This window comes from Photobacterium sp. GB-56, assembly GCF_003026105.1.
Classification (GTDB): Bacteria; Pseudomonadota; Gammaproteobacteria; order Enterobacterales; family Vibrionaceae; genus Photobacterium.
The window spans coordinates 461,372-576,714 of record NZ_PYNW01000001.1 but is presented as its reverse complement, the minus strand read 5'-3'; the positions used below and the strand labels follow the sequence as shown (position 1 = coordinate 576,714).

96 protein-coding genes and 2 pseudogenes (2 of these 98 running past the window's edge) are annotated in these 115,343 nt (G+C 39.7%); 44 read left to right on the top strand and 54 right to left on the bottom strand.

The window, feature by feature from the left end:
* The 5 genes from C9J42_RS02605 to C9J42_RS02585 form a co-directional block, all read right to left on the bottom strand.
* On the bottom strand, positions 1-826 hold the beginning of the coding sequence (locus tag C9J42_RS02605) for a murein L,D-transpeptidase (protein ID WP_107245414.1). The gene continues 914 nt to the left of window position 1, outside the view; the window shows 826 of its 1,740 coding nt (coding positions 1-826); its start codon is at positions 824-826; its stop codon lies off the left edge, out of view.
* A gap of 211 nt (positions 827-1,037) precedes the next feature.
* Positions 1,038-2,159, bottom strand: coding sequence for a DUF1513 domain-containing protein (locus C9J42_RS02600; protein WP_199189313.1), 1,122 nt, complete (start codon positions 2,157-2,159; stop codon positions 1,038-1,040).
* Positions 2,140-3,249, bottom strand: a complete 1,110-nt coding sequence (locus C9J42_RS02595; protein WP_107301625.1) for an imelysin family protein — start codon at positions 3,247-3,249, stop codon at positions 2,140-2,142. Before C9J42_RS02595 ends, C9J42_RS02600 begins: the two co-directional genes overlap by 20 nt.
* Before the next feature lie 15 nt (positions 3,250-3,264).
* Complete coding sequence (locus tag C9J42_RS02590) at positions 3,265-4,698, bottom strand: di-heme oxidoredictase family protein (protein WP_107301624.1); 1,434 nt, start codon at positions 4,696-4,698, stop codon at positions 3,265-3,267.
* Positions 4,699-4,793: 95 nt separating this feature from the next.
* The gene (locus tag C9J42_RS02585) at positions 4,794-6,047 is read right to left on the bottom strand and encodes an imelysin family protein (protein ID WP_107205780.1); all 1,254 of its coding nucleotides are present in this window, start codon (positions 6,045-6,047) and stop codon (positions 4,794-4,796) included.
* Positions 6,048-6,356: 309 nt separating this feature from the next.
* On the opposite strand from C9J42_RS02585, the gene C9J42_RS02580 reads away from it, so the two are divergent.
* The 9 genes from C9J42_RS02580 to C9J42_RS02540 all read left to right on the top strand — a co-directional run bounded on the left by C9J42_RS02580 (position 6,357) and on the right by C9J42_RS02540 (position 14,487).
* Positions 6,357-6,860 (top strand): MarR family winged helix-turn-helix transcriptional regulator, encoded by a 504-nt coding sequence (locus C9J42_RS02580; protein WP_005367205.1) that lies wholly within the window; start codon positions 6,357-6,359, stop codon positions 6,858-6,860.
* Between the two features lie 1,084 nt (positions 6,861-7,944).
* On the top strand, positions 7,945-8,832 hold the full coding sequence (gene cyoA, locus C9J42_RS02575; protein WP_107205779.1) for a ubiquinol oxidase subunit II: 888 nt from the start codon (positions 7,945-7,947) through the stop codon (positions 8,830-8,832).
* Positions 8,833-8,860: 28 nt separating this feature from the next.
* A complete protein-coding gene (gene cyoB, locus C9J42_RS02570; protein ID WP_199187009.1) occupies positions 8,861-10,912 on the top strand; it encodes a cytochrome o ubiquinol oxidase subunit I in 2,052 nt (683 codons plus the stop codon).
* A gap of 15 nt (positions 10,913-10,927) precedes the next feature.
* Positions 10,928-11,572, top strand: a complete 645-nt coding sequence (gene cyoC, locus C9J42_RS02565; RefSeq protein WP_107205777.1) for a cytochrome o ubiquinol oxidase subunit III — start codon at positions 10,928-10,930, stop codon at positions 11,570-11,572.
* A complete protein-coding gene (gene cyoD, locus C9J42_RS02560) occupies positions 11,572-11,910 on the top strand; it encodes a cytochrome o ubiquinol oxidase subunit IV (protein WP_005367198.1) in 339 nt (112 codons plus the stop codon). The genes cyoC and cyoD overlap by 1 nt, the downstream gene beginning before the upstream one ends.
* Before the next feature lie 12 nt (positions 11,911-11,922).
* Positions 11,923-12,840 carry a heme o synthase gene (gene cyoE / locus C9J42_RS02555; protein ID WP_045082985.1) on the top strand — a complete coding sequence of 306 codons (918 nt, stop codon included), beginning with the start codon at positions 11,923-11,925 and terminating at the stop codon, positions 12,838-12,840.
* Positions 12,840-13,460: an SCO family protein gene (locus tag C9J42_RS02550; RefSeq protein ID WP_107205776.1), complete on the top strand. Its 621-nt coding sequence runs from the start codon at positions 12,840-12,842 to the stop codon at positions 13,458-13,460. The genes cyoE and C9J42_RS02550 overlap by 1 nt, the downstream gene beginning before the upstream one ends.
* 17 nt (positions 13,461-13,477) lie before the next feature.
* Positions 13,478-13,975 (top strand): copper chaperone PCu(A)C, encoded by a 498-nt coding sequence (locus C9J42_RS02545; protein WP_107301623.1) that lies wholly within the window; start codon positions 13,478-13,480, stop codon positions 13,973-13,975.
* Between the two features lie 14 nt (positions 13,976-13,989).
* On the top strand, positions 13,990-14,487 hold the full coding sequence (locus C9J42_RS02540; protein ID WP_107205774.1) for a hypothetical protein: 498 nt from the start codon (positions 13,990-13,992) through the stop codon (positions 14,485-14,487).
* A gap of 86 nt (positions 14,488-14,573) precedes the next feature.
* Here the strand turns inward: C9J42_RS02540 and C9J42_RS02535 are convergent, their stop codons facing one another.
* Positions 14,574-14,939: a hypothetical protein gene (locus C9J42_RS02535; RefSeq protein ID WP_107260774.1), complete on the bottom strand. Its 366-nt coding sequence runs from the start codon at positions 14,937-14,939 to the stop codon at positions 14,574-14,576.
* 131 nt (positions 14,940-15,070) lie between these two features.
* On the opposite strand from C9J42_RS02535, the pseudogene C9J42_RS02530 reads away from it, so the two are divergent.
* A pseudogene (locus C9J42_RS02530) lies at positions 15,071-15,606 on the top strand (peptidase T); the annotation flags it as partial.
* 591 nt (positions 15,607-16,197) lie between these two features.
* Here C9J42_RS02530 and C9J42_RS02525 read toward each other — a convergent pair.
* On the bottom strand, positions 16,198-17,298 hold the full coding sequence (locus tag C9J42_RS02525; protein ID WP_107301622.1) for a hypothetical protein: 1,101 nt from the start codon (positions 17,296-17,298) through the stop codon (positions 16,198-16,200).
* Positions 17,295-18,956 (bottom strand): AAA family ATPase, encoded by a 1,662-nt coding sequence (locus tag C9J42_RS02520; protein ID WP_107301621.1) that lies wholly within the window; start codon positions 18,954-18,956, stop codon positions 17,295-17,297. Before C9J42_RS02520 ends, C9J42_RS02525 begins: the two co-directional genes overlap by 4 nt.
* 272 nt (positions 18,957-19,228) lie before the next feature.
* Here C9J42_RS02520 and C9J42_RS02515 point away from each other — a divergent pair, with 272 nt between their 5' ends.
* Positions 19,229-20,077 (top strand): LysR family transcriptional regulator, encoded by an 849-nt coding sequence (locus C9J42_RS02515; protein ID WP_107245421.1) that lies wholly within the window; start codon positions 19,229-19,231, stop codon positions 20,075-20,077.
* 27 nt (positions 20,078-20,104) lie between these two features.
* Here the strand turns inward: C9J42_RS02515 and C9J42_RS02510 are convergent, their stop codons facing one another.
* The 10 genes from C9J42_RS02510 to cmoM all read right to left on the bottom strand — a co-directional run bounded on the left by C9J42_RS02510 (position 20,105) and on the right by cmoM (position 34,788).
* Complete coding sequence (locus C9J42_RS02510) at positions 20,105-21,490, bottom strand: sensor domain-containing diguanylate cyclase (protein WP_107301620.1); 1,386 nt, start codon at positions 21,488-21,490, stop codon at positions 20,105-20,107.
* A gap of 276 nt (positions 21,491-21,766) precedes the next feature.
* Positions 21,767-22,549 (bottom strand): TSUP family transporter, encoded by a 783-nt coding sequence (locus C9J42_RS02505; protein WP_107301619.1) that lies wholly within the window; start codon positions 22,547-22,549, stop codon positions 21,767-21,769.
* A gap of 135 nt (positions 22,550-22,684) precedes the next feature.
* The gene (locus C9J42_RS02500) at positions 22,685-23,137 is read right to left on the bottom strand and encodes a group II truncated hemoglobin (RefSeq protein ID WP_107301618.1); all 453 of its coding nucleotides are present in this window, start codon (positions 23,135-23,137) and stop codon (positions 22,685-22,687) included.
* A 133-nt stretch (positions 23,138-23,270) separates the two neighbouring features.
* Entirely contained in the window at positions 23,271-25,751 is a 2,481-nt protein-coding gene (gene torA / locus C9J42_RS02495; protein ID WP_107205766.1) for a trimethylamine-N-oxide reductase TorA, read from the bottom strand.
* A gap of 72 nt (positions 25,752-25,823) precedes the next feature.
* A complete protein-coding gene (gene torC, locus C9J42_RS02490) occupies positions 25,824-27,008 on the bottom strand; it encodes a pentaheme c-type cytochrome TorC (protein WP_107205765.1) in 1,185 nt (394 codons plus the stop codon).
* Between the two features lie 38 nt (positions 27,009-27,046).
* Complete coding sequence (locus tag C9J42_RS02485; protein WP_107205764.1) at positions 27,047-27,217, bottom strand: periplasmic nitrate reductase, NapE protein; 171 nt, start codon at positions 27,215-27,217, stop codon at positions 27,047-27,049.
* Between the two features lie 231 nt (positions 27,218-27,448).
* Positions 27,449-31,912: a chromosome partition protein MukB gene (mukB, locus tag C9J42_RS02480; RefSeq protein WP_107301617.1), complete on the bottom strand. Its 4,464-nt coding sequence runs from the start codon at positions 31,910-31,912 to the stop codon at positions 27,449-27,451.
* Positions 31,912-32,655, bottom strand: coding sequence for a chromosome partition protein MukE (gene mukE, locus C9J42_RS02475; protein WP_005367158.1), 744 nt, complete (start codon positions 32,653-32,655; stop codon positions 31,912-31,914). Before mukE ends, mukB begins: the two co-directional genes overlap by 1 nt.
* Positions 32,636-33,958 carry a chromosome partition protein MukF gene (gene mukF / locus C9J42_RS02470; protein WP_107245429.1) on the bottom strand — a complete coding sequence of 441 codons (1,323 nt, stop codon included), beginning with the start codon at positions 33,956-33,958 and terminating at the stop codon, positions 32,636-32,638. The genes mukE and mukF overlap by 20 nt, the downstream gene beginning before the upstream one ends.
* Complete coding sequence (cmoM, locus tag C9J42_RS02465) at positions 33,955-34,788, bottom strand: tRNA uridine 5-oxyacetic acid(34) methyltransferase CmoM (protein WP_107205761.1); 834 nt, start codon at positions 34,786-34,788, stop codon at positions 33,955-33,957. The genes mukF and cmoM overlap by 4 nt, the downstream gene beginning before the upstream one ends.
* A gap of 119 nt (positions 34,789-34,907) precedes the next feature.
* Here cmoM and elyC point away from each other — a divergent pair, with 119 nt between their 5' ends.
* From elyC to C9J42_RS02445, 4 genes are all read left to right on the top strand, one after another.
* Positions 34,908-35,735: an envelope biogenesis factor ElyC gene (elyC, locus tag C9J42_RS02460; protein ID WP_107301616.1), complete on the top strand. Its 828-nt coding sequence runs from the start codon at positions 34,908-34,910 to the stop codon at positions 35,733-35,735.
* 325 nt (positions 35,736-36,060) lie between these two features.
* The gene (locus C9J42_RS02455) at positions 36,061-37,449 is read left to right on the top strand and encodes an L-cystine transporter (protein ID WP_107245432.1); all 1,389 of its coding nucleotides are present in this window, start codon (positions 36,061-36,063) and stop codon (positions 37,447-37,449) included.
* A gap of 349 nt (positions 37,450-37,798) precedes the next feature.
* Positions 37,799-38,158, top strand: coding sequence for a ribosome hibernation-promoting factor, HPF/YfiA family (gene hpf, locus C9J42_RS02450; protein WP_107205758.1), 360 nt, complete (start codon positions 37,799-37,801; stop codon positions 38,156-38,158).
* 170 nt (positions 38,159-38,328) lie between these two features.
* Positions 38,329-38,565: an RNA-binding protein gene (locus C9J42_RS02445; protein ID WP_107205757.1), complete on the top strand. Its 237-nt coding sequence runs from the start codon at positions 38,329-38,331 to the stop codon at positions 38,563-38,565.
* A 33-nt stretch (positions 38,566-38,598) separates the two neighbouring features.
* Here the strand turns inward: C9J42_RS02445 and C9J42_RS02440 are convergent, their stop codons facing one another.
* The 6 genes from C9J42_RS02440 to C9J42_RS02415 all read right to left on the bottom strand — a co-directional run bounded on the left by C9J42_RS02440 (position 38,599) and on the right by C9J42_RS02415 (position 45,660).
* The gene (locus C9J42_RS02440; protein WP_107205756.1) at positions 38,599-39,327 is read right to left on the bottom strand and encodes a potassium channel family protein; all 729 of its coding nucleotides are present in this window, start codon (positions 39,325-39,327) and stop codon (positions 38,599-38,601) included.
* 158 nt (positions 39,328-39,485) lie between these two features.
* Entirely contained in the window at positions 39,486-40,232 is a 747-nt protein-coding gene (gene kdsB / locus C9J42_RS02435) for a 3-deoxy-manno-octulosonate cytidylyltransferase (protein ID WP_107261675.1), read from the bottom strand.
* A complete protein-coding gene (locus C9J42_RS02430) occupies positions 40,232-40,411 on the bottom strand; it encodes a Trm112 family protein (protein ID WP_006645988.1) in 180 nt (59 codons plus the stop codon). The genes kdsB and C9J42_RS02430 overlap by 1 nt, the downstream gene beginning before the upstream one ends.
* Positions 40,392-41,426 carry a tetraacyldisaccharide 4'-kinase gene (gene lpxK / locus C9J42_RS02425; protein ID WP_107261677.1) on the bottom strand — a complete coding sequence of 345 codons (1,035 nt, stop codon included), beginning with the start codon at positions 41,424-41,426 and terminating at the stop codon, positions 40,392-40,394. Before lpxK ends, C9J42_RS02430 begins: the two co-directional genes overlap by 20 nt.
* The gene (gene msbA / locus C9J42_RS02420; protein WP_107205753.1) at positions 41,426-43,183 is read right to left on the bottom strand and encodes a lipid A ABC transporter ATP-binding protein/permease MsbA; all 1,758 of its coding nucleotides are present in this window, start codon (positions 43,181-43,183) and stop codon (positions 41,426-41,428) included. Before msbA ends, lpxK begins: the two co-directional genes overlap by 1 nt.
* 167 nt (positions 43,184-43,350) lie before the next feature.
* Complete coding sequence (locus tag C9J42_RS02415; RefSeq protein ID WP_107301615.1) at positions 43,351-45,660, bottom strand: DNA internalization-related competence protein ComEC/Rec2; 2,310 nt, start codon at positions 45,658-45,660, stop codon at positions 43,351-43,353.
* A gap of 31 nt (positions 45,661-45,691) precedes the next feature.
* On the opposite strand from C9J42_RS02415, the gene C9J42_RS02410 reads away from it, so the two are divergent.
* From C9J42_RS02410 to C9J42_RS02400, 3 genes are all read left to right on the top strand, one after another.
* A complete protein-coding gene (locus C9J42_RS02410; RefSeq protein WP_107205751.1) occupies positions 45,692-46,216 on the top strand; it encodes a DUF2062 domain-containing protein in 525 nt (174 codons plus the stop codon).
* A gap of 293 nt (positions 46,217-46,509) precedes the next feature.
* Positions 46,510-47,070, top strand: a complete 561-nt coding sequence (locus C9J42_RS02405; RefSeq protein WP_107205750.1) for an HdeD family acid-resistance protein — start codon at positions 46,510-46,512, stop codon at positions 47,068-47,070.
* 590 nt (positions 47,071-47,660) lie between these two features.
* A complete protein-coding gene (locus C9J42_RS02400; RefSeq protein ID WP_107205749.1) occupies positions 47,661-48,329 on the top strand; it encodes a DedA family protein in 669 nt (222 codons plus the stop codon).
* A gap of 258 nt (positions 48,330-48,587) precedes the next feature.
* Here the strand turns inward: C9J42_RS02400 and C9J42_RS02395 are convergent, their stop codons facing one another.
* The 4 genes from C9J42_RS02395 to lolC form a co-directional block, all read right to left on the bottom strand.
* Positions 48,588-49,127, bottom strand: coding sequence for an outer membrane beta-barrel protein (locus C9J42_RS02395; protein ID WP_107245440.1), 540 nt, complete (start codon positions 49,125-49,127; stop codon positions 48,588-48,590).
* A gap of 677 nt (positions 49,128-49,804) precedes the next feature.
* On the bottom strand, positions 49,805-51,052 hold the full coding sequence (gene lolE, locus C9J42_RS02390) for a lipoprotein-releasing ABC transporter permease subunit LolE (protein WP_107205747.1): 1,248 nt from the start codon (positions 51,050-51,052) through the stop codon (positions 49,805-49,807).
* On the bottom strand, positions 51,052-51,744 hold the full coding sequence (gene lolD, locus C9J42_RS02385; protein ID WP_107205746.1) for a lipoprotein-releasing ABC transporter ATP-binding protein LolD: 693 nt from the start codon (positions 51,742-51,744) through the stop codon (positions 51,052-51,054). Before lolD ends, lolE begins: the two co-directional genes overlap by 1 nt.
* Positions 51,737-52,945 (bottom strand): lipoprotein-releasing ABC transporter permease subunit LolC, encoded by a 1,209-nt coding sequence (gene lolC / locus C9J42_RS02380; RefSeq protein WP_107205745.1) that lies wholly within the window; start codon positions 52,943-52,945, stop codon positions 51,737-51,739. The genes lolD and lolC overlap by 8 nt, the downstream gene beginning before the upstream one ends.
* 253 nt (positions 52,946-53,198) lie before the next feature.
* Here lolC and C9J42_RS02375 point away from each other — a divergent pair, with 253 nt between their 5' ends.
* From C9J42_RS02375 to C9J42_RS02355, 5 genes are all read left to right on the top strand, one after another.
* Positions 53,199-53,783, top strand: a complete 585-nt coding sequence (locus tag C9J42_RS02375) for a PilZ domain-containing protein (RefSeq protein WP_107205744.1) — start codon at positions 53,199-53,201, stop codon at positions 53,781-53,783.
* Entirely contained in the window at positions 53,776-57,237 is a 3,462-nt protein-coding gene (gene mfd / locus C9J42_RS02370) for a transcription-repair coupling factor (protein WP_107301614.1), read from the top strand. Before C9J42_RS02375 ends, mfd begins: the two co-directional genes overlap by 8 nt.
* Before the next feature lie 81 nt (positions 57,238-57,318).
* On the top strand, positions 57,319-57,873 hold the full coding sequence (locus C9J42_RS02365; protein WP_107205742.1) for a GNAT family N-acetyltransferase: 555 nt from the start codon (positions 57,319-57,321) through the stop codon (positions 57,871-57,873).
* A 106-nt stretch (positions 57,874-57,979) separates the two neighbouring features.
* Entirely contained in the window at positions 57,980-58,219 is a 240-nt protein-coding gene (locus C9J42_RS02360; protein WP_107287007.1) for a YecH family metal-binding protein, read from the top strand.
* Between the two features lie 91 nt (positions 58,220-58,310).
* Entirely contained in the window at positions 58,311-58,784 is a 474-nt protein-coding gene (locus tag C9J42_RS02355; protein ID WP_005367112.1) for an FKBP-type peptidyl-prolyl cis-trans isomerase, read from the top strand.
* Between the two features lie 78 nt (positions 58,785-58,862).
* Here the strand turns inward: C9J42_RS02355 and C9J42_RS02350 are convergent, their stop codons facing one another.
* The 7 genes from C9J42_RS02350 to hinT all read right to left on the bottom strand — a co-directional run bounded on the left by C9J42_RS02350 (position 58,863) and on the right by hinT (position 64,560).
* Positions 58,863-60,152, bottom strand: coding sequence for an NAD(P)/FAD-dependent oxidoreductase (locus tag C9J42_RS02350; protein WP_107205740.1), 1,290 nt, complete (start codon positions 60,150-60,152; stop codon positions 58,863-58,865).
* 191 nt (positions 60,153-60,343) lie between these two features.
* The gene (ycfP, locus tag C9J42_RS02345; RefSeq protein WP_107205739.1) at positions 60,344-60,883 is read right to left on the bottom strand and encodes an alpha/beta hydrolase YcfP; all 540 of its coding nucleotides are present in this window, start codon (positions 60,881-60,883) and stop codon (positions 60,344-60,346) included.
* Between the two features lie 148 nt (positions 60,884-61,031).
* A complete protein-coding gene (locus tag C9J42_RS02340; RefSeq protein ID WP_107287008.1) occupies positions 61,032-61,871 on the bottom strand; it encodes a DUF6279 family lipoprotein in 840 nt (279 codons plus the stop codon).
* Between the two features lie 45 nt (positions 61,872-61,916).
* Complete coding sequence (locus tag C9J42_RS02335; protein ID WP_107301613.1) at positions 61,917-62,825, bottom strand: phosphotransferase; 909 nt, start codon at positions 62,823-62,825, stop codon at positions 61,917-61,919.
* Positions 62,826-62,863: 38 nt separating this feature from the next.
* The gene (gene lpoB / locus C9J42_RS02330) at positions 62,864-63,454 is read right to left on the bottom strand and encodes a penicillin-binding protein activator LpoB (protein ID WP_107205736.1); all 591 of its coding nucleotides are present in this window, start codon (positions 63,452-63,454) and stop codon (positions 62,864-62,866) included.
* Between the two features lie 30 nt (positions 63,455-63,484).
* A complete protein-coding gene (locus C9J42_RS02325) occupies positions 63,485-63,871 on the bottom strand; it encodes a YcfL family protein (protein WP_107205735.1) in 387 nt (128 codons plus the stop codon).
* 338 nt (positions 63,872-64,209) lie between these two features.
* A complete protein-coding gene (gene hinT, locus C9J42_RS02320; RefSeq protein WP_005367093.1) occupies positions 64,210-64,560 on the bottom strand; it encodes a purine nucleoside phosphoramidase in 351 nt (116 codons plus the stop codon).
* 377 nt (positions 64,561-64,937) lie between these two features.
* On the opposite strand from hinT, the gene C9J42_RS02315 reads away from it, so the two are divergent.
* Complete coding sequence (locus tag C9J42_RS02315) at positions 64,938-66,905, top strand: methyl-accepting chemotaxis protein (protein ID WP_107205930.1); 1,968 nt, start codon at positions 64,938-64,940, stop codon at positions 66,903-66,905.
* Between the two features lie 31 nt (positions 66,906-66,936).
* Here C9J42_RS02315 and C9J42_RS02310 read toward each other — a convergent pair whose 3' ends face one another.
* Positions 66,937-67,866, bottom strand: coding sequence for a DMT family transporter (locus tag C9J42_RS02310; protein WP_107205734.1), 930 nt, complete (start codon positions 67,864-67,866; stop codon positions 66,937-66,939).
* 110 nt (positions 67,867-67,976) lie between these two features.
* Between C9J42_RS02310 and C9J42_RS02305 the strand changes: the two genes are divergently transcribed.
* From C9J42_RS02305 to pyrC, 3 genes are all read left to right on the top strand, one after another.
* Entirely contained in the window at positions 67,977-68,918 is a 942-nt protein-coding gene (locus C9J42_RS02305; RefSeq protein ID WP_107287010.1) for a LysR family transcriptional regulator, read from the top strand.
* A 219-nt stretch (positions 68,919-69,137) separates the two neighbouring features.
* Entirely contained in the window at positions 69,138-70,076 is a 939-nt protein-coding gene (locus C9J42_RS02300; protein ID WP_199187001.1) for a DMT family transporter, read from the top strand.
* A 153-nt stretch (positions 70,077-70,229) separates the two neighbouring features.
* Positions 70,230-71,261: a dihydroorotase gene (pyrC, locus tag C9J42_RS02295; RefSeq protein WP_107287011.1), complete on the top strand. Its 1,032-nt coding sequence runs from the start codon at positions 70,230-70,232 to the stop codon at positions 71,259-71,261.
* A gap of 91 nt (positions 71,262-71,352) precedes the next feature.
* Here the strand turns inward: pyrC and C9J42_RS02290 are convergent, their stop codons facing one another.
* The 4 genes from C9J42_RS02290 to C9J42_RS02275 form a co-directional block, all read right to left on the bottom strand.
* Positions 71,353-74,427 carry an efflux RND transporter permease subunit gene (locus tag C9J42_RS02290; RefSeq protein WP_107301612.1) on the bottom strand — a complete coding sequence of 1,025 codons (3,075 nt, stop codon included), beginning with the start codon at positions 74,425-74,427 and terminating at the stop codon, positions 71,353-71,355.
* Complete coding sequence (locus C9J42_RS02285; protein WP_107261693.1) at positions 74,427-75,521, bottom strand: efflux RND transporter periplasmic adaptor subunit; 1,095 nt, start codon at positions 75,519-75,521, stop codon at positions 74,427-74,429. Before C9J42_RS02285 ends, C9J42_RS02290 begins: the two co-directional genes overlap by 1 nt.
* On the bottom strand, positions 75,518-76,555 hold the full coding sequence (locus tag C9J42_RS02280; protein WP_107261695.1) for an efflux RND transporter periplasmic adaptor subunit: 1,038 nt from the start codon (positions 76,553-76,555) through the stop codon (positions 75,518-75,520). The genes C9J42_RS02285 and C9J42_RS02280 overlap by 4 nt, the downstream gene beginning before the upstream one ends.
* 205 nt (positions 76,556-76,760) lie before the next feature.
* Positions 76,761-78,275, bottom strand: coding sequence for a fumarate hydratase (locus tag C9J42_RS02275; RefSeq protein ID WP_045083029.1), 1,515 nt, complete (start codon positions 78,273-78,275; stop codon positions 76,761-76,763).
* Positions 78,276-78,449: 174 nt separating this feature from the next.
* Here C9J42_RS02275 and pabB point away from each other — a divergent pair, with 174 nt between their 5' ends.
* The 5 genes from pabB to C9J42_RS02250 all read left to right on the top strand — a co-directional run bounded on the left by pabB (position 78,450) and on the right by C9J42_RS02250 (position 84,820).
* Positions 78,450-79,850 (top strand): aminodeoxychorismate synthase component I, encoded by a 1,401-nt coding sequence (gene pabB, locus C9J42_RS02270; RefSeq protein ID WP_199189312.1) that lies wholly within the window; start codon positions 78,450-78,452, stop codon positions 79,848-79,850.
* Between the two features lie 81 nt (positions 79,851-79,931).
* On the top strand, positions 79,932-80,540 hold the full coding sequence (locus tag C9J42_RS02265) for a CoA pyrophosphatase (protein ID WP_107287015.1): 609 nt from the start codon (positions 79,932-79,934) through the stop codon (positions 80,538-80,540).
* A 187-nt stretch (positions 80,541-80,727) separates the two neighbouring features.
* A complete protein-coding gene (locus C9J42_RS02260) occupies positions 80,728-81,981 on the top strand; it encodes an amino acid permease (protein ID WP_107205727.1) in 1,254 nt (417 codons plus the stop codon).
* Between the two features lie 237 nt (positions 81,982-82,218).
* A complete protein-coding gene (locus C9J42_RS02255) occupies positions 82,219-83,580 on the top strand; it encodes an L-serine ammonia-lyase (protein WP_107205726.1) in 1,362 nt (453 codons plus the stop codon).
* A gap of 358 nt (positions 83,581-83,938) precedes the next feature.
* Positions 83,939-84,820, top strand: a complete 882-nt coding sequence (locus C9J42_RS02250) for an AraC family transcriptional regulator (protein WP_107205725.1) — start codon at positions 83,939-83,941, stop codon at positions 84,818-84,820.
* A gap of 101 nt (positions 84,821-84,921) precedes the next feature.
* Here C9J42_RS02250 and C9J42_RS02245 read toward each other — a convergent pair whose 3' ends face one another.
* Positions 84,922-85,512: a GPR1/FUN34/YaaH family transporter gene (locus C9J42_RS02245; RefSeq protein WP_107205724.1), complete on the bottom strand. Its 591-nt coding sequence runs from the start codon at positions 85,510-85,512 to the stop codon at positions 84,922-84,924.
* A 718-nt stretch (positions 85,513-86,230) separates the two neighbouring features.
* Between C9J42_RS02245 and C9J42_RS02240 the strand changes: the two genes are divergently transcribed.
* The 5 genes from C9J42_RS02240 to C9J42_RS02220 all read left to right on the top strand — a co-directional run bounded on the left by C9J42_RS02240 (position 86,231) and on the right by C9J42_RS02220 (position 91,883).
* Complete coding sequence (locus C9J42_RS02240) at positions 86,231-87,184, top strand: porin (protein ID WP_107205723.1); 954 nt, start codon at positions 86,231-86,233, stop codon at positions 87,182-87,184.
* Between the two features lie 176 nt (positions 87,185-87,360).
* Positions 87,361-87,624 (top strand): GrxA family glutaredoxin, encoded by a 264-nt coding sequence (locus C9J42_RS02235; RefSeq protein WP_008986743.1) that lies wholly within the window; start codon positions 87,361-87,363, stop codon positions 87,622-87,624.
* Between the two features lie 266 nt (positions 87,625-87,890).
* Complete coding sequence (locus tag C9J42_RS02230) at positions 87,891-89,573, top strand: aspartate:alanine antiporter (RefSeq protein ID WP_045083035.1); 1,683 nt, start codon at positions 87,891-87,893, stop codon at positions 89,571-89,573.
* Between the two features lie 289 nt (positions 89,574-89,862).
* Positions 89,863-90,537: a response regulator gene (locus C9J42_RS02225; protein ID WP_005367047.1), complete on the top strand. Its 675-nt coding sequence runs from the start codon at positions 89,863-89,865 to the stop codon at positions 90,535-90,537.
* Entirely contained in the window at positions 90,534-91,883 is a 1,350-nt protein-coding gene (locus C9J42_RS02220; RefSeq protein ID WP_107205722.1) for an ATP-binding protein, read from the top strand. The genes C9J42_RS02225 and C9J42_RS02220 overlap by 4 nt, the downstream gene beginning before the upstream one ends.
* Before the next feature lie 346 nt (positions 91,884-92,229).
* On the opposite strand, the gene fabV is transcribed toward C9J42_RS02220, so the two are convergent.
* From fabV to C9J42_RS02205, 3 genes are all read right to left on the bottom strand, one after another.
* Complete coding sequence (gene fabV / locus C9J42_RS02215; RefSeq protein WP_107205721.1) at positions 92,230-93,432, bottom strand: enoyl-ACP reductase FabV; 1,203 nt, start codon at positions 93,430-93,432, stop codon at positions 92,230-92,232.
* Between the two features lie 187 nt (positions 93,433-93,619).
* Positions 93,620-95,896 (bottom strand): acyl-CoA dehydrogenase, encoded by a 2,277-nt coding sequence (locus C9J42_RS02210; protein ID WP_107245458.1) that lies wholly within the window; start codon positions 95,894-95,896, stop codon positions 93,620-93,622.
* Between the two features lie 66 nt (positions 95,897-95,962).
* Positions 95,963-96,622, bottom strand: coding sequence for a TetR/AcrR family transcriptional regulator (locus C9J42_RS02205; RefSeq protein WP_107205928.1), 660 nt, complete (start codon positions 96,620-96,622; stop codon positions 95,963-95,965).
* 845 nt (positions 96,623-97,467) lie between these two features.
* Here C9J42_RS02205 and C9J42_RS02200 point away from each other — a divergent pair.
* A complete protein-coding gene (locus tag C9J42_RS02200) occupies positions 97,468-98,721 on the top strand; it encodes an OFA family MFS transporter (protein WP_107259500.1) in 1,254 nt (417 codons plus the stop codon).
* A 730-nt stretch (positions 98,722-99,451) separates the two neighbouring features.
* Here the strand turns inward: C9J42_RS02200 and C9J42_RS02195 are convergent.
* Positions 99,452-100,270 (bottom strand): sugar nucleotide-binding protein, encoded by an 819-nt coding sequence (locus tag C9J42_RS02195; RefSeq protein ID WP_107259498.1) that lies wholly within the window; start codon positions 100,268-100,270, stop codon positions 99,452-99,454.
* A gap of 371 nt (positions 100,271-100,641) precedes the next feature.
* On the opposite strand from C9J42_RS02195, the gene C9J42_RS02190 reads away from it, so the two are divergent.
* The gene (locus tag C9J42_RS02190; protein WP_005367039.1) at positions 100,642-101,499 is read left to right on the top strand and encodes a MurR/RpiR family transcriptional regulator; all 858 of its coding nucleotides are present in this window, start codon (positions 100,642-100,644) and stop codon (positions 101,497-101,499) included.
* 238 nt (positions 101,500-101,737) lie between these two features.
* Positions 101,738-103,183: a pyruvate kinase gene (pyk, locus tag C9J42_RS02185; protein ID WP_107205717.1), complete on the top strand. Its 1,446-nt coding sequence runs from the start codon at positions 101,738-101,740 to the stop codon at positions 103,181-103,183.
* A 66-nt stretch (positions 103,184-103,249) separates the two neighbouring features.
* Here the strand turns inward: pyk and rimJ are convergent, their stop codons facing one another.
* Positions 103,250-103,846, bottom strand: coding sequence for a ribosomal protein S5-alanine N-acetyltransferase (rimJ, locus tag C9J42_RS02180; protein WP_107205716.1), 597 nt, complete (start codon positions 103,844-103,846; stop codon positions 103,250-103,252).
* A 75-nt stretch (positions 103,847-103,921) separates the two neighbouring features.
* Here rimJ and C9J42_RS02175 point away from each other — a divergent pair, with 75 nt between their 5' ends.
* Positions 103,922-104,503, top strand: coding sequence for a methylated-DNA--[protein]-cysteine S-methyltransferase (locus tag C9J42_RS02175; RefSeq protein WP_181316921.1), 582 nt, complete (start codon positions 103,922-103,924; stop codon positions 104,501-104,503).
* A gap of 79 nt (positions 104,504-104,582) precedes the next feature.
* On the opposite strand, the gene tyrR is transcribed toward C9J42_RS02175, so the two are convergent.
* From tyrR to C9J42_RS02160, 3 genes and pseudogenes are all read right to left on the bottom strand, one after another.
* Complete coding sequence (gene tyrR / locus C9J42_RS02170; RefSeq protein ID WP_107205715.1) at positions 104,583-106,121, bottom strand: transcriptional regulator TyrR; 1,539 nt, start codon at positions 106,119-106,121, stop codon at positions 104,583-104,585.
* A gap of 290 nt (positions 106,122-106,411) precedes the next feature.
* On the bottom strand, positions 106,412-107,563 hold the full coding sequence (locus C9J42_RS02165; protein ID WP_107245462.1) for a DUF1501 domain-containing protein: 1,152 nt from the start codon (positions 107,561-107,563) through the stop codon (positions 106,412-106,414).
* A 10-nt stretch (positions 107,564-107,573) separates the two neighbouring features.
* Positions 107,574-108,935: pseudogene (locus tag C9J42_RS02160) on the bottom strand (DUF1800 family protein).
* Positions 108,936-109,124: 189 nt separating this feature from the next.
* Between C9J42_RS02160 and C9J42_RS02155 the strand changes: the two are divergent.
* Complete coding sequence (locus C9J42_RS02155) at positions 109,125-109,631, top strand: hypothetical protein (protein ID WP_107205712.1); 507 nt, start codon at positions 109,125-109,127, stop codon at positions 109,629-109,631.
* 80 nt (positions 109,632-109,711) lie between these two features.
* On the opposite strand, the gene C9J42_RS02150 is transcribed toward C9J42_RS02155, so the two are convergent.
* From C9J42_RS02150 to pspA, 5 genes are all read right to left on the bottom strand, one after another.
* Positions 109,712-110,737 carry a YcjF family protein gene (locus C9J42_RS02150; RefSeq protein ID WP_107205711.1) on the bottom strand — a complete coding sequence of 342 codons (1,026 nt, stop codon included), beginning with the start codon at positions 110,735-110,737 and terminating at the stop codon, positions 109,712-109,714.
* On the bottom strand, positions 110,734-112,131 hold the full coding sequence (locus C9J42_RS02145; protein WP_107287019.1) for a YcjX family protein: 1,398 nt from the start codon (positions 112,129-112,131) through the stop codon (positions 110,734-110,736). Before C9J42_RS02145 ends, C9J42_RS02150 begins: the two co-directional genes overlap by 4 nt.
* 157 nt (positions 112,132-112,288) lie before the next feature.
* Positions 112,289-112,675, bottom strand: coding sequence for an envelope stress response membrane protein PspC (pspC, locus tag C9J42_RS02140; protein ID WP_005367018.1), 387 nt, complete (start codon positions 112,673-112,675; stop codon positions 112,289-112,291).
* Complete coding sequence (gene pspB / locus C9J42_RS02135; RefSeq protein ID WP_006646015.1) at positions 112,675-112,902, bottom strand: envelope stress response membrane protein PspB; 228 nt, start codon at positions 112,900-112,902, stop codon at positions 112,675-112,677. Before pspB ends, pspC begins: the two co-directional genes overlap by 1 nt.
* Positions 112,903-112,958: 56 nt before the next feature.
* Positions 112,959-113,624 (bottom strand): phage shock protein PspA, encoded by a 666-nt coding sequence (gene pspA / locus C9J42_RS02130; RefSeq protein ID WP_107205709.1) that lies wholly within the window; start codon positions 113,622-113,624, stop codon positions 112,959-112,961.
* Positions 113,625-113,833: 209 nt separating this feature from the next.
* Here pspA and pspF point away from each other — a divergent pair, with 209 nt between their 5' ends.
* Both pspF and sapA read left to right on the top strand, forming a co-directional pair.
* Positions 113,834-114,859, top strand: a complete 1,026-nt coding sequence (gene pspF, locus C9J42_RS02125; RefSeq protein ID WP_107245471.1) for a phage shock protein operon transcriptional activator — start codon at positions 113,834-113,836, stop codon at positions 114,857-114,859.
* Positions 114,860-114,996: 137 nt separating this feature from the next.
* Positions 114,997-115,343, top strand: partial view of an ABC transporter substrate-binding protein SapA gene (gene sapA / locus C9J42_RS02120; protein ID WP_107301611.1) — the 5' end (the start) only. 1,273 nt of this gene lie beyond the right edge of the window; the window shows 347 of its 1,620 coding nt (coding positions 1-347); it begins with the start codon at positions 114,997-114,999; its stop codon lies off the right edge, out of view.

Sequence of the window (115,343 nt, the reverse complement as noted above, 5' to 3'; positions counted from 1 at the left end):
TACGTACTTTCTTCGCTTCTAATGCCGTCATATCGCCTAATGTTTCCAGCACAGTGACAACACCCTCAATATTGTTAACATACTGTCCTGGGTGAATATTGCCTTTAAATAAAAAGACAGGCCATCGAGTATCTTTTATCTCGTTAAGTTTATTTAACGCAGTAACAAGCTCTGTATATTCATTATCGAATGGTTTTAACCTAGCAATAAAGTTACGTAAACGTTGTTGTTCATGGCTTGTTAATAATTTGTCTATAAACCCATCAGAAGGTAATGGCAGTATTGTGGGAGGTATATCACCAAATAACCATAAGTTTCCTTTTTTCTGTACCGCTTCAATAAAACCCATATATGCAAATAATGTATCAGTTGCCAGCACATCGTAATAGCGCCAATCATCACTCTTTCGATAACGTTTTAAATTATGATAACGACGGGTTAAATCAGGAGAAACTTTTGTTAATGACAATAAATAAAGTTGATCTTCAAATTCAGCCATAGCAATTTGATCTTGCCACACTTGACTATATCCAATCGTAAAATACAACTCAGCCAATTTATCAAGATACTGAATACCTTGTACATTATTAGCAATATCTGTTACCCAGCCTTTCGCTATTTGATATTGCTGACTAACGGTATGATTATTGCTAAATATTTCTTCACCTGATGAATGTATTAATTCAGACGTAATAATTTGCTTATCTTTTATTTCAAGCGTTTTATTTTCTGTTGTAGAGTGAGATGATAAATCAGATGAAGCTGCAAGATTAATAGAAAATAAGCATAATACAGAGGTGAAATACCAATACTTACAAATAGTCATAGAAGTCCCCAAGCACTACTTCGCTATTACTAATAATAGTATTTAGAGAATTAAATGTAGACGCAATTTAGTTAAAGTTAAATATATCTACAAGAATAGAAAGGAAACGGGGAATTAATAGCAATAATGTTTGCATATTGCAAAAAACAATGCTGTTTCTTAATAATAAGAAGAAACAGCATTTATAATTAAACCGTAGAAAATACCGTGATTAGACAGCAGACAGTGCCCAATGGTTATCCCACATAATCGCACTTTGTTTTGACGTCTTTTTAAAATGGGTATCAATACTGAGTATTTTCCCTGCGCCTGAGCCAACAACCCAATGGTTATCTAGCATTGCAACGCCAGAAGCATCAACCAAAGGCTTCACCTCAACTAACTCTCGCGTTGATTGATCCCAAATACCGTAACAATTCCCTCTTGGTGAGGTTGCTAATAAATAGCCATCAATCGAACCAATACTGGCAATGTAATGATTAAACCTCAACCATTGTTCATCTTCCGCCAATAAAGAATGCAATGCCTGACCCCGTTGATGGGTTGCCACCAGCGGTGCGGCCTGTTCAGGCTCACCACGATACTGTTGACCGCAAGCTATACCGCCATTATCCATTAAGCTAAGGTGGCGAATACTAAGACGCTTATCTGCAAGTTCAGCTTGATCAACAATCTCACCTCGGCGCTTATCTACATACACTAATGCAGGCTGCATTGAATCAAGGTTTAACGGTGTTCTTCCTTGGGTATGCACCCCTCCAACCCCCACCGCTAAGGTATTATTATCAGCCCAAATCACCTCATGAGGACCAATACCAAAATCGCTAAACTCAGCCACTTTAGGTAAACCTTGCCTAACCTCATAGACCCCAATAATACCGCGACTGGTTGCGGATTCTCCTTCCGTTGTATACAAATACTGACCATCATCAGAAAAAACACCGTGGCCGTAAAAGTAACGATTAGGATCTGCTGCTCGTAAACCCCACTCTGTACCTGATTTATGATCAAACACTTGAACATATTGCCCAGGACGGCGAGAAAACACCGCGGTTAATGAGCCATTTCGTTGCAACGCAATACCATGACCTCGTGCAGGTAGCATAATTTTCAACAGCGGATTTCCTGATAAATCAGCCACAACAGCAGCAAATTTCCCCGCTGCGGTTCGACTACAACCAATCAGTTTGGGCTGACTGTGTGATTGTACTGAAACACCATGTCTCGCGCTGGCATCACAGCCTGTTAACGACATAAACGGTAAAGCACTCGCTGATGAAAGCGCATAACGTAATAATTTACGCCTCGATAAATTAGTCGCCATCGGTTGCATTAAACCCCATCACAATACCTAGCTCTGCCGCAACATCATCGTGTAACGCTAACTGAATATATTCCAGCCCATTAAACACATTAATTAATTCACGGTATCCAGCTTTTGTTTTGAGTAATGCTCCCATGCTCTTTTCTTGAGGCCAATCGGCTAACAACAGTTCAAAGCGCTGATTAATACGATTTGCGGTGATCTCATGTCCTTCATTAATCAATAAAGCATGTAGACCTTTACCATTGGCTAAATATAACTGGTGTAATGCTTCAACACTCGCTTTTAAACTCACCATTGATGTTTGTGAACGCCACGCTTCCGCTTGATAGGGTTTTGGCTTACCCGGTTTACCCATTGGACGCGTCAGTTTTTTAAGGGTGTAATCAAGCTGGTTATTGAGTGCGCCTAAATATTCACCCAAGGCTAATGGCGGTGGTAATGTTTGCCATGGGTTATGTTTCCACTCTGAGACTAAAGCTGAAGCGGTTTGTACCATATGCCCTGTTATTGCATCGGCTAACTGACAATAATTAGCCTGAGATAACTGCTTTTGCTCTTGAAATAAAAACCACTCAGCAGCACCTAAACCTTGCACAACCACACTTTGATCAGCAATGTCTTGGCTACTAAATGTTTTTTCTGACTGTAATAACTGTTTAAGCTTTCTACCTGTGGTGTTCTTTTTGTCAGGCCAAAATTGCACTTGCCAGCTTAACGCTAAAGCTTCTTCACTACCTTTTTCTCGGCCTTGTAATGCCATCCAGTTTTGCATGGTTGTTAACCATGCCTCTTGCGCCGCTTTTACAGATGCATCACTGTACTGAGTACAAATATGATTTACGCTATCATGCAGTAAACGGGTCGATTGCTGATACTTTGTTACGGCATCCAATGACAGTTCATAAACAGGCGTAAGATTAAAACCTAACGTCTCCGTAGGTTTTACATTTTCAATCAGTGGCGTTGGTTTGGGCTCTGATTGTGAAACGTCAGTGCTATCATCAGTGCTATCTTCACTACAACCTGTGGTCATAATACTTAACGCCACTGTACAAACGGTAAGAATAATCTGAGATTGGCTTGCATACTTCTTCATTACAATACCGCTCCTTTACAGTGAATTTAAAAACGCGACTAATGCTTGGCGATCAGATAACGGCAGTTGCAACACTTTATCGCGGCTCATTTGTGCTTCACCGCCATGCCATAACACCGCTTCCATAACTGTTCGAGCACGTCCATCATGTAAAAAGTTAGTGTGTCCGTTCACTTCCTCGGTATAACCTAAACCCCATAACGGTGGTGTTCGCCATTCTTGCCCATTCGCTAAAAACTCCGGACGATTATCAGCTAACCCTTCACCCATATCGTGTAATAACAAATCGGTATAAGGGTTGATAGTTTGTTCAGATAACGCTGGAAGATCAGGGACAGTAGCCGTTTTAATATTCGTGCGGTGACAACTTTCACAACCAATATCAGCAAACAGCTTTTCGCCTTTCATAACTTGAGGATCAGTAATATTTCGACGCGCAGGTACCGCTAAATGCTGCGAATAAAATTCAACAAACTTGAGCACTTTGTCTGTGACTTCATGTTTTCCGCCATTAGGCAGTTCTTGGCAAATTGACTGTTTATCGCTACAGTTTTCTTGTTCAAATAACGCACTGGTTAGGCCTAAATCACCATTAAACGCGGCAGCATTTTGTTGCATTAAAGTGGGTTGTCCGGCTTTCCAACCAAAACGTCCAATCACCGTTTTATTTTCTTGCACATCCCACACTTGGTTTAACTTTCCACTTACGCCTGTATTTTCTGCCACTTGCTCTGCAACAAAGCTTTTTAACGTTTGTTCTGGAATATGCTCTAACAAACCTAATCCAATCATTGGTGGCGCAATACGTGCAGACAGCATTACATCATCTGCCATTGGACCATAATTGAGATCCGTAATAGTTAAATTAGGCTTACGTAGGGTTATCACCTCACCGTCAGCAAACGTCACAGGTACATCAGTGTAGGTTAATGCTATTTGCCCTTCAGGTTTCGCTTCAGGCAAGGCAAAATCTTGTAATTGACCGCCATAAGTCGGATCAGGAATAGTGCCACTTTTAATCAACTGTTTTTTCTGGGCATCTGTTAGTGCTGGAATACTTAAACGCACCAGCATAGAGACAGCATTAATATCGCCTTTTTCAGGTGGATGACCGCGCCCATCCTTAATGTGGCAATTCTGACAACCGTTGGTATTAAATAACGGCCCTAAACCATCACGGGCATCGGTTGTTGCAGGGGCTTGTACCCAAGGGTTACGGAAAAAACTGTTACCAACACTGAAATCTAATCGCTTAGACATTGGCAAATTACTTGAAGGCAAAGAAAAGGCATTGGCACCTGTTTTTGGCGTGGTGGTATCACCGCCAGATTTAATTTTTGCCAGTTGCTCTTGGGTATACTTTGGTTTTTTATCAGGAAGAGATGATTCTGCCGACGCGATAACAGGCAGTAACCCTAACGACATCAATATCGTTGCTAAATACTTCATACTCACACTCATAGATTCTTATTATTAAAATACGAATAAAGTCGCCCTAACTGCTGGCGACTTATTCTTTATATTTTTGTTGAGCAGTAAGTCGTTTAGAACTGATGATCTGCTGTATCAGGATTTAGGTTACTTACCCCAATAATACTTGCCGCTTTTTCAATTTCAGCCGTTTGCTGCACTAACGCCATAATAGATTTATTCACCAACGCATGGCCGGCTTTATTATCTGTAGCAATAAGTTGATCAAAGTGTTGGTTATCTTTTTCAGCTGAATCAACCAGTGTTTGGAGTTGAGCGCGAGTTTTATCAAATTCAGCTTTAATTTCAGCCGCGGCTTTCTTATCTTTCGCTGCCACTAGGTCATTAATACTTGGACCTGTTAACACTTCACCATTAGTACGGGTGTAAGTACCCGTGTAAACGTTATAGATACCTTGCTCATTGTAGTAATGCGAGTTATGGGTGTTATCTGAAAAACAATCGTGCTCGTCTTCCGTTGAATTGGCTTCTAATGCCACCTTCATACGCTCACCAGCAAGCTCACCTAATGAAAGAGAGCCCATACCAAATAGCATTTTACGCAAACCGTTATCTGCTGATTCTGCTAGTAGTTCACTACGGTAGTTCTTCGCATCTGTTGCTGACCACTGCTTTTCCATCCATTGCAGATCGTTAATCAACAGTTGAGAAGAAGCCGTTAAATAATCAGCACGGCGATCACAGTTACCGTTAGTACACGCTTCGCCTTTTACAAAATCTGTAAATTTACGATCGCCAGCGCCACTCTTAGTACCGTTAAGATCTTGTCCCCATAATAAGAACTCAATCGCGTGATAACCAGAAGCCACATTTGCTTCAGAACCGCCTAATTCATTTAACCCAGCAATCAATTCAGGCGTGATCTTAGTAACATCAATCTCTTTATTACCCACATTCAGGGTTTTGCTTGCTACGATATTCGCTTTTGCACCTTCATTACCAAGCTCGTGTTGGTAATCATTCGCTACGTAGTCAATTAAACCTTCATCTAACGGCCATGCATTTAATTGTCCTTCCCAATCATCAACAATACCGTTGCCAAAACGGAATACTTCAGATTGTTGGTAAGGAACGCGAGAAGCTTTCCATGCGGTACGTGCTGCTGAAAGTGTTTTTTCAGAAGGATTAGCAACAAGAGCAGCAATCGCTTTATCTAAATCTTTTGCGGTCGTTAATGCATCACTATAAACACTGTGTGCAAGATCAGCATAATGCGTCACCACCTCTTGCTTGGTTGCCGCTAGTGTCACGGTAGGCAACGTAAAAATCGCTGCTGCAATCAGAGTGTGAGTCAATGTTTTGTTCATTAAAGCGCCTTCCTTGTTAGAGCGTTTCTTAATAAATCAAGAATAGAAATCTAATTGATAATTGTTATTATTTACAATAATATCAGATTGGTAACATTTTGAAACACATCAGCCGCATTTAATGATAATAATTTGCATTTAATTTTTTAAAAAAACCATAACTCGAACAGATATAACGATTATCTCGATGTTTTTCACGTATAATCTTTGCTATAGCTAGCGTAATCATACATATTGCAACATTGAGATTTATTACCGCAGTGATAAATCTCAACACGTAATATGCCGCTGTAAGATTTGGAGATTTACATGGACAAGCACGAAGAAGTACTGATTGCTCTTCGACAAATTATTCGCGCTATCGATCTGCATTCAAGAAAATTGAACAAAAACGCAGGATTGACAGGGCCTCAATTAGTTTTGATGCGAGCGATTAAAGCATCAGGTGAAGAAGTAACTATTCGTCAGCTTTCTAATAATACTAATATGAGCCAAGCAACGGCTACGACCATCCTTGATCGACTAGAAAAACGCGGTTTAGTGGTACGTCAGCGTAGCCAATTAGACAAGCGAAAAGTGCATGCTCACCTTACCGAAGATGGCTTAGCGCTACTTGAAAAAGCGCCATTGCCGTTACAAGATAGCTTTATTTCTCAATACCAAGAATTGGACGATTGGGAACAATCACTGTTACTGTCATCAGTACAGCGTATTTCAACCATGATGAATGCCGAGCACCTTGATGTCGCTCCTCTACTTGAAGTAGGTAGCATTACTCAGCAAGAAAAAACCAAAAGCGAATTAGAAGAATAACTCGCAGATATCATATTGATTTAAAATATAAAAACCGATCAACTGATCGGTTTTTTACTTTCTCTTACTTGGATGTTTTTACAGTGTTTGGAAACGTCCACCGTCCATCTATACTATCAGGTTAGCTTGATAGATCCGAACCATGAAAGCGGCATAATCACTCGCTAAATTTTCTCTGTTTAGCTCATAAACCACCACTAGCGAAACATACCGATCCTTCATTTCTAGGAGGGTATCTGTACTCCAGCAACAACATCAGAACACCCGCCATATAAAGTGTCTCTTGATTCATTCTAATCATTGATTGCGGTTCAATCGATGTTGGTGTGTCTTAACTGATACCCATGATTCACGCCTTTTACTCATTTCTGAATATCGATAAATTTTGCTGGATTCAACATTCGTTCTCAATTCTATCGTCATTGACAGTCCTAACCTATCTAAAGCTAAAGAGTGCAATCAGCCAATAATCAAGAAAAAAACATAGAAAGTTAAAACAAACTAACCCCCATCTTTAATGTTTCGATTTGGTAACAAAACTTAAATTAGCAACAAAAAAATGAGATCTTAATCACCCAAGCATTTTGGGTTAGAAAATCATAAAAACATCAGGAACAAAGTGACTCACAAAAATGATCCATATCGTACTTTAAAACATAAAATATTAAGAAAATCATAACCAAAGAGAATGCAAGCAAAATTCTTAAGTTACATAAAAGTCCCTATATTAGTCACTCGAATCATTAAGCTATGTATGTACACATTCATTAAAATTTGAACACAACACCATTGTTTTTTTGTACGAAATCAGTGAAAATTTGCAACGAACATCATCATTTTGCAACAAAATACAACATGTGTTTTACATTGCTTTCTTTTGCCATTAAATTGCAGTCATAAACCTTATGAACAAAAGAAGGAAATCAGACACGGTTAATATCTATAACGCATAACAAATTTCTAAATTTTGTTTACACGTTAAATAATTACAAATCAATAATAAATATTTGACAATTCTTTTAAAGCAGTCTTCTGATTTTCATTACTGGATTAAATGAAAGTAGTACAAGGTCAGGGAGGAAAAATGAAGATAACACGTAGCAGGAAAGTTGGGATAACGATCCTTGCAATATTATCAGTAGCACTTTTAACGTTTCTATTTACTAGCAGTAACATGGTTCTATTCGATTCAAAAGGTTCGATTGGCCAAGCCCAGTCTACACTGATCATTACATCAGTACTTTTGATGGCGATAATTATAGTCCCTGTTTTGCTGATGTCCGTGTATTTCCCTTATAAATACCGTCACAGTAATAAAGATGCGGAATACAAACCAAATTGGGAGCACTCCACAAAAATCGAAGTGATTGTGTGGGCCGTTCCTTGTTTAATCATTCTTGCGCTAGGTTGGATCACTTATCAAACCTCATATTCTCTCGACCCGCGTAAAGAGATTGCGTCTGAAGAAAAACCGTTGACTATCCAAGTTGTTGCAATGAACTGGAAATGGCTGTTTATCTACCCTGAACAGCAAATAGCAACGGTTAATGAAATCGCGCTTCCTGTAAACCGCCCAGTGAGATTCTTAGTTACATCTGATACCACGATGAATTCATTCTTCATCCCACAACTTGGTAGCCAGGTGTACGCGATGGCTGGGATGGAAAATAGACTTCACCTAATGGCAGAAGAAGAAGGCGTTTATCGTGGCATTTCTGCGAACTATAGCGGCTTTGGTTTTACCAACATGAAGTTCAAAGCACACGCTGTAGACAATGCCGACTTTGACCAATGGGTTCAAAAAGTAAAAACATCCGACAAAGTATTGAACGACAGTAGTTACGACGTACTGACAGCCAATGCTAAAGAGCAAATTAAAACAGCTCACCCTGTGACTTATTTTGCTTCTGTCGATCCTCTTCGATTCAAAGATATCATTGAAAAACACGCGGGAGTCCAAAATGGCTTATAAAGGCGATGTCTACGCCGATCCGGATCCTATCTTCGGCAAACTAAATTGGGATGTAATTCCATTTACAGACCCAGTCATATTACCTGTTATGCTAGGCGCTCTTTTGGGTGGACTAGCACTTGTGGCTGCAATCACTTACTACGGTAAGTGGAAGTATTTATGGGAACAGTGGTTTACTTCCGTCGACCATAAGAAAATCGGTATCATGTACATCATTGTTGCGGCAGTGATGCTTTTCCGTGGTTTTGCTGACGCCTTCATGATGCGAACCCAGCAAGCAGCAGCAACCATCAATGGAACGGGTTATTTACCTCCAGAGCACTACGACCAAGTCTTTAGTGCCCATGGTGTAATCATGATTTTCTTCGTTGCCATGCCATTCGTGGTTGGCCTGATGAACATCATCGTTCCACTTCAAATTGGTGCACGTGACGTAGCCTTCCCATTCTTGAACTCTTTGAGCTTCTGGCTATTTGTTGTTGGTGCAATTCTGATTAACATGTCTCTGTTTATCGGTGAATTCGCTGCAACAGGTTGGCTTGCTTACCCACCATTATCTGGTATGGAATACAGTCCTTGGGTAGGTGTCGACTACTGGCTTTGGGCGCTACAGATCTCTGGTATCGGTACCCTACTGACCGGTGTTAACTTCGTTGTAACCATTATTCGCATGCGTGCACCAGGTATGAAACTGATGCAAATGCCTGTGTTTACATGGACATCGCTATGTGCGAACGCACTGATTGTTTTGGCTTTCCCAATTCTGACAGTAACGTTAACGCTATTAACACTTGACCGTTACATTGGCACCCATTTCTTCACTACAGATATGGGCGGTAACGTAATGATGTACGTTAACCTTATCTGGGCATGGGGTCACCCTGAAGTATACATTCTGATTTTACCTGCTTTTGGTATCTTCTCAGAAATCACAGCGACATTCTCACGTAAGCGTCTATTCGGCTATGTCTCACTTGTGTGGGCAACAGCCGTTATCATGATTCTGTCATTCGTGGTATGGCTACACCACTTCTTCACCATGGGTGCAGGGGCAAGTGTTAACGCCTTCTTCGGTATTGCTACGATGATTATCTCTATTCCAACCGGGGTTAAGATATTCAACTGGCTATTTACCATGTACAAAGGTCGCGTTGAGTTTTCAGCGAGCATGTGGTGGACAATTGCATTCCTGATTACCTTCACAATTGGTGGTATGACAGGTGTAATGCTTGCAGTTCCAGCAGCGAACTTCGTACTGCACAACAGCTTGTTCGTTATCGCTCACTTCCATAACGTAATTATCGGTGGTGCGCTATTCGGTTACTTTGCAGGTTTCACTTACTGGTTCCCGAAAGCAACGGGTTTCAAGCTAGACGAAAAACTAGGCAAGCTTTCTTGTCTTCTTTGGACTATCGGTTTCTTTGTAACCTTCATGCCAATTTACGTTCTAGGTTTCAGCGGTATGACACGTCGTCTAAATGTTGCTGATAATCCAGAATGGGCACCACTACTTTGGATCTCTGCATTTGGTGTATTCATCATTGCATCGGCTATTGCGACTCAGTTCTACCAAGTTTACGTAAGTATTCGTGACCGTAAGCAAAACCTTGATCTTACTGGTGACCCATGGGATGGACGTACGCTTGAGTGGGCAACCTCTTCGCCACCAGCGTTCTACAACTTCGCAGTTCTCCCTAAGATTCACGACCGTGATGAGCACCACTATGCAAAAGAGAACGGTTTAGCGTACAAAGCGCCTGAACGTTACAAGCGCATTCATATGCCGAAGAATACTTGGGCAGGTGTTGTGATCAGCGCATTCGCATTAACACTCGGTTTTGCTTTTGTATGGCACATCTGGTGGATGGTAATCGCTAGCGGTGTTGGTATTTTGGCGTCATGGATTGCATACAGCTTTGAGCGCAACAAAGACTACTACGTTGAAGTTGCTGAAGTTGAAGCAATTGAGCGTGCACATCTAGCACGTGTTTATGGCGAACAAGGTTCGACAAGCGAAGAAAACAAAGACGAAGATCAGGATGAAGATGATTCGTCTGACCTAAAACCTGTTACGGCATAGGGACTGACAGCAATTATGACTACAGAAGTTAAACATACATTTGAACCAAACGTCGCTGCTCAGTCACATGGCGGTCATGATCACGACGATCATGACCATCATGATTACGCAGGCGATACAGTCTTTGGTTTCTGGATTTATATCCTTAGTGACTGTTTATTATTCGGTACGCTTTTCGCAGTGTTTGCCGTTTTCTCAAACAGCTTTGCTGGACAAATTGAGCCAACTGAACTGTTCAACTTAACTTTCGTTGCTGGTGAAACTGCCCTACTTCTTCTAAGTAGTTTCACTTTTGGCATGGCAATGCTTAAGGCGAACAAAGAAGACATGAAAGGTATGCTCAAGTGGTTGGGCATTACCTTTGCGCTTGGTCTGTCTTTCTTAGTAATGGAACTTTATGAGTTCTGGCATTTCAGTAATGAAGGTGCCACTTTCCACAGCAGTGCATACTGGTCATCTTTTTATGCACTTGTTGCAACGCACGGCCTTCACGTCTTTGCTGGCCTGATTTGGATGATTGTTCTATTCGTCCACTTCAAGCGTGATGGTTTTTCTGAAGATAATAAGACGCGTCTAGCTTGCCTGAGCTTATTCTGGCACTTCCTAGATGTTATTTGGATCTGTGTATTCAGCGTTGTTTACTTGATGGGGGTATTGTAATGGCTAATTCATCTGAGCACGGCCAAGGTGGACAGGCTCACGGTAGTGTAAAAGAGTATTTAAATGGCTTGATTCTATCCATCATTTTAACTGTAGTACCTTTTGTTATGGTGATGGCTGGAATCGGTTCTAAGCCGCTAATTATCGGCGTAATCATGGTTTTCGCCGTCGCGCAAATTTTTGTTCAACTTGTTTACTTTTTACATATGAACACCTCATCAAAGCAGATGTGGAATACCTCCTCCGCTGTTTTTGTTGTGGTAATTGTCGCAATTATCCTCATCGGTTCGTTGTGGATTATGGAACACCTAAATCACAACATGCTGATGGGTCACTAATAGGGTTACAGGATGTATAGACCTTATCTAAAAATCACCAAACCCGGTATTATCGGCGGCAACTTAGTTGCCGCCATCGGTGGTGTGCTTCTCGCTTCTCAAGGCAATATCGATTGGCTATTACTACTTGCTGTTTGTATGGGTACTAGCCTAATCGTTGCGTCTGGCTGTGTTTTCAACAACGTGATCGATAAAGATATCGATCGCTTAATGAAACGCACCTGTGAACGAGAGCTCGTTAAAAATGTTATACCAGTATCTCATGCGCTTATCTGGGCTACGGTATTAGGTTTATCTGGCTTTTATATACTAAGTCAATTTACAACAACGGTTGCATTGCAATTTGGTGTGCTCGGGTTCGTTGTTTATGTCGGTTTATATAGCCTTTATTACAAGCGTAAATCCGTTTACGGCACATTGATAGGCGGACTTTCAGGCGCATGTCCTCCGGTTATCGGTTATTGCGCAGTAACAGGTCACTTTGATGCAGGCGCTGCAATCTTATTCATTACTTTCTGTATCTGGCAACTTCCGCATTCTTATGCCATTGCCATTTACCGATTTGATGATTACAAAGCAGCATCTATTCCCGTTCTACCTGTAGAAGTGGGTATCGCACGTGCTCGTTTACACATCATCGCTTACATTATTGCCTTTGCTGTTGCTGCTTTAGCACTTAACTACCTAGGTTATGCGGGTAGCTGGTATGCACTGGGTGTGGGTTTAGTCAGTCTTCACTGGTTATATATTGCCAAAGTGGGCTACCAAAAAGTGCCAGATGCGCAATGGGGCAAACAGATGTTACTTTGCTCAATCGCTAACATCATGGTGTTTTGTTTACTTATTTCTCTCGACTTTTCAGCGGGAGACCTATCAGAAAATTATCAAGCTAGTAATACAGTAGTTTCTACTCTGCTGGAGCGAAGTTAATGACGAAAAACCCTGTAAAAATTGTGCTCCTTCTTGGAGCACTTGCCCTCGCTGGCATTTTCGCGCTTTACATAACTAACAGTACAACCCCAATTGGAGATAGACAGAAAGCACTGAAAGATCTTGGCGGTGAATTTCAATTAAATAGCCGTGATGGCACCGTCAGCCTTGGTCAATTTAAAGGACAAACTGTCGTTCTCTACTTTGGATTCCTAAACTGTGCTGAAGTCTGCCCTTCTTCTATGGGCGTGATGTCGACAGCTTTTTCTATGTTGCCACCTGAAGAATATGCCAACGTACAAGGTATCTTTATCAGTGTCGATCCAGGTCGTGATGATCTTGATTCTCTTGACAAGTTTGCTAAGTATTTTGATAAACGCATTAAAGGGCTAACAGGAACAAAAGAAGAAATAGACGCTTTAACAGAACAGTATGGTGTTTACTTTGATTTAGTTGATATGGCGTCTTCTGAACTTAGCTACACCGTAGACCACGCTTCTCGTTTCTATATTATAAACCCAGAAGGAAAGCTGGTTGATGCAATGAGCCATACAACGACACCTATTGAACTAGCTGCTGGTATTGACCGTGCACATAGCAACGCGCTTGCTAAAAACTAAAATTTATAGGGAAAATAATGAAAAAGACCGTATTATCGATCGCGTTGGCACTGGTTGCATTCCAAGCTTCTGCACACGACCACAGTGCTCATGACACTGCAGTGGCTGACACGAAGACATACCATCAAGTACAAACCGTTAATGACGTCCTTACGATTGAAAATGCTCGTGCTAAAGCCACTATTCCAGGGGTAAAGGTTAGCGCAGGTTATATGAAGATCACCAACGATACCGATGAGCCTATCCGCCTTGTAGAGGCAAACTCATCTATCGCAAAACACACAGAGTTCCATCGTATGTTTATGCGTGATAGTCAGATGGCGATGCGTAAAGTTGATGCTCTTGAGATCCCTGCAAATGGTTCTGTTGAGCTAAAGCCAAAAGATTACCACCTAATGTTTATGGGTGTTAAAGAAGCTTTAAAGCCAGGCCAAGAAATCAAAGTGACTTTAGTTGCTGACAACGGTGAAAAGTTTGACGTGCAACTCACTGTTATGCCGATGACCAAGTATTGATTCGGAGTATAAATATGAAGTTATTTGCTTGTGTGCTAGGTTCGCTGCTCGCGTTACCCAGCTTGTTTAATATCGCTCAAGCGAAAACATCAATGGACAGTATTCTTGAGAGCCAAGCTATCCCCTGCTCTTCTGAGCTAAGGGATTTGGCAACAGTCTCGTTAAAAGATAATCCTCATCGAATGCTGCCTTACGTGAGTAAGTCTGATGATGTGCACCTTTTCAATGCACTGGCGGTAACCACTTATCGTGATCGTCAAAGCCATGTGACTTTTCATGGTGTGAAAAATATCGAAGGTGGATGTGACACTTCAGTCACTGAAAGTTATATTTTGCAAACGTCTTGTGCAGACGCTCGCCATGAAGCTTTTAGCAAATGGGATTTCGAAGGGAAACTGAATGAACATACCTATGTGCTAAAGAGCAAAAAAATCAAAGGCAAACAAGCGTTTCTTACCGAGCAGTTCTCGAACTTTTGCTTAGTAACAACACGACAAGTGATTAGTAACTAACTACAGCCATAATCAATATCAATGCCCTGTTTCTTGATTATTCAAGTACAGGGCATTTTTTTTCGTCACGCTACAAAGCATAAACGTTAGCCGTTATAGCCTTTGTTTGAAGTCAGTTTCGCTAAACCTTTCACCACGCGGAAGATAGACCAAATCCACACAGCAAAAAGCAATAAATAACCAACAACAACTAATGTTAGTATGCCGCAAATAATCGATAAGCCTAACCCCCACCAGAACGTTGTTGTGATATTGCTGTAGTGATCAGCAAAAATAGTCCCTTGCGCATCACCCTTTTTCACCATTGCCCAAATTGCACCAACGAACCAGAAAACCCCTGTAAACAAACCAAGAATCATTAAGCCATAGGCAATTAATGCGTTTGTTTTTGCGGCTTCATCTTTTGCTGTCATGGTTGGATTAACCACTACCTCTTCTTGCATCTCTGACATGTAAAACTCCTAAAGTTGTCAGCTAATCATCCGATCAAATAATGGTGAAAATACTATATAGGTCTTTTTTTACTCGCAACGTAATACCTTGCTATGAAACGAGATACACAATGTTATTCGATGAATATCTAAATTCATTATTAATGGCGCATCAATTCATCAGCATGTTGCCAGCAGGTGAAGCACCACAATATACCGAAGGGCGCGAAGGTTATTACTGGGTAAAAGAAATGACAGGTAACAGTGCTAAAACAGTACTAAAACTTGATATTCGTGATTTCAGCCAGCAAGGCTATCGCGATCGCATGGCATTTTTACAAAACCTTGCTGATAGCTGGAAACATTGTGGGGTGAATCTACCATCTCGATTCAATTAGGTAACCGCTACGAGAATGTCGCAAATAGCCTAGAAGGTGAAGCGAGATTCCCTATCGATATTGCCAAAGAAGCTTACACACGCAATAACATAGAGATGAACGCGATCCCAATGCGAGGCGGCTATGATGGCGCGGTGTTGTCACAAAAAGGCTTACCTTGCCCTAACCTTTTCACTGGGGCACATAACTTCCATTCTATTTATGAATATCTGCCGATTAAATCGCTGCAAGCAGCCAGCTCTGTTGTAACCGAGATAATCAAAATCACCTGCGAGCGATACAGTAAATAAGCTAATAAACTTATTGCTACGCCGTGTAGTCGTATCTGATTAATAAAAAAACCGATCGAAGAATCGGTTTTTCTTATTTAACTACTTAAAGTATAAATTTAGCTGCAACAACCTTAACTTAATTTATACACGAGGGAATTAGACCAAACCCATACCGCGATAGCTAAGAAACACTGCACACGACAAATTTTAGGAACATAAAAATAATAAATAAGCCGAGTCTTCGCCAATAACCCCAAAGTGCCTATAAATAAATCATCATAGAAAACGAAATAGCTAGGTTACTCTTTCAGTTTCATATATTAATTTGATAATTAATCACCATATCTTCTTGCATTTCTTATATGTAAAACTCCTAAAGTTGTCATAAATTAATTATCTCAATACTAGCAGAATTTTAAAGATATCATTATAATCACAACGTAATGCTTTACCATTCAGAAAAATACATAAGGTTATTGCATAGAATTGATATTTGTTAGATTTTCATACACATATTTATTAATAATAAATTTCTAATACCTTTATCAAGGAATTGTTATATAGGAATACAAGTGATAGAAAGCCGATAAAAAAGATCGGCTTTTTAGTTCATGTTAAAAACCTTTGAGGTGCAATAACATACGGTGAAATTTTACCACAAATAAAATCCCATTCATTCTTCATGTAATCATCTACATCAGAGTAATGAAAATCATTATTCTCTAAAAACTCTACAGTTGATTTAAGTAAATCAGTACCCAAGCCATCAGCCAATAAACATTTACAATTATTTAAAGTTGTACAGCTTCGTTGTGTCTTACATATTTTTAATAAATTAGATTCTTCGAAAGAATCTTGCCAAAATTTATTAGTTTTAGGACAAGAAGTATTCAGCATATACTTTTTAATTCCCTTTTTAAAATCAACGTATCTAATCGGCCTTTCATTATCGATGACTATACTTGATAAACTTTTAAACTTTTCCACCTTCATTCTAAAGACTTTATTATTTTTTGATAATTGCTCTAATATCTTTGTTGGAATAATATTTTCAGCCTCTCTTGATTTTAAGATCATAGTTTTAGCATATGGCTGATTAGGTAATACTGAAATAACATCATTAGCAGTCTCACCATACTCCCCCCAAGGAATTTTTAAATCACTATCTAATAAACAGATAGATATACCATTTTGTTGTTTAAAATGCTCAACAACAACATCTTTTGTTGTTGAGCCACCACCATTAACAGGTGTAAATGATAATTCCAAAGAAACAACATTCTTACTTTTTAAATACGATCTAACAACATTAGTGTAAAATGATATATCTGTTAAGTTCTCAGCAATTAAAGATGGTTTATAGTCTATCTTATAAAATAGAAACTTAGATAATGAAATATTTAGAATATTAACACCACCTTCTTCTGTCTCAAAAATATCAACATTATCTTTTATCAATCGTACTCTAAAGTTAAAATTTTTAAGCAAATTAGACCATTTAACCTGATCTGTCATAGCTTTACTATATGTTGATCTCGTAATTCGTGAAAACTCACTAAACTGTGACAATTTTAAGAGATGAGCTTTATTCCCTAATATAAAATTAAATCCTCTCGCCCTTGACGAGGCAAGATTAATAAGAGCCTCTATTTCACTATCGTCAATTAAGTCAAGGCCTTTAATTACTGACTCGTCAATCTCTATAATCATAAATCAAACCCTGGCTCAAAAAAACCCCAAGGCCAATCTTTTAAATTTCCTTCGGAATCATAAGATGAAAATGAAACATCAGTCATTGAGTTAGGCTGTAGTTTATCAAATAAGACTATTGATATATCATTAGATGAAATTGTATTAATGTACTTTTCAGATTTCTTTATTTCTTCATTTATATTTTTATCATGAATTATATTATTATAATCAGTTTCTATTTCTTCACTTCTTATCCTCATTCCTAGTTGATTAATTATTGTTTCACTGTGAGTTTCCATAATAATTTTAATATTACGACCTTTATCATCACTTTTTAATAAATTAACCATTTTAATGAATACATCAATCATTTTAGCTTGAAATCTTGGATGAAGGTGCAATTCAGGCTGCTCAATAACTAAATAACGATTAGAGTGAATAAACTGTTGAACTCCTCTTATAGATTTGTTTTCACTATAACCAGTAAACCATAATTGAGTTATAATAGGCAAAATTTGAGAAAAACCGAACCCCATATCAGTTATATTATAAGATTTAGTATTATCATCATAAGCAATGCGCAAAGTTAAGTGACCACCATCTGATACAGCATCAATGGTAAAACCAAAATTATTTGAAAGCCATGTCTTATATTCTTTTTTCTTGGCATCACTCAAGTTATTAATAAACATTACAAGGTTCTTACCTTGAAAGTCTACTTCATCAACACTTAACTCTTGGTTTCTATAGTAACGTTCAGCCGTAGCCCTCAATGGAGCGATATAGTTTACATTGGAAAACTCACGAGAAAGATATACATTTAAGATAACAAATATCCACGGTATTCTTGAAGCAAACGTAGCTGCATGTAACGGCTCTATTTCTTTCGATTTTTCATTCAAGCATTTTGTACGATTATTCCATGTATTAGTTGAAGAAAGTGATTGAAAGTCTCTCACAAAATCTTTTTTATTTTTGGTTGTAAGCTTTAAAAGTTTATTTTTAATCAATTCTAAATTACTTTTACCATGTGCAAATGATTCAAACAATTTAATTAAGTAATTATCAATATCATTATTTTGATATTCAGTTAAAGCACTTCTATAAGCAGAGCTTCCATTAAAGAAACTCATATGTGGAAATAATGTATTACGTGACTTATCAGGGAAAAGTGTTAAAGATTGAAAATACTCTGTAAACTCGATGTGATTAACTTCAACTTTTTGAACCTTATTATTACGACCAAACTCAATAATTGCATTATTACCATTATAATTAATTGAAACTTTCTGTACACGAGCATGACCAGCTTTTGTATCATTAGACAAAGATAATGATATTTCAAGTGTCCCCTTACCTAAACCCGCATTCGTATAATACGTTCTTGGCGTAACACCTATAATTGACTTAGCTTTTATTTTAAATGAAAAGCTAATCATTTTATCTTCAGAAAAATTGGACAAAGCATCTTCAAATGAACCAAAATCAACATAAGAACCATACCATAGTATTGGACCTCGTGTAGAAGACTCTGTACTTTGTCGAAGTAAAGGAAAAGTCCTTAAAAAAGTACTTTTTCCTGAACTATTCTCACCTAACAGTAATGTTATAGGCTTTATGTCTATGTACCCACTATTTTTAAGACTTCTTAAGCCTTCAATCTTCACACTTTCCATTAAACAACCAACTGCATAATATAATACTTATGCATTATCCAAATAAAATATCCTTTGTAAATAGTAACTTACCTAATGCTAATTCATTTTTTGTTTTATAAACATGTAATCAACAATTAAAGTCATAATTGACACAAATTCATGCATGCAACACTAATAAATGTATAAATTTTCATACACCACAAAGATGGTAACAATATGTAAAACGCAAAGTGTAAAATTTGTTTCTATCACGTATGATTAATTCCTCTCTTTCATCAATGGAATGAACTATGTTACTTGAAGGTATTGAAACCTTATTAGTGTTAGCGGAAGAAGGCACCATGAGCCGTACGGGTAGCCGTTTGTATATCAGCCAATCCGCCGTGAGCAAACGGATAGCCAAGTTAGAGGCTACATTGGGCACTAAGCTGATCATTCCTGCAGGTCGATTAATTAAGCTAACCCCTGACGCCCATGCGCTGATTAACAATGTAGGGCCGAGTTTTAATGAAATTCGAGGGCTGATTTTTGAACATCAGAATTTAGACGATCAAAGCATTATTACGATTGATTGCTCTGAAACCTTAGTCGCGGGTTATTTATCACAGGCGATGGGGCAATATTTCCAGCACGATAAATACATTTCCATTACCACTCACCATACCCCTGTGATTGTCGAAAACGTGCAATCTGGTAAGGCTTCAATTGGCTTTTGTGCAGGGCATCTACCTGCAAACTATAGTTTTATTGCCGAGCATTTAATCGATGAGCCTTTTAAGGTGGTATTTAACCAACCCTTAACGGCATTACCGAAAGCGTTAGTGGTCAATGATTTAAAAAACCCAGCCAATTATTCTCAAGCAGCAATATTGCAAAAAGTCGGGATTGCACCATTAATGGAGATGGATTCTTACACTGCCGCAGCACAGTTAGCCTTGGCAGGTATGGCGCCAGCACTTGTGCCCCTGTCGATTGTGAACACACTACAGATTGAAGATACGTTCTGTTTTGATTTTGAAGCGTTATCTGGCTTAACCCGCCCTATTAATCTGATTTATCGTCAAAATAGTTACAAGCTACCTAGGGTCAAAAAACTGGTTAAGACTATCACTGATGTTGTGATACCAAAAACAATATAACTGATCGCTATCCCGCGAGTAAAAACGCTATTTATTCGCGCTTAACTGCCCTAGCGTGACTTTGTTTTTACCTGTTTTTTTAGATGTATATAGCGCTTCATCAATACACTTCATCACGCTGGTTATTGTGAAATCTGGGGAGGTGAATTCACATAACCCGACAGACGATGTCACTGAAAAGTGAGTATCACCAGAGGTAATACGATGCTGTGACAAGGTGTGAAGAATCCGCGTACAAATTTCTTGGCCATGATGACTGTCGGTATTTTCCATTAACAACACAAACTCTTCACCGCCCCAACGCGCAATGATATCGGTGGAACGTAAGTTCGATAAACAAATGTTGGCAAACGCAACCAGTACATCATCACCAACATCATGCCCATAAGTATCATTAACCTGTTTAAAGTTATCGATATCGAATATCGCAATACTGTAGGTTTGGTTGTTGGTTAATGTTGAAATAGCGTCTAGCTTTTCATTTAACAAGCGCCTATTGGGTAGATGTGTTAACTCATCGGTATATGACGCTTTTTGCAGCATCATATTCATATCAAGGATAGAGTTCTGGCTCCGTTTCAGGTACATCTCGCGCTTATAGACATAAATGCAGATCAAGCAAGAGAGAAAGTAAAGCAAGCACCTTAAATAGAGACTGTTGTCTTGGTAGTTTTTTTGTTGGTTTTGAATAACGAACAACCACTCACCATTCGGCACTTTGACGGTAAAAGAGCTATCGGTTTTTTCGCAACTCTTTTCTATGTTATTAAAAATAGTTAATCGATGGCCATCTGGGTTAAAGCCAAGGATTTTATAATAGCTCTTATTTAGCGCGAGTTTTTCTCGAAATGTATCAAGGTAACTGATCGCATTTACAAACCCTGTAAACTCTTTTTTTTCATTAAATAAGGGTAAGCGTAGAATAAACGCCAGTTTACCGTTTTGAATAAGCTTAACGGGGCCAATTAGGCTCACACTTCGGTTTTCAATGGAAAGTAATACGCCTTTTTTGCGCTCTTTAATATGGTTAAGATCGTGCCCTATCGCGGTATTTTTTGTCTGGTTAGGATAAATATCGGTAATAATACCTAAAGGCGCATATTGAAGTTCTGAAATAACATCGTTATCAGCCATTACTTTTTTAGCTATTACATCAAATGCTTTCGTATTTTTACTATTTTGAATATTTAATGAATAACTTAATGCTTTAAGGCTAACAACCATACTATTAATTTGTTCATTAATTTTGGTTGTAATGGTCTGACTGATATTTGCAGTATCTTTGTTGATCAATAAATCATGTTTCTTTTTGTTATTAAAAAAGAACAACTCGATAACAATTAACAGTAATAATAAAGAAAATAATATAGCAAAGCTAGAATGCGTTATTCTCACTTTAAATTTGTTATCCATAATGAATCGCTGCCAGCATTAGAGTTGAAATATCAATCGCTTAATCGCACAAATATACTTCATTTCGAATGAAATTAATATCGTATGTGCAAAAAACAAAACAATTTCTTACAACGCTAGGATTTATTTAGAATCTTAAAGAGTAAAATATTTAATTATTATGATTTAGCCTTTTTTTATTTGTTATTCCTATCATTTTTCTTATCTCTTCTTTTATGTAGCACATATGCCACGCTAAATATATGTATAGTGTGGCATGCATTTTATTTACTAATTTTAGAAACCAATAAATTGAAACCATTGTGGGTGTTGATCCCAAAGCAACTTAATCGCCATAATCATCGACATGATAATAACCATTGGACGAATAAACTTTTGTCCTTTATTAATCACAATGTGCGCTCCTAATCGCGCACCAATAAAACCACCAGCTGCCATAATTAAACCCAGTTTCCAAAGAGGTAGCCCCGCGATAATAAAAAAGATAAGCGCAGCGATATTAGAAGTGAAGTTTAATATTTTGGTTCTTGCCGTTGCCTCAACTAAGCCAAACTTGGCAATCGCAACGAAACAAATGGTAAATAAAGAGCCGGTTCCTGGGCCAAAGAAACCATCATAAAAACCTATGGATGTACCCACAGCAAAAGCAAACATCGCTTCTGATAGTTTTGGATCGCCCTGCGGTTTACCGATATTAGGGCTAAAAAGAAAATACAGTGATACAAATATTAATAAAAGAGGAATAAGACTGGTTAATATACCTGCATCAATATGTTGAACCAACAACGCGCCAATCGCTGAGCCTGTAAAGGTACAGGCTATAGCTAGGCGCATGTCTTTAAGTTTCACTAATCCATTACGGACAAAATACAGTGAGGCTGAAAAGCTACCAAATGAGCTTTGTAATTTATTGGTAGCAAGTACTTGTGCTGGCGGAATACCCACCGACAATAAGGCAGGAACGGTTAATAACCCACCGCCACCAGCAATAGCATCAATAAAGCCGGCTAATCCTGCGACAAAAAACAGTAGTACGAAGATCTCTAACGTTAATTCCATTGCAACTCACATTGTAAGTTATTCTTTAATATCGTGATATTAACGTTATGAATAAAAATACAATAGAGAAAAACAAGACGACAACCTATTCCAACTTGGAATAGGTTGCCGATATAGAAAATGATTGCTTAGCGATTACTTTCTGTTGCGGCACATTTCGGCGGGGAAGGATAGCTGTACCATGATGTAACGTTTGAAGGTTTCTTCATAAGGTTGGTCGTCTAACGCTTTTTGCATACACAATAGCCAAGCGTCTTTTTCTGCTAAACCAATATCTAAATGACGGTGTGCGCCCGGTATATTGATCGAACCATACATTTCTGCGTAACGAGATGGCCCCCCCATCCAACCGACTAAAAATGTGGTGAGTTTCGCTTTAGATTCCGTTAAATCAGGGCTATGCATAGCACGTACTTTGGCAGCAACGGGCAAGGTATCCATATAGTGATAAAAGGCATCCACTAATTGTTTTACCCCTTGCTCACCTCCCGCCGCTTGTAAGGTGCTGTCGCCCACCCCATATACGGGTGCTTTGGCTTTCTTTACACCTGAAAACTCATCTTGCTCTGGGTATTCTGAACTATCCAATCTCGACTCACTGTCTTTTACTGCTTTTGTTTATTTTATTATATCTAAAAAAAATAAAGAGCCCTGTTACTGGCTCTTTATTGTTTGCTTGATGTCACAGCAATGGTTGATTTACTGCTGCTGTTATTAAGCCTTAAGTCACATAAATAGGCCCACTGAATGACGTCACAGGTGGCACTTCGCCAGTGAATTTTTCAATATCAACAACAACGGTATTGGCACTGGTTGCTTGCGCTAACTGTGAGGTTGGAATATCAATGGTAACGGTATTAGGATCGCCATAAGTATCAATCGCACCAATGTCGTTATTCAACGGCCCAAACCATGCCCCTTCGTAAATTCTTATTACGCCTGTTGGGTAATCTTCCGATAATACCGCCCCTGCTAATAATTGCCCGCGATCATTAAAGACTCGAACAATATCACCGTCTTTAATGCCTTTTTTCTTAGCATCATCGGGATTAATATAAACGGGCTCATGATCTTTTACTGCATAGGTATTACGGTATTTTTCCGAATCACACATTTGTGAGTGTAAACGTTTATTGGGATGGCAAGATTGCAGCCAGAATGGAAATTGCTTCGATTTCGGCCCACCATGTGAACGTTCTTCTTTTTCAAACCACATTGGGTGTCCTTGGCAATGTTCATAGTTATAGCGCGCTATTTTTCGACTATAAATTTCAATGAACCCTGACGGTGTACCCAGTGAATTGATTTCAGGATCTTTTCTGAACGCTTCGTGGCTTACGTAGGTTTGGTCGGTTTTAAATTCGACGATGCCATTTTTCCAAAATTCGTTAAATTCTGGCATTGGGTTACTATTTTTGTTTGCCTCACGACAATCATTATACAGCTGATGTATCCACTGCATTTCTGTCATGCCGCGAGTATATTGCTTACTTTTCCCAAATCGTTCGGTGAGTTCGGTGAAGATCTGAAAATCTGTTTTTGATTGGTATAAGGGATCAATCAATTTATGCATCGCCAATACACCAGAGGTAGAATACGTGCCGTATTGGTCGAGATCATTACGTTCAAACTGCGTACATGCCGGTAATACGATATCAGAGAAACGACACGTTGGCGTCCATGTGTAATCAATATTGACGACGGTTTGTAGCTTTCTAAACGCTTCTTTCATTCGGTTCCGTTGTTGATGGTGATTCCATGGATTACAGCCACTAAACACCATCATTTTAATATCGGGTAATACGACGTTACCGCCGTTAAATTTGATCTTTTTCCCCGGTTCCATAATCGAATCAATCCAACGAGCAACAGGAATAACTGAACTATAACCTTTGAAATCATTGTTATTCCAAACTGGCACTTGCCCTTCATCGACATTTCGTGGAAAACCACCTGGCCCTGCTGCGGTACTAAATGGCAGCCCAACACCACTATAGAAATGAGAATAAGACACCCCACCACCGGGTAAGCCTATTTGCCCAAGCATGGATGCCAACACGGCTCCCATCCAATACGGCTGTTCACCATGTTGCTGGCGCTGTACTGCCCAGCCAAACATTATCATGGTGCGATCTTTCACTAATCGACGAGCAAATTTACGAATGTCGTCGGCTTTAACACCACAAATTTTTTCTGCCCATTCTGGGGTTTTCTCGATTTTATCTTTGCCAGTACCGAGTAAATACGGCAAAAATTCGTTAAACCCTAAGGTATACGTTTCTAAAAATTGTTTATCGTAAAGATTCTCTTTGTATAAGGTATGGGCAATACCTAACATGAAAGGAACATCGGTTTGGGGGTTCACGTATTGGTGTTCACAACCGAAATATTTTTGGCTTTTCGACACCACAGGATCGACGGATATCATGGTGATCTCGCCCTTCGCGACTTTGTCTTTTAATTGGGCGTAATAACCATAAGAGCCGTGCGTTTCACACTGCCAACCAATCTGGCTATTTTTGATCGGATCGTTAGACCACCAAATTAAGGTTTTGGTATCTTTTAAAATGGTTGTCCATGTGGTTGCTTGGGCATAAACCTCAGTTGAACCTAACACGTAAGGCAAAATAACTTGTCCTGCCCCTGTGGAATAATCCCCCACTTTTTTAATGAAGTTACCATGCATCCCCACCGCACGTTGCATGTGTGAGGTACAGCTTTGGAACTGTCCGGTTTCACGCCAGCCTGTTTGCCCCGCATGCAGTGCCCAAGGACCATAATCTTTTTGGATACGTTGTAATTCTTGGTAGAAGAGATCTAACGCTTCATCCCACGTTACTCGAATAAAGCGATTGTTACCTCGTGTTTCACCACTGTATTTGTTTTTCTTAAGCCAGTCTAACCGCACCATGGGATAACGAATTCTTGAAGGACTATAAATTAACCCTTTAATCCCGTTTAGCATATCAGTTGGATGCTTATCTAATTCAAAGGGTTTAATTTCTGCAACTTGACCGTTATAAATACGCGCTCTGAATGCTCCCCAGTGTGAACCTGTCACTTTCCAAATACCGGGCGGCTCTGTTGATTTTGTGACTTCTTCAGCAGCTTTAGCCGCTTGCATCAGCAATCCAGGACCAATAACAGAAGCGGCACTCGTAGTTGCTAAGCCTTGCAAAAATTTACGTCTACTCAGTGACATAAAAAAATTCCTCACGATTAAAACGTAAAAAGGCTGCTGAACATAATGTATGTTTAGCAACCTTTAGTTTGATTAATGTTCAGCTTTAGAAAAGTCTGACGAATGGTTTTGTAAATATTTCAAAACAATAGCTTCGCTATCTGTATCAAAATTCACAAATGCAAGCATACCGTTAAACATGCCAGGCCAAGTATTTGCGTCAAAATGGTTTTCTGCTGGCTGGGTATGACATACGCTACAGTTGGTGTTGTAGGCCGATTTTGCGGCACTCCAAATAGTACTGACATCACTAACAAAGTTCTTTTTCTCAACCCATAATGTTGCGGTTACTTGTTGCCATTCTAGGCCTGTGACGTCATCTTCTTTTTTCTCGAAACCTTTTACAATATCCGCACTTTGCGCAGCATTTTTACTTAAGGCTGCTGTCGGTATATTCATTCCGAAATCTTGATTAATCACCCGACCAAAACCTTTTACTTTTCGCCAACCGTTCAGTTCAATTTGCAGCATGTCGTCTTTAATGGCCAACACTTTCACTGCCGATGCAGGCTCTAAAGAACCCCCGTCTTTGGTTTTGGCTTCATCTTCGTAAAGAGGCAAAAATTGCACGCTGTAGTAGGTATCACCGTCTGAGTAATCGGTACTATGTGATGCCGCAGTCAATTCAGAGACAATCCCACCAGACGAGGCCATATCCGCTGGTAAGTGATGGGCTATACCTTTGTGGCAGTCTATACAACTTTGATCTTTAACCGCAGCTTGTTTCATTTGTGCCTGCGCCCGAGGTGACATTTCATCCCATTTCATGCTGGCATAACTGTGGCAACTCTTACATTCTAGCGAACCGTTCGCTGCAAACCGTTTCCATTCGTGTTGGGCTAATTCCAGCCTTTTTGCCTCAAACTTTGCAGGTGTATCAATGGAGCCAACAATGGCGCCAAAGACTTCTTTACTCGCCTGCATTTTTCGAGCGATTTTATCCGACCAATTATGCGGAACATGGCAATCAGGACAGGTTGCCCTAACCCCTGAATTATTCGACCAATGAACGGTGCCTTTTAATTCAGGATATACGGTGTCTCTCATCGAATGACAACTGATACAAAATTTTTCTGTGTTGGTCATATCAAGGGCAGTATTAAATCCCCCCCAAAATATAACCCCCGCGATAAAACCACCTAATGCGAGTACGCCAAGGCTTATTTTTGTTGCTGGGCGCCACAGCGTTACCCAAGCTTTTTTTAAGGACGACTTCATTATTTACCTACCGTTTTTTATTCAATATTGACGTGTGCCTAACCATGACCCGGAGGCCCGAGGAAAAACACTTGCATCGCCCAAATAAAAAAACCATACCCGCCCACAAAAATGACAGATAAAATAGGAAACAGTAAAACAATGATAAAGAGAAATGTTCGCCATTCATAACGGCCTCTCTCTTTATCATCCATTTCTTCACTTAACATTATTGCTCTCTCACTTATTAGTAAGCCTTATTATTCTTAATAGGCTTTTCCAGTGCTTAAGGTGAATTATAGACAATGCTTTTACATTTAATTTTCAAGCTTGTTAAAAAGCCAATTCGATCACATTTTTTTCTTATCTTTTACAACCTTATTTTTTATCTAACCTTTTGTTTTAGATATAAAAAAAGGCCAGCACTTCTGCTGACCTTTTTTGCGATATTTAACGAAAAGTTAGTCTATCGTGTCGATATCTAAGACTGTTTGGATTGGTTTTTCATGTTTTGGTGTATTACCAAAGCCACGTAAACCTACCACGTGTACGTGTTCACGATCTTTGAAAATCTTACGTACCAGTTTGTAGGTTGTCCCTTTTTCCGGACTGATATTTTCAGGTGCCGCAATCAGTAACTGCATGTCTAAGCGTTCACATAACTCAAACAATGTTGCGATTGATTTACCATCCAGTCGTGCCGCTTCATCCAAGAACAAGAGTCGACAAGGAATGATATCTTTACCACGTAAACGTCGCGATTCTTCTTCCCAGCTCTGAACAACCATTAACAGAATTGCCTGACCTGTACCAATCGCTTCACCCGTAGATAGCGCGCCTGATTCCGCTTGTAGCCAGCCGTCTGTACCACGGTTAACTTCAATGCTTAACTCTAGGTAGTTACGGTAATCTAACAGCTCTTCACCCAAGATTTGCGGTGAACGTTGACCCATATCGATATGTGGATTCAAACGTTGGAACAACTTCGCAATCGCTTCCGAGAAGGATAAACGGTTATTACCGAATAGATCGCTATGCTGATCTTTATTCTCAACAAGTCCTGCAAGTAGCGATTCGTGCGTATCACGTACTTTAACGTTTAGACGCACACCATTTACCTGACCAAAACCAATACTTTGCAAGCCTTGGTTTAGCATACGAATACGGTTTTGCTCACGCTGGATTGTTTTACGAATAATATTCGCAACGGAATCTGAACTGATCGCTAAACGTTGTTCACGCGCCGTTAGCTCTTCGGTTAAACGTCCCAGCTCTGCTTCCATTTCTTCGATAGCTTCTACTGGATCGTCAGTACGAATAATATCGTGACGAATACGCTCACGTAGATGCTGGTACACCGCGATGTAGAACAGAACTTTACGTTCAGGACGCGTCACATCTTCTGACGCGCGTAATGCATCACGTAAATCTTCGTTATCCGCAACCGCAAGACGCAGTGAACCGAGCGCTTTATCCGATAGTGAACGTAGTTCATCTGCCGACATATATGCCATTTCACGACGGTGTAAACGACGTTCAACATCGCTTTCACGTGCTAAACGTAATACCGCGCACCAACCCGCTTTCGCGTTAACCACTAACTTACGGAAGTCTTGGTAATCTTTACCTACTTTACGTAAACGCTTCACTAACGACTTCATTTCAAGTTCGATAGAGGTGGTTGATTTTTCTAACTGGCTACGGCGACTACGTGAACTGTGTAAACGCTCATTGAGTTCATCACGACGAATACGCGCGCGTTCTTCAGCTTCAACATCTGCACGTACACCTAGCTCTTGCAGTTCACGTTCAAATTCTTGAACGGTTTCCATTTTCGCTTGGTGCGAGCTCTTCAATGATGCCATTAGCTGGTTGTACTGGTTTGCTTGTGCGCGCGCTTGTTTTAAGCTTTCACGGCTGCGACCACGGGCTTGTTCTGCGGTTGCAAGTTTCGCTTTAAGCTGCTCGTTTAGCTCTGAGCTCTTGCTTAGTAGCTCTACCGCATCGGCATAGCTAAAGTAGTGACGGCGTTCGGCCAAATCAGCTACCGCAAAGATCAGGGTTTTCAGCTCTTGTAGCTTCTTATCTGCCGCTTCGTAATCAGCTTGTAGCGCATCGAATTGCTCGGGATCAGCGTCCAGCGAAGACACTAATGTTTCAAGCTCGGCTAACGCTTTACCATGACGGTCAAGGTAGTTACGTGCTTCATCCATTTGTGAAAGTTGTTGTTCAACTTCTTCAAAACGTGCGCTTAGGGTGTCATCTTCAAGCAGTGTTACTACTGGGTTTAATTTACCCAATAATGCAAGACCTTCACGTGCTGCCGCTAACTGGCTACGCTGTTGTTGTTCTTGCGCTTGTGATTCTGATAACTGACGTGCAATTTGGTTACGTTGATCACGTGCTTGCTTTAATTCTACTTCTGGATCTGGGTTAAATGCCACAGACATGTGGGTGGCTACAAAGCTATTGAAGCTTTGGTACAAACGCTGAAGTTTTTGCGAATCAAACGATGCTTTTGCGTGATCTTCTACAACTTGATCTTTCTCATCACGTAAGAACTCTAAACGTTGTTCACGTGCTGCACGACCAAATAGTGGCATTTCAGGGAAACGTGAGTAACGCAGTTGGCGATCGTTTAAATGAACACATACTGCATCTTCGAGTTCATCAACATCAAAGCCACTGTCATCAAATGAATCCGCGTCACCTTCGATGATGTAAAGATCATCTGGACAATCATCTAGTGTGACTAATTTTTCTTTAATGCCGCTAAGATCAGGAACAATAATCGCGTGTCGAGCAGGGCCGTACATCGCACTGAAATATGGCGCATCATCAATAGTGATATCATCATAAACTTCAGATAACAGCGTACCGCCAAGGGTATCGGCTAGGCCACGTAAACGTGAGTCATCACTACCGCCAGGCTGTGCTAAACGCTCAATATCAGCGTCAAGTTGCTTCTTACGTGCGGCTAATTCATCACGTTGACGCGAAGCTTCACGCTCGTTATCCAACGTTAGCTGCATTGCATCCATCACCGCTTGGCTACTTGAAAGATCAGCATTGGCTTGCTCTGCTAATTTTTCAAGCGCATCAGAAGCTGCAATCCATGTTGGTGCTTGCGATTCTAATGTCGCGATACGAGAAACTAAACGTTGCTCGTCATGGCGCATGTCGTTGCGTTGCTCAACCAGCGCTGCTTGATCTTGCTCTAGGCTTTCAAGCGTTGCTTCATGGCGCGCTTGTTCTTCAACTAACGCTAATTCGCTATCTAATGTGGTGGCGAATTTCTTGGTATACGTTTCAGCTAATTCAACCGCTTGGCGTTGACTACGCACGCTACGCTCTAAATCACGGTATTGCGCTTTTAGCTGCTCACCACGATCTGAAATCGCACGTAATTGACGACCATGATCAATCAATTCACGGGCTTTGTTACTTGCGTTTGCGCGATCAACGGCACCGGCAATGGTGGTAATGATCGCTAAGCCTTTATCAAACTGTTGCGCCGCCGCTGACGACATATCCAGTTTGTGTTTAAGGGCTAATAATGCTGTTGTTTGGGTATCTTGCTGTTGTTTAAGTTGCGCAAGATACGGTGGCGCTTGATCAGGTAGCATTTGATGATCGCCAGACAAATCACGTGCTTTTTCTAATGCCTGTACCGCTTGTTGGTACTGCAATGCACGGGTTTGCTGCATATCTAATGCTTGCTGGTAATCGGCTAACTGGGTTTTTAAGCTATCAACTTCTTCTTCCGTTAGCTGTGATTGTTCTTCGGCAATCGCAAGTTGCTCTGCTGCTTCTTCAACCACCATGACCTGCTCTTCAAGACGCTCTGTTAGCTCTTCAAGATCTTCTTTGTAACGCTCGATTTTCTCAGCTTGACGGACTGCGGTTTGTACTAGCTGTAGGTGATCTGATGCAGCTTGATGATCTTGCTCTAACGCGCCTTCTTGCTCGGTCAATTCATTCAGCTCTGCGGTCATGTTATTAAACGTAGACTGCTGATCGATTAAGGTTTGACGTGAGCCCATTAGCTCACCACGTAAGCTTAATGTTTGCTCTAGCTTCTTCTGACGCTCGTTAGCATGACGCATATAATCGGCAGCAACATAGTTCGTTGCTTCTGAGATCAAATGCTTAAACAAGTCACGGTCACGCTGAGTCAGTTTGATCGCTTCTAATGTCGAACGGTTTTCACGCAGTGCCGCTTCCATATCTTGGAAGGCTTTTTTAACACCGGTGTTGTGCGGTAATAGGTAATCACGTAATGAACGTGTGATCGCACTTGAAATACCACCGTATAGTGATGCTTCAATTAAGCGGTAGAACTTAGAACGATCTTGGCTGTTACGTAATTTCTTCGGTAACACGCCCATTTCAAACATTTGAACGTGGTAATCAGTTACCGAGTTAAATGCTTTAAATTGCACGCCTTCATATTGTGCAACAATGTCTTTAACATCATTAAGCTGGCGAACACGCGCTTGGTTTTCTGATAGTGTTTCAATTAACACATCAGTGGGTTTGATGTTTGAAGGCAAGCCTTGAATTAAGAAAGGCTTAATATCAACTTTCTTATCACGACCCGCGACTTGCTGTAATTTTACAGCAAAGATAATGCGTTGCTTTTTCGAGTTAACCACATCAAGCGCTGCATAACAGGCCCCCGGCTTCAGTTTACCGTGAAGACCTTTATCGCGTGAGGCATTTGAACTTCCCGCTTCCGTTGTATTTCGGAAGTGAAGCAGGCTTTGATCAGGAATGAGTGTGGTAATGAAAGCAGCCATGGTTGTTGACTTACCCGCACCGTTACCACCTGAAAGCGTTGTCACCAAATTATCAATGTCAAAGGTACGAGCAAAGAAGCCGTTCCAGTTGACCATGGTGAGCGATTGATACTTACCGCGTTCCATTAAATACTACTCTCCTGTTCCACTTGTTGTGCATCTGCATTTTCAAGTGATTCTTGACTGTCTTGTTCGATATCGTCGAGCAAACTTGATTGGCTTGGTTCTTGATGATGCACAACGGCTTCACCGTCACGGATCAAGCGTAGCTGCGCTTCACGCATATCATCACCTGTTCGTACATCGGCACCAAAACGGAATACCGCTTCACTAATACGGAATTTACCGTGATCACCAATTGGAATTAACATCCCTATACGGCGTAAACGACGCAATGATGTTTTCACTTTATCGAACAGTTTTTCACGATCAAGATCGGAACCTGTTGCGCGGTTAGTGACTAATTTCATTAGCTTTTGTTCATCTGCTAATGTCACTAACTCATCAAACAACTCTTGGTTAGTAAAAATACCTTCGTGCGCTAAACGCTCTGGGCTTAGGTAAAGGAAACACAACACTTTACCCACCAGCATGTCGATTTCTGATAATACAGAACGACCAATCAATGAGGTTGAACGTGGACGAAGGTATAAAAAGCCTTCTGGCGCACGGACTAATTCTGCATTGTAACGCTTGTAAAACATGCCGAGTTCTTGTTCAAATTCGATCAAAAAGGCATGGTTATCTAAATCTTCACTAGAAATATGGCGACCTGAACGGAGCGCGTTATCCAGTGCGGGGAAAAGTGGATTAGCAATCGCTTTTGCTAAATTTTCCGGCATGAATTCTTCAATATTTGTCAATGACATGAGCTTGTACCTTGGCTCCGTATTCGTTAATTGCTTCCCAATCCGGCTGAATTGCATTGAAGTCAGCCTCTGAGTATCCCATTCTTACTGCTTGATCAATCACGATTCTTGCCAAATCAAAATGCTGGGCAAATGGGTGTTGAGCCAAATAATCTTTGAGCAGTGAGCTTAGGTTGATGGGTGCGCCTGTCGATTTGTGCGCTTTTAGCATTGCTGCAACTTTTTCAGCCAATATATCATTAACTAAGTCGAGCTCTTCAAATTCCATCTCAGCGGGAACAATACCTGTTACTTCATCGTCACGAAGCACTAATGCTTCATCACGCATGTCTAATAAACGTTCAGCGTCTGCATAGGTCAATAACCATGGCGCATCAAAATAATCAGTAACCGACTGGCGTAAACGCTGACTAAATGCACGGTTCTTGTCCATGTCTATCGCGGTACGAATAAACTTATGGACATGGCGATCGTAGCCAATCCATAAATCAATCGCTTGCTGACCCCAACTGATAATGCGATCCAGTTTTGCTTGTAGGATATACACCATCCCATCAACATAATCTAAATCATCACGACCTTGTGTGGATTCTTGAATCGTCAGTAACTGCGTTTGTAGCTGATCGCCTGCCGCTTGTAGTGTGTCTTGAAGCTCTTTTAACGTCGCAGACGTTTCATCAAGTAACTGCTCACAACTACTGATTGCCGCGCGCCAGTCTTGGTTTAGCAATTCAGCAATATCGACTTTGACTTGCTGCTGTTGCTCATCCATGGTGCGCTGGTTTAAATCGATGCGATCGAATATTTCAGCTACTGAGTATTTCAATACGGCATGAACATTTTGACGCCAGTGTTTTTCATCACCGTCTTCTTGTGCCGCCGTTGCTGCTTTATTGATTTCGTCTGCCACCATTGCTAACTGGATAGATAGCTTGAGTGTTGAAAACTCTCGTTGGCGAACGTAATAATCAGTAATGCCTAACGCTAATGGGCTTAAACGATAAATACTAGCGCCATCAGTTACTTCACTAGTAAAGCGTGAAATTAATCGCTGTCTTACCAATTCATTAATGGCGTTGTTGGCGCGAAATGCCAGGGTTTCTTTGGATTGGCCGAACATATCACTTACGATGCGAAATGCGTCAACCAGTTCTCCTTCCCCTAATTCTTCATCAAAGCGATCACCGCTTAAAACGGCAATGGCTAACAAGAACGCCAGCCGTTCCGTTGGTAGGTTTAAAGCAAAATCGTTTTGCTTTACCCAGTTAACCAACTCGGGAACCGTCTGGGTAACTTCACTCATCCCTTGTCCTTATTGCTGTTATTAGAGTTTGTCGTTGTTGTGTGCGTTTCTTTCGCAAAAGGCTTACGGGCATACACATGAATATAACGCCCCAACGACAAAAACGGCTCTTGACGGCAAAGCTTCTGCTCCATCTCAAGAACCTGTTCAAAACTGTAGTCACCTACACGGAAAGTTTGCATATAATCATGGAAGGTTCTCACCCCTGTTTTACCCATGATTTCAAACCCTGCATCGGTTAGGCACTGATAAACATCTTCTGGTTTTATCCCTTGCTGCGGCTGTAATTTAAAGCGCTTGCGATGTGGCATTCCTTGCTCAATATGAGTCAAGTTACCGCAAATTAAGTTTTTAAACAGTAGACCGTTATAGTTATAAAACATCACGGAAATGGCACCGCCTGGTTTCACATTGTCTAATAGACCAGTAAGTACCTCGATTGGTTCAGCTAACCATTCCATTACTGCATGAAATAAAATTAAATCGACAGGTTCAGATATGAACTCATCAATTTCCTGCACAGGACAATGCACAAAACGATATTGCTCAAGCAAACCGTTTTTAGCAATTTCTTGTTGAGCTAATGTCAACATTTCGCTAGAAAGATCACATAACGTTACTTGATGTCCAAGTGATGCAATTTTTTGTGACAATTGTCCAATACCTCCCCCTGCATCTAATACAGTAAGAGGTGATACACTGCTAAGCGAGGTAAGAATTTGTTCAATATCTTGCCATACGACAGTTTGTCGTATTTGCCCTTTTGCTGTGCCATATATATTTTCAGCGAACTTTTGCGCTAAATCATCAAAATTTCGGTCTTTGATCACGGCTGCTTTACGTTATGATAGCGAATCTAAAAAGTGACTCATTTTCTCACAAGCAGTAAAGGAATAAAGGCTTGTGATGCTTTTTCAAGCTCAACTGCTGAAATTTCGGACTACATTTCATGTTTGAATTAAAAAAATTAATCGCAACACTCCTTATGCCCCTCCCAGCACTGCTGATCATTGGGGTTATTGGATTATTGTTTTTATGGTTTACGCGTAAGAAAAAACTCGCTTCGGGAATTATTGCATTCTCTTTTTTAGGTATTTTTGCCGTCTCTTTTCAGCCTGTTTCTACGAGTTTATTGCGACCATTAGAGCAACAATATCCCGCTTTTGTCGGTTCATCTAAACCTATCGATTTTGTTATGGTGCTTGGTAGTGGTCATGTGATCGATAAAACGTTTCCTATCACCTCAGAACTTTCACGTACTGCGTTAATGCGTTTAGTTGAAGGTATTCGTATTGCGCGAATGTATCCGGGATCTAAAATAATCCTCTCCGGTTACGGTGGTGGAACCAATATCAGTCAAGCTCGTATGATGGCTAAAGTCGCCCTAGCATTGGGAGTGAGTAAATCGGATATTCTGTTGTTGGAAACAGCGAAAGATACCTGGGAAGAAGCGCATCAAGCTGCTTCTGTTGTTGGTGATAAAAGCTTAGTACTTGTTACTTCAGCCAGCCATATGCCGCGAGCCTTGTATGAATTTCATCAAGCTGGACTGTATCCAATTCCAGCACCGACTAACTTTTTAGCGACGAACAAAATTAAACAACCTTGGATACGCTACGCGCCAAGCTCGCAGTTTTTAAACCAAACTGAACGTTATTGGCATGAAAAACTAGGGGGTTTATGGCAACAATTGCGTACATTTCTTGCTAACCATAAAGAACAAAGCACGGATGGAAACAATCATGATAGTGCAGATGCGTTAACAGTTGCTGGCTAAAACCATATAAAATGCCCTTATCGCCCAGTAAATCATTACTGGGCTTTTTTTTGCCTACATCACTTACTTTTCTTTACTTTTCTGAGTAGTCCTCAACGTATTATCACAAACGCATATAACTAAAAGCTATATATGTAAAACAATTAAGCTAAAAAACGTCATAAAAAATGTATCTGAAAAAAGCGTTAGCCACTATGATTCCCCTCCAATGAGAAACAATAATTGCTTAACATTTTAATTTCTAAATTTTACAAGCATCAGTTTATTTAACTGCAAATAATTGCTTTCTCGTTTTTATTATATTGATAATTTAAAGGTTAGCAGTATGTACCAAATTATAAATTTAGCCGTCTTTACGGTACTGATCGCCTTGTTGATTAAGCAGCAACGTACCGATAGCACCCTGTCTAAACGCGTTTTTACCGGATTAATTCTCGGTGTCTTATTTGGCGCTGCTCTACAGTGGTTATATCACCCACAAACTCCTGTCGTTAGTGACACCCTTGAGTACATTAATATTGTTGGGGCTGGGTATATCAGCCTGTTAAAAATGATTGTTATGCCACTCATTATGGTTTCTATCATTGGCGCAATTATTAAGGTTAAGGATTCAAGTGCGCTGGGTAAAATATCATTTCTCACCATAGGTATTTTATTAGCAACAACAGCAATCTCTGCTTTAATCGGCATAATGATCACTAACCTATTTGGTTTGACAGCTGATGGTATTGTTGAAGGTGCGCGTGAAATTGCCCGTGGCGAAGCATTACAAACACGCTTGGGCAGTATTGCGAATGTGTCGTTTGCCGACATGATAATTTCATTTTTCCCTTCTAATCCTTTTGCTGATTTAGCGGGTACGCGTCCTACTTCTACGATTGCCGTTGTGATTTTCTCTGCATTTGTTGGCATGGCGGGATTAACGGTAATTAAAACAAACCCAGAGTTAGGCGCTAGCTTTGAAAAGTTTGTGAATGTTGCCCAAGAAATTGTTCGTACACTCGTACGTATGGTGCTGAGCTTAACACCTTATGGTGTGATGGCATTAATGACGAAAGTGGTTGCTGGCTCTAACTACGACGATATTCTAGGTTTATTGAATTTTGTTATCGCATCGTATGTTGGCCTTGGGTCAATTCTGGTATTACATTTAGTACTCGTTAGCTTTGTTGGGGTCAATCCTCTGCGCTTTTTCAAGAAGATTTTACCCGTACTAACGTTTGCTTTTACCTCGCGTTCAAGTGCTGGCACAATTCCGTTAAACATTGATACTCAAGTAAAATCGCTTGGCAATGGCGATGCGGTTGCTAACTTCTCTGCTTCCTTTGGCGCTACGATGGGACAAAATGGCTGTGCGGGGTTATATCCAGCTATGCTTGCCGTAATGATTGCGCCGACAGTGGGCATTAATCCATTAGATCCCAGCTTTATGATTTCCCTTATTGCCATTGTAACCGTCAGCTCATTTGGTATTGCAGGTATTGGAGGTGGTGCGACATTTGCCGCTCTTATCGTTCTTTCAACATTAGGTATGCCCGTTGCACTTGCAGGCTTGTTAATTTCGATTGAGCCTTTAATTGATATGGGAAGAACTGCAGTAAATGTTAGTGGCTCAATGACGGCAGGAACTATTACTTCTCGTATTTTAGGCTTAAATAAAACGACTGAGATAGATAAAGAGAAACAACCAAACGTTATTGACACACACGCTTAAACATAATTTAGCTATGATTGCTCTTATATTAACAAATAAAAATCTCACTTTTTTTTAGTTTTTCACTTTTCAATCAAAGATTACTTCTTTAGTAAAAAACATAAAATTTACATTTCATTAACACTATTTATTATTTAATTTTAATAAATAGTGTTTTTTTCATTCTTATTCGATAAATACTTTATTTTTCATTATTACCATCACTATAAATTGCTTATTAAGCAATCAAGACCTTCCTCTTTTTAACAAATCCTCTTATGGTAATTAATGTGACATAGATCACGTTAGATAATAATTTTTAGACTAGTCTTATTAAGCATAAACTCCAACACATTATGAGTAACTTATTATGAGCATTAAAATTACAGCACGCGGTTTTGAACTTCCAGACTACCTAGAACAACATATTAAAGAAGCATTCTTTAAGTTTGATAAATTCAAAATTACTTTCCAAAGCAAAGATGTATTTATGAAACTTGAGGAAGGCCGTAAGTTTACTGTTGAAATCGCAACTAAGTCTAACCTAGGTAAAATCGACGCTACTGGTGAAGCTAACGAGCTAATCGATGCATTCAACGAAGCCTTTGACCGTCTAGAGCGTCAAGTCATTAAGCACAAAGAAAAACCACAAGCTCACCTCAGTGAAAAAGCACAAAAAGAGAAAGAAAACTTAATTAAAGAAGAAGACGAAACGTTAGCTAAGTTATAAATCATCTTGCCACTAAAAGCGGTCACTGTTTTACATCATTTATTTCGGTGATCGCTTTTCAATATAGGTAATAGAAATATCTGTATTCCTCATTTCTTACTCCGCCATATACCTCTCTTCGATATTTTTCGTGTTAAAATAGTAAAACACACCAAATAAAAGATCTCTAAATGAAAATTCTAGTTCGTAACCTTTCTCGTAGCACCACTGAAATCCAAATTCGTAAAATTTTTGAAGAGTTTGGCAAAGTAGGAAACTGTAACCTTGTTTTAGATACAATTACAGGTAAGTCAAAAGGCTTTGCTTTTTTAGAAATGGACGATGAGCAACAAGCAGTCCGTGCGATGAAAGCTTTAAATGAAACGATGGTAGACAAAAGTCGTATCCGTGTAAAAACAGCACAGTAAAAAGTCTATCTAACAGGGCAATACATTGCCCTGTTAATCAGCTTTACGCGGACTATTTTTATTATCCTTTACTCTGTAGCTACTATCTTTATAAGTGATATTAATAGCAAAATTGCTTAAAATTAAACCTATAAATATAAAGTTATACATTGCATGTAATATCACCAAGGCTTTCGCATCATGTCCGATTGGTGCCATGTGCCCATACCCTATTGTTGTCGCCGTAATAAAACTAAAATATATCGCATCAAAATTTGAGACTAGATTGCTCACTCCACCTGTCGCTTTATATAAAACAGCAAACCCCAAGCAGACTTCGATATAATTAATAACTAACATTAAAAATGAACGTTTTTTAGATATTGGCGGGCTATAGATATCTGAAAGAAAAATGATACTTAATAAATAAAGCAACGTTTCTAATAGTAAATAAGATATAAATAAAATAGAGAATGGTGATGATTCAAGATTAAAATTAAAGATCAGTATCGGTGTTATTAATTTAAGAATAACATAAACTTCTGAACATATTTTCCTTGCTAATAATCCAAACTTACCAGAGATATGTCGAATATACAGCCCAGGAAAAATATATGATGATAGAACAAGAAAAAGTTTGAATAATCTCTCGATGCCAAATGTATTTTCTTTTTCATCATTCCAGACTTGTTTTACATGATCATTTTGATTTTTTATCGCAGGTTTGACGTAGCGAAAATCAGTGCTCCATTGGCTTAAAAATAACTTCTTAATAAATGCCATGGATTATTTCCTCATCCGTTAAACCAAGTGACGTTATCACTGTAACACTTGTTACTTACGACTTTGTATTTAATAGATATAAAGCCTGATCTCTATTCCATAATCAAGACAAATAAAAAAGCCTAAACTCTGTTTAGGCTTTATCTGTTATTGCATTTTTAACCCACGAACTGACGAACTTTCTCCAGATCTTCTGGCGTATCTACACCCGCAGGTGGTGCATCAATTGCCACATCAACATGGATTTTTTCTCCGTGCCAAAGCACGCGCAATTGCTCTAGAGACTCTATTTGCTCAAGTGCACTTGGTGCCCAATTGATATAGGTTTTAATAAACCCTGCACGGTATGCATAAATACCAATATGACGAAGTAAATTATGATGCACAATTCGTGGCTGCTTGGCAAAATTATCACGATCCCAAGGTATGGCTGCACGGCTAAAATACAATGCATAACCATCTTTATCCGTAACAACTTTTACAGCATTTGGATTAAATACTTCATCATAGTGATCAATTTCTACCGCTAATGTCGCCATAGGTGCGTCTTTATGCGCAATATTATCAGCAACTTGGCGGATAATCGTGTCAGGAATAAGTGGCTCATCCCCTTGCACATTAACAACAATATGATCATCGGCTAATTGATATTTCTCAACTACTTCGGCTAAACGCTCGGTACCAGATTCGTGATCTGTGCGTGTTAAACACACCTCACCACCAAAACCTTTCACCACATCAACAATGCGTTGATCATCCGTTGCAACAATCACTTGATCGGCACCGGACTTTATCGCTTTCTCGTAAACCCACTGCACCATTGGCTTACCTGCAATATCTGCCAACGGTTTACCCGGTAAACGTGTAGATTGATAGCGCGCAGGAATAATAACGGTAAATGTCATTATTTAACCTCGTCAGAGCTTAACGTACGTGCTTCTGGCTCAAGTAAAACTGGAATGCCATCTTTAATAGGATAAGCTAAACGATCAAATTTACATACCAGCTCATTATTTTTTTTATCGTAACTCAACTTGCCTTTACATACAGGACAAGCAACGATTTCAAGCAGACGATGATCCATACGTTTCCTTTACCTCAATGATCTTATTAATAATGTCTGTTGCCTGAGGCTGAGCGATATCTGCATTAACGGGTAAATACCACCAGTTATCTTCAGCAAACGCATAGCACTTCACGGCATCTTTTTCAGTCATTACTAAATGCTGCCCTTGATGGGCTAACTCTAACAATGTTTGTTTTTCAAATGCTTGATGATCAGCAAAAGGCTGACATAAAACAGGGGTTACGCCTAATTGATTTAGGGTAGAAAAAAAACGAGGAGGATGACCAATACCCGCAATAGCTACGATATCTTTTAAGTCACCTATCAAGCAACGCTCACCTGTTTTCACATTAATTAAATCGGTTGGGACTAATGTCATTGATGCTTCATTTGCTTGCGCTGAACCACCATTACAAATCAGAAAATCAACGCTATCTAAACGCTCACAGGTTTCTCGTAATGGCCCCAGTGGCAATAAATGCTCGTTACCAAAACGACGTTGACCATCAATCACAACAATTTCAATATCACGATCCAATGCATAATGCTGAAGACCATCATCAGTGATGATCACATCTACATTGTGATCTAATAGCATCTTCACCGCTTCACTGCGTTTAGGTGCAACAGCAACGGGGGCGTTCGTTCTTCGTTGAATAAGTACGGGTTCATCACCTGCAATATCAGTGCTAGTTGTCGCTTCAACATAATAGGGATAATGCGGCGCTTTACCACCATAACCACGAGAAACCACACCCGGTTTTAAACCTTGCGCTTGTAGTTGTTCCACCAGCCACACGACAACAGGCGTTTTACCATTGCCACCCGCAGTAATATTGCCAACCACAACAACAGGTACAGGCGCGCTATACGCTTGTTTTTTACCAGCAGAATATTGTCGTCTTTTATGTTGGCTAATCACCCCAAATAAAAAACTTAAGGGTTTAAATACAGGCCAAAGCAGAATGTAAAGTAACAGCATCCCCCCTTTAGGCGGATGCTGAAACCACATTTTTTCAATAAGGGATGCCATTAGTCACCAAACTGAATTCGATGAAGTTGTGCATATGCACCATCATGGCTAATTAGCTCTGCGTGAGTACCGCGTTCAACAATTTCACCATCATCTACTACTAGGATTTGATCGGCATTTTCAATCGTAGATAAACGGTGAGCAATTACCAGTACCGTTCTGTCTTTTTGAAGTTCATCTAAGGCACTTTGAATTGCGCGCTCAGATTCAGTATCAAGTGCTGATGTTGCTTCATCAAGAATTAACACAGGCGCATCACGTAACAGCGCACGAGCAATCGCAAGACGTTGACGTTGACCGCCCGATAAACTGACACCGTTTTCGCCGATAATAGTATCTAAGCCTTTATCCATGCCTTTGATAAAGTCCATCGCATAAGCCAGTTCAGCTGCACGTTCAATATCTGCACGACTGTATGCACCTTCACTTGCATAAGCAATATTATTTGCAATAGTGTCGTTAAATAAGTGTACGTTTTGAGAAACAACCGCCACTTGGTTACGAAGATTGGAAAGTTTGTAATCTCGAATTTCAACCGAATCAATGTTTATTTCACCTGACTCAATGTCATAGAAACGCGTCAATAAGTTTGCAATGGTACTCTTACCAGAACCCGAACGACCGACTAGTGCTAATGTTTTACCTGCCGGTATGCTAAAGCTCACATTACGCAATGCTGGAGTGTCCTTTGTCGGATAAGTAAAGGTTACATTCTTAATCTCTACATCGCCCTTCACACGTTTAACTTCAACTTTACCATTGTCTTTTTCGGTTTCTAAATCCATTAATTCAAACAGGGTGTGACAAGCTGCCATACCACGTTGGAACTGAGAAGTAACACTTGTAAGCGCTTTTAATGGGCGCATCAAGCCGAACATCGAACCAAATATAACGGCAAACGTACCTGGTGTTAGTTCCGCTCGTAAAGATGGCGTATTTGCCAAAATTAATACAACGACAAGAGCAAAAGACGCTATAACCTGTATTACGGGGTTTGAAATAGCCTGAGCAGAAACAAGCTTCATGGTCTGGCGACGCATTTGATTGCTCACTTTATCAAAGCGCTCTTTTTCTACTTGCTGACCACCGTAACTTAATACGACTTTGTGACCTTTTAGCATTTGCTCAGCAGATGACGTCACAGACCCCATCGCATCCTGCATATTTCGTGAAATTTTACGAAAACGCTTTGATACAATACGAATACTGATTGCAACAACAGGGGCAATCACAATCAAAATTGCGGATAGTTGCCAACTATTCCAGAACATCAATACCATTAGACCAATAATAGATGCCCCTTCACGTACAATGCTCACTAATGCACTACTGGTAGCTGACGCAACTTGCTCTGAATCGTAAGTAATACGAGATAACAATGCCCCTGAAGATTCTTTATCGAAAAATGAAACAGGCATTTTCATGAAGTGTTGGAATAACTGACGACGTAAGTTCATTACAACATTGCCTGATACCCAAGATAAGCAGTAAGTTGCTACGAAGCCACTTGCACCACGCATTATCATTAAGCCAATTAAATAGATTGGCATCATCGCTAGGAAATTAGAATCAATTTTGTCTAATCCACCAAAGCTTTCATCAAGCAGTGGCTTGATCATTGAAACCAATAAGGTATCACCAATCGCATTGATGATAAGAGCGATCACTGCAACAGCAAGGCCTGCTTTATAAATGCTAATGTAGGGCCATAAACGCTTGTACGTTTCGCTTGATGATTTTTCTGTTAATTGAGTCATGAAAACCAATTTATTACTAATACAGTTTTTATATTCTACCCTTAACTTCCTTCTCTACCAAATTTGTATCTCATCCTTTTGAAAAATTTATCTTTAGCGTAAAAAAAAGCAGCAATAAGTGTTCTTTACCCAAGCGATGAACATCCTAAATTGAAAAAAGGACACTTTTATAACCAACGAGGACGATACCACTGTGTGGCTGAGTGTTGTCGCTCAGTAATAACTTGGTAGTTTCGTCCGTTAATAGTCACGCTTATCTGCCCCGAATTTCCCGTTGATAACCACTCAATCCCTCGATCCTGATACCGTGCTTTGATACTTTTTGCTGGCAAATTCCATGCATTATAATAACTAGTCGAAACAACGGCTAATGAGGGCTTTATCGTGTCAATAAAGGTATGCGTTGATGACGTTTTGCTACCATGGTGAGGAACTAACAAAATATCAGCATCCAGTGTCGGTGCGCTCTTTAACATCATCAACTCAGCAATCGCATCAATATCACCCGTTAATAACACGGATGGGCCTTGAAGCTCACTATTTTGAACATGGATAACGCAAGAATGAGGATTTCGGGTATGATACACGCGCTGTAAAGGCCATTGGACTTTGAATGTCAAACCTTGCCAATGCCATGTTTGGCCTTTCTGGCATGGCAAATATCCCTTTTCAAAATTACTACTGTACTTATATTGCGGTGATAACTTCTCGATAATGATTGTTTTTCCACCCGCATGATCACTGTCATCGTGACTAATAATTAAATAATCTAATTGCTTTATACCTAGCTGTCTCAGAATCGGTAGAATAGTGGTTTCAGCAACGGCTCTATCCTCCCATCGATTGCCAGTATCATATAATACAGCCTTGTTATTTTTAATAATCAGTACCGCTAATCCATGTCCAACATCAAGTACCAACATTTTCCAATCCGACTTTACCGGCTCTTTAATAAACCAACACAATGTAATTACTATCACCGAGCTATATAGCCACTTAAATGACGATAAAGGCAATAACATCAATGCAACAAAAATGATGATAACTCCCCAAAGTAAAGGGGTTAGGTTCACTGATAATGGATACCACGCACCTTCCAACCATTGGATCCCTTCAATGATAGGAATTAAAGACCAGTCAGCACATTGCCAAAACAATGAAGAAACGGGTGGAAACCATAACGTCAGCAGTGCTAATAATACTAAAGGAACCGTGATGATACTGACCAAAGGAACAGCAACTATATTAGCAATAGGAGCTGCTAGCGATACGCCACCGAACCATAACCATTGTATGGGTAACATTAGCACCAATAGCCAAAGCTGAATTTTTGCTAGTTTAAATAAAAACGCTTTGAAGCGATTGCTCGATATCGAGTCATCAAATACGCTTCTTCCTGTAAAATAGCGCTGGCTTAGGGTAACTAAAATTAAAACACCAACGGCATAAAATGATAGCCAGAAAGAAGCACTATAAATGGCAAATGGGTCAATAAATACACTTAATGCTAACGCAGCTAATAATAGTTGCCAATGGCGCCAATACACATCTGTTGTTTTCAAGATCCCGAGAAAGACACACATAATTAATGCACGTATGGTCGGCGTAGTGAAGCCACTTAACCAGGCATAGGAAAATGCGATACATAACCCTGTTATCATCGGTAACCAAATAAAGTAACGCTTCTGCGGCAAGAAAAGCTTACATTTTAGGCCTATTTGCCATCCTAATAACATGGCAAGTGCGATGTGTAACCCTGAAATAGCTAACAAATGAGCCGTTCCACTGTCTCTTAAATAAAGCCAATCTACTTTCGTTAATCCACTTCGGTCACCAAACGCTAATGCTAATAGGTATGCTTTATTCGGCATATTTTCGACATAACCTAACGCCTTATCATAGAGTTGCTGTCGCCAAGTTATTCTTGATGGAAGTAATAATGGCAGCGATGATAATCGATGACGCACCACAGCATTACCATGTACATTTCGACTCACAGCATATCGTTCTGCATCAAAGCCAGCTTGATTTACACGTCCAACAATTCGACTCAACTTAACAGGTAAGTGCCAAATTTGACCTTGCTTTAATGTTGGCGCATCCGGCCAAATCAGAAATAACCTATGAGATGCATCCAAAACAGGATTATCAGGCGATGAATGAAAATAATTATCAACAACCTCTACTTCAATATTTGAAATTGGTATATTTTCATTTATTACAGCACTTATACGAACATTTATGGTAAGATTTGTGCGATTTAGCGGAATGTCTTCAACTTTTTTACGATATTGTTCGGCACATAACACCGCTAGAAAAGCACTTATTGAAAACCAGAAAAGAAAATGGTTTTTACAATAATAAAAAATAACAAGGCTGACTATTATTGCTGTCATATACCACCAGTACGGTGGTAGAAATGATAACCAATGCAGTGAATGAAAACCTATTGCGATACCTAATGATGTTTGTAACATGCTGTTATCGCCATTTTAATAAATACTAATTATGCCTAGACATCTTATAAAAAAGTTCTTACCAAGCCATGAGGTCATTAAGCGCCAAAAAGCACTTAAGATCTTTGGTAATGTACTTTATAACCCGAACTTATGGTGCTTAAACCGTCGTTCTGCGTCAGGTGCATTTGCCGTTGGCTTATTCATGGCTTTCGTACCACTTCCTAGTCAAATGATTATGGCAGCTGGGTTAGCTATTTTATTTGGTGTAAATCTGCCTCTTTCAGTGGCTCTCGTTTGGGTAAGTAACCCTGTGACTATGCCTGTTTTATTCTATGGTGCTTACAAGTTAGGCGCTTGGGTATTGAATAGTCCTAACATCGCGTTTCACTTTGAGCTTTCATGGGATTTTTTACTTAACCAAATGAGCCAAATTGGCCCCCCATTTTTACTTGGCTGCTTTATTTGCAGTGTAGTATCAGCGCTTATCGGCTATTTTGGCATCCGTAGCTTATGGCGTTATTCTGTTGTGAGAAGCTGGAATAAGCGTAAATTCCGAATTGGTAAAACCCACTAGCTTTAATACCTTTAAAATATAAATAAGCAAAAGCCTCTATGACGAGAGGCTTTCTTCTTTTATCTTTATTTTTTAGATCAAAAAAACACATTTAATTACCCGCCTGTTTCATTTTTCACAATTTTCATTGCCAGTTCAATTTTCGTTAATACTCACTATCCATTTTCATCATATGTTTTATTCAAAAACTTAAATTACTGTTTATCAATAGAGGTTTTACTAGCAAATCAAATAATTACGTCTAGTATTAGGAAAACATTTAAATTACACATTTTACTTTTAAGGTACTTATTATGGATAACCCTGTGAGCTCAATGCTTAGCAAAGGCTGGAAATGGTTTATTATTGTTGGAGTTATTGTCGCATTAGCCGGTGTTTTTGCAATTAGCTTACCTATTGCTGCGGGTATGACAATCACAACAATTGTAGGGACCATTTTCCTTGTGATTGGTCTAGTACAGGTCTATCACACCTTTAGTATTCATGATTGGAAAACTAAAATTTGGTACGTTATTAGTGCGCTATTCTATTTAATTGGCGGCTTATTTATTCTAAGCCAACCGTTTATTGGCTTAGTTACTATTACCGTATTAATGATTGCCACAATGATTTTCAACGGTGTTACGCGTATGCTATTTGGTTTTAATAGTCGTAAACACCTTGCAGGTTGGCGCTGGATTGTAATCAGTGGTTTGATTTCTACTGCTATTGGTATCTATTTCTTTACTCTGATGAATAATCCAGAATTCTCTATGTCATTACTGGGTATTTTTGTTGGTGTATCACTACTATTTGAAGGCTTCAGCTTTATTTTCATTGGTACTCAAATGAAAAAAGTGGTTCAAAATAAATAACATAAAAATAGAATCTAAATAAAAAGCCTCAATATTTTTGATATTGAGGCTTTTTTAATTCAGATACCATCGCGTATTTGCAATATTTGTACACAACTAAACGTTTGCTATTTAGTTGTAATTTCAGTACTAATAACGCTGCAGATTACTTTAACTAAGATATAGCAATGCCGTGTATTCAACGATTATACGTTTTCTCATTATTGCTTGGTTGCATTTTCTTTCATCACTGTGCATCTGCAACAGCAAGCGCTATTAATACAAATCAATACCTTAAACAAACGACACCAATAACGTCTGTTGACTCTACTTTTATATCTTCAACGCAGCGCTATCGCGTTTTACTCTCATTACCTAAACTGGTGAGCTCTCCGTTGTCTCATCAACGTGATCATTTGCTTGCTTTGTTACAACAAAAGAGTAGTGTTTCACTCTCTTACATACTGATAGCTATAGAAAATTTTTGTTTAAAACGGAAAAAACTTTTACCTCTAGCCAATTTTCAATTTCGTTTTACACATAGTCGGGAGCAACTGTTTCACTAACGTCAACCGACTTTTATTTTCTACTTTTATTACAAGGACACATAGATGCTTGATTCATTTGTATCTATTTTTTCTGCGCTCTGGCATCAAGATTTTGTTGCATTACAAAACCCAGAAAGCATGGTGATGATTTATGTTTGTGTAACATTTGTCATTTGGTTAGAAAGTGCATTTTTACCTGCAGCTCCCCTACCTTGCGATAGCATTGTTATTCTTGCTGGAACATTAGGTGCAATGGGGATCATCGATTTTAAATTGATTGTCTTCTTACTAATCGTGGCATCAGCCATCGGTAGTTGGCTAGCTTACTTGCAAGGTCGCTGGCTAGATCACCTACCAAAAGTAAAAGGCTGGGTGAATATGGTGCCACCTCATCGAATGAAAACTGTGGATAATTTACTTATTCGTCATGGTATTGTTGCTTTGTTTACCGCACGATTTATTCCTGTTGTCCGCCCTTTATTACCTTTAATGATGGGATTTAGGATTAAAAGTCAGGCTCACTTTTTCCGTTTTGCTTGGTTAAGTGCTACAGCTTGGGTATTACTATTAACAGGGTTAGGTTATTTATTAACGCTTCTTCCAGAAAAAATCGCCAAAGTCGCAACAATGGTATTGATGGTTGCACCATTTGTTACTCTCGCTATTGCTATTGTTAGCTTATCAAGCAATTGGTTACTAAAACGCTTTAAGAAAAACAAAGCCATGTTGTAACAAGCAATATATAACAAAAGTCTGCTGACACACTACACAATAAAAGTGAGTGGATAAGCAGACTTTTTGGTTCTAAGCATACCCTATCAGCTTTTGGAACTTGATTGACTTTGTATCTTAAATAACACGCTTATGCTAATAAATAACAGGGGCTTATTGTGATGGTTTAAACCACTATTTCGCTATTATGGCACCTATTTTAGATACAAAAAAACCCGCTTTAGCGGGTTTTTTATTACATCGTAATACTGTTTATACTTAGAAGTAGAAACGAGTACCGAATACGATATTAGTTAGGCTGTTCTTAGCTTGCTCGCTTGAGTAAGAATCACTAGAGAAGATCTTATCAGTTGCGATGCTGTAGTTAACTTCAGAAGTGATAGCAACGTTAGGATTAATAAAGTATTTAACACCAGCAGAGAACTTAGCATTTGCGCCCCAGTTGCTGTCAGAACCTTGGTTGCTTAGAGATAGACCACCAACTTCAGCAGCAGCACCTACGTAAGGAACCCAGTTAGTAGAGTTCACGAAGTTGTACTCGGTGAATACACCTAGCTGACCACTAAGCTCATCATTAGCGTCTTGAGCACGAACAGTCGCAGTACCACCTACTTCCCAGTTATCTTTAACGAAAGTACCGTAAGTACCGTTAATATCTGCATGCCAGCCACTACCTAGTTTTGCGTTACCTTGTACACCGATCTCTTGAGTACCAGCAGGTAGTTGAACGGCGGCTTGTGCTGCAACAGGAGCTAATACAGATAGTGCCACTAGAAGGCTTAGTGCATTCTTTTTCATTATTTTTCCTAAATGTTTTTATTTTTAAACAAGTTGTCCACTTTAGTGCAATCCCTTTACTTAGTTAGGTTACTTAAATAGAGAAGTAACAATCCGTCTACGACACTTGTATCCATAAATCAGTGGCGACAAAATTAGCATGCAGTTTCATCCCTGTTAAATGAAACAACTTAATTAATTTTAAAATGAACACCATTCACAATTTATAAGAAAAAAGTTTAATTATTCAGTTGAACTCACCCACAAGAGCACAAAAAAACAACCAATCAGGTAAATAAAAAAGCATTGTTAAAAATAAAATAAAAATAAAATTCACAATATTGTGAATATTATTTATTTATCGACCAAATAATGACCACTAAAACTAACGTAAGAATCGTCTACCTTTTATTTATTGTTCTTTATTTTTATCACGTAGAGACTTCATCTATTTTTATTAATTAATGACCTTGAATTTAATCGCATAATGACAGCAACTTTTCTCTATTTATAAGAGAACAAGATCGCTTAAACACATATCAATAATGACAGTCCTTCCGGGTATTATGATTCAACAATCGCAGGTATACGTAATTGAAAATCAAAACGTCAACACTTGAAAAATTCTAAGTAGTTTAATCTATAGATACAAAAACGGAGCCAATGTGGCTCCGTTTGATATCAATAATACAATAAGACTATTTCGCACTTAGTACTCTGGCAGGTTGCAAACTACTTGCCCTACGAGCGGGATACCAAGTAGCAACAAGGCTGAGTATAATTGCTGTTATAGATACAATTAACACATCTTTATAGGCTAACTGAGTGGGTAGGAAATCAATAAAATAAATATCCCCCGATAAGAACCGGTGACCAATGATTTTTTCTATCACTCGAACTATATGAGTTAAGTTAACAGCAACTAAGCTACCAAATATTGACCCCATCACGCTACCTAACACACCAGATAATACGCCATGCCAAATAAAGATGGATTTCACTAAGCGATCACTTGCCCCCATGGTTCTTAAAATCGCGATATCAGAGGCCCGATCTTTTACTGCCATCATTAAGGTTGAAACGATGTTGAAACACGCAACCCCAATAACCAATACCATAACTAAATACATAATCGTACGGACTAACTGAATATCACGGTACATATAGCCGTATTGTTGTGTCCAACTTTTCAGATAAACATAGACAGGAAGCGTATTACCCACTTCTTTTACAATACGCTGCGCTTGTAGTACTTTATCCACTTTAATTTGAATACCTGAGACACCTTGCCCCATATCCATGTATTTTTGTGCATCAGCCATTGGCACTAGCGCCAATTTATGATCAATTTCTCCCCCAAGCGCTAAAATACCCGCTACTTGTAATCGAATTCGATGCGGAGCACGAAGCTGGGTCATTTCAGGATCGGCATCAGGGAGCAATGCGGTTAACCAGTCTCCCACTTTCACATTCAGGCTTTTAGCAACGCCTTGACCTAAAATGACTTCTTTTTTACCGGCAGTAAATTTGCTCCACGCATCATTTAAAACATAGTGCGGTAATTCACTGACTTTAAGTTGCTCTTGAGGGTTAACACCTCGAACACCAACAGCTTTTAACTTTGTGCCTTTTTCAAGTAACGCTGTGAATTCAACATAAGGCGCAGCCGCTGTCACATCCGGGTGTTTTTCTATTTGCTTAACTAGCGGCTGCCAATTATTTAAAGGAGGCTCAACCGCCTGTAACTCACCCTGTGGGATCACAGATAACACGCGGGTTTGTAGTTCACGTTCAAAACCATTCATTGCTGACAGACCAACAATGATCACCGCAACACCAACGGCAATACCTAACATCGATGACATTGAAATAAATGACACCATTCGGTTACGTTTTTTCGAACGATTAAAACGACTACCTATATATAAAGAAAGAGGGCGAAACATTAAGCCTCCACAACGACTTGAGATAACACGCCATCTTGCATATGCATACAACGGTCAAGTTTTGCCGCTAATTCACTATCATGGGTCACGACTAAAAATGCGGTACCTGATTCTGCATTTAATTTACGCATTAAATCATAAATTTCTAATGCCGTTTTATGATCAAGATTCCCCGTAGGTTCGTCAGCTAAAACAATAGAAGGATTGTTAACCAAGGCACGCGCAATGGCAACACGTTGACGTTCACCACCACTCAATTCCGAAGGGCGGTGCTCATAACGATGACTCAACCCCACTAAAGCCAGCATGTCTTGTGCACATGTACGCGCTTGACTGACACTTTTACCACCAATTAACAACGGCATAGCGACATTTTCAACGGCAGTAAAGTCCGCAAGTAAGTGGTGAAACTGGTATACAAAGCCAATTTCTTGATTACGAATTTTCGCTTGTTTGTTCGCACTTAAAATATCTAAGCGCTGCCCTTTAAAGAACACTTCTCCATCAGTGGGTTCATCTAAAGCTCCCAGAATGTGCAACAGTGTACTTTTCCCTGAGCCAGATGATCCCACAATGGCGACCAACTCATTGTCAGCAATCTCTAAATCAACTTGCTTTAAAACTTCTGTCTCAAACTGCCCTTCTTTATAGGTTTTACAAACTTGGTGACAAGATAACAACGCATTATTCATAACGAAGAGCCTCAGCAGGACGGACAGCGGCCGCACGATAAGAAGGAAAAATAGTCGCTAATAAACTCAAGCTTATAGCGCCTAAAATAACAAACATAATTTGCATCGGTTCAATCACGGTGGGTAACGTGCCACCGATCGATGCTAAATCGACACCCAATACAGAAATAATGGCATTAAGATAGTGCGCCACTAACGCGCCGAGTAAGCCACCTAATAAGGCACCGATAACACCACTACTTGCCCCTTGAACAATAAAAATCATCAAGACTTGGCGGTGAGTCATACCTTGGGTTTTTAATATTGCGACTTCTGATTGTTTCTCCATCACCACCATCACTAAAGCAGAAATGATGTTAAAAGCCGCCACACCTATGATCAAGCTAAGCATTAAGCCCATCATATTCTTTTCCATTTTTACTGCCTGGAACAGCTCACCGCGCTGCTCGCGCCAATCAGACCATGTCCAACCATTGGGTAATTTCAATTTAGCTAATTCAGGAACAACGAATGGATCATCAAGGTATAAACGCCAACCTGTCATTTGATCCTGTTTATAGCGTAATAAACGTCCAGCATCTGAAATATTGGTGTATACCAATTGGTTATCAACATCAGAGCCCGTGTCATAAATACCCGAAACTTCAAATTTTCGTTGGCTCGGCATACGACCAATTGGCGTAAATTGGCTTGCACTGGTCACCATCAGACGAATTTTATCGCCCGGTTGAACACCCAGTTCAACGGCCAACGCTTGGCCAATAACCACTTTAAAACTCCCAGGAGTAAGATCACTTAAGCTCCCCACCATCATATGACGAGAGATGGGATCATATTGATTAGGTTCAATACCAATCATCGTACCGGCAGCAATAGAGTTTGCACTTTGTATAATCGCTTCACCACGTGTGATCGCCGTTACACCAGTCACATGTGGCAATTGTTTTAATGCCTCAGGTGCGTTTTCTGATAACGGTACTCGTCCATCTGCACTCGATACGACGGCTTGCGGTAGAACACCTAAAATTCGACCTTTTAGCTGATCTTCAAAGCCGTTCATCACAGACATAACGGTAATTAACGCCATTACACCAATAGTAATACCGGCTGTAGACATATAAGAGACAAAGCGACTAAAGCGATCGCCTGAACGACCACGTAAATAACGTAAGCCAATATAAAAAGACACTGGATGAAACATAGGATTGAGAAACCACTCCTTTATTAGGTTGGTAAAGAATACTCGTTCACACCCTCAATTACCATCCGACATAGTAAATGTAATGTAAATTCAGTGACTAAATGATAAACACTTACGCCGCTTTTCTTGCCCTTGCATGATTGCTAAGTAATAATCAGTCCAATTAAATCAAGCTTTATATGCTGTGGCTGTCAGTTATGGCATCCGCTCCTATTATTAGTTTGAAATAGGATTTATTCACAGTGAGTGCGCTATGACACAACAAGATGAGTATTTTTCAGTCCAGCTAGGGCTTACTATTAACGTTGAACGTTTATCATCTAATGAAAGCGTACCTGATGAACAAGATTTCAATGCCGAAATCCCGCCTTTATTTCGTATTGCCAGCGAGTGTTCGACGTTAGAAGACAATGCCGATCGTTTATTCGCCAGTTTCAACAAAAATGAAACCCAAGCATTGATGGATTATCTTGCAGCACAAAACAGTAAAATTAATCTATTACTGTCTTATGTTTTATCGCAGCAAGATGATCCTACCTATCGTTTTACTACCTTAACTTTTGGCGCAAGTAACCTTAGTTTTACCAGTTCATCTTCCTATCCGGTTGGCACTAATGTTAGAGTGAAACTGTTTTTAGATTACCCAGCCGCTGCTATTTTTTGCTACGCTGAAGTCACCGAAAGTATTGCTAGCGATGAGCAATTTATCATTAAATTGCGTTATACCCGTTTGCTTGAAGATGATCGAGATTTGCTGATCCGCGCCGCTTTATATAGCCAGCAAAAACTTTTACGCCAACGTGCTCAACAACGACAATTAAATAATAACGATGAATAATAAACACTTACTTTCTATACCCTTACCTAGTAAGGCTGGCGATAACCGTTATATCGGTAATATCAAGGGGGCAGCCCTTGCACTGTCTTTTGCAGAAGTGGCCGCATCGCATAAAGGCCCAGTTCTTGCGGTGGTGCCTGATACCCAAACAGCCTTAAAACTTCAGCCAGAAATCACGCAATTTTGCGATGTCGAGGTAAACGTTTTTCCAGATTGGGAAACCTTGCCTTATGATAATTTCTCGCCACACCAAGATATTATTTCAGAACGTTTAGCGCGTTTATACAAAATGCCAAGCCAAAAGTCTGGCATTATTTTGGTGCCGATCAGTACCTTACTTCAGCGTCAAACCCCAAGAGAGTTTATCCACCAGCATGCTTTAATCGTAAAAGCTGGCGATCGAATGTCACTTGAAAAGCTGCGCTTACAGCTTGAAGTATCAGGTTATCGTCATGTTGATCAAGTGATGGAGCATGGCGAGTATGCCAGCCGAGGCTCGCTGCTTGATTTGTTCCCAATGGGGAGTCAATCACCTTACCGTATCGATTTTTTTGACGATGAAGTCGACTCTATTCGTCAATTTGATCCAGATAACCAACGCTCCACCGGTGAAATTGATAGTATCGATTTATTACCCGCGCATGAGTTCCCAACGGATGAAATCGCAGTTGAAAATTTCCGTATGCGCTGGCGTGAACGTTTTGAAGCTCGCCGAGAACCAGAATCTATTTATCAACAAGTCAGCAAACGTACATGGCCTGCAGGTATTGAATACTGGCAACCGCTGTTTTTCGATAAAACAGAAACCTTATTTGATTACTTACCTGATACTTCTTTGCTTATCACACTGGGTGATTTAGAGCCTGCCGTTAATAGCTTTTTAGCCGATGCTGAATACCGTTACGATCAACGCCGTGTTGATCCATTGCGTCCTTTACTTGAACCTAAAGAGCTATGGCTAACAAAAGATGAAATGTTCACAGGCTTTAAGAATCTGCCTCGTGTTCGTATTCAGTCGGAGCCTGTCGATAGCCAAAAAGCAGGCCGTTTTAATCCTGAATTAAAACCCGTACCAAGCATCACGATTAATCATCAACTTAAAGAGCCGTTTGCTGAACTCAGACGCTTTGATGAGCAATTCCAAGGCAAAGTCATTTTCTCTGTAGCCTCTGAAGGCCGCCGAGAAGCGCTGCTCGATCTATTAGCACGGATCAAAGTCCGTCCATTGGTTTGTAAAACCTTAGATGAAGCCCTTGATAACCCCACCAAACATAGCCTTGTTATTGGCTCGGCTGAAAATGGCTTTATTCTTGATGATCCTGCTGTTGCATTCTTGTGTGAAAGTGACTTACTTGGTGAGCGTATTGTTCAACGCCGTCGTCGCGATGATAAAAAAACCACGGTCAATGCCGATACGATTATCCGTAACCTTGCTGAACTGCAAGTGGGGCAACCTGTCGTTCACATTGATCACGGCATAGGCCGTTACCAAGGTTTACAAACCCTTGAAGCTGGCGGTATTAAAACCGAATATGTGACACTTGAATATCAAGGTGGCGCTAAACTCTATGTTCCTGTTGCATCACTGCATTTAATTAGTAGCTACTCAGGTGGTGCTGAAGATACCGCACCTATTCATAAATTAGGTGGCGAAGCATGGTCTAAGGCTCGCCGAAAAGCAGCAGAAAAAGTCCGTGATGTGGCGGCTGAATTACTGGATGTTTACGCTAAACGCGAATTAAAACCAGGCGTTAAATTTACCCTAGATCGTGAAGCATACGCTGAATTTAGCGCAGGTTTCCCTTATGAAGAAACCTACGATCAAGCCTTAGCAATTAACGCAGTTCTGTCTGATATGTGCCAAACCAAGGTCATGGATCGCCTTGTTTGTGGTGATGTGGGCTTTGGTAAAACTGAAGTCGCTATGCGTGCTGCATTTGTGGCTGTTGATAACAACAAACAGGTAACGGTGTTAGTGCCAACTACCCTATTGGCACAACAGCACTTTGAAAACTTCCGTGACCGCTTTGCTAATACGCCAGTGCGTGTCGAAGTGCTATCTCGATTTAAAACAGCGAAAGAGCAAAAACAAATTTTAGCGGATGTCGAAGAAGGTAAAATCGACATCTTAATTGGTACTCATAAGCTACTAAATAGCAGTGTAAACTACCATGATTTAGGCTTATTGATTGTCGATGAAGAGCATCGCTTTGGTGTGCGTCAGAAAGAACAAATCAAAGCGATTCGTGCCAATGTCGATATCTTAACCTTAACGGCAACACCGATCCCTCGTACCTTAAACATGGCAATGAGTGGGATGCGCGATCTTTCGATAATCGCCACACCACCAGCGCGTCGTTTAGCGATCAAAACATTTGTTCGCCAATCCGATGATGCTGTTATTCGTGAAGCTGTGTTACGTGAAATCAGCCGTGGTGGTCAGGTTTACTTCCTGCATAATGAAGTCGATAGCATTGAAAAAACGACCGAAGATTTAGCAAAGTTGATCCCTGAAGCCCGTATCACCTTTGCTCACGGGCAAATGCGTGAGCGTGAACTCGAAAAGATCATGGGCGATTTTTACCACCAGCGCTTCAATGTACTTGTGTGTACTACAATTATTGAAACTGGTATCGATGTCCCTACCGCTAATACCATTATTATGGATCGCGCTGATAATCTTGGCTTGGCTCAGTTACACCAGTTACGTGGTCGTGTTGGTCGTTCTCACCACCAAGCTTATGCTTACCTATTAACACCACATCCAAAGCGTATGACGAAAGATGCGGTGAAACGCCTTGAAGCCATTTCTTCCCTTGAAGATCTTGGTGCTGGCTTTACGTTAGCGACCCATGATTTAGAAATTCGTGGTGCTGGTGAATTACTTGGTGACGAACAGAGTGGTCAAATTCAATCGGTTGGCTTTAGCCTCTTTATGGAGATGTTAGAACAAGCCGTTGAGGCTCTAAAAGAAGGTAAAGAGCCTTCGCTAGATGATCTACTTAAACAACAAACAGAAGTTGAGTTACGTATTCCAGCGCTACTGCCTGATGACTACATCCCTGATATTAATACTCGTTTATCACTTTACAAACGCATCGCAAGTACTAGTGATGACAACGAGCTAAACGAAATTAAAGTTGAGCTAATTGACCGATTCGGCTTATTACCAGAAGCAGCATCGAACTTACTGACGGTAAACAGTGTCAAACTTAAAGCTGCAACGCTTGGCATCAAGAAAATCGAGAACGGTGAAAAAGGCGGCTATTTCGAATTTGATCAAAATGCAGCAATCAATCCAAGCTTCCTTGTTGGTTTACTGCAAACTCAGCCCAATGTTTTCAGAATGGAAGGCCCAACAAAACTGAAAATTATTGCTGAACAAAGTGATCGTAAAAAGCGAATAAAGTTCCTTGAAGATCTTCTTGAACAATTTCGTCAGCACATGGTGTAAGTAAACCATCCTCTAAGAGTACTGACCGAACAAGGTCAGTACTTTATATTTAGATACTCTCCGAATTTCGGCAGGATAGCTATGAAACTTGATTTCGAAATCTCTACGCCTCGGCTTATTCTTCGCCCATTTAAAAATGCTGATCTCAATGATTTTCTCGCAGCCGTACATGACTCAGTTAATGAACTAAGTCCATGGCTTGAATGGTGTGATAATCGCTTTGATCAACATGATGCCCATGAATGGATAAGCGCAAGTCGACTCAGCTGGCAAACCGATTTTAGCTATGAATTTGCCATCTTTAATCGCTTTGATGATGCGTTTATTGGAACGGTTTCTCTTAGTGCGATTATTCCTATGACCAACAGTGCAAATTTAGGCTATTGGATAAAAACAGGTTGTCATCGACAAGGATTTGCGACTGAGGCGAATATTGCAGCCGTACAATTTGCTTTTCAAATGCTAGGGCTAACACGCTTAGAAATCATTACGCATATCAATAATTATGCTAGCCAAAAAACAGCAAAAGCATGCAATGCTAAATTTGAATGTGAAGCGCGTAATCGTATTTATTATCATAATAAACCGCTTGATGGTCTTGTTTATTCGCTAGTACCAAGCGATTTATTCACTTAACCTAAAAAGCTGCATTTAAAATACACTTTATTATCACACATCAACATTTTCTTTGAGTCCTTCACTTATGCTTTATTCGTAAACAATATTGAAGGACAACTCCCCGATGAATACATATCACGCTCACGATATCCTTAATTTACTGATTGAATCTCAACAGCCGTACACAATAGAAACACTGAAAGAAAAAATTGCGAATAGCTACGGTGCTGATGCGACGTTTTACACCTGCAAGTTAAAAGATTTAACGATTGAACAATTGCTAGAATTTTTTGTTACTAAGAATAAAGTGACCATTACAGATGGCATCGTTACGGCTAACATTGCCAATATGTGTCACCATTAAACGATTAAGCACAACATTCTTTACAGTTTCATGCTGTTAGAAAAACGACACAGTGGTAAGATGCAAGAAATTCATTTGTAAGGAAACTATTGTGTCAAAAATTGTTATTGCCGTTATTGTTGCCGTATTACTCGCTTTTTTCCTTTATCGTTCATACAACAATAAGCAAGTTGCTGCTGAAAACATTAAGCAAGGTGAAGCTTTTCTTGCGGAAAATAAATTAAAAGAAGGCGTACAAACGACGCCTTCTGGTCTACAATATCTTGTTTTGCAAAAAGGAACAGGGACTGAACACCCTAAAGCGACAGATAGCGTAACAGTGCATTACCACGGTACTTTAATTAATGGCACCGTGTTTGATAGCTCAGTCGATCGTGGTGAAAAAATTTCTTTTCCACTTAACCGCGTGATCAAAGGTTGGACGGAAGGCTTACAACATATGGTTGTTGGTGAAAAAATGCGTTTCTTTATTCCAGCAAATCTTGCTTATGGTAATAACGGTGCAGGTAGCATTCCACCAGGCTCAGTGCTCATTTTTGATGTTGAGTTATTTAAAATCAACTAATAGAAAACAGATATAAACAAAAACGCCAGCAAAAATGCTGGCGTTTTTTATGTCATTAATTAAACCACTATCACTAACTTAGTGCAGCTTTAAACTTGGACGAAGTACACGGTTAATACGGCTTACTAACATAATAAGTCCTGTTTTAAACATGCCATGTAACGCCATTTGGTGCATACGGTATAGTGAGATATACACCATACGTGCTATGCGCCCTTCTACCATCATCGAACCTTTTGATAGGTTACCCATTAGGCTACCAACGGTTGAGAAACGGCTTAGCGACACTAACGAGCCATGATCGCTATACACATACGGCTTCTGCTCACGATCTGTGATTTTCGCAACGATGTTTGAGAAACAACGGCTTGCCATTTGGTGCGCCGCTTGCGCACGCGGTGGAACAAACGAACCATCTTCCTGCACACAAGACGCTAAATCACCAATCACATAAATATCATCATCACGGGTTGTTTGTAGCGTTGGTTTAACCACTAACTGATTAATACGGTTCGTTTCAAGCCCTGCAATATCTTTCATGAAATCAGGTGCTTTGATACCGGCAGCCCATACCATGATTTGTGCTGGAATATGATCGCCATCTTTTGTGGTTAAGCCTGTTTCATCAGCCTTAGTGACCATCGTACCAGTACGTACGGTTACACCCAATTTCGTTAGCTCACTGTGTGCCGCTTGAGAAATACGCGGTGGCAATGCCGGAAGAATACGATCGCCAGCTTCAACTAGGTTTACATTTAGACGAGAGCTATCTAAGTCACCGAAACCGTAGTTATGTAACTCTTGTACTGCATTGTGAAGCTCTGCTGATAATTCAACACCAGTAGCACCAGCACCAACAATTGCGATATCAACGGTCTTTTGATCTTTGTTTCCATGTAACTTCATGAATTGGTTGTTCATCTCTGTACGGAAACGGTGTGCTTGCTCTGGGCTATCAAGGAAAATACAGTGGTCACGCACACCCGGAGTATTAAAATCATTCGATGTAGAACCAATCGCTAACACAAGAATATCGTATTCTAATGTACGCTCAGGTACTAACAGCTCGTTTTGCTTATCAAATAATGCAGCAAGTGTGATCGTTTTATTTTCACGATCTATCGTTTCTAACGAGCCCATTTGAAAATCAAAGTGATGGTTTTTCGCATGTGCTCGATAACTAATAGCATCTACACCTGCATCTAATGAGCCTGTTGCTACTTCATGAAGTAATGGTTTCCACAAGTGACTTGCACGGCGATCCACTAGAGTAACCTCTGCACGGCCTTTACGACCAAGGGTACGTCCAAGCTTTGTCGCAAGCTCTAAACCACCCGCACCGCCTCCAACAACAATAATTCGAGTCAAAATCACTTCCTCTCTAATTTTATAAATTTTTTAAACTGACAAATACCTTATTGCATAGCAGACTGTTTGTTGTGGTCTGTTTTGCACGCAAAATGCTAGGCAAAAAGAGATCTGAAGCCAGTAAAGCCACATATGTGTAGGTAGACGGATCTATGATCCGTCTAAGGTATAGGAGGTAATATATTTCGTTATTATTGCGCTTTAAACGCTTTTATTGTTTGTAGATGTTGCGAGATCTTTTTAAACTTATGTGTTTCATTTTCGTCCCACACTATATCATAAAATTGATCTAGCTCATCTTTTGTAGCTTGATTATCTAATACTTCGTCATTAGTTGAAAGTATGCAAAGACAATTACCTGCATTTTTTTTACGAAAACCTTCAACGCATTTCGTCATAATGTCAGTATATTCTTCTGGACGATCAATACGTCCTTCCATGTTATTTTCAGGATGAAGGTTTGGGTTAAAAATGACTTGTTTAATACCGCATAAGAAGCCAATTCTTTCAGCCCAATAGCCCCCCAACCCAACCCCACAGATCAGTGGCGTTGTATCTTTATTCTCGTCTACTAACTTATGAACTTCTTTTAGTAAATGCTGCATATCATGCTTTGGATGCAGGGTACTGTAATTTACAAAGCGGATATCAGAATCGATAAACTGTAACTGTAATACCTTTTCATGATTACCAGGGCTTGTTGAATCAAAGCCATGTAGATAAATAATCATATCAATTCCCTCTCGCTTAATTTTAAAATCATCCGTGCCCTTGTATAGGACGCTATAAATCTACCACTTTCTATATGGTTTAACAGGATAATAATGAAAACTATGATCTTCTTTGCAAACTATGAGCATTGATAAAAAGCGTTCAGCACTACTTCTTTTGAATTAATGTCGCGATATCTTTTCTAAGTGATGTGAGTTCACCTTGTAAATGGCGTAACTGCTGTGGGCTTAAACTCTCGTTTAACTGCTTCATGATGACAAAACGCTGGCTTAAATACTCATCGAGTTGAGTTTGATAGACCGCATTTTTAAGAGAAAGAATATTTTTCACTTGTTGTTCGACACGCAATGAAAACTGCGCATTATTACGTTGTTTCAGTATCCTCTTTAATTGTGACAAGTTATCTGTCGCTATATTTTGAAAAATTGTGGATTGCTGTAATTGCAGTTGCGCTAAGCTTAGGATCAACTGCTTTTGTTGCTTCGTTAGACGTCCAATCCACTTTTGGGCTTTATCTTCAAGCTCATCATAGCGATCTTCAAGGCGTTGTTTTGGACTTTTCGATAAACGCTCTTCCCGTCGCTCAATTATCTCTTTTTCAATCGCTTGTAAACTGGCTGCAATTTGTGAAGGGCTCATTGTTTTAACAACATCAATGATAGGTGATACAAAAACCAGAACTGATGCTTCGCCTGCTTGCGTAAAACGCTGATGATAATTGGCGATTTGTTCTGCTGTTAACGGTTTTTTAAGATCTATTTGTAAGGCAGAAATCAACTTATGAAATACGGCTAATTGTTGCTGTCGATGTTGTGCAAGTGCAGTTTCAAGACCTTGCTCTAACTCACCCTGTTGTTGAGAGTCCAAATCAAGATAATCTGATAAGTAATAATCAATCCAGAAATCCAATGAATTGTATACCAATTTAAATGTGCAACCAGATAACACCACACAAATAAAGATTATGCTTATCGTTCTTTTCAACATCAGTACGTCTCCTTGTACAAACGTTTCACACTTACTATAACGTCTCTATGTAACCAATTGTTTTAGCTTGAGCTCTAATTGTTTAGCTTGCTGTAAATAGTCATCATCATGCCAAACTTGATAACCCACCAAATACCACAGTAATGCTAGGTACTCACACCAAGGCTGCCAGTAATTTACCGCCTCTAACCATTCATCAGTAGATACCAAGGTGATATCGGACGCCTCTCTTGCCACACAATAATCTTTCACTGCTTTTTCAGGGCTAAGTGCATTAGCTAATATCGTCATGGTTAAATCAAGAGAAGGATCGCCTGCACTGGCATATTCCCAATCGATAACTTTAGCGTTCATCACATCAACTAACCGGTCACTGTCATTAGGGACAATAATATTGTAACGCCCTAAATCAAAATGACAGCAGGTATCAGGAAAGTAGTGATTAATATTCTGATTATCAAAATAATGATAAATAGATAGTAATTGTTTTGATTTTAAATTAGCAGCAATCGTTTGCCAGTAATGCTCAATACGTTGCTTAATATCTAATCGATGGGTAGGAAGCGGTAAAGCATGAATACGCGCTTGAAGTTGACACAGTTGCTGATTGGTAAATCGTTGATCTGCTTGTTCGCCTTCAAGCCAATCTACAATTAATACTTGTTCATTATTATTTAGATTAATGTCTAACAATGCATAGGGTTTTGGCGCTAATTTAGAACCGTCAATTAAACGTAATAACTGATATTCATGCGTTCGATTAATACCAAAAGCTTGAGCCGTGCTCGTTAATGGTCGCCACACGTAATGGGAAGATTGATTATTTGAAGGATGGTACAGGAATAATTTCCAACAGCGATTGGTTAAACCGCCCGCTAATGGGCTCGCTGTTAGAAATTGTACATCGGGTAACAAAGACAATAATGTGGGATCAAAACTCTCGTTATCTTTCATTATAATTTCAACATTGCTACCCGATTATTTAGGCTAAATTACCAACCTTGAGAATCTGATTCACTCTTAGGCGCTAAACCTGAATCAGCCCACTCAATTGAACCTGAGTTTGTATCCATCAAACGCATGGTCATTTTATAGAAAGGGACATTCTGACCATCTTCACGCTTGCTCGTATTGGTTACATGACCATACAGCATGTATTGCGCACCTGTCATTTTAGCAAATTGAATCGCAGTACCTTGATTAACAAAACGATCATTCTCACTAAAGTTCATTTGTTTACGCACCGCATCAACGCGAGACTTATCGACTAAGTTAAATTTACCTGAACGTGAAATTTTAGACTTAATTGTGTTAGTAAGCGACTTAGTATCAACATGTCCACTGGTATTGTTTTGAATATTATCAACAATCACAATCGGATGCTTACCGCCTGCTGTAATTGAAGATACAGCCGGTGATGACAACATCTTTGTTGTTAAGTCCGATGCCGTGTTATCAAGATCATTAGAGCCAAAATTTACCGATGGAGTTTCAGGTAAATGCGAATTCACATAATCGACAGTTTGGGCACAACCACCTAATAATGAAGATGCCGCTAATAATGCAAGAACGCTTTTTTTCATTGTTTTACCTTAACAATATTTTATATTAAATCAGTATACTGCTCGACGAACGTAAATACGATATTGGGTAGCTTCAACTTTATCAGCAATACCTTGTAATATTACTTTACCGTTGCCAGCCAACGCAACGGAATGCCATGGTGCCGCACTACCACTGATCTCTAAACCTTGGCCATCATACCAATAAATACGGTATTGCAAGTTCAGATCTGTGTTAACTTTGTTTATTGCCTCAACAGAGGCTTGCATTAAACCATTAACTTTCGTTATATGAGCGTCTTTAAAAACTAAGCTACGTGCAAGAAAAGCGTTACCAATAACGACATTTTGATTGCTGTTTTCGATACTAATACCAGCATGATCACTGCTACATCCAGTGATAATTAATGCTAAAAATAATGCCATTACATACTTCATTACATGCCTCTTAATAGCGTGACAATCAAATTTCTAAGTAACATTATAAGAAACTCATTTATGATCGTGCGTTTAGCTATGACCCACAAGTTCTTACTAATAAATCTAATATCGGCATTTACCGTTACATAGCAACGCGTTAGATTTTAATGTTAGTAAGCGACGATTACCAATAAAGTAATAGATAAGCTATCTGATATAATCAATTTATCGCAATAAAAAAGCCTGAATATCACACCACTTATCGTATACCCAACGAGAAGATTAAAGATACTCAAGCTTTGTGTCTATCTGGGGATAATTATTATCCATTACATAACGTTATCAGCACGTCATGACTAGCCAACTAGCATTGGCCCTAAAGGACGCCCACCTAATAGGTGCATGTGAATATGGTAAACTTCTTGTCCACCATAAGGATTACAATTGACGATCAAACGGTAACCGTCTTCTGCCACGCCTTCCTTTTCTGCTAATTTACGCGCAACAGTAAACATACGCCCCATCATCAACTCATCATCGGCTTCCACATCATTGACTGTTGGGATCAATTTATTTGGAATAATTAAGATATGGCTTGGCGCACGAGGATTGATATCACGAAATGCTGTGACTAAGTCATCTTGATACAAAATATCAGTTGGAATTTCTTTACGAATAATTTTACTGAAGATAGTTTCTTCCGCCATTTCTGACTCCATCAACTCATTGTTATTTGTTTAGTTAGTGAGTATGCGTCAGTCAACTCTATTGCGCAATATTGAACGTTGTTTTAAAGATTTAATAGAGAAAAAATTTCACGTTTTCGTGTTTTTTTGATGCAGCGATCAAACAATTGAAGCCTAAACAAATTTATCTATCAAGACTCAAGCAGAACTGACGATAGTATAGGTTAGAGTTAATTTGATAATTCGATTCGCAAATTTAGCATTGATTGCGAAATAAAGGGTTACCCCATTATCAAATTACATTTATGACTAATAGGTCAGCATTATGATGACACTGACCCTTTGCTAAATATAGGGATATTATGAAGAAATCTAGCCAAACTTCGGTCATACGTCGTATGTACTCCGGTTTTGTGGTTATGGTTGCATTGTTTGTTTTAACCATTGTGCTCATGCTTGATGGAACAAACCGTATCCATAATCAGTTAACAACAGTAACAACAGACGCACTTCCTTTAGTCTCTATATCAAATAAAGTCAGTGTTAAACTTCTTGCCGCCGACAAATCTTTTAAAGACTTTCTAACCAGTCAAGATCCTGCTGCAATGAAAACCTATGAAGCCGACTTTCGTAAAGCAACAAGAGAGTTCGCCTCTGCGCGTAAAGAGCTTGTAGCCATTGCCGAAAGTAATCCAGAATTAACGTCTTACATTAAAGCGCTAACCGAATTAGAACAGCGTTACTTCAGCGAAGCTCAAACCGCGATGGGTAATTATCGCGCGCAAATGTTAGCCGGTGATGAGCGCCAACAATCAGCGCGACGCTTTCAGCGTTTGCAAGCTGAACTCAGCATTGGTATGAAAGAATACATTAATGAGCAAGATAATATGGCTGTTAAGATGATGGCTAAAAATTTCTTTGTGAAGTTAAAAGAAACAGAAACCATTACTTCTGATGCCCTTGCCACTGACGATATCAGTAAGATTAAAGCCGCAATAAAAGCGAATAAACGCAGTGTAAACCATCTTGCCAACGCATTTCGTAGCTTAACAACCCTACTTTCAGGCTTAAAAGAAACATTCGGTAAATCCGTTACTCAATACACGTTAGATATCGGTAAAAAAGGCGGTGTGCTTGATCAACACTATGAATTCATTGAAGCGAAAACGCGCCTTTATGACAACATTGCCACGCTAACTAAAGAAGTGAATCAAGCACTATCGATTCTTGAGCAATTTAATCAGCAAGCGACCAATCAAATGGATCAAGCGATTGCAACAGCTGATGACACTTACAATCAAGGCATAACCAAAGCTGTTGGTATTGCGATTGTGGTTATTTTATTAGCCATTTCTATCGGTTGGTATTTAGCGCGAAGTGTTCGTCGTCCACTGGTTTCTATGCTAAAAACGCTTGAATCATTAACTGATGGTGATATGACACAGCGTACAGAAAGCAGCCAATTCATTGAGTTTAATAAATTAAGTCATCACATCAATACGTTAGCTGGCAATCTTCAACAAATTTTAAGTCAATTAAGCAAAGCATCTGAAGATCTCACTCAAGTTGCGGCAGAAAACCAAAGTACAACTGCACAAGCAAAACAGCGACTCAATGAACAACGAGAGCAAACTGTTTCTGTGGCAACAGCAATGACAGAGATGGAACACTCAGTTACTGATGTATCGCAAAGTGCACAGAACACCATGGAACGTGTTCATGAGGTAGAACGTGCATCAGCAACAGGTCGTGAAGTGATGAGTAAAAATATTAATATTGCCCATCAGCTTTCAACTCGTTTAGATGACTCTGTAACAGCCGTTGCTGATCTTCAACAAATGAGCAGTAATATTGGTTCTATTTTGGATGTTATTCGTAATATTGCCGACCAAACTAACCTACTTGCACTCAATGCCGCCATTGAAGCAGCCCGTGCTGGCGATCAAGGACGAGGCTTTGCCGTTGTTGCCGATGAGGTTCGTGTTCTCGCTAAACGTACCACCGACTCTACCTCTGAGATTGAAGCGATGATCCAAAACCTTCAAGGTAGCTCAGGTCAAGCGATGGAAATGATGCAAAGCTGTGTAACAGAAATGGATAACAGTATTAATCAAGCATCAGATGCCAATAGCGCAATGGAAGAGATCCAAGCGATTATCATTGAAATTAGTCAAATGAGTAGTCAAATTGCACAATCAGCGGAAGAGCAGCGGACGACGACTACCGACATTGCCCGTAGTTTAGAGGATATTAGTCATATTGCTGATACGAACTACAATGCAATGGAAGAAATGGCAGAAGCCAGTACCATGTTAGATAGCTTAGCCACTGAACAAAATAAACTCGTTCATAAATTTAAACTGTAATTTAAGCTAAGCAAGTAAATGAAGCCGATCATCAGATCGGCTTTTTTGTTTTAGCGAAAAATTTACATTTAGGTTTCACTGAAATGAACATAGCGGCCAATACAATCAATCCCGCCCCCACCCATTGAAGCTGTTCAAATCGTTCTCCTAACCACCAATGTGCAAACAAACCACCAAATACAGGCTCTAATCCCAATAAAAAAGAGACTTGGGTTGGGCTTGTATGCTTCACCCCATAGTTTTGAAAGTAAAAAGCAAACAAGGTACAAAAAATAACAAGGTAGCCAATATACAACCAAAACTCTGGCGCGCTAGGTATGATGAATTGTTCTACAGGGACAGTGAAAACCAATAAGCTAATACAAACAACGGTGACCACTGATAATTGGATAAATGTTGCCACCATAGGATCGCAATGTTGTTGATTCATTTTCTTTTTAGTTGTCACCACAAAAGCGGCACGCCCCAGTGCTGCGATCAAAATGAGAATATTACCGATATTAAACGTTACCGCATTCAGGCTATCTCCTACTAATAACCACACACCAGCAATCGCAATGCATCCGGCAAATAAATCTGTAACCGCAAGTTTATGACGATTAAGCAATGCATCAACAGCAGGCGTAAAGATAATAAATAGGCTAATAAGAAAAGCAGCATTTGAAGCCGTCGTGTGTTTTAGACCATAAGTTTCGGCCAAATAAATAATACTTAATATTCCTCCAGTTGGTGCTAATTGCAGCCAAACCTGTTTATTTAGTTTCTTGCTGACTAGGGGAAATATCACTAAAAGTGTGCAACAAAAACGAATCGCCAAAAACATCAAAACACCAGTATAAAGCATAGATTCTTTTGCCACACCAAAACTGGTTCCCCAAAAAACTGCGGCAGCTAGCACACCTATTGTTGCTATTAATGAAGTATTTAAAAATACACTTTTATTCTGCTCGACCTGTTCCATTCACACACATCCTTTCTTACACGGTTTTAGTCACTGTTCTTGTAAGATTGAATGGTATATGTTTGACTTGATGTTGATAATACCGCCAATAAGCAAAGGATTTGTGACTGATGGACAAAAATAAAATTATTCAACTTCTTCCTGATATTGCAGCCTTTGTCACGGTTGTAGAGTCAGAAAGCTTTAGTCATGCCGCGAAAAAATTGGGAATGACACCATCAGGCGTGAGTCGGCAAATAAGCCGCCTAGAAAAAGAGCTTCAAGTACAACTGATCAAACGCAGTACTCGTAGCCAGTCACTTACCATTGCAGGGCAAGAAGCTTACCAATATGGTAAAAATATCCTTCAGCAAGCCCAAGATGTAGTAAATATAGCCAGCAAGCAAAAGCAAGATATTGAAGGGATACTCACCATTGCCTCACCGAAAGCGTTTTGTCGTCAGGTACTTCAACCTCTATTACTGGAATTTGTTGACACTTATCCAAAGCTACAACTAAAAATCCAAGTTACAGACAAACCAATCGATCCGCTCTATCACGACGTAGATGTCGTCTTTAGGTTAACCAACGAGCCTCAAAATAACCTAGTGGCCAAACAGTTAGCCACTAACGATCTGGTATTATGTGCAAGCCCGTATTATCTCGAAAAGAAAGGTACACCAACACACCCTAAGCAATTAGCCCAGCATGATTGTATCTATCTAGGCGAAACAAATACTGACAACCAATGGCGGTTTAAATCTGAAAATGAAGAGCTGAAAGTGACAGTGAATGGGCGTTATATTGTTAACCATACAGAGATGCGTTTAGAAGCCGCATTAAATCACTTTGGTATTGCGGTATTACCTGCATTCGTCGCGCAAAAAGCTTTGCAATCAAAAGCCCTTACTGCGGTACTTAACGATTGGACACTTCTTGATAATTACCAAGGTACTGTGTTCATGCAATACCTGCCTAATATCAATATGCCTTATCGCCAACGTGTGTTTATTGATTTTATTAGCGAAAGGTTTTCGTCTGATTTAAGAAAAAAGCTTACCAATTGCAATTAATTGCTTGTAAGTGTTTTTTATCTCTTGTAAGTTGAGCTTAGCGTTCAATAAACAGGCAACACTATGATTTATTCAACTATTTTCACTTGTTACATTTGGCTCCTCAATTCACTACTGCCATCCGGCCGGTAGAGTTTTGCTATCTGGCTGTGAGTTATGCTCAGCCAGTGACCTTCGCATTTCTCGCAGCTTTATTTTCATTTTTAAGCGAGAAATCACATGACATCATCGAACTCAAACAACAACCCAGTTAACGAAAACGTCAGTTCCCCTCATGCTGAACTCAATAAAGGCATTGTTTATGCCCTTATCGGTACTGCTTTATTTTCTATCAAGCCCGTTTTTATCAAACTGGCTTATCAATATGGTGGAGATGCGGTATCGATTATGTCGTTACGGGCAATAAGTTCTGTGCCAATTTATATTGTTATGATGCTGTGGCTATTAAGAAAAACAGAGCATAGAGATAACCTGAAACGATATGGTTTAGCGGCAAGCGCTATTGGCGTCTTAGGCTACTATGTTGCGTCATATCTTGATATTGCAGCCATGGCACATATCAGTGCGCAGCTAGAGCGACTACTCATTTTTCTATTTCCAAGCTTCGTCGTTTTAATTAGTTGGACTGTCCTAAAACAAAAGCCAGCACAAGGTACATTTAAAGCTATTGCACTTGGCTATATTGGTGTCGCTTTCATTGTTTTTCATGATTTAGGAAGCATGGGAAATAATGTCTTGCTAGGTAGTGGGTTGGCCATTGCGTCCGCATTCGTTTTCGCTTGTTACTTAATCATGAGCAAAAAGTTAATTACCCAAATGGGCAGCCAATTATTTACCTGTATCGGGATGGGATCTGCGGGGATCATTATTCTAATTCAAAGCCAATGGCAAGGCGTCAATGTGATCGAGCTAGATCCAATGCTTATCCTGCTTGGGATCGCGTTAGGGATCTTTTGTACTGTGTTGCCATCGTTTTTTGTTGCAGCCGCGATGCAAAAATTAAATCCATCACAGCTAAGTTTAACCAGCAATGTTGGCCCTGCTATTACTGCAGTTTTTGCTATCACATTACTTAATGAACCTTTTACTTTTTATCATGCAATAGGCATGCTTTTCGTGGTTTATTCAGTAATAAGCATGAAGAAAAGAGGACAATGATACACAGATTCTAGCTAAAGTGCTGTGATCCTATTCTCTTTTGGCAAACGATTGCCTTTTAATTCAACAATCAAACCGATTGTTGAATTAATGACCTTTACTTAGCGCAACGATACTTTTAGAATCGGGCAAATTTTTTGGAAGGGAAACAAAATGACAACATTAACGATTACTCGTCCTGATGATTGGCACACACATTTACGTGATGGCGATGTATTAAAAGATACAGTAAGGGATATTAGCCGTTACATGGGACGCGCGATCATCATGCCTAATTTAATCCCTCCTGTTACTGATACAGAATCTGCTTTAGCTTACCGTGACCGCATTCTTGATGCTCAACCAAGCCCGACTTTCTCACCACTTATGGTTATCTACCTAACAGATAACACATCACCTGAAGAAATTAAGAAAGCCAAAGCATCGGGTCATGTATATGCCGCTAAACTCTACCCTGCTGGCGCAACGACTAACTCAGACTCTGGCGTTACTTCAATTGATAAGATTCGCCCGGCATTACAAGCGATGCAAGAAGTTGGTATGCCACTTCTTATTCATGGTGAAGTCACACATAATCATGTTGATATTTTCGACCGTGAAAAAGCATTCCTTGATACGGTACTTGGTCCTATTGTTGAAGAATTTTCATCACTCAAAATTGTACTTGAACACATCACGACAGCAGATGCTGTAAAGTTTGTTCAAAATGCAGGTGACAATGTCGCTGCAACCATTACAGCTCACCACTTAATGTTTAACCGTAACCATATGCTAGCAGGTGGTATTCGCCCACACTTCTACTGTTTGCCTATCTTAAAACGTAACACTCACCAGCAAGCATTAGTGGATGCAGCAACCAGTGGTAGTAAGAAGTTTTTCTTAGGTACTGATACCGCACCGCATGCAAAAGGCATGAAAGAAGCGGCATGTGGTTGTGCTGGCTCTTACACAGCTCACGCAGCTATCGAGCTCTATGCAGAAGTCTTTGAACAAGCTGGCGCACTAGATAAGTTAGAAGGTTTTGCTAGCTTCAATGGCCCTGATTTTTACGGCCTACCACGTAATACAGATACGATTACGCTTGTAAAAGAGTCGTGGACAGTAGCAGAAGAAATGCAATTTGGTAGCAATACGGTCGTACCTATTAAAGCGGGTGAAACCATTAGCTGGAAAGTGTACGCTTAACCACTGAAGTAAACCAAACGCTAAACAGCTTTATAAAAATAAAGGCTTCCGAATCGGAAGCCTTTTTAATTGCAGTTAATTTAATTCAGCATTAAGCAGTTTCTTTTGTCGGCACTTTCAGCTTATGGAATAAACGATATAGCACCGGAACAACGATTAAGGTTAATACGGTAGCGAAACTTAAACCAAACATAATGGTCACTGCCATTGGTTTAAAGAACACATCTGGTAATAGCGGTAACATACCTAAAACAGTGGTGATAGCAGCCATACACACAGGACGTACACGACTGACAGCCGCATCTAACACAGCTAAATATTTATCTTTACCACTGGCTATCTCAATCTCAATTTGGTCTAACAATACGATACCGTTTTTCACCAACATACCGGATAGACTTAAGAAACCAAGCAATGCCATGAAACCAAATGGCGTATTAAGTAACAACAAACCTAATGTCACACCAATAATTGCCAATGGCACGGTTGCCCAAACGATCAATGCTTCTTTTACCTTATTGAAAAGCAATACAGTAATTAAGAACATCGCCAAATAACCCATCGGCATCGTTTGGAATAACGAGGCTTGCGCGTCTGCTGATGATTCATACTCGCCTCCCCATTCCAAGGTGTACCCCTCTGGCAGTTCAATATCTGCGATTGCAGGCATAATACGTTTTTGTACTGTCGCTGCCGTTTCTTCACCAATAGGATCTGGATCCGCCATTACCGTTAACACACGTTTGCGATTTTTACGCACCACTAATGGATCTTCCCAACGTACATTGACACCAAGCACCACTTGTTGAAGTGGAATATAACCTTGAATGGCAGGGCTCCAGATCTTCATGCCTTCTATGGTGCTAATGTCGACTCGCTCATCTTCAGGCAAACGTGCCACGATTGGCATTAAGTTTGTTCCCTCACGATAGAGACCAATGTTGATCCCTGAAAATGCCATTTGCAGTAACTCATCCACATCTTTTTTAGTAATGCCATAGCGTCTTGCTTGGCTTTCATTAAATATCGGCTCAATTACTTTGGTGCGCTCTCGCCAGTCATGACGAATATTGAATGCGCCAGGATCTGCATTCATCACATCCACCACTTGCGACGCAATACCACGTAGTATGGTTGGATCTGATCCAACAATTCTCGCTTCAATTTTAGCGCCGGATGAAGGGCCTAACATGACTAGTTTGGCTTTGTATTCAATTTCGGGAAATTGTTTATCTAATTGTTCACGGAAATTTTTCATCACCGGAACAACACTATCAAATGAGTCAACACGCACAATTAACTCACCATAAGCGGCGTAACTTTTCTCTGGTGCGTATGTCAACATAAAACGTTGCGAACCTTTACCCGCACTTGAACTAACGTATTCCACGCCCTTTTCCGCTGCAACCACTTTCTCAAGCTGTTTTAGCGTATTATTGGTTGCACGAATATCGGTCCCTTCAGGAAGCCATACATCCACCATGAACATTGGCGTTGTAGATGCCGGAAAGAACGATTGTTTCAATAATGTAAAGCCATATAAGCTAACACCTAACATCAAGATCAAAGTGATCACTGTTAGCCATGCACGACGCATACAAAACTCTAATGACTTACGGTATACGGTGAAGAAAATACCGCCATACGGATCTTTTTGATCGCTATCTTGATCCACCTTGACGTTTTTAAAGAAAAGATCGGCAAAGAATGGCGTTAACGATATCGCTGTAAACCAACTCAGCATCAGTGATATCAGAAGCACCGTAAATAGTGTTCGACAATATTCACCCGTTGAATCTTGCGATAAACCAATTGGCGCAAATGCCATTACTGCAATGACTGTTGCCCCTAGCAGTGGCCACTTGGTTTGAGTCACAATGTCAGAAGCCGCTTGCATTCGCGTTCGCCCCTTCTGCATGCCTATCAATATTCCTTCGACCACCACAATGGCATTATCCACCAGCATACCCAGAGCAATAACGAGGGCACCTAACGAGATACGTTGTAAGTCGATCGCTAACCACTTCATAAACACAAAGGTGCCTAAAACAGTCAGGAGCAAAATTAAACCAATCAGTAAACCTGAACGAAGTCCCATAAAGAACAGCAGCACCACAATAACAATGGCTACTGCCTGACCTAAGCTAACAACGAAACCACTTACGGACTTATCTACTTCAATCGGCTGGCTATATACTGCATCAATATCGATACCCACTGGCTGTTGCTCTTTCAGTTCAGCCAGTCTTTGCATAACCCGTTGGCCTACTTCAACAACATTAACGCCAGCGACAAAAGAAATACCAACGTTCAGCGCTTCTTTGCCGTTAAAGCTAACTAAGTTATCTGGAATTTCCTTAAAACCTTTTTTGATCTCAGCGACATCTCGAAGGTAAATCAGCCCATTAGCGCCTTTATCGGTAATGATTAAATCGCCCAGTTCATCAACATTTTTGAATTCACCAGTAGGATGAACGCGAACATATTCATCGCCAATACGAACTGCGCCCGCACTGGTGACTAAATTTTGTGTCGCTAAAATGTTGTAAATTGTATCTAAAGAAATGCCGAGGCTACTGAGTCGCTGCATTGAGATTTCAATGAATACTTGCTCTTGCTGATTGCCAGTAACACCCACTTTTCCCACGCCATCAACAAGTTCAATTTCTCGGCGTAAGTAATCAACATAATCACTGAGTTCTTTATAGCTATAACCTTCACCCGTTATTGCTAACAAAATGCCGTAAACATCACCGAAATCATCAATAACTTTAGGCTTTGCGACTCCTGGAGGTAAGTTAGAGGATATATCATTAACCTTGCGGCGTAATTCATCCCAAATTTGTGGTAAATCGTCAGGGCCATAATTGTTTTTCATGGTCACTGTGATTTGTGACAACCCTCGACTAGAGATAGAATTTACTTCATCAACATAAGTTAACTGCTGAATCGCTTTTTCTATAGGATAGGTCACTTCTTCTTCAACTTGCTGTGGTGTCGCCCCAGGGTAGGAGGTAACAACCATAGCGTCTTTAATGGTAAATGCCGGATCTTCTAATTGGCCTAAACCAAAGAAAGAAAAGGTGCCACCGACAAGAAATATTAGCGTCAGCATCCAGCTGATCACTTTATTCTTAATAAAATAAGTCGCGATATCTTGCTTCATTATTGTTGTCCCTCCTTAGCCAATACCACCACTTTTTGTCCCTCTCGTAAGCGGTTAACGCCTGTAACAACAACTTGTTCCCCTTGTTTAACACCCGTTTTTAATCGTACCCCTTCAGGCACAACTTTATCTGTTACCACAAGGCGTTTCGACACCGTATTGTCAGGTGTCAGAATCCAAACATATTTCTGATTTGAGGCAATATCATCACCGTCTAAATTAAATAAAGCTTCAAGAGGTACGATTTGCTGCCCAACTTGATAAACTTGTAACTTTTGAGCATCGGCTTCAACTTCAACTGGCATGCCTTCCAAAATGAACTGACCTTTGGGCATCGGCATCGTTAAGGTCACGAGAAATGAACCCGATTCAGGATCAGGTTCAGTGGTAAATTCTTTTAATGTCACCACATATTTTTCATTATTGGGTAAAATGACTTTCGAGGAAGAACCCTGTGCTTTATTAACATCCAAGATACTTTGCTTGGAATAAATCATATCAGGCGCTTGGATCTCGATATCAACAGAATCAGTGCTATGAATATTCATAATCTGCTGACCTACTTTGATATTTTCAAATTGCTCAACGGGAATAGTTGAAATCACACCACTAAATGGGGCTTTTAGCGCAGTAAAACTTAATTTTAATTTGGCTAAATCAAGATTTGCTTTCGCAATACTTCGCTTCGCTTTTAATTCATCAAATTGAGACTGAGGTAAATAGCCATTTTTTAATAATGTTGCGGAACGGCGGTATTGGCTATCAATAACATTGTATTTAGCTTGAGCATCATCCACCTCTAATGTGTAATCACGTGGATCCAATCGCGCTAATACCTGCCCTTTTTTAACGGTGTCTCCTGAACGCACTAATATTTGCGTGATTTCTCCTGCAATACGGAATGATAAAATAGATTTATCAGCTGCTGATGCCACGGCTGGAAACGTTAATTTCGGTGATTGTTTGCCTGACTGTACCTGCTGTACCTTGACTCGCGGTTGCGCTTCGCGCGGCTCAACACTTGGTTTCTCACAACCTTGGAGTAACCATGTTGCACTGATAGCCAATGTCAATAAACGATAACGTTTGATCATAATCCACGCTCCTTGATCCATGAGCGGACCTTCTGACCTGATTGCAATTCAGATACGCCTGATGTCGCTATAACATCACCATCTTCTAAACCTGATATCACACGATTATTGTTATCTAATATGACTTCAGTTCTTACAACTTGCTGATTATCATCAACACGCCATACATAATCTTTATTGTCTTTAGTAATGATCGCACGCAGAGGTATTGCGCCTGCATTTCCTTGTGGCAGAACAATTGTCACGCTACCAGACATTCCCGGCATGATATTACTGCCTTCCGGACGTGCCATTGAGAGTGTCACTTTATAACTGGATGTTTTGCTATCTGGCTCTGTATCAATTTCTTTAAATTGTGCGGGAAAGGTTTGATTAGTTAAGGTATCGAAAGCAACAGTAGGATTAATATTTTCGGCATGACCTTGAAAGCGCGCTAAAAGATAATCAGGAAGCTGAAATGTCATATTGATCAATTTAGCACTTTGAATATGCATTACAGGCTGTTTAGCACTGATATATTCATAGTTTTCAACCATGGATAAAGAAAGGTGCCCGTCATAAGGTGCGATAAGCTTGGCATAACTTAAATTCGATATTGCTTTATCTAATGAAGCTTTTGCCTGTTTTAAGTTAGCTTTAGAGGTATCGTAATCTAACTCTGATACTACATTTTTTTTCCGTAATTCTTTATCGCGCTTAAATTGCACATTCGCTAAATCATATTGCGCTTGTGCCTGCTTCACTAGCAGTGAAAATTCATCGCTATTTAATGTTGCAAGTATCTGTCCTTTCGTCACAAATTGACCGGGGTGAACATCTACGCTAGCAAGTTGACCTGAAACGCGAAAAGCTAAAACGGCTTTATCTCCCGCCTCAACAATCGCAGGAAACGCCCGTTGTGATTCATTATTACCTACTGAAACTGATTGTAATTTAACCGGTCGAGACTCAGGCTCAGCAATCGCTGATTTATCATCCTTGCAGCCAATTAATGCTAAGCATGTAAACAATGCCGCAAAAAAGCGATATCTCATACTACTCTCCATGATGTTTCATACTAAATCTTACTATTGTTAAAAAAATGTATGAAAAAATATATATCTATGAATAGTAGAGGCTTTTAAGTTAACAATCTTGTTTCATATATGAAAATAGAGTCAATATCACAATCCTTTTAAGAGAAAAGAGACAATAAAAAAAGGAGCACAAGGCTCCTTTTCTTAGATATGCTTATATAGCTTACTTTTCCATTTCAGCGATATTTACACGCCATGTATCAGGGCCTGTTTGATGAGCATTAGTACCATTAGAATCAACAGCTACTGTTACTGGCATATCTTCGACTTCAAACTCATAAATCGCTTCCATACCAAGATCTTCAAACGCCACTACACGTGATTTTTTAATAGCTTTGGCAACTAAATAAGCAGCGCCACCCACAGCCATTAAGTAAACAGCTTTATGCTGCTTGATTGACTCGATCGCCGCGGGACCACGCTCAGCCTTACCAATCATTCCGGTTAGACCCGTTTCACCTAACATCATGTCGGTAAATTTATCCATACGCGTTGAGGTTGTAGGACCCGCAGGACCCACGACTTCATCACCCACTGCATCAACAGGACCAACGTAGTAAATAAAACGATTATTGAAATCAACGCCTTCAGGTAAACCTTCACCTTTGGCTAACATTTCTTGAATACGTTTATGCGCAGCATCACGACCAGTTAAAATCTTACCAGACAGTAAAACAGTCTCACCTGATTTCCACTCTTGAACATCTGCTTTCGTAACCGTATCTAAATTTACGCGACGAACGCTATCACCCACTTCCCATGTCACTTCAGGCCAATCTTCTAACTTAGGCGGTGTTAATTCTGCAGGGCCAGTACCATCTAAAGTAAAGTGCACGTGACGTGTTGCGGCACAGTTAGGGATCATACAAACAGGCTTCGATGCCGCATGTGTTGGTGCGGATTTAATTTTTATATCAAGAACTGTTGTTAAACCACCTAAACCTTGCGCACCAATACCAAGCTTGTTGACACGATCGAAGATATCTAAGCGTAATGCTTCTTCTGTTGTTTGTGCTCCGCGCTCTTTCAATTCATGAATATCAATCGATTCCATCAATGATTCTTTCGCAAGCACAGCTGCTTTTTCTGCGGTTCCGCCGATACCAATACCCAACATACCAGGAGGACACCAGCCAGCTCCCATCAGCGGTACTGTTTTTTCAACCCACTCAGCAATATCATCAGATGGGTTCAACATCACCATTTTAGTTTTATTTTCAGAGCCGCCACCTTTAGCTGCTAACTGAATTTCAACCTTATCACCTGGTACCATATCGATATGAACAACAGCAGGCGCATTATCTTTCGTATTAATACGACGACCTGCAGGATCCGCAACAACCGATGCACGTAACGGGTTATCTTGGTTGGTATACCCTTGACGCACACCTTCATCAATCATTTGTTGTACAGTAAGATCGCTATCCCACTGTACGTTCATACCAATCTTCACGAAACAGGTAACAATCCCTGTGTCTTGACAGATTGGACGATGCCCTTCGGCAGACATACGAGAGTTTATTAAAATTTGTGCGATCGCATCTTTTGCGGCTTGGCTTTGCTCTTTGTTATAGGCTTTTTCTAAAGCTTGCACAAAATCCAGTGGGTGGTAGTAAGAAATATATTGTAATGCATCTGCCACACTACTAATTACGTCTTCTTTGCGGATGACAGTCATAGTTGCCCTCGTTGAGTTATATCATTCCATAGCGCCCGAAATTTACTTTCAATTTTGTAGGGACGATGTTCACATTAAGTACATGCACATCTTTGGGCGTCGTTATCTGAATATGATACTCTTGCACTTATTATTGCGCTACGCGCCAATCAAACTCTTGTCACAAAAAAGAAAATGATTTGTAAATCACACCCAAAATTAAGCATTACGTCGCTCGCCTACTCAAAAGATGCGGCATTGACATGGTTTGCACCACTCTCTGGTTTGCCATGGGCAATGCTATTACGCTCGGCAGCAGAAAATCATCCAGATAACCGTTTTGACATTATCGTTGCTGATCCTTTAGCCACTATTGAATCAGAAAATGGGATTAGCAAGGTCTGCTATGCAAATGGTGCAGAAGAAACGTACACCGATGATCCATTTGCATTAGTACAAACATTACAAGCGCAGTTATTACCTGCAGTTAGCCCAATGATGACACTGCCATTTATTGGTGGAGCATTAGGCTACTTTAGTTACGATTTAGGTCGTCAGGTTGAAAATATCTCAACAATTGCTGAACATGACATTCCGCTACCTGATTTAGCATTAGGGATCTATGACTGGGCTTTAATTGTGGATCATCAAGAACAAACGGTAACGCTAGTAGAGCCAAAAGAGACTAAGCGTCAAACATGGCTTGAACAGCAGCTTACGACATTCTCACAACAACAACCCGCAACAGATTTAAACCTTGTTGATAGCTTTTCTTTAACATCTGATTGGTCATCCAATATGACTAAAGAGGATTACTGTAACAAATTTAACAAAATCCAAGATTATCTATTGTCTGGCGATTGTTATCAAATCAACTTGGCGCAACGTTTTTCTGCCAATTATACCGGCGATGAATGGCAAGCATATCTAACTCTTGAAACAGAAAACGGAGCGCCATTCTCTGGTTTTATTCGTTTAAAACAAGGTGCGATTTTATCGGTATCTCCAGAGCGTTTTTTACAACTTCGTGATGGACTGATTGAAACTAAACCGATTAAAGGGACTCGACCACGTAGCAAAAATACCGCTCAAGACAATGCCAATGCTTTCGCTCTTCAAAATGCTGAAAAAGATCGTGCAGAAAACTTAATGATTGTCGATTTACTGCGTAACGATATTGGTCGCGTTGCCACACCCGGTACCGTACGAGTACCGCATCTTTTTAAAATAGAAAGTTTTCCTGCCGTACATCACTTAGTGAGTACCGTCTCAGGCGAATTACCAGCAGATCACAATGCGACAGATCTATTAAAAGCATGTTTCCCCGGTGGTTCAATAACAGGTGCTCCGAAAGTACGAGCCATGGAAATTATTGAAGAGTTAGAACCGCACCGCCGCAGTATTTATTGTGGCAGCATCGGTTATATCAGCCGTTGTGGCACAATGGATACCAGTATTACGATTCGTACATTGGTGGCTAATGAACAAAAAATTCATGCGTGGGCTGGAGGCGGGATTGTTGCTGATAGTGATCCAGATAGCGAATATCAAGAAACACTCGACAAATTGAGTAAGATTCTGCCAACCTTACAATAGGTACAGATAAATACATCATAATGATATTTAAAATAAAAAGTATTTAAGATGAAAGCACTTTCATTTGACTAACGAGGTTTTATGGTTGGACAGCAGCAAATTTTAAGTCGATTTCTTCTTGCACCAAGTCTTCAATATGATCAAAACCATCAAGATCGAATTCGACAGCACTGGGAAGACGCATCCCTATTTAAACAAGCTGCTGTTTTGATCCCTCTCGTTTATCGCGAAAATGGCTTTAATGTCGTATTAACGCGAAGGGCAAAACACCTTAAACACCACCCAGGACAAATTGCTTTCCCTGGTGGACGATTTGAACCGACAGATGAGGATTTAATCGCAACCGCTATTCGTGAAACATTTGAAGAAACGAATATTACTTGTTCTCGCAATGATGTACACGGTTGTCTTTCTACCTTACCGACCATGAGCGGGTATATGGTCACGCCTTTTATCGCCACAATAGATCCAGATTACATCCCTATCGCAGATCCCGATGAAGTCGATTGCATTTTTGAAGCGCCTCTGAACCATTTGCTTAACCCAAACAATATTCGCCAATATAAATTCCTACTTAATGGCAATAATCACAATGTATATAACATCCCGTTTAAGAATTATTCTATATGGGGAGCAACCGCTCAAATGATAAAACTACTTTCAGATCAAATTTGGCATGATGATTTATAGGCTATTAGCTGTTTTTTTAGCTTCTACCAAATTTAAAACTGTGAGCTAAGTCTTCTTTATTTGTACAACAAATAAAGACAGCTTACATAACGCGATCTTTATCATTGTAATCCCGCCATAAATAACGAGAATGCACGTGTTCCTAAAACAACGTTCCGTTCCGTTCCTTTTTTTTGGATGACAAAAAATGCAAAACACATCGACCGCAGTACAAACTGATGTAGCAAAATCACGTTGGACATACAAAGATTTCACATGGGCATTGTCTCTATTCGGCACAGCTGTAGGTGCAGGTGTTCTATTCCTTCCAATTAAAGCAGGTGCGGGCGGTTTCTGGCCGTTAGTTATTTTAGCACTGATTGCAGCACCAATGACTTGGCTTGCACACAAAGGCTTAGCACGTTTTGTTCTTTCAGCTAAAAACCCAAATGCTGACATTACTGATACCGTTGAAGAACACTACGGTAAAACAGGTGCCAACCTTATTACATTCGCTTATTTCTTTGCTATCTACCCTATCGTTCTTATCTATGGTGTAGGTATTACCAACACTGTTGACTCATTCATGGTTAACCAACTAGGTATGGATTCTGTTCCTCGTTGGCTTCTATCAGGCGTCCTTATCTCGCTAATGACTGCTGGCGTTGTATTTGGTAAAGAACTAATGCTTAAGGCAACATCAGCAATGGTTTACCCTCTGGTTATCATTCTGCTTGCTCTGTCTATTTACCTAATTCCTGATTGGAACATGTCAATGGTGTCTGTGGCACCTGATTGGTCATCAATGCCTACTGTTATTTGGCTAGCAATTCCAATCATCGTGTTCTCTTTCAACCACAGCCCAATTATCAGCCAGTTTGCAAAAGAACAACGTCATGTATACGGTGACGATGCAGTAAAGAAAACTGACATGATCACTGGCGGCGCAGCAATGATGCTAATGGGCTTTGTCATGTTCTTTGTATTCTCTGTTGTACTGTCTATGACACCAGAGCAGTTGAACATGGCAAAAGAACAAAATATCTCTGTTCTTTCTTACCTAGCAAACATTAAAGATTCACCAGCAATTTCTTACTTAGGTCCACTGGTTGCATTTGCTGCTATTACTTCAAGCTACTTCGGTCACTTCCTAGGTGCACATGAAGGTCTTGTTGGCCTAACGAAATCTCGTAGCAAAATGCCGGTTGGTAAAATTGAAAAACTATCTCTAGCATTTATTGTTGTGACAACATGGATTGTAGCAATCATCAACCCAAGCATCCTTGGTATGATTGAAACAATGGGCGCACCAATGATTGCAGCAATTCTGTTCCTAATGCCAGTTGTTGCGATGCAGAAAGTACCAGCAATGGCGAAATACAAAACCTCTGTTGCTGCACGTATTTTCACTGCTCTGTGTGGTGTGGCTGCGATTACTTCAGTAATTTACGGCGCTTTTTAATAGCACTTGAACCAGGCGCGATACAAACACAAAAATACTTCTTTTTTGAAGCATAAAGTGCAAGAAAAGGTATAGCGTTCTGGTACAATAAACGCAATCTATACGATAATTAAGAGCAGGATGCTAAGCGCCCTGCTCTTGTTTTTTAAGTACGCTCGCCAAGGAAGGGGCGAGTCATAAAACGCATACAGTCTTGGCCGGAGGCAAGAATCGCTTCCCCCGACTGAGGTAATAAACATGATCAGTGTTTTTGATATTTACAAAATCGGTGTGGGCCCTTCCAGCTCACATACTGTTGGCCCAATGAAAGCAGGTAAAGAGTTCATCGATGATTTACGTGCCATGGGTAAATTACGTGACATAACTAAAATTACCGTTGACGTATACGGCTCTCTTTCTCTTACAGGTAAAGGACACCATACTGATATTGCAATCATTATGGGTCTTGCTGGTAACAGCCCTGAACATGTTGATATCGATAGTATTCCAAGCTTTATTGCCCGTGTTGAAGAAACCGAACGTCTACCTGTTGGTATGCATTGCCACACAGTAGATTTCCCACGTGATGGTGGTATGAATTTCCATACGACTAACCTTTCACTGCACGAAAACGGCATGTCTATTCATGCTTGGATTGGTGATGAGAACGTTTTCTCTAAGACTTACTACTCTATCGGTGGTGGTTTTATTGTTGATGAAGAAAACTTTGGTAAAACGCAAGAATCAAGTGTTGTTATCCCTTACCCTTTCAACTATGCCTCTGAACTTGTTGAACAATGTAAAGAGCACGGTTTATCAATCAGCTCTTTAGTTATGGCTAACGAACGTGCAATGAACGCTGAAGATGAGATTAGTAATTACTTTGCTAACATCTGGAAAACAATGCGTGATTGTATGGAACGTGGTATGAACGAAGAAGGTATCCTACCGGGTCCTCTACGTGTTCCTCGTCGTGCAGCAGCACTTCGTCAACAGCTAATAACATCTGAAAAGCTAAGCAACGATCCAATGACGGTTGTTGACTGGGTTAACATGTTTGCTTTTGCTGTAAACGAAGAAAATGCAGCAGGTGGTCGTGTTGTAACCGCACCGACAAACGGCGCATGTGGCATTATTCCAGCAGTACTTGCTTACTACGATAAGTTTGTTCAGTCAGTTGGCCCTAAAGAATACACCCGCTACTTTGCAGCTTCTGGTGCTGTTGGTGGTCTTTACAAGCGTAATGCTTCTATCTCTGGCGCTGAAGTAGGCTGTCAGGGCGAAGTTGGCGTGGCATGTTCTATGGCTGCTGCTGGTCTTGCAGAACTTATGGGGGGTAGCCCTGAACAAGTATGTATGGCTGCAGAAATTGCAATGGAACATAACCTTGGTCTAACGTGTGATCCTGTTGCTGGCCAAGTTCAGGTTCCATGTATCGAGCGTAACGGCATTGCAGCAGTTAAAGCAATTAATGCTACACGTATGGCACTTCGCCGCTCATCTGATCCCCGTGTTTCACTTGATAAAGTCATTGAGACAATGCTTGAAACAGGTAAAGACATGAATGCTAAATACCGTGAGACATCTCAAGGTGGTCTAGCGATTAAGGTTATTTGCTAATCTTTAAGCGTAAACTTGTTAGAAAAGCTGCTTTCAAAGCAGCTTTTTTTATGCCTTTCATCTATAACAGTAGCGTGATAAATAGCATAATATCCCGTATATAGAGCATAAGACCTAAATTACTTAGATCCACATATCAAGATGTATCCATTTTATATAGATAAACATACTCAATATGATCAATAACAAAAGTTGAGTAGATTTCATCTATTCAACCGTTTCTTTTAGTCCTATACTCACACGCATGTACCTTGGTATCAGCATATTCCAACATAGAATACCGGTACATATAGGACGGCCGCCTAATTATGGTGTGTAATGAAGGATTTATTTCCACTTTTAGAGAAGCAGTACTGGTATGAAATATAAGCGTATCCTCTCTCAGAGCCACGTAGTTCTAAAAGAGTTTTATGTCGACCACCACTTAATTGTAAAATTATCAAATGTTCAAGGTGATGTTCACATCAACGGTCATGCTATTGAATTAAAAAATAATAGTACTTTTGTCGTTCCTAAGTTCAGTCATATCTCTTGTTCTATTAATCAACTTAATAGCCAAGAAAATATTGAATTACAATTGTTGATGATCGATGAAGAATCTATCACTGAAGCATTCAAATATATCAGTGCGTTAAAACAACCCACTTTCCCAACGGCAAGTTGTTCTCCTGTCTACACGATTCCAACCCCTGCAATTGTGGATCAAAACTTCGTTCTATTTAATAAATTACTGCCTTCGATATGTGGCTCTTCCATGGAAAAAACGCTGCTAAGCCAGTGTTTAGTCTTTATTTTAATGGCATTAAATGAAGCAGGTATTGATGTATTCAACGTTTACCGCTTCAACTATGATGAGCCTAAAGAGCGAACTATTGCGCGTTTGATTACCCAAGATCCTCAACGCAAATGGAGTGTCGACGATATGGCGAAAGCGCTCTTTACAACGCAATCTACACTGCGTCGACATTTGGCAAAAGAAGGGGTTTCATTTAGCCAATTATTACTTGATGTTAGAATGGGTTTAGCCTTGAACTACCTTACTTTTTCAAATTATTCTATTTCACAAATAGGTAATCGATCTGGTTTTGGTAGTGCTGCATATTTTTGCGATGCATTTAAACGTAAATATGGCATTACGCCTTCTCAGTTTAGAACAACATCACGTCAAGAAAATGATGTTAGCCCTGAAGGCCACTTTACCTTTAAACCTAACATTCAAATTACTGAATCTTGCATCTAACTATTATTTTTCTCCCATGTGATAACGTTATTTTCATAGATTTCAGATATAAAAAAACCTCGTTAATTAACGAGGTTTTTTTGTCTCAATACTTCGCAAAATTAAGCAGCAGCTTTTAGGCTTACTTGCTCAGTCTTCAGCTCACCAACAGGTAAGATTGTACGACCGTATTCAGCATTTAATACCTGAGCCATTGCAAAGTAAATTGCACTTAGACCACAGAAAATACCTTCTATACCCGCGATGAAACCAATTGTCGTATTCCCCGTAAAATCACGAGCCGCTAATAAGAAGAATAAAATAGTTAGAGAACCAAATACTACTTGTTTAGCACGAGGGTAACGTAAAGAACCGATAAACATAAATGCAGTAAATAGGCCCCAAAGTGTTAGGTACCAAGCCATGAACGGTGCAGGGCTTGCTGCAAACCCCATCTTCGGTAATGCAATAAGACCGACTAGCGTTAACCAAAATAAGCCATAAGAAGTAAACGCTGTTGTTCCAAACGTATCACCACGCTTAAAGCACATCATGCCTACAAGAATTTGACCTAGACCACCATAGAAAATACCCATAGCTAGGATCATTGAATCCAATGGAAAAAACCCAGCATTATGAATGTTTAAAAGAACGGTAGTCATACCAAAACCCATTAAGCCTAAAGGCGCTGGGTTCGCTAATTTCGTAGACATGTATTTCCCCTGCAGGAGTAATTCAACAAAAGTGATAAATTTTAAAATATAGATGCATGCTAAATGCGCCGCGAATTCTAATTGATGGTGCGATCCAGATCAATGGTTAACCACGGAAAAAGGCAATAAAGTGAGAAAAAGTGCGAAAACATTCTATTTTGTAAAGAATTTTAATAATAACATCTAATGAATTTTGTTAGAGAATATGAATTTATGAATAACTATATTCCATAATGGAATAATAATACCTTATGTAAACTCAAGATATTGATTTAATTGAATTAAATAAAGATAAAAAATTAAAAATTTCATTCCAAATAATTCAACAAAACAAGCGCCATATAATTTTCCAATGCCAAACATCATCTATTTGTCATACGAATGATCATATTTAACTAGAAATAGATGACTAAATGGCACTTTCATCACAATTTATGCTTAAAAGCGATATAAATCGCATTATTAAACAATGCTTATATTCAACATCATGATGATCATATTGTTAACTTATTTAATAGTGATGAGTCTCCCCTCTCTTTTACTAAATATTACCTTTAACAAAATACATAGCAGTTCACATAAAACACCTACTCAATTCATTGATATATGTAATAAAAGTAACTTTTTACTTACACATAACTTTAACATTCATGCACTAATCTGCTCTCATTCAAGAGGCAATGAAGCCCAAATAACATTCTTTCTAGGGGATTAGAAAATGAAAAAAGTAGCATTGGCATCGGCAATTTTAGCGTCATTAACAGCAGGAACAGTAAACGCTGCAACTGTTTATCAAGATGATGATAAATCACTTAGTATTGGTGGTCGTGCTGAAGCGCGTTTTAACCTATCTGATGCAAATAAAGGTGCAGATGGCACTGGTAATGCTTTTAAAGATAAGAGCCGTGCCCGTATTAATCTAAAAGGTAAAGCAAAGATTTCTGATCAAGTTATTGCTTTTGGTAAATATGAAGCTGAAATCTCTGATAGTAGTGACTCTACTGTTAAGAGTCGTTACGTATATGCTGGATTTGATACTCAGGCAGGTGCTTTCTCTTATGGTAAGCAAGATTCAGCACAGGTTATGCTGACAGATTACACAGATATTCTTGCTACTTTCGGTGGTGACGGTGTTGATCTTGTTGATGGTAACAAAGATAAGCGTGAAAATAACTTTTTATACGCTGGTGAATTCAATAACTTCACAGTTTCAGCTAACTACATTGCTGAAAACAATAATGCATTAAAAGATTCAGACAGTTATGGTATTGCAGCACAATATGCCTTCCCATTCGGCTTAGCTTTAGGTGCGGGTTATGTACGTGGTCATGACGGTGTTGACGTTGATGCTAACCAATACAACTTAGCAGCAAGCTACGAATTCAATAATTTTTACGCAGCTGGTACTTATGCGAGTGGTAAAAACGGTAATACCGATCTAACTGGCTATGAATTAGCAACGGCTGTTAAAATGGGTAAATTTATTGCTCAAGCAGCATACAACTTTAAGCAATCTAAAGACGGCGGCGTAAAAACTGACAATGTAAATTACTTTGCGTTAGATGGCGTCTATAAGTTCAATAAAAACCTACGTACTTATGCAGGTTACCTATTTAACCGAATTGAAGGTGAAGATAACGAATTACAAGTGGGTATTCGTTACGACTTCTAAGTTAACCTAATCGGTAATACAAGCCAAGCCTCGTGCTTGGCTTTATTCTTTGCCGTCATCACTTCTTGATATATAACCCACCATCGATTTTCTCTATTGCTCTAACAGGCAAATCCCCCTTTCTCTATCAATAAACACACGTTATAGTAACAACATAATTTTGCAGGAGAGATTTTATGTTCGTAGTTATTTTTGGTCGCCCAGGTTGTCCATTCTGTGTACGTGCTAAGGAATTAGCAGAAAAAATTAAAGCAGAGCGCGACGACTTTAACTTCCGTTACGTTGATATTCATGCGGAAGGCATCAGTAAAGCGGATCTGGAAAAAACGGTAGGTAAACCCGTTGAAACAGTACCACAGATCTTTGTTGATCAAGAGCACATTGGTGGCTGTACTGAATTTGAAGCTTACTCTAAAGAACATAATCTACTGTTCCAATAAGAAAAGAATTCAGTTTATGAAAGGTCGATATTGTTCGGCCTTTTTTTATCTCTATTTTTTACTAACTGACAACGTAAATGAACAGTATTTTTAACGTACAGTAATCCGTTATATTTCCACTTTTATCCCTTCAGATAAAGAATACACACTCAGAAGTTATTAATACTAACTTTCAACATTTTTTTAGAATATACGCTATAACAGTCTGCAAAAATCAGCTAGAATTTGACAACTCTTACTTCTCCACTATTGTCGGAAATTCTGTTGTGAACATTGATGTAGCAGCACTTCTACACCATAATGATATTCTATTACTTTTTGTTGTTCTTGCCGTAGGTTTAAGTATTGGCAAAATACGCTTTGGTAAGATGAGCTTAGGTAATTCTATTGGCGTTTTAGTCACAGCACTGCTGTTTGGTAATGCTGGTTTTACTTTCGATACTGACGCTTTAAATATTGGCTTTATGCTGTTTATTTTTTGTGTGGGTATAGAAGCGGGTCCAAACTTTTTCGGCATCTTTTTTCGAGACGGTAAGCACTACCTTTTACTTGCGCTCGTCGTTTTGCTTTCCTCCATCGCGATAACCATGACAATGGCACATTATCTACATATGGATATTGGCCTTGCGACAGGTTTAATGGCGGGGTCATTAACTGCAACCCCAGTATTAGTGGGCGCTAAAGACGCATTAAATACTGGGCTTTCAGGTATTACCGATCCAACAATGATTAAACAGCTTACAGAAAGTTTAAGTGTTGGTTATGCGATGTCCTATTTAGTAGGTCTAGTGAGCTTGATATTCCTCGCGAAGCTCATGCCTACACTACAAAAACAAAATCTAGCTGAATCATCACAACAGATCGCACGTGAACGTGGTATTGGTGAAGTGGCACAGCGAAAAGTATATTTACCCATTATTCGCGCATACCGTGTTGGACCTGAACTGATTAATTGGATTGATGGTCGTAACCTTCGTGAGTTAGGTATCTACCGCCAAACAGGATGCTATATCGAACGCGTTCGTCGTAACGGTATTTTAGCTAACCCTGATGGTGATGCAATTTTACAAGAAGGTGATGAAATTGCGCTAGTGGGTTACCCCGACAGCCACGCTCGTCTTGATCCTAGTTTCCGTAATGGTAAAGAAGTGTTTGATCGTGATTTATTAGATCTTCGCATCATTGAAGAAGAAATCGTGGTAAAGAACGATGGTATTGCCGGTAAACGTTTATCTGAATTGAACCTGTCAGAGTACGGCTGTTTTTTAAACCGTGTGGTTCGTGCTCAAATCGAAATGCCGATGGATCACAACATTCTGTTAAACAAAGGTGATATTCTGCAAGTTAGTGGCGAGAAAAGTCGTGTTCATGGTTTAGCTGAACGTATTGGCTTTATTTCAATCCACAGCCAGATTGCAGATTTATTAGCTTTTTGTTGTTTCTTCATCATAGGTTTACTGCTTGGTTTAATTACCATGAAATTTGGTCATATTGCGTTTGGTTTAGGTAGTGCTGCAGGCCTTTTAATTGCAGGTATTACACTTGGATTTTTACGTGCAAACCACCCAACTTTTGGTTATGTCCCTCAAGGGGCGTTAAATATGGCAAAAGATTTAGGCTTAATGGTCTTTATGGTTGGTATCGGCTTAAGTGCAGGTTCTAACCTTTTTGAATCCATTGCTCATATCGGTTTAACTGTTTTTGTCACCAGTTTAATGGTGAGTGTGATCCCTGTCGTATTAGCCTATCTATTCGGTGCTTATGTACTGAAAATGAACCGTGCACTACTTTTTGGTGCCATCATAGGCGCGCGTACTTGTGCCCCAGCTATGGATATGATCAACGCTCATGCACGTAGTACTATTCCTGCTTTAGGTTATGCAGGTACTTATGCTATCGCCAACGTATTGCTCACTATTGCAGGTACGTTAATTATTATTCTAAAGTAATTATTGGCTTGAATGCTGCTCTTTCTAATAAGGGCTGGCTAATGAGTTCTCTTATGAGTCAGCCCCTATTCAGTCAAGATACCTACACTAAGACCTGTAGCGTTAATTTGTTATTAATCAAACCTTTTATTTAGTTAATAGCACACATAGCAATCTGACTTATAAATACCCATTCTGCTATAACGCTCAAATATTAAGTTTATGGCAATGATAAATAATGCGGATAATTGCAATATTTCGTACCATAGATATTTATAACTATAATCAGCAACCTTGGGTGCTTTAATTTATGCGAATTCTTATTGTCGAAGACGATGCAATCCTTAGCCATCACTTAAAATCTCAACTCAGTGAATTAGGCAACCAAGTTCAGTGTGCAAATACGGCAGAAGAAGGTTTATTCTTTGCTGAAAACTACCCCAATGATATTGCGATTGTTGATATTGGTTTACCCGACCGCGATGGGATTAGTTTAATTAAAGACATGCGTAAAAAGGGGCTTCGTCTTCCCATTCTTATTCTTACTGCGCGTTCAAATTGGCAAGACAAAGTAACAGGCCTTGAAGCTGGTGCTGATGACTACCTCGTTAAGCCATTCCAAAAAGAAGAAATGGTTGCTCGCTTAAGTGCACTCGTTCGCCGAAGCGCTGGTTTTGTAAAGCCGGAAATGACTGCAGGTGATATCCGTGTAGATCTCCTAGCGAAACAAGTTTATGTTCATGAAACATTATTAGAGTTAACCGCTTTTGAATATGACTTACTTGAATATCTCATGCGCCATAGCCGTCAGGTTGTATCAAAACAACGCCTACTCGATGTGTTATATGAAGATCAAGAAGGTGATCCAAATACAATCGAAGTTATGATTAGTCGTTTACGTAAAAAATTCACTAAAACAGGTCAAGATAACCCAATATCAACCATTCGTGGTCAAGGGTATATTTTTGAACTTAATGCCCAATGAATAAACTTATACAGCCGCGTTTAAGACGTCGAGTTTTAATCACCTCTGTCGCTATTATTGCTTTAGTCACATCAGCCTTAGCCGGTGTGATTAATAAGCTTTATTCTCAAAGCTATATGGCTTCATACTCTTCAGAGCTTGTCGCTCAAATGCCAATGGTGGTTGCTCAACTTAATCGTGCTGGCTTAATCAAAGATGTTGATAAGTGGATTGACTCTCTTGACCCATCAGACACCGATTATATTGCCGTCGTGTGTGATCAAGCTGATAACACCACATGGTTATCTCATGAAGCCAATAAAGCGAATTTAAAAAATGTTTGTCGTTATTTGCCTGAAAATATACCGACGCCTACCCTTATAAAAATGGGTGATAACAAAGGCTATATCGCTTATAACCTCAGTCGAGATAAAGAAAATGGCAACATTTATCAACTCGTTGTATTACGTTCAGCAAATGATTATGAAAAATCATTAGAAAAACTCCATCAACGTACCGCATTTTATCTCGGTCTTTTTGTACTTATTGCTGTTGCATTTCTCATTGCCGCCTTTCACTGGGGATTTCAGCCGTTACGCAAGTTAGCCTCTCAACTCGATCAAATGGCGGAAGCGAAACGAGAAAAACTCGATAATGATTACCCAATGGAGCTGCAAGAAGTCACTAAAGCAGTTAACCGATTAAACCGTATAAGTAGTGATCAAAAAGGACGTTACCGCCATGCGATGGATGATCTTGCTCATAGTTTAAAAACCCGTTTAGCGGCAACAAATGCATTATTGGATGATAAAACGTTAGAGCGCCACGAGCTAAATCAACGTATTATGGAGCAAATCAGCCAAATGGATGATCTTGTCCAATATCAGTTAAAACGGGCAATGGTAGGTCAGCAAGGGCTACAAAAAAGTAATTCTCAATTAATGCCGGTTGTGAATAGCCTTAGCTTAATGCTTGGCAAAATTTATGCGGATAAACAAGCTAAACTGCATTATCACTTCAATGAAGATATTATGTTGCCGCTAAATAAAGATGATTTAATGGAATTATTTGGCAATATGCTTGAGAACTCATTCCGTTTTTGTATCAGCCAAGTGCATATTACTGTGATAGAAACCAACACTCACTTTACCATTAAGATTGAAGATGACGGTCCAGGTGTAAAGCTTGATATGAGAGAAGCGATATTTCAACGAGGGGTACGTTCAGATCAGCTAAACCCAGGCCAAGGTATTGGTTTATCGGTATGTAATGAAATTATCGATAGCTATCAAGGAACGATCTATGTTGAAGATTCGCCATTAGAAGGGGCTGCATTTATTATTACACTGCCAAAACTTAATGACTGATAAATATTAGAAATTTATGGTAAACCGAATAATTGAATGTACATTGCTGAAACGCCAAAAATTTGACAGTCATTGGTAGACATTAATTTTATAATATTTAAAACTATCACTAGTAATTTATTAATAGCTAGGAGAGTTAATAAATGCAGTGCGAAAAATGTGCTAGTTTTGATGTGGGAAGAATAAAGCGAAAACTATGGCATAAGTTTTACATTAGAAGAATTTATCTCTGCAACCAATGTGGTTGGATGCATAAACAAAAAAAATAACAAATAGATTAACTTGATGAATCAAAACAATATAATAAAAAAACCGCCTTTCGGCGGTTTTTTTATTTTATTGTGAATTAGATGTCTTTCACATCAAATTCAACAACCGGATTCACATCTGCATCATAATCAACAGTGTCAATACCAAAACCAAATAGCTTTAAAAACTCATCTTTATATTGCTGATAGTCAGCGACATCAAATAAGTTTTCATTGGTTACGTTTGGCCATAAATCACGACAATGTTTCTGGATATCTTCGCGAAGTTCCCAATCATCTAGACGTAGACGGTTTTCGCCATCAACTTCAGGTGCCATGCCATCTGCTTTAAATAAGCGTTGATTGAACATACGTAAAATCTGCTGCATACAACCTTCGTGTACACCTTCTTCACGCATCTTCTTAAATACCATCGCAATATAAAGTGGCATAACAGGAATTGCTGCGCTAGCTTGCGTGACCACACTCTTAAGCACAGCAACATTTGCAGAACCGCCAGTTTTCGCTAGCTTCTCGTTTAGCTCTTTTGCTGCACGATCAAGATCCATCTTCGCTTGACCTAGCGCACCGTGCCAATAGATTGGCCAAGTAATTTCAGTACCAATGTAGCTATAAGCAACCGTCTTACAACCATCGGCTAAAACACCTGCATCAGATAGAGCATCAATCCAAAGTTCCCAATCTTGGCCGCCCATTACCGTTACAGTATCAGCAACTTCTTGCTCTGTAGCTGGCTCAATACTTGCTTCGATTAATACATCTTTATTGGTATCTACTGCTGTTGCTGTGTACGTCTCACCCATTGGTTTTAAGCATGAGCGAATAACTTCACCTGTTTCAGGTAATTTACGTACAGGTGATGCAAGTGAGTAAATCACCATATCAACCTGACCAAGATCTTCTTTGATCAAATCAATGGTTTTTTGTTTTGCTTCGTTAGAGAAAGCATCACCATTCAAGCTTTTTGAATAAAGACCTTCTTCTTTCGCAAACTTGTCAAATGCTGCTGAGTTATACCAACCTGCAGTACCTGGTTTTTTCTCTGTACCTGGTTTTTCAAAGAACACACCAATAGTTGCAGCACCACCACCGAATGCCGCAGCAATACGAGACGATAGGCCATAACCACTTGATGAACCAACGACTAGCACACGCTTAGGTGCGTTCGCAATGGGACCTTGTGCTTTTGTGTAAGCAATTTGCTCTTTTACGTTCTCTTCACAACCCACTGGGTGCGTTGTTGTACAAATAAATCCACGAGTTTTAGGTTTGATGATCATCTTCAACTTCCCTTACATAGTTGTTGATAGGATAAAAGGTTAGCGTCAAAATCGCATTAAATTTATGACAGAAAATGATAAAAAACGTAGTGGTTGGAGGTGTTACAGATATTTCTGGTCAAAAAAAGTGCCACGCTAAGCGTGGCACATGGGAGATTCCAGGTTTATATATCACTAACTAAGCTACCTAAGCTGCTTTTCCTGGTAGTATGCGAGCTTTTTTAAAATGGTCTGCACAAAAATGATCAACTTGAACCGCTTTTTGTCTTAGCTGTTCAGCATTTTCTATTTTTTTCTTCTCTGCTTCTGTGATTATTCCCACATCTAATGCAACTTGTAATTTATTTGTTAATGAAGCTTTGCGCGGGATCTCACCTCTACGTGTTGCTTTCATCAGTTTACGCTCTAAAGGTTTGATCTCGTGCATAGCTAAAAAAGCACGTTCCATAATCGCAACAGGATCATCCTCTTTATTACCAACATAGCAAAGGTGTGTTAATCGCTCACGATGTACACCAGGAGTCATTAATGCTTCTGCAATATCGATAGCGATCACATCTGATGGTGCATGGTAATGAATACCTAACGGAAAATTAATGGTACGTAATAGACGTCCAACTCCTTTACGAGGGAAGTTATTAAACACATCATTGAAAGCAATACCACACTGATGTAAACAATGTTCTACACCATATTTCACCATTGATAAATCTTGCTGTTGACGTCCTTCGTCTTCATAGCGTTTTAATACTGCCGACGCTAAATAAAGATGACTTAAAACATCGCCTAAACGTGCAGAGACTAATTCACGACGTTTTAACTCACCACCAAGGCTTAACATCGCAAAATCCGCACTCACTGCCAATGCCTTAGACATTCTTGCTAACTGACGATAATAAGGTGCAGTTTCACCACTCACTGGTACTCGATTAAAACGAGATCCAGAAAATGCATTCAGTAATGATTTGCTGACATTACCAATAGCAAAGCCTATATGTTTTGATAGCAACTTATCGAAGTCTTTTTCACCTTGCTGTTCATCTGGATTGGCAGCGGCTTCCATTTCACTCAGTACATAAGGGTGACAACGTGTTGCACCTTGACCAAAAATCATTAGGTTTCGAGTTAGAATATTCGCGCCTTCAACTGTGATTGCAACTGGCATACCAAAGTAGTGATGGCCTAAATAGTTCATTGGACCAAGCTGAATAGCACGACCAGCATGCACATCCATTGAATCATTGAGGATCGTTCGGCCCATTTCAGTCATATGGTATTTGGCAATCGCTGTAACTATCCCAGGGGTTTGCCCCATATCTAATGACGTCGTGGTTAAGGTACGAGCCGCTTCTAGCATATAGGTATAACCACCAATTCGACCTAAAGCTTGTGCAACACCTTCAAAATTACCAATTGAAGTACCAAATTGCTTACGAACAACGGAATATGCGCCTGTCGTTTTCGATGTTAAATGGCCAAAGGCAGCCCCTAATGCTGGAAGGGAAATACCACGACCTGCTGATAAACACTCCACCAGCATGCGCCAACCTTTTCCTGCATATTCTTGACCACCTATTAGCCAATCCATTGGAATGAACACATCATTACCACGTGTAGGTCCATTCATAAAAGCCATATTTAATGGGTCATGGCGTTCACCAATTTCAACACCAGGATGATCGGCGGGAATTAATGCACAGGTGATCCCTAATTCTTTTTTATCACCAAGCAGACCATCAGGATCTTTCATTTTGAAAGCCAGACCTAATACTGTTGCAACGGGTGCCAAGGTAATATAACGCTTGTTCCATGTTAGGCGTAAACCTAATACTTGTTCACCTTCATGCTCGCCATAACAAACAATACCTTCATCAGGAATACTACCGGCATCTGAGCCAGCTTCTGGCCCTGTTAATGCAAAACATGGAATATCTTTCCCGTTAGCTAAACGGGGTAACCAATAATTCTTCTGCTCTTCTGTTCCGTAATGAGTCAATAATTCACCCGGCCCTAGGGAATTAGGAACCATGACGCATACCGCAGCACTCAAACTCCGAGTTGCAATTTTGGCAACTATGGTTGAATTCGCATGCGCTGAAAAATTAAGGCCGCCGTATTCTTTACCAATAATTAACGAGAAAAACTTTTCATCACGTAAGTACTGCCACACCTCTGGCGATAAATCTTTATCTTCTTGAACAATCTGATAATCGTTTATCATGGCCAATAAGGTTTCTAGCTTAGTGTCGATAAACACTTGCTCTTCATCAGTAAGTTTTGGCTTAGGGTAGGTTAATAAGGTATTCCAATTAGGTTGCCCACTAAATAACTCACCGTCCCACCATACACTTCCCGCTTCCATTGCCTCGCGTTCTGTTTCAGATAACGGTGGCAACACTTTTTTAAACACCTTAAAGGCGGGATCGCTGAGATATCGTTTTCGCATTACAGATAAAGTGCTCATAGTTCAGATCCTTTTGCTTCGATTATTTTTATAATGACTACGTAGGTATACATTCGTTATTTAGTTTTAGACTTGCTTAACCAGAGAAATATTCGTTTCTATTGGCGCCCCAACCCCTGCTGCGAGATAAGGAACAAGACGATCAATTAAATCTTCAGTTTTCACATGATTCGAAAAATCGTTTTCTGCTATTTCACATAAAGCAGCGCTTGATGCCATCGTGAATACTGATGCACCTAATGTGAAATGTAAGCGCCAGAAAAGAGTTTCTGGATCTAAGGATGGATTAGCACGGCATACGGCAGTGACAAAAAGAGAGAGGACTTTGTCGTAACGGGTAACAATAAACCACCGTAAATGTCCCTGTACGTCAGTATAACCTCGCCCTAGTAATGACATAAAAACCGTCGCACCATTAGTTCGACAATCATTAAGGCTAACTAACGGTGACTTAGTACAGTGAAAGACATCTTCCATCGTAAAATCATCACGGGTTAAGAGTCTTTCTAATTCACTTTGCAACGCTGGCATAAAAATATCAAGGTAACGGCTGAGTACTGCACGTACCAATGTTTTCTTATCACCATAATGGTAATTAACAGAAGCAAGATTGACCCCCGCTTTACTTGTTATGGTCCGCAGCGACGTTTCGTTAAACCCATGCTCGGCAAATAACAGCTCAGCGGCATCTAGAATGCGACTTTTAGTTTCACCTTTTCCAGCCATTTTCATTCACCCGTATTAAACACACGTTTAAATACTACAACTCGTTAACACTTTTAACAAGTTTGCTATCTCATTTTGAGAGGTGAAATTTCAATAGCTCTTAAAGACAGATATAGTAAAAATTAGACATTAAATATCAACAAGTTAAAACAAACCACCATAACCAAGGTTAATAATTAATAAAATAGAATCGAAAAAAGCATATATTCGCGGAACTTAAACACATCGATTGAGTCTGACTACATGCCACTACTTTTTTGTTGAAGATTTTCCTTCATAGCCTACTCCTGTTATTGGAGTAGGTTTTATTTCCTTGCTGACTTTTGCTAAGTTGCCCTCTTATTTTTTAAACTCACCTATTAATATCTAGACACATATCATTTATAAAAGCGACGAAACGACTCACTTTTACATACAACTCCACGATACGAATAATAATAACAATTACTTTAGCTACTTATATAAATAACTATCACTAAAAATAATTAATCAATTAAATTAAAACATAACAGGATATCTAATTATCTTTATTTTTAGTTCTGTTAATTATAATTAAGAATGGTTATAAAATTAGTTTAACGATTAAAATAAACCAACACCCAATTTGTAATACATAATACAAATGGAGGTTTGCTCGCTTTTATTTCCCCGAAAATGAATCAAAAAAATCGTTTTAAATCAACGCTTTAATCGATTTAATATTTAGTTACATTTTAACTTGCCATCATTATTTTTATCGCTAGAATTCCCATACAGTATTAACGGGTAATATTTAATAAATATATATATTACTACGATCTATTTATTTGGTTTTTCACCGTATAAATATCATTAGAGAGAAATTCATGTTTGATAGAGCAAAGCAAATTCTTATTGCTGGTTTTTGTATTAATTTATGTATTGGTATTCTATTTACTTGGAGCGTATTTAAAAAAGCGCTAGTTGTTGATTTAGGATGGACAAACTCAGAAGCATCTCTGCCTTATACTGTTGCTATTATTACCTTCTCTATAACTCTTCTTTTAGCTGGTATTTTACAAGATAAATTTGGCCCTAAACGTGTATTAATAGCAGGTACAATTTGCTCTGGTTTGGGTTTAATCGCATCAGGTTACATCACAAACCCGACTCAACTTATTTTTACCTTTGGTATTCTTGCTGGTGGTGGCATTGGTTTTGGTTATGCTTGTTTAAGCCCTGCTGCAATGAAATGGTTTCATCCTTCGAAGCGCGGGCTTGTAAATGGCCTTATCGCTGCGGGCTTTGGGCTTGCTGGTGTTTATCTTGCTCCATTAATTACATCGTTAATAGGGAGTTACGGTATTAGCTATAGCTTCATTATTTTAGGTATTGCGCTTTTATGTATTGCTACACCATTAGCATTTACCATTACCAATCCACCTTCTCATTACGTACCTATCGCTTCATCTAAACAAACAAATAAGAAAGTAGCGGTGCCACAAAAAGAAATGCGCTGGACTGCTATGCTCAAAACGACTCAGTTTTATAGCATTTGGGTTATGTACCTTTGTGCATCATCAACAGGCTTAATGATCATTGGTAATATAACCTCTATCGCTTCGGCACAAGCAGGTATGACGGATGCTGCTCACCTTGTTGTTATTCTAGCTTTATTTAATACATCAGGCCGTGTGTTTGCTGGCATGCTATGCGACAAAATTGGTGGTCTTAAAACATTATCGTTGTCATTTATGTTATCTATTGCCAATATGATGTTGTTCCCTCATTACACAAGCCATATTGGTCTTATCATCGGTATGGCAACAGCGGGCTTATGTTATGGAACCTTACCTGCAGTATTTCCATCACTAACTGCAGGTTTCTATGGTTTGAAAAACTACGGTACAAACTATGGTGTCGTATACACAGCATGGGGTGTCAGTGGTTTCATTGGCCCCGTTATCGCCGCAGTTGCTGTTGATACCACAGGTAATTACAACCTCGCTTATTTCTACTCGGCAATTATCATGGGAATTGCATTTGTGTTTTCGCTGCTAACAAAGAATCCAGCAGTCAAAGCTGTGGCATCTGTCAAAAAAGAAGACAATGAAATGCTAAACACAAAAGTGACGGCCTAAACAGAACAAAGCAGTGTGGATATTATTTAAAAATCAATACATTAAGTAATCTCGATATTTTAATACTAAAAATATTCGAAAACTTAGGAACCTTTTTTAAAATCCTGAGTCTTAAATAATGTATTCAGATTGATAAAAGATTTCGCAAAACAAACATGTTTCAACAATTTTTATCATTGTAAATGCCACTACTGCTTTAACTCCTAATTGTAATTTTTAGTTTGCCCACTATTTTTGTGGGCTTTTTTTTGTAAAAAAGGTCTTTGACGGCCACCATAAAAAAAGATGACTTTTTTTTCACTTTTATTGAACTAACCTTAATTTCGTTAGTCTTACTAGTATGATTCATAATAAAACCTACTATGCCTTTGGTTTTGAATCAGTATTTTAAAGTTTTTTATTTATGTTAGATGTCCACTACTGCTGAACTTTTTGTAAAATTTACGGAACTTTTTATCCCATTAAAACATTTTTAATGGGATTTTTTTTATCTATTCAGATGACTTAAGTACTCAAAACGGTATTGTTGTGTGTTTTTTTGCCTGAAAACTATTTTTTTAAAAAGTTTTGAACCAAACCTAAAATTCAAAGTCTGAATATATAGAATCCATAATATTGGTGAGAATTGTTTAACTGGCCGTCGAACTTCTTCCAATACTCCTTATTGCCACTGCAATTATCCTTTAATTGCATATTTTTACGCTGAACTGTTGTTCAGCGTTTTTTTTATCTATTTAGACAGCATCAAATCTCTATGTTTAAGAACATAACCTAGATTCGTTAATGTCTTCGCAGCATCAATCACTTTTGCAGTACTACTTTCATCATCAGGTAAAAACTCCGGCAATGGCAATGATAATTGCTTCGCCATCTGAGTATAATACTTACTACGTGTAGGGTGAAAATCAGACGCTAAATGTAAGACAGGCATACTATCTTTGATACCAACCAACCTTACTATCGCTGCAACACAGTCTTCTAGGTGAATAAGATTAACGGGATTACTGCCTCCTTCTAAAGCGTTTCTACCCGCTAAAAATTTGACAGGATGACGGTCTTCACCAATCAGCCCCGATAACCGCACTATCGTTAATTGATCACCCCATTGAGTACGCAAACTATTTTCAATCTTCACATGTGTCAAAGCAGAATCGGTTAATGGCATCACATCATCGTCTTCAGCCACACGGCCTTTACGTCCATCATAAACTGACGTTGTACTAATAAATATAATGCGCTGACATCCTGATTGATAAGCCGCGTTAGAAAGGGATAACACATTCTGATAATGCTGCTCTTTATCAATACTATTGCGACCGGCAGCAATATTAATCACCATCACATCACTTGCTAACATCGTTGCTAAAGATGATACTTGAACATCTTCTGTTAATGGTAACTGCATTGGCACCCCATGTATGCCATATGCACTTAAAGCATTCGCCTCTCTCTCATTTCTTTTTGTACCGTAAACGTTATGGCCTTTTTTATATAATGCCTTTGCTAAGGGCAAACCAAGCCAACCACAACCGCATATAGCAATATTCATTTTTCAGCCTCAAATTACATCAAATCCATATAAGAAAAATAACACCAATGGCTTGAAGCTTTAAGTTTCTAATTAAAAATGATAACAAATTACATCAGTATAATTTTTCACTTTGTAAAATAACGCCTTAAATATGAAAGGAATACACACAAAGTTTCTGTATCCGCTCTTTTTTTGTAATTATTCATCGAATAGAGTTTCAAAACTGAAAGCCAAAAGTCGATCCCTGTCAAAAACTAATAAAATTAGCCTTAAAAAAGCGCTGATTAGCTAGGAGATAGTCAAAATTAAGTAGTATAGTTTCATTAAACAAGCATCTTGATGACAAGTTTGCTACAAATGAAATTCAATAACGAAGTGCATTATTAGCTATGAACACCATAGAAAAAATACAAAATAACTTAGAACACTTCAGTAAATCAGAGCGTAAAGTCGCCGAAGTTATTATTGCCTCCCCACAAACAGCTATCCACTCAAGTATCGCAACACTTGCCAAAATGGCGGATGTTAGTGAACCGACCGTTAACCGCTTTTGCCGTCGCTTAGATACTAAAGGATTCCCTGACTTTAAATTACATTTAGCGCAAAGCCTTGCGAATGGTACGCCTTATGTAAATCGTAATGTTGAAGAAACGGATGGGCCAGATGCCTATACCGCTAAAATTTTCGAATCAACAATGGCGTGTTTAGATGTCGCAAAAAATAGTCTCGATACGATGCAGATTAACCGCGCTGTCGATCTGTTAACACAAGCAAAAAAAATCTCTTTCTTTGGTTTAGGCGCTTCTGCATCCGTCGCTCACGATGCGCAAAATAAGTTTTTCCGTTTCAACATTCCTATTGTCTGTTTTGATGATATTGTGATGCAACGCATGAGCGTGATTAACTGCTCTGATGGCGATGTCGTCGTGGTTATATCTCACACAGGTCGCACTAAAAGTTTGGTTGAAATTGCACAAATGGCGCGTGCTAATGGAGCAACGGTTATTGGTATTACGGCAAAAGATTCACCGTTAGAACGTGAATGCTCCTTATCTATTTGCCTAGACGTACCAGAAGACACTGATATTTACATGCCAATGGCGAGCCGTGTTGTACAAATGACCGTTATTGATGTGTTAGCAACAGGGTTTACTCTTCGTCGTGGTGCAGGGTTTAGAGATAACTTAAAGCGCGTAAAAGAATCGCTTAAAGACTCCCGCTTTTCTAAAGACAGTTCAACGCTGTAACACTTTAAAAGCGAAGCCTTAGCTTCGCTTTTTTATTCGCAACGTTTTCATTACATATTTTTTGTTACAACAAAAATGAATAACAAAAGTGACAGTTCATTGTCTTTTGATATACATCATTAAGCAAAATCTGCGAGATATGGTATCAAAACTATCTCATGTTTTATTGCCGACTTGGTAATCATCACTCTCAAACCAAGTGCTCAATAAAGCTCGTTTCTATAAATTGGAGTTTCACATGACTGAACGCCTAAGACGTACAAAAATTGTAACCACTTTAGGTCCTGCAACTGATCGTGATAATAACCTTGAAAAAATCATCGCGGCAGGTGCCAATGTTGTACGTATGAATTTCTCTCACGGCAGCCCAGAAGATCATATCCAACGCACTAAGCAAGTACGTGAAATTGCAGCTAAGCTTGGTAAAAACGTAGCAATTCTAGGTGATTTACAAGGCCCTAAAATTCGCGTATCTACGTTTAAAGAAGATAAAATCCAGCTTGCTATTGGTGATAAATTTACCCTTGATAGTGATCTACCTAAAGGCGAAGGCGATCAGTTTGCTGTCGGTCTCGACTACAAAGAATTACCTAAAGATGTGACAACAGGTGACATCCTGCTATTAGATGATGGCCGTGTACAATTAAAAGTAACAGCTGTTGAAGGTAATAAAGTACACACTGAAGTGACAGTCGCCGGCCCATTATCAAATAACAAAGGCATTAACAAAAAAGGCGGCGGCCTTTCAGCAGAAGCCCTAACAGATAAAGATAAAGCCGACATTTTAACAGCTGCGGCAATGGGCGTTGATTATCTTGCCGTATCATTCCCACGTAATGGCGAAGACATGAAATATGCGCGCCGATTAGCCACTGAAGCAGGCCTAAATGCAAAATTAGTCGCTAAAGTTGAACGTGCTGAAGCGGTAGCAACAACCGAAGCAATGGACGATATCATCCTTGCATCTGACGTTGTTATGGTTGCTCGTGGTGATCTTGGTGTTGAAATCGGCGATCCTGAACTTGTTGGTGTGCAAAAGAAACTGATTCGCCGTGCTCGTAGCTTAAACCGTACGGTGATTACAGCAACACAAATGATGGAATCCATGATCACTAGCCCAATGCCAACACGTGCAGAAGTTATGGATGTTGCTAACGCTGTACTTGATGGTACCGATGCCGTCATGCTTTCCGCGGAAACGGCTGCGGGACAATTTCCTGAAGAAACTGTAAAAGCAATGGCAAGTGTTTGTTTAGGCGCAGAAAAAGAGCCAAGTATTAACGTGTCTAACCACCGTTTAGATCGATTCTTCTCATCGCCTGAAGAAACGATTGCAATGTCAACCATGTATGCTGCAAACCACATGGAAGGCGTAAAAGCGATGGTTGCAATGACTGAATCGGGTCGTACACCGTTGATGATGTCGCGCATTACCTCCGGTTTACCCATTTTCGCACTATCTCGTAACGAAAATACCTTAAACCAAGCTTCATTATACCGTGGCGTAACACCTGTATTTTTCAATCGTGATAGCGATGCTGGTTTAGAAGCGGCAAAACATGCGTTAGATGTACTTCGTGATGCTGGATTTGTTAAAGTGGGCGATCTTGTGATCATCACTCAAGGTGATGTGATGGATACCATTGGTTCAACTAACAATATGCGTATTCTAACTGTCGAGTAATCTATTTATCTCGTACAAAAACGCACTAAAAGGCAACGTTCGCGTTGCCTTTTTTATTACTTATTTTTAAGGCGCTGACCACGTAACTGGCGCAGTCCACTGCTGATTAATCAATGACGTTAGAACATGATCTTGCCACTTTCCATCAATTAATAAGTACGCTTTTGCTAGCCCTTCTTTTTCGAAACCGACGGAGTGTAGTACGCTGGCACTTCTTTTGTTATGTGGCATGTAGGCGGCCATAATGCGATGAAAACCTTTTACTTCGAACATCCAGTTCACCGTCTCTTTTAATGCCCGACGCATAATAGCTCGCCCTTGGTAGTCTTGATCAAGGGAGTAGCCAACATGACACGCATGAAAAGGAAATTTCACTAAATTACTGTAGTTAATCACGCCAATAATATCGTCAGTGCTTCGGTCTTCAATCACAAAATAAAATGCCATTTCATGACGATGTAAGGTAGCTATTTGTTCGACTCTTTTTTGCCAACCCAGCTCTGAATAAAACAATTCATTACGCATCGGCTCCCAGGCTTTGAGAAAATCACGATTTTTTTGATAATACGTTGTTATCTTTGCCACATCCTGACTAGAAATAAGCCTAATTTTTATATCATCAAGCGCAATTGTGGATGAACGGTTTATAATTGAATGGAACAAACTATTACCTCGACACAAGGATGTTAATAAGAGGTGCTGAGCATTGTCGTAAGATTAGCATAACTAATAAACATATTGTTATATGTTATCAAACTGTTATCTGTTAATCTTAGCTTAGCAATGTTATTAATTACTAACGCATTTAGTGAGTTATGGATGTATTACGATTGTATAGAAACTGAACTAGGCAGCATTATGTTGCTAGCCGACCATCAAGGCTTAAGAAGGTTAACTGTCAATAGTCCTGGCTATTACCCTGATGAGTCATGGCAGCATAACCCCTCTTTTATGAGACCCTTCATTAGGCAACTAAAAGAATATCTCTTAGGCTCACGTAAACGCTTTACCTTCCCTCTCGCTCCTCAAGGAACGATGTTTCAACAGCAAATATGGCATGCTATTGCTGATATTCCCTTCGGTGAAACATCCAGTTACGAACAAATCGCGCTTGATATTGGCAATTCAGCTGCAAGCCAAGCTATAGGCATGGCAAAGAATGTAAATCCTATTCCTATCATTATCCCTTGTCACCGTGTACTTAATAGCAATCAAAATCTTTGCGGCTATCGTTATGGTGCTGAAATGGTAGAGCTATTACTTGCATTAGAGTCAGGTAAAGCCATTCTTATTAAAGAACCACAACATGAAATAGCATAACGCCAATACTAGATTGATTTTCGAGTTCACAAAAAAGAGATAATAAATATTATCTCTTTTTCTTTTATATCCACAGTAATTAGCTACGCTTACTTAAACCATATTCTCGTAATTTATTAGCAACGGCAGTATGTGATACGCCTAACCGTTTCGCTAATTTGCGGGTAGATGGGTAACTTCGATAAAGATTCGATAAAATACCAGATTCATAACGTTTCATGATCTCATCAAGAGAACCATCTAATATTTCATCACTGATAATACTACTTGATTCATTTTCAGGTAACTGTACATCATCTGATGTCATGACCGTATTCTCAAGTTGTGTCATCGCACGGAATAGCACATTACGTAATTGGCGAATATTACCAGGCCATGCATATTGCTTTAAGTATTCTGCCAACTCCTCAGATAGCTGAGGTTTAGGCTGATGTAATTCTTGTGATAACTGAGTTAAAAATAATTCAGCTAACGGTACTATATCTGCCGATCTTTCACGTAATGGTGGAACAACCAAAGCAAGAACATTTAAGCGATAATATAAGTCTTCGCGGAAATCACCTGATGCAACTAAATCTGGTAGCTTTTTCTGGGTAGAGCAGATTACGCGAAGATTAACCTTTTTCTCAGCTTCTTCACCCACGCGTCGGAATGTACCATCTTGTAAAAAGCGTAGTAATTTAATTTGTAGGTGTTTTGACATCTCACCAATTTCATACAAGAAAACAGTACCACCATCCGCTTGCTCAAAAATACCTTTTTTACTTGGCTCGGTTGTACTGCCAGCAAAACCAAATAGCTCAGTTTCGGCGGCGTTATCAGGCATAGATACGCAGTTTACAACTAAAAATGGTTTCTCTCGTCGTATAGAACGTTGGTGACATGCGCGGGCTAACATTTCTTTACCTGTTCCCGTTTCACCTTGGATCAATAACGGTGCATCTAATAAAGCCAACTTTTTCGCTTGAGCTAATAAATGCTTAAAACGCGATGATTGCCCGACTAAATGCTCAAAACCACTGTCGCCATCTAACTGGCGAGTCACAATCGGCATGGTTGCTTCAGACAGTGATTTTAGAAGAATAAGAGCACTGGCAAAAACAGGTATATCGGTTTCATCGTTAATATAAACAGGCATGACTTCCATTTGGTAATCTAAACCTGCAATCACCACCATCTCAGTATGTTTTTCAGCCTGTTTTGTTTCTAACCAACGCTGAACATTAAAGCCAAAGAGCGTATGAACATTTTCGTGATAAAGTGATCCCTGATGATGAGCCAATAACCTTTCAGCGGCTTGATTGGCAAAATCAATTTTTCCGTTTAAATCGATGGAAAAAAAGGGATCAGGCAAGGTTTGAAGTAATGCAGAAAGCTCTGTATGTTCACGTTCACTCGGCATGAAATTTATTTTTCTTACATCTGTTACGCCATCTAACTGCCTTATTTGCGACATTAGATGACTAAACTGTTCAAATTCAATTTCAGGACAATTGAGATAAATGATACCAATGCGATCAATTTCAATCCCTCGAAGATCAATCTCCTGACTAGTCAGAATATCGAGTAGCTCGCGAGTCATTCCAACCCGATCTTCACAAAATACCTGTAGTCTCATTCTTTACGCCTTCTCAATATAAACTTTCCATTGTTAAGTTCGAAACATTCGGCTTATCAGAATAACAACAACAAAAAGCAATGACTTAATTCTTCAATTTCAACTCATACCACAAACAAAAATATAGGTATTAATATGAGTTTACACTTAGGTGTCAACAATTCCTGACACTTTTAACAGTGTGCGACTAACGCTAAATTGAGTCAAGTCTCCTGCTCAGAATCAAGCCATTTATAATTAAAAAATAACGTTATGCTTTTAGTATCTATTGAACTAACAGCGCCTTTATTTTAAGTATGACGGATTAAATCATTCATGATAGGTAGCTCACTTGAGCTAGGAAAAACTATATCGAGTTGCTTAGTTGTTGCCCCTAAATGTGAATGCAATACCGTTTTACATATAGAGCGAATATCCGTCGTTGGAGCTAAATCTCTTCCTTTGTATTGCTGAGATTTCGCTAACCCTGGCCATTTTGTTATCACTTGATTTCCACTCACCGCACCTCCCGCTATCAACATTGCGTTAGCCGTACCGTGATCGGTTCCCTTAGTTCCATTTTCAGCAACTGTTCGGCCAAATTCACTCGCGGCTATAACCACCGTTCGCGACCAAGCCTCACCTAACTGTGATTTTAAAGCTGAAAGTCCCTCATCAAGTTTCTTTAATTGGCTCGCTAAACGACCTTTAACCGCGCCTTCTCCTGCGTGTGTATCCCATCCACCTAACTCTAATACCGCAATATTCGGTCCATTTTCCGACGTTAAAAATTTCCCTGCTTGTTGCGCCAAAGCATGAAATTGTTGGCCGCCTTTTACATGACCTGCCATTTTTTCAATGTCTAATGCATTAATAAAGTTGTCAGATAACGTCTGATCGCTTTGATACATATCCTGCAACAATTCAGCTTGTTGCTGCTTAATCTTCAATTTATGTGGATACCAACTATCAGCTTGGGCATTACCTTGAACAATTAAAGGTAAACCAGAATCTATGGCTATCGTATGCTGCTTGTTATCAACAGATAAAAAGCGATTTAGCCAACCATCTCGATGTAACGGATCCTCAGTTCCATTTTCTAATACTTTCTGCCCATCAAAATGTGAGCGCTGACGATAAGGTGATGCACACGCATGAATAAAAGCCATCTCGCCTTGTTGATACCACTGATAACAACTCTTTAGTGCTGGATGTAAACCAAAGAAATCATCGAGTTTATTAAGCTGATTTTTATGTAATCCAATCGACGGTCTTTGCGGTAAATAGTCTTTATCTCCATAGGGTACAACCACATTTAACCCATCCATTGCACCGCGCAATGTAATCCATACAAAAATATTTGCCGACTGTGTTTTCGCAAAAGCGACAGATGGTAATGCACTGCATACCCCAACCGCAGCTAAAGATTTTAAGAACATACGGCGATCAAATATATTATCCATCACGATCTCGCTATCGATACATAAACTGTAGGCTTAGCCATAATAAAACCAACTTCGTTATCGCACCGTTAGCCTTATTCATTGCAAGCTCTGTATGTTGATCAAGATCTTTTCCATAAAGATTATTGACCACTTGTTTTACCAACTGAAGCGGTTTGACTTTTTTCTTCTTCGCTTCTCTTACCGCAAGTACCGCAAATGTATTTGCTACTTGCCAACGTTGTATCAACGCTGAAGAACTATTGAAATCACTATCTTGATCAGACCAACCCGCCGGAGAACCTGCCATAAATGGCTGTTGTCCCAACAACCTCAATTGTTGAGTAATTTTGTGTTCCGATGGGTTGAGATCAGCACTACGTAAAAGCGCAAATAACCATTCTTGCGGCGTTCTAAACCGAAGAGGCGCAGCCGTATTCACTTCAGGCTCTTGCAATAATCTCTTATAAACAGGCTGTAATTCACCGTTATTTTTTAGATAAACACCGGCTAAATCATCCACTAGCTCCTTCTTGGGCTGGCCAATAAAGTGTTGAGCTAATTTAGTTGCCAAATGCCTTGCGGTTTGTTAATGCAATGCAAGATCTTTTAAGCACGCTTCTCCCTGTCCAATCCCTGTTTGTGCGTAACGCTGACCTAATAACATCACATCACCAGGTTGATGCGCCCAAGCTGCAAATTTAAACCCAGGATTTTGCTTATCAAAACTGACCATCCAGCCTGTTATCGCATGTGCTAATTGGATAACATCTTGCTGACTGTAACCGCCATCAACCCCTAAGGTATGTAACTCCATAATTTCACGAGCGAGATTTTCATTGAGTCCCTTATGGCGTTTCTTACCCAATTTAGAATCAGGCCCTATCGATAGATTATTATCGAGAAACATCAACATTGTTGGGTGCTTAATCGTTGCTTGAAGCATATCGGCAAAATTACCATTCCAGTGTTGGCGTATTACCTCATTCTCAATCCCAGCAATAATCGGTTTTACTTTGCGCGTATCGGCAGAGACTGCAAAATGGTTACTCCAAAATTGAATTAAACGTTCTTGAAAACTATTGGAGGAATGCAATGTTTGTAGATTACGTGCAGATACTTGCTGTTCATAACTCAGATTAAAAAATTGATTAACCTGCTTTTGAACGGCACGCTTTTCATTCGGGGATTTTTTTAATTTTTTACGCTGTTGATTAAATTGACCGATCTGAACCAAAATATTATTCGTCGAAGGTAAAGACTGTAGAGCGGTATCAATATATGGTTTAGTTGAGATCTGCTCTGCCAGCGTTAATACATGCTGATCATTCAGTTTGGGGCCAAAGCCAAATCGTTGCTCAGTGATGATGGCTGCCGTTGGATAATAATTCACCTTGTTGTCCTTATCATTAACCCAAGGATACGATAACGACTCTAACGTAAATAAGCTTCAGAGAATGTAAAGTGTTGTAAAGATGCTATCTTGACGACATAACAAGAAAATAAGTATTTAATTTTCAATCTTCTAACACCCCAACTCTTATTTATGTTTAAGCTGATTCTTTTAACAATAGAGTAAATCATGAATAAACTGAGCATATTACTTCCCTTAGTCATCACTCTATTTGGTTGCGATGCACAAAGCTCAGCCAAGCAAGTCGAGACGACGGCAGAAAATCTATGTGGTAACGGTGAATTTGTTTTATCACTGCCAAAAGACATGGATCAGTACCAACAAAAAATGGCAGATTTTATTCAGGCAGGTGGTACAGATCCTTTTGATAAAACTGCCTTTACTGATACTTGTAAAAAACCTCGTAACGGTAAAATAGACTTAAAATACATTGCAGAACAAGCAGCACTTGCAACGCTCCCCTACCCCGATGCAGCTAAAGTACTTTATTTTAAGCAACAGCAAGGCACACTTTATATTGTGCTATCTGCACAAGAAAACGGATGGGCAGGCGTGTCTACCGCACTCGGAACTTCGATGCCAGTTATAATTCGTAATATTCAACTTAATAGCACCATTAAAAATATTAAATTTGGCTATGCGCCTGGAGATGAAAGTCTCGCTATCGTTAAATAAGATGAACAAAGTGGTCAAAGAGTCGTATTCTCCCTGACCACTTAACCACTTCAATTTACGCTTAATAGTGGAATATCTAGTTAATCTTTTTCTTTGGTACCAAGCTGTTTAAATAGATCGCTTCGTATTTCAGCTAATTTGGGTTGCTCTCCCGGTAACCATGGTAAAGGACGTACTAAGCTGATCGCTTTTAAGCCTAGTCTTCCGGTCAATAAACCAATACTCACCCCTTGCGCAACGCGGGTAGACATACGACCCGCTAAGTCCATTGAGAGCATATCCATCCCCAAATCAGTGATCACTTCAGATGCACCTGCAAATGCCATATTAGCCAATACCAGCTTAAGTAGCTTAATGCGAGACCAGTAACCTAATTCGACACCATAAACTCGAGAAACTTGTTCAATTAAGCGCAAATTACGCCATGCCACCAGCAACATATCAGCCACTGCTAGTGGGCTTAATGCAACCATCACCGCGGCATCTGAGGAATATTTCGCCACTAATTTTCGAGCTAATTTATCTTGCTGGCTGACCACTAAGCGATCATAAAGCTCAAGTATTTCGCGATCATTGTGCGTCGCGTCTAACGAATTCGTCCAGCGATCATAACCATAGTTATCACTACTAATCTGACTATGCTGTGCCAGTTTGGTACAAAAAGCTTTACCATTACCAATGCCATTACCATCAAGTAAGAGTTGGGCTTCATCACGCTCTGTTTGACGTGATTTTAACCGTCGTAACGTCAAAAGCTCCCGCCCCAATGCACCGATACCAACTACGGCAATACTGGCAACCAATGCACTCCAGCCAAGCGATAACCAATTTGCTGTTTGATAAGCTGTCACAACATGGTCAACCGTCTGCCACCCCACCATTGCCGCGCCTGCAACCACTACCCCTTTTAAAAAGCCATAACGACGCTTTGGTTTCGCTGCTAATACTTGTTTGAGATCTTTTTCAATTTCAGTTTCTTGTTGCTCTATTGCTTCAGGTAAAAAATCGGCTTGTTGAGCAAACTCCAATTTCGACGCAATATTGCGTTGTTCTTGGTTAACTGTTGGATCATCAAAAACAATTTTACTTTTTAACGGTTCACTCATTGCAGTTTATCTCCCAACAAATACTCAAGTGCTTTATCCATTCGGATATGCGGCAAAGGCTCGTCACTTTGCTGTAGCAAGGGACGGAAATTAATAAAATCAAAGCTCTGCTGCTGCCAAAAATCAACGTTTGGTAACCGTTTTGGCACTTCTCCGGGAAAGAGAGTTTGTGCATTACCTAACAAATCGGTCCCCCTTAATGCAGGGACTTGCTGCCCTTTGTGAGTCACAAAGCCAGGCTCAGTCGCTTGAATCGATGCCAAACTAACACAATCCATTTTAATGCCTTCAAAGGAAGCGGTTTGCCATGCTTCATTCACTAGCTGCTGTAATAATCCGACTAAATTCGAGTGCTGCTCAGGCGTAATATGATCGGCTTTGGTTGCAGCGAAGAGTACTTTATCAATACGCGGTGAAAATAGACGACGCAGTAACGAGCTACGCCCATATTTAAAACTTTGCATCAGCTGATCCAACGCTTGACGCATATCATTAAACGATTCAGGTCCCGAATTAAGAGGCTGTAAGCAATCAACTAATATGATTTGGCGATCAAATTTTGAAAAATGATCATTATAGAACGCCTTCACAACATGCTGTTGATAATACTTATAGCGATTTCTAAGCATCCCAATATTGGTGCTTTCATCTGCATCAATCAGCTGTTTTTCTGTGTACTTTTTATTCCACAGGAGCGGGAAAAATTGTAAAACAGGTGCACCAGCTAATTCACCAGGCAGAACAAAACGTCCTGGTTGAACCCAATGTAATCCCCCTTCTGCCTTACATTGATGCAAATACTCGGTGAACGCCTTCGATATTTCTTCAATCTGCTTTTCATCTGCGGGTGCAAAAGGATCAAACATCTCGGTTTTAGCAAGCCAATCTTGAGCTAATTCAAGACGTTTACCTTTTAGTACTTGGCTTTGTTGTGCCGACCATTGAGTAAAATCTAAATCAAGTAACGGTAAATCTAATAACCACTCGCCGGGATAATCAATAATATCCAAATACAACGTGGCGGTATCTTGAAATAGTTTCAATGCCCCTTTCTGAGGCTTATAACGAAGTGCTAAACGCGTTTGACTCACATCCCTTGTTGGCTCTGGCCATTCAGGAGGCGTCGACATAATTGATTGCATTCCTTCATCATAGCCAAATTTAGGCACATGCAGATCTAACTGAGGAACACGCTTTGCACCTAATAAATGGCCGTCACGCATCGCACTAAACATAGGTAGGCGAGCATTCGTACTTACATGCAGTAATTGATTAATAAGAGAAGTAATAAAGGCCGTTTTACCCGCTCGAGACAATCCTGTAACGGCAAGTCGAACGTGTCGATCCAAACTTCTATTAACGAGCTTATTCAACTCATTACTGATTCGATTCATGATTAACCCTAGTTGTTTTCATTTTTGTTTTAGGTTTAACAACTTTATTCTAATAATTATCAATAAAGTGATTTAAATATATTACGCCTTTATAACGGAAAAAAGCAGGCCTGACATTGATCAGCACCTGCTTCATTAGGCTAAGCTTTATGGATAATTAAAGCTTATTGAACTCGCGATCCACTTTGAATGCAGAAGATGTAACATACGCTTCCATCTGTTGTACTTTCTTTTCGGCGGTATCAAATTCTGATTCCACTTTTTGTAAAATTTGATGCGCAGAGCGACCCGCCTGCCACGGTTTCTGTTTTACGTTGTGCTCGGTATAAGTATCTTGTTGCTCTTTTCGCTGTGGTGGCATTTTATCTAAAATTAACCATGCGGCGATATAAGCAATCGTGGCAAAAAAGCCCAAGCCAAGTAAGAAGGCTGAAACAGCAAGAATACGTACCAACCAAATTTCAACACCGAAATATTCAGCTAAACCAGCGCACACACCGCCCAATTTTCCTTTTTTAGGATCACGGTATAAGGTCTTACTCATTATTTTTGCCTCCATCTTGGTACTTCTGCATCAAGAATACGCTCTAACGTCACAATACGTTCTTGCATATCTTCTGCGCGTGCCACCAAGGTCTCTAACTTTTTCTGATCTTCACCTGACAGCCCTTCACCGGCTTGACGTTTACTACGATAGTGAAGGATTAACCATAGCGGTGCGACAATAATCATGAACACCACTAATGGAACGCTAATAAAACCCATTGACATTATTTGTTCTCCTTTCGCGCAGAATCAATGAAACAACGACGATAACTTAGTTGTACTTACTCTTTATCCTTGATGTTCGCTTTTAAGCGCTCAAGTTCTTTTTCAATTTCGTCTTGTGCTTGTAAATCAGCAAATTCTGACTCTAAGCTTTTGCCACGACCAAAGCTATAACTATCTGCTTCTGCTTCCATTTCATCGATGCGACGTTCATATTGCTCAAACTTAGACATCGCCTCATCAACTTTACTTGTATCTAGCTGACGACGAACATCGCGGCGAGTGCCTGCGGCTTTATGACGCGTCACTAGCGCTTGTTGACGAGCGCGTGTTTCTTGCAACTTACGCTCAAGTTCAGCGACTTCTAATGACAATTTTTCAATCGTCTCTTCTACTAGTTTGTATTCTTCATTGAGCGTTAATGCGACATCAGCCAGTTTTTGCTTTTCGATCAGTGCTGCACGGGCTAAATCTTCACGACCTTTTTGCAGTGCAAGGCTCGCCTTTTCCTGCCAATCTGTAATTTGTGATTCAATCGCTTGAATACGACGTTGTAACTCTTTTTTATCCGCTAATGCACGCGCTGAAGATGTACGTACCTCAACTAATGTATCTTCCATCTCTTGGATGATAAGACGGATCAATTTTTGTGGATCTTCAGCCTTATCCAGTAACGAGTTCACGTTAGCATTTACGATATCAGCAAAACGAGAAAAAATACCCATCATTAAACTCCTTGATTAAACCCATTTCACAGTAATCACGCTTACAGGTTTATATAGTGATACTAACTTAATGTTCTTGTGTTACCACTTAGATATTTCAAGTACTGTGCCAACTTTTAACGTATTAAATATCAACAACTTAATTTTCAACCCACTTTTAAGCAAGCTATGATATAGTTAATTTAACCAATTAATAGTGAGATTAACCAATGCGTAAAACGGAAAACTTAATCGGTGAATCTGATGCTTTTTTAAGTGTCCTAGACCAAGCATCACGCCTCGCTTCACTCAATCGCCCAATTCTTATTCTTGGTGAACGAGGCACAGGTAAGGAGTTAATCGCCCAACGCGTTCACTATTTATCAAAACGTTGGGATCAACCTTTAGTGACACTGAACTGTGCCGCACTAAGCGAAGGCGTCATTGATTCTGAACTATTTGGCCATGAGGCGGGCTCCTTTACAGGCGCGAAAGGTCGCCACCAAGGGCGCTTTGAACGCGCAGAAAATGGCACGCTTTTTTTAGATGAATTAGCAACCGCCCCGATGGGGGTTCAAGAAAAATTATTACGCGTGATTGAATACGGTGAGTACGAGCGCGTGGGCGGTAATAAACCTTGCCAAGCGAATGTACGCTTAGTTTGTGCAACTAATGAAAATTTACCCGAACTCGTTGCTGAAGGAAAATTTCGAGCAGATTTACTTGATAGACTCGCCTTTGAAATCATCCACCTTCCACCATTACGTGAACGACTAGACGATATTTTACCATTGGCAGAACACTATGCTGTGCGTATGTGTCGCGAATTAGGATATAGCTATTTTGCAGGTTTTTCACAACACGCTAAACAACAACTACTCGACTATCAATGGCCAGGGAATATTCGAGAGTTAAAAAATGTTGTCGAACGGTCTGTATTTCGTCATAGCAATGAAGGTGAAGCTATTGACGAAATTTATACCGACCCTTTCGCTACAGCTTGGCAATCTTGTGAGCCAGCACCATCACAGTCTTTATCCATTGTAGACACCCCAGCAGTCAAACAAGAAAACTCTAGCATTCAACTTCCCGTTGATCTTCGCCACTACTTACAAGATCAAGAAATCATGTTGATCAACAAAGCACTTAAACACGCTCGCTTTAATCAAACAAAAGCCGCCGAACTTTTAAGCTTAAGTTATCACCAGTTAAGAGGACTCATTCGAAAGTATGACATTAACGTTAACGGTGATTAATCAACCAAATTCACGCGATAATTAAAGATATATAACGGTTTTAGACTAATTACTTATAAATAAAGCAGGATAGCTTGGTGACGTTAAAAGAAAAATGTTAAATTTAACGACTTAATTTCATTTAACGCCTATTAAATATGAGCGCTTACAGTCGTCTTTTGATTGCCGGCTTCACTTTACTTGGCCTTTTAGGTTGTAAAGAGCCGTCACATAATACCGCTAAGCAAAGCAATGGCTTTGTTTACTGCGGTCAAGATACTCCGACAACATTAAATCCACAGCTAACGGATGGCGGATTAACAGCAGAAACACTCTCGGCGCAAATTTTCGATCGCCTGCTGTTACTCGATCCTATCAGCCACAAACCTCTTCCTGATCTAGCAAAAAGCTGGACTGTCAGTGACGATGGCTTGGTATATACCTTTAAGCTGCGAGATAACGTTAAATTCCAACATACTGATTGGTTTACTCCAACACGTCCGCT

What these genes read in the sequence shown, in the direction of transcription:
- C9J42_RS02600 (WP_199189313.1), bottom strand. Translation starts at nt 2,159, where the DNA reads ATGCAACCGATGGCGACTAATTTATCGAGGCGTAAATTATTACGTTAT.
- C9J42_RS02595 (WP_107301625.1), bottom strand. Translation starts at nt 3,249, where the DNA reads ATGAAGAAGTATGCAAGCCAATCTCAGATTATTCTTACCGTTTGTACA.
- C9J42_RS02590 (WP_107301624.1), bottom strand. Translation starts at nt 4,698, where the DNA reads ATGAAGTATTTAGCAACGATATTGATGTCGTTAGGGTTACTGCCTGTT.
- C9J42_RS02585 (WP_107205780.1), bottom strand. Translation starts at nt 6,047, where the DNA reads ATGAACAAAACATTGACTCACACTCTGATTGCAGCAGCGATTTTTACG.
- C9J42_RS02580 (WP_005367205.1), top strand. Translation starts at nt 6,357, where the DNA reads ATGGACAAGCACGAAGAAGTACTGATTGCTCTTCGACAAATTATTCGC.
- cyoA (WP_107205779.1), top strand. Translation starts at nt 7,945, where the DNA reads ATGAAGATAACACGTAGCAGGAAAGTTGGGATAACGATCCTTGCAATA.
- cyoC (WP_107205777.1), top strand. Translation starts at nt 10,928, where the DNA reads ATGACTACAGAAGTTAAACATACATTTGAACCAAACGTCGCTGCTCAG.
- cyoD (WP_005367198.1), top strand. Translation starts at nt 11,572, where the DNA reads ATGGCTAATTCATCTGAGCACGGCCAAGGTGGACAGGCTCACGGTAGT.
- cyoE (WP_045082985.1), top strand. Translation starts at nt 11,923, where the DNA reads ATGTATAGACCTTATCTAAAAATCACCAAACCCGGTATTATCGGCGGC.
- C9J42_RS02550 (WP_107205776.1), top strand. Translation starts at nt 12,840, where the DNA reads ATGACGAAAAACCCTGTAAAAATTGTGCTCCTTCTTGGAGCACTTGCC.
- C9J42_RS02545 (WP_107301623.1), top strand. Translation starts at nt 13,478, where the DNA reads ATGAAAAAGACCGTATTATCGATCGCGTTGGCACTGGTTGCATTCCAA.
- C9J42_RS02540 (WP_107205774.1), top strand. Translation starts at nt 13,990, where the DNA reads ATGAAGTTATTTGCTTGTGTGCTAGGTTCGCTGCTCGCGTTACCCAGC.
- C9J42_RS02535 (WP_107260774.1), bottom strand. Translation starts at nt 14,939, where the DNA reads ATGTCAGAGATGCAAGAAGAGGTAGTGGTTAATCCAACCATGACAGCA.
- C9J42_RS02525 (WP_107301622.1), bottom strand. Translation starts at nt 17,298, where the DNA reads ATGATTATAGAGATTGACGAGTCAGTAATTAAAGGCCTTGACTTAATT.
- C9J42_RS02520 (WP_107301621.1), bottom strand. Translation starts at nt 18,956, where the DNA reads ATGGAAAGTGTGAAGATTGAAGGCTTAAGAAGTCTTAAAAATAGTGGG.
- C9J42_RS02515 (WP_107245421.1), top strand. Translation starts at nt 19,229, where the DNA reads ATGTTACTTGAAGGTATTGAAACCTTATTAGTGTTAGCGGAAGAAGGC.
- C9J42_RS02510 (WP_107301620.1), bottom strand. Translation starts at nt 21,490, where the DNA reads ATGGATAACAAATTTAAAGTGAGAATAACGCATTCTAGCTTTGCTATA.
- C9J42_RS02505 (WP_107301619.1), bottom strand. Translation starts at nt 22,549, where the DNA reads ATGGAATTAACGTTAGAGATCTTCGTACTACTGTTTTTTGTCGCAGGA.
- torA (WP_107205766.1), bottom strand. Translation starts at nt 25,751, where the DNA reads ATGTCACTGAGTAGACGTAAATTTTTGCAAGGCTTAGCAACTACGAGT.
- torC (WP_107205765.1), bottom strand. Translation starts at nt 27,008, where the DNA reads ATGAAGTCGTCCTTAAAAAAAGCTTGGGTAACGCTGTGGCGCCCAGCA.
- C9J42_RS02485 (WP_107205764.1), bottom strand. Translation starts at nt 27,217, where the DNA reads ATGTTAAGTGAAGAAATGGATGATAAAGAGAGAGGCCGTTATGAATGG.
- mukB (WP_107301617.1), bottom strand. Translation starts at nt 31,912, where the DNA reads ATGGAACGCGGTAAGTATCAATCGCTCACCATGGTCAACTGGAACGGC.
- mukE (WP_005367158.1), bottom strand. Translation starts at nt 32,655, where the DNA reads ATGTCATTGACAAATATTGAAGAATTCATGCCGGAAAATTTAGCAAAA.
- mukF (WP_107245429.1), bottom strand. Translation starts at nt 33,958, where the DNA reads ATGAGTGAAGTTACCCAGACGGTTCCCGAGTTGGTTAACTGGGTAAAG.
- elyC (WP_107301616.1), top strand. Translation starts at nt 34,908, where the DNA reads ATGTTTGAATTAAAAAAATTAATCGCAACACTCCTTATGCCCCTCCCA.
- C9J42_RS02455 (WP_107245432.1), top strand. Translation starts at nt 36,061, where the DNA reads ATGTACCAAATTATAAATTTAGCCGTCTTTACGGTACTGATCGCCTTG.
- hpf (WP_107205758.1), top strand. Translation starts at nt 37,799, where the DNA reads ATGAGCATTAAAATTACAGCACGCGGTTTTGAACTTCCAGACTACCTA.
- C9J42_RS02445 (WP_107205757.1), top strand. Translation starts at nt 38,329, where the DNA reads ATGAAAATTCTAGTTCGTAACCTTTCTCGTAGCACCACTGAAATCCAA.
- C9J42_RS02440 (WP_107205756.1), bottom strand. Translation starts at nt 39,327, where the DNA reads ATGGCATTTATTAAGAAGTTATTTTTAAGCCAATGGAGCACTGATTTT.
- kdsB (WP_107261675.1), bottom strand. Translation starts at nt 40,232, where the DNA reads ATGACATTTACCGTTATTATTCCTGCGCGCTATCAATCTACACGTTTA.
- C9J42_RS02430 (WP_006645988.1), bottom strand. Translation starts at nt 40,411, where the DNA reads ATGGATCATCGTCTGCTTGAAATCGTTGCTTGTCCTGTATGTAAAGGC.
- lpxK (WP_107261677.1), bottom strand. Translation starts at nt 41,426, where the DNA reads ATGGCATCCCTTATTGAAAAAATGTGGTTTCAGCATCCGCCTAAAGGG.
- msbA (WP_107205753.1), bottom strand. Translation starts at nt 43,183, where the DNA reads ATGACTCAATTAACAGAAAAATCATCAAGCGAAACGTACAAGCGTTTA.
- C9J42_RS02415 (WP_107301615.1), bottom strand. Translation starts at nt 45,660, where the DNA reads ATGTTACAAACATCATTAGGTATCGCAATAGGTTTTCATTCACTGCAT.
- C9J42_RS02410 (WP_107205751.1), top strand. Translation starts at nt 45,692, where the DNA reads ATGCCTAGACATCTTATAAAAAAGTTCTTACCAAGCCATGAGGTCATT.
- C9J42_RS02405 (WP_107205750.1), top strand. Translation starts at nt 46,510, where the DNA reads ATGGATAACCCTGTGAGCTCAATGCTTAGCAAAGGCTGGAAATGGTTT.
- C9J42_RS02400 (WP_107205749.1), top strand. Translation starts at nt 47,661, where the DNA reads ATGCTTGATTCATTTGTATCTATTTTTTCTGCGCTCTGGCATCAAGAT.
- C9J42_RS02395 (WP_107245440.1), bottom strand. Translation starts at nt 49,127, where the DNA reads ATGAAAAAGAATGCACTAAGCCTTCTAGTGGCACTATCTGTATTAGCT.
- lolE (WP_107205747.1), bottom strand. Translation starts at nt 51,052, where the DNA reads ATGTTTCGCCCTCTTTCTTTATATATAGGTAGTCGTTTTAATCGTTCG.
- lolD (WP_107205746.1), bottom strand. Translation starts at nt 51,744, where the DNA reads ATGAATAATGCGTTGTTATCTTGTCACCAAGTTTGTAAAACCTATAAA.
- lolC (WP_107205745.1), bottom strand. Translation starts at nt 52,945, where the DNA reads ATGTTTCATCCAGTGTCTTTTTATATTGGCTTACGTTATTTACGTGGT.
- C9J42_RS02375 (WP_107205744.1), top strand. Translation starts at nt 53,199, where the DNA reads ATGACACAACAAGATGAGTATTTTTCAGTCCAGCTAGGGCTTACTATT.
- mfd (WP_107301614.1), top strand. Translation starts at nt 53,776, where the DNA reads ATGAATAATAAACACTTACTTTCTATACCCTTACCTAGTAAGGCTGGC.
- C9J42_RS02365 (WP_107205742.1), top strand. Translation starts at nt 57,319, where the DNA reads ATGAAACTTGATTTCGAAATCTCTACGCCTCGGCTTATTCTTCGCCCA.
- C9J42_RS02360 (WP_107287007.1), top strand. Translation starts at nt 57,980, where the DNA reads ATGAATACATATCACGCTCACGATATCCTTAATTTACTGATTGAATCT.
- ycfP (WP_107205739.1), bottom strand. Translation starts at nt 60,883, where the DNA reads ATGATTATTTATCTACATGGCTTTGATTCAACAAGCCCTGGTAATCAT.
- C9J42_RS02340 (WP_107287008.1), bottom strand. Translation starts at nt 61,871, where the DNA reads ATGTTGAAAAGAACGATAAGCATAATCTTTATTTGTGTGGTGTTATCT.
- C9J42_RS02335 (WP_107301613.1), bottom strand. Translation starts at nt 62,825, where the DNA reads ATGAAAGATAACGAGAGTTTTGATCCCACATTATTGTCTTTGTTACCC.
- lpoB (WP_107205736.1), bottom strand. Translation starts at nt 63,454, where the DNA reads ATGAAAAAAAGCGTTCTTGCATTATTAGCGGCATCTTCATTATTAGGT.
- C9J42_RS02325 (WP_107205735.1), bottom strand. Translation starts at nt 63,871, where the DNA reads ATGAAGTATGTAATGGCATTATTTTTAGCATTAATTATCACTGGATGT.
- hinT (WP_005367093.1), bottom strand. Translation starts at nt 64,560, where the DNA reads ATGGCGGAAGAAACTATCTTCAGTAAAATTATTCGTAAAGAAATTCCA.
- C9J42_RS02315 (WP_107205930.1), top strand. Translation starts at nt 64,938, where the DNA reads ATGTACTCCGGTTTTGTGGTTATGGTTGCATTGTTTGTTTTAACCATT.
- C9J42_RS02310 (WP_107205734.1), bottom strand. Translation starts at nt 67,866, where the DNA reads ATGGAACAGGTCGAGCAGAATAAAAGTGTATTTTTAAATACTTCATTA.
- C9J42_RS02305 (WP_107287010.1), top strand. Translation starts at nt 67,977, where the DNA reads ATGGACAAAAATAAAATTATTCAACTTCTTCCTGATATTGCAGCCTTT.
- C9J42_RS02300 (WP_199187001.1), top strand. Translation starts at nt 69,138, where the DNA reads ATGACATCATCGAACTCAAACAACAACCCAGTTAACGAAAACGTCAGT.
- pyrC (WP_107287011.1), top strand. Translation starts at nt 70,230, where the DNA reads ATGACAACATTAACGATTACTCGTCCTGATGATTGGCACACACATTTA.
- C9J42_RS02290 (WP_107301612.1), bottom strand. Translation starts at nt 74,427, where the DNA reads ATGAAGCAAGATATCGCGACTTATTTTATTAAGAATAAAGTGATCAGC.
- C9J42_RS02285 (WP_107261693.1), bottom strand. Translation starts at nt 75,521, where the DNA reads ATGATCAAACGTTATCGTTTATTGACATTGGCTATCAGTGCAACATGG.
- C9J42_RS02280 (WP_107261695.1), bottom strand. Translation starts at nt 76,555, where the DNA reads ATGAGATATCGCTTTTTTGCGGCATTGTTTACATGCTTAGCATTAATT.
- C9J42_RS02275 (WP_045083029.1), bottom strand. Translation starts at nt 78,275, where the DNA reads ATGACTGTCATCCGCAAAGAAGACGTAATTAGTAGTGTGGCAGATGCA.
- pabB (WP_199189312.1), top strand. Translation starts at nt 78,450, where the DNA reads ATGATTTGTAAATCACACCCAAAATTAAGCATTACGTCGCTCGCCTAC.
- C9J42_RS02265 (WP_107287015.1), top strand. Translation starts at nt 79,932, where the DNA reads ATGGTTGGACAGCAGCAAATTTTAAGTCGATTTCTTCTTGCACCAAGT.
- C9J42_RS02260 (WP_107205727.1), top strand. Translation starts at nt 80,728, where the DNA reads ATGCAAAACACATCGACCGCAGTACAAACTGATGTAGCAAAATCACGT.
- C9J42_RS02255 (WP_107205726.1), top strand. Translation starts at nt 82,219, where the DNA reads ATGATCAGTGTTTTTGATATTTACAAAATCGGTGTGGGCCCTTCCAGC.
- C9J42_RS02250 (WP_107205725.1), top strand. Translation starts at nt 83,939, where the DNA reads ATGAAATATAAGCGTATCCTCTCTCAGAGCCACGTAGTTCTAAAAGAG.
- C9J42_RS02245 (WP_107205724.1), bottom strand. Translation starts at nt 85,512, where the DNA reads ATGTCTACGAAATTAGCGAACCCAGCGCCTTTAGGCTTAATGGGTTTT.
- C9J42_RS02240 (WP_107205723.1), top strand. Translation starts at nt 86,231, where the DNA reads ATGAAAAAAGTAGCATTGGCATCGGCAATTTTAGCGTCATTAACAGCA.
- C9J42_RS02235 (WP_008986743.1), top strand. Translation starts at nt 87,361, where the DNA reads ATGTTCGTAGTTATTTTTGGTCGCCCAGGTTGTCCATTCTGTGTACGT.
- C9J42_RS02225 (WP_005367047.1), top strand. Translation starts at nt 89,863, where the DNA reads ATGCGAATTCTTATTGTCGAAGACGATGCAATCCTTAGCCATCACTTA.
- C9J42_RS02220 (WP_107205722.1), top strand. Translation starts at nt 90,534, where the DNA reads ATGAATAAACTTATACAGCCGCGTTTAAGACGTCGAGTTTTAATCACC.
- fabV (WP_107205721.1), bottom strand. Translation starts at nt 93,432, where the DNA reads ATGATCATCAAACCTAAAACTCGTGGATTTATTTGTACAACAACGCAC.
- C9J42_RS02210 (WP_107245458.1), bottom strand. Translation starts at nt 95,896, where the DNA reads ATGAGCACTTTATCTGTAATGCGAAAACGATATCTCAGCGATCCCGCC.
- C9J42_RS02205 (WP_107205928.1), bottom strand. Translation starts at nt 96,622, where the DNA reads ATGGCTGGAAAAGGTGAAACTAAAAGTCGCATTCTAGATGCCGCTGAG.
- C9J42_RS02200 (WP_107259500.1), top strand. Translation starts at nt 97,468, where the DNA reads ATGTTTGATAGAGCAAAGCAAATTCTTATTGCTGGTTTTTGTATTAAT.
- C9J42_RS02195 (WP_107259498.1), bottom strand. Translation starts at nt 100,270, where the DNA reads ATGAATATTGCTATATGCGGTTGTGGTTGGCTTGGTTTGCCCTTAGCA.
- C9J42_RS02190 (WP_005367039.1), top strand. Translation starts at nt 100,642, where the DNA reads ATGAACACCATAGAAAAAATACAAAATAACTTAGAACACTTCAGTAAA.
- pyk (WP_107205717.1), top strand. Translation starts at nt 101,738, where the DNA reads ATGACTGAACGCCTAAGACGTACAAAAATTGTAACCACTTTAGGTCCT.
- tyrR (WP_107205715.1), bottom strand. Translation starts at nt 106,121, where the DNA reads ATGAGACTACAGGTATTTTGTGAAGATCGGGTTGGAATGACTCGCGAG.
- C9J42_RS02165 (WP_107245462.1), bottom strand. Translation starts at nt 107,563, where the DNA reads ATGGATAATATATTTGATCGCCGTATGTTCTTAAAATCTTTAGCTGCG.
- C9J42_RS02155 (WP_107205712.1), top strand. Translation starts at nt 109,125, where the DNA reads ATGAATAAACTGAGCATATTACTTCCCTTAGTCATCACTCTATTTGGT.
- C9J42_RS02150 (WP_107205711.1), bottom strand. Translation starts at nt 110,737, where the DNA reads ATGAGTGAACCGTTAAAAAGTAAAATTGTTTTTGATGATCCAACAGTT.
- C9J42_RS02145 (WP_107287019.1), bottom strand. Translation starts at nt 112,131, where the DNA reads ATGAATCGAATCAGTAATGAGTTGAATAAGCTCGTTAATAGAAGTTTG.
- pspC (WP_005367018.1), bottom strand. Translation starts at nt 112,675, where the DNA reads ATGAGTAAGACCTTATACCGTGATCCTAAAAAAGGAAAATTGGGCGGT.
- pspB (WP_006646015.1), bottom strand. Translation starts at nt 112,902, where the DNA reads ATGTCAATGGGTTTTATTAGCGTTCCATTAGTGGTGTTCATGATTATT.
- pspA (WP_107205709.1), bottom strand. Translation starts at nt 113,624, where the DNA reads ATGGGTATTTTTTCTCGTTTTGCTGATATCGTAAATGCTAACGTGAAC.
- pspF (WP_107245471.1), top strand. Translation starts at nt 113,834, where the DNA reads ATGCGTAAAACGGAAAACTTAATCGGTGAATCTGATGCTTTTTTAAGT.